A 115,343-nucleotide genomic window follows, 5' to 3' on the forward strand; every position below is an offset into this window, starting at 1 on the left:
GAAATTCAGCGGCGAGTTGTCACTGCACTACAAGGTCGCCATTCCCGCCGATGTGCTCAGCGGCCTGCCGCGCCACTCGCTGGCCTTCGACATGCCGCCGGAGTACGTGTTCCGCGCGGTCGGCGTTACCTATAGTCCCTGATCGTAATCCGCGGCCAGGGCGGCTGGCGCAGCACCGCCAGGCTGCCGATCACCGCCGCCAGCAGGCCGGTGATCACCCCGATCAGCGCCACCCGGCCGGTGTCCACGGCCGGCGTCCAGCGGGCCTGGCCGTCACGGATGGTGAAGACCCCCGGCGGTTTGCCGACCACGATGACGGTGGTGCCGTCCGGGGTCTGGTAGGGCTCGCCGTAGCCGCGGTCGGCGCCGCGGTCGGCGGCCAGTTGCTCGAGGACGTCGGAAGGCTTCACGGGCCACTCCCTTCAAGACACGATCCACGCTAGCCCGGATTTCCTACGATGGCTGCGTGACCGGTCCGGCTTTCAGTCCGCAGGAGCGACGGGCGGTCTATCGCGTCATCGCCGAACGGCGCGACATGCGCCGCTTCGTTGCGGGCGCGGTGGTGGACGAGCAGGTGCTGGCGCGGCTGCTGGCCGCCGCGCACGCCGCGCCCAGCGTGGGGCTGATGCAGCCGTGGCGCTTCATCCGGATCACCGACGCTGCGCTGCGCCGGCGCATTCACGCCCTCGTCGAGCAGGAACGGCCGCGCACCGCCGCCGCCCTGGGCGAGCGGGCGCAGGAGTTCCTGGCGCTCAAGGTGGAGGGCATCCTGGAGTGCGCCGAGCTTCTCGTGGTGGCCCTGGGCGACGACCGCGACAAGCACGTCTTCGGCCGGCGGACGTTGCCGCAGATGGACCTGGCGTCGGTGTCGTGCGCCATCCAGAATCTGTGGCTGGCGGCCCGGGCCGAAGGCCTGGGCATGGGCTGGGTGTCGCTGTTCGAGCCGCGGCCGCTGGCGGAGCTGCTCGGGTTGCCGGACGGCGCCGAACCGGTGGCCATCCTGTGCCTGGGACCGGTGCCCGAATTCCCCGATCGCCCGGCGCTGGAGCTGGACGGCTGGGCCACGCCGCGGCCGCTGGCGGAGTTCGTCTGCGAAAACCGGTGGGCGCAACCGCAGCTGCCCTGACCGGTCGGCGCGGCGGGAGTCGTCGCGGCATGTTGCGGTATCGTCGCCGGTCGCAAGGCAATGTGAGAGGTGACGCAATTGACGCCGGGCGACGCTGGCGACCGCAACGACGCGGGCCGCAAGGACAACGTGCTGATCGTGCACTGGCACGACCTGGGGCGCTACCTGGGCGCCTACGGCCACCGGGACGTGTCCAGCCCGCGCCTGGACCGCCTTGCCGCCGAGGGCATCCTGTTCACCCGGGCGCACGCCACCGCGCCGCTGTGCTCGCCGTCGCGGGGATCGCTGTTCACCGGCCGCTATCCGCAGACCAACGGACTGATCGGGCTGGCCCATCACGGCTGGGAATACCGCAGCGGGATTCGCACCCTGCCCCAGATACTGTCCGAAGCGGGTTGGTACTCGGCGCTTTTCGGCATGCAACACGAGACCTCCTATCCGAAGCGGTTGGGGTTCGACGAGTTCGACGTGTCGAATTCCTATTGTGACTACGTGGCGCAGCGGGCCGACGAGTGGCTGCGGCAGAGCGCTGAAGGTGTTGTGGGGCAACCGTTTCTGCTGACCGCCGGCTTCTTCGAGACGCACCGGCCATATCCGGAGGACCGGTACCCGCCGGCGGACAGCGCCGAGGTGCAACCGCCCGACTACCTCCCGGACACCCCGGAGGTGCGCGGCGACCTGGCCGCCTTCTACGGGGCCATCAGCACGGCCGACGCCGCGGTGGGCCGGCTGCTGGACACGCTGGCCGACACCGGTTTGGACGCCAGCACCTGGGTGGTGTTCTTCACCGATCACGGGCCGGCGTTCCCGCGGGCGAAATCCACGCTGTACGACGCCGGCACCGGCATCGGCATGATCGTCCGGCCGCCCACCGGCCGGGGACTGCCGCCCCGGGTGTACGACGAGTTGTTCAGCGCGGTCGATCTGGTGCCAACCCTGTTGGGGCTGTTGGGAATCAGCGTGCCGCCCGATGTCGACGGCGTGTCGCACGCGTCCGCGCTGCTGCGGCCGGATCCGGATGCCGCGCCGGTGCGCGAGCACGTGTACACGATGAAGACCTACCACGACTCGTTCGATCCGATTCGCGCGATTCGCACCAAGGATTACAGCTACATCGAGAACTACGCGTCGCGGCCGCTGCTGGAACTGCCCTGGGACATCGAGGAGAGCCCGTCCGGGATGGCGGTGGCGCCGTTGGTCACCGCGCCGCGGCCCGAGCGTGAACTCTACGATCTGCGCGCAGACCCCACCGAAATCACCAACCTGCTCGCCGGAGATGACGCCGACGCCGACGAGGTCGCCGCCAATCTTGCTGTGCTGCTGCATGATTGGCGTCAGCGCACCGGGGACGTGATTCCCTCGGAGTTCGCCGGCACCCGCATCGCGGCGCGCTACACCGAAACGTATCTGCAGATTCACCACGGCGCCCGGCCGACCGCCCGCTCGGCCATCGCCGCCGACCGGGGCATCGAGGAGGAGGGCAACCCCGCGCAGCGGTAGTTGCGGTCATCGTGACGCGAAGTCGCCGCCCGGGCGCCGCGCCCAGTGTGGGGCCTACGCACGTGTCCCGTTCGTTTTTCGTACCTGCCCCACACGCTCGGCGCGCGGGGCCGGCGCGGTGCTCGGCGCGCGGGGCCGGCGCGGGGCGGCGCGCGGGGCCGGCGCGGGGCGGCGCGCGGGAGCTAGGCGGCCGGGCGGCCGGAGCCGACCTCGGCGACGATGAAGACCCGCCGGAACGGGAAGATCGTCGTCCCGTCGGCGCGCGGCGGGTAGGCGTCGCGCAGCAGCGGGATCAGCTCCTCGCGGAACTGCTCCCAGGCGTCGTCGTCGAGCCGCTCGCGCACCGGGACCAGCGCGGTGCCGGTGATCCACTCCAGCACCGGATGCTCACCGGTCAGCTGGTGCAGATAGGTGGTCTCCCAGACGTCGACCTTGCAGCCCGCATCCAGCAGCATGTTGGCGTAGTGGGTCGGCGGCTGAACCACCGCGCCCACCCGAAAAGGTATGTCGCGCAACAACTTCGCGTACGGCTCCCGGCGGGCCAGGGCGCGCACCGCGGCGTAGGACGGGGACTCGAAGTTGCCCGGCATCTGCACCCCGATCCACGACCCGGGCGCCAGCTGCCCGGCCCAGCGCAGCAGCAGGTCGGAGTGTTCGGGCACCCAGTGCAGGGCGGCGTTGCTGACCACCACGTCGGTGTCGGGCTTGGGTTTCCAGTTGCGCAGATCGCCTGTGACGGCGTCGATGCCGCGCTCCTTGGCCGCGGCGACCATCTCCGGGGAGCTGTCCATCGCCTCGATGACCGCGTCCGGCCAGCGCCGGCCCAGGTACTTGGTCAGGTGGCCCGGCCCGCACCCGAGATCGACGACGCGGCGCGCCCGCTCGGCGCCCACCCGCGACAGCAGATCGTAGAAGGGACGGGCCCGATGGTCGGCAAAGGCCAGGTAGACGTCCGGATCCCACATGTCGGTCCTCCTGATCAACGCGCCGTCGCTAGCCGGCCGATGCACACCGTAGTACCCCAATGGTGCGCCTCGACACCGCCCCTGCGTGGGCCCGAGATGACATCACGGCGAAGCGAAACGGGCCGAACGCTGTAGGAAGCGCGCGACGGCCGGGCTAGCATCGGCGTTCGTGGCGCCCGACTTGGATCCGTTCGACCCGCCCATCCCCGTTCCAGACGTTCCCGGCGCCGATGTACCGCCCGGCGCCGGCGGATTACCCCCCACTTCGGCGTTGTCGCCTCGTCAGCGAATGGTAGTCGAGGCCTCGGCCCTGGGCGATCTGGCCCTGCGCACCTGGGTGGCCTCGCTGCTGTCCACCACGGTGGCGCCGTTCGTGGTCGCCAACGCGCTACGGCACGCCGACGCCGCCACCGAACGCGCCAATCTCGAGTTCTACGCCGAGCTGGGCGCGGCGGCCGACCCCGACCGGTCCTTTCCGCCGCCCACCGAACCGCCCCGGGTCACCTCCCGACGGGCCAGCCCGTTGGCCGAATGGGTGGCCCGCGGCACGGTGGACAACCTCGCGTTCGACAGCAGCTTCACCGCGGTCAACCCGGCCATGCGGGCGCGCTGGCGCGGGTGGGGCCGCAACAACGTAGTGCGCGCGCAGCATTGGCGCCACGACGACGGGCCGCGGCCCACGCTGTGCGTCATCCACGGTTTCCTGGGGTCGTCGTATCTGGCCAACGGACGGTTCTTTTCGTTGCCCTGGTACTACCGGGCCGGCTACGACGTGTTGATGTACACCTTGCCTTTTCACGGCAAGCGGGCCGAAAGGTTCTCGCCCTTCAGCGGTTTCGGCTATTTCGCCGGTGGACTCAGCGGCTTCGCCGAGGCGATGGCCCAGGCCGTGCACGACTTTCGTTCGCTCATCGACTATCTGCGCCACACCGGTGTCGAGCGCATCGCGCTCACCGGCATCTCGCTGGGCGGCTACACCTCGGCGCTGGTGGCCTCGGTGGACGATCGGCTCGAGGCCGTCATCCCCAACTGTCCCGTCGTCACCCCGGCGACGCTGTTCGACGAATGGTTCCCGGCCAACAAGCTGGTCGGGCTGGGCCTGCGATCGTCCGACATCAGCCGCGCGCAGTTGGCCGCCGGGTTGGCCTACCACTGCCCGCTCACCTACCGGCCGGTGCTGGCCAAAGACCGGCGGATGATCATCACCGGCCTCGGTGACCGGATGGCCCCGCCCGAGCACGCCGTCAAGCTATGGCAGCACTGGGATCATTGTGCGCTGCACTGGTTTCCGGGCAGCCACGTGCTGCACATCAGCCAGCTGGACTACCTGCGCCGGATGACCGCGTTCCTGCAGCAGGTCATGTTCTAGCGGCGGCGACGGTGTCGGCGTCACCGGCCGGCGCACCCTGGGTGGGCCAGTGCAGCCGGTCGAGCAGGTCCGCGGGCGCCGCGGTGTGCCCGTCCAGCCGCCCGGTCGACAACAGGTCCAGGGCGGTCAGCGCGGGCAGATGATTGCCCCGTTGCGGGATCAGCCCGGCCAGCGGCGCCCCGCGGTCCGGGGCGGTGTCGGTCTGGAAAGCGCATGCCACGGCGATCGTCGGCGCCGCCTTGTCCCCGGCGATCTCCAGCGCGACGCAGCTTTCGCGCGCCGGGTACGAGCGGATCGCCTCCAACGTCTCCGGCAGCGACTCGTCCACCGGGATCTGGTATGCGGCAAGGTAATCCGACGGGCCGCGCTGCACCCCGCGCCATCTCTCGCGCGGGTTGGACGTCAACAGGCGGGGGACGTCGTCGGGCGGGACAACACCGGCCTCCCAGCCGGTCTCCCGCAGGTGGTCGGCCAGCCGGCGGGCGGCGACCTGCGCGGTCTCGGCCAACGGGATGCGCGGCGAGCGCGCCTGCAGTGCGGCGAGGTTGTCCGGCGCCGACACGGTGAGCCCGATCCAGGTTTGGCGCCGGGACTCGTCGGAGGCGTTGTCGCGGCTGGTGATTCGGACCTTGTCCGCACGGATGCCGTAGCGGTCCAGGTAGCCGGCGATCAGCGGCAGCGGCAGCGCGTCGGAGCCGTCGGCGGGCGCACCGACGCGGATCAGGACGGTGGTGGCCGGGTCGGGACGCTGCGGGCGCACCGCATTGTGCCGCCCGATCATCGCCAGCCGGCGGCGCAGCAGGGTGGTGAAGTACAGCCCGCCCCACCAACCGAACAGCACGATCAGCACCGCGGCCGCGATGCCCAGCAGCCAGTAGTCGCGCGGCGAGTGCCACGGGTAGGCCATCGCCGCGGGCACAACGGCCAACAGCGCCAACGTGATTCGCCCGCTTCCGGGCGTCGGTATCCGATGCTTGCTCACGGGCTGGGGTCCTTTCGTCGGCGTGCCGCGAGGGCGGTGACCGCGCCGGCCACCGCGACCAGCACGGCCAGGGCGGCGGTGCCGGCCACCGCCACGGTGCGGGGTGTGGTGTCGGGGGGCGCCGGCGCGGGCGGCACGGCGATCGGCTTGGCCGCCGGGCCCGGCTGATCGCCGGCGGGCAGTTGCCAGGTCAGCGCCGCCACCGGGTCCACGCTGCCCGCGCCCACCACGTTGGACGGGTCGCGGGCGCCGTTGTGCGCGGTTGCGGTGATCCGATGCACCACCGCGGTGGCGGACAGGTCGGGATACTTGCTGCGCACCAGCGCGGCGACGCCCGCGACGTAACCGGCCGCGTAGCCGGTGCCGTTGAGGGCGGCCAGCTGCTGGTGTTCGTCGGGCAGGCCGTTGGTCAGGCCGGCGCCGTCGCCGTTGCCGATCGACACGATGCGTTCGCCGGGCGCCGCAACCCCCACCCACGGGCCGGCCACGGTGAACTTCGACGGTTGACCGTCCGGGGTCAGCGAGGCCACCGACAGCACGTAGGGCTGCCACCACGACGGGATGGACAGCGAGGTGACGCCGGCCCAATTGCGTGGATCGTTCGGGCGGCTCAGGTCGGTGAGCGGATTGGACTCACACGACGTTCCGCCGGCGAACGATCCGGTCGGCCCGCTGTCGCCGGCGGCGGCGACGATCACCGCGTCCTTGTCCACGGCCGCATAGCGCACGGCGGCGCCCAGGGCGGCCTGGTCGACGGGGCGGTCCACCGGCAGGCAGGTGGCCGAGCCGACGTCGATCACCCGGGCGCCCAGGTCGGCCGCGTGCACGATCGCGCGGGCGAGCGTGCCGACCTCCGCGGCCGCCCGCGCCAGCAGCGGATCGCCGCCCGGGGTGCGCGGCGAGAACTTGGCCGAGGTGGTCCTGATCGACACCACGCGCGCCGCGGGGGCGACGCCGGCGAACCCGTCGTCGGGCGACGGCTGGCCCGCGACGAGGCCGGCCAGCAGCGTCCCGTGCCCGTCGCAGTCGGTCAGGCCGTCGGTGGTCTCGACGAAATCGCCGCCCGGTTCGACGTTGGGTAGCCGCGGGCCGGGCCGCACCCCGGTGTCCAGCACCGCGACCAGCTGACCGTCACCGCGGGAAAACCGCCATGCCGCAGGAAGATTCAGCGCCGACTGGCTGGGTGTGACGGCGGCCGGCTCGCTGCCCGGGATCACCCCGGAGGTGGTACAAGGTGCGCGCTGCTCCATCGGCTGCCCCGGGCCGGGCGCCCCGCTCGGTGGCGGGACCCCCGGATCGACCGTCGGCGGGCTGATCGCGAGGGCCGGCGGACTCGCCCACGTCGCGGTGGCGGGCAACAACGCCAACACCGCCGCGAGGCAGGCCGATGCCGGCCGAATCATCGATCGAGCACCCAGCCGAACAGGCCGACCACGAACGCCATGACCGGGATCAGCGACGCATCGAGCCCGGTCGCGACGAAGCCGACCAACCGGCGCACCGGCAGCGAATAGCTTTCCGGCGCGGCGATACCCGGGTTCAGGGCCACCACGATCCACACCGCCACCAGCGCCAGCAGCACCAGCACCGCGCCGAGGGCGCCCGCATACCGGCCGGTCGCGGTGTAGAGCACCAGCAGCACACCGGCGGCCAGGTACGGCTGGGCGAGCAGCCACGCCTTGCACGCGGCCGAGTCCCACACCCGGGCGCGCAGCACCGACGTCGCCGCCGTCGCCCCCACCACGTACCAGCCTGCGGCACTGAGTGTTTCGGGCCGCAGCGCGATCGCCACCGAGCCCAGCACGCTGAGCAGCACCGCGGCGGCGATGAACCCGCTCTGGTGGGCGTCGCCGATCCGCACCCGCCGCGGCAGGTCCTCGAGCACCGGCAACGGGGGCGCCGACGGCGTGGGGTCGCCCGGCGCCGGAATGACCGGCAGCGGGAAGCGGGCCCACAGCGCGGACAGCGGCGCGGCTTCCACGGTGACCAGAAGCGCGGCCACGATCAGGCCGCAGCCGAGCGCGACGGGCGTGATGTGCCAAAGCAATTCGGCGCCCGCGGCCAGCAGCACCGCGGCGCCCAGCACCGCCGTCGCGGTGAAGAAGCCGGCGAGGCGTTCCCGCTCGGCGCTGGGCGCCATCAGGGCGATCAGCGACCAGGCGGTGACACCCGCCGCGGCCAGCATCACCTGCGCGGGACCGAACCGGCCCGGCACCGCCAGCGCCAGCGCCGCGCCGATGGGCACCAGCGCCGCGATCGAGAGCGCCATCCCGGTGCGCGGCGAGCGGGCGGTGGCCAGCAGGCCGACTATCGCGGTCAGTGCCGCCACCGCGCTGACCGCGACCAGCCCGGCCAGCGCCCCGGTGGCGACCCGGTAGCTGACCGACAGTCCGGTCGCCAGTAGGGCCACCGCGATCACCGCGGCCAGCGCGAAACGCTGGATATGCGTTGTGCCCCAAGGCCGTAGCCGCGAGGTGGAGAAGATCATGGCCGCGTCAGCGATGTCCTCCACGATGCCGGGCGCGGCCGGGCCGGCCGGCACCGGTTGCAGGGCCAGCAGGTCACCGTCGACGACGCCGACCGTGTCCAGGCTGGCGTCCAGGCTGAACGGCGCCCCGCCGATGGGCGCCAGGCTCAGTTGCACCGCCCCGCCGACCTCTGCGGCGCCCCGCGACGGGGCGCCGTCCTCCGAGTCGCCGTTGGCGGCGGCCGGAACCACCAAACGCTGTACGGCGGGCAGGATCTCGCGTAGCGGCAGCTCGGCGGGCAGGGCCATCTCCGTCAGCCTGCTGTCCGCCAGTATTGCCACCCGGACGATCGGCATGACGGTTCCGGACGTCACCGGACCCTCGCAGAATGTTGCGGCCGTTCCTGGAACATCGTGCTCTCTTCTCTATTTCTCTTCAGTGTTGGACAGAAAAATCTCGGGCCAGCCGGTGGCCGGCGAACCATCCGTCGTCCGGCAGCAGCGCGGTCAGGTGTTCGATCGCGACGGCGATCGCGAACGGGGTGCCCGGGCTGAACGTCGACACCCATTCGCCGTCGAACGCGCGGGACGGGCTGACCAGCACCCGCCCCTCGCGGGCGTCGACGATGCTCATCCCCACCTCGGTGGTGGAGTGCCGGCCGTCGCGGTGGCAGCCGGCGACGATCTCGACGTAGCTGCGCGGGCCGTTGAACACCGACTCCACCACCGGACGCGCCGACTGCGGAATACCAAGGTAGTCAAGGACTTCGGAAAGCGGAGCACCCGCACGCAGCCGCTCGTCGGCCCGGGCGCCGACCCGGGTGGGCATGCTGAACTCGTCGAAGGAGGCCGGTGCTCGCTGCGCGAGGCCCACGGTGAGCACCGGGACCAGCGCGCGTGGATCGTCGATGTCCATGGCGGTGAACGTGATCAGCTGCGCGCTGCGCAACGCGACCACCGTGATCGACCGGCCGCCCGCGCCGTCGCGCTGCGCGACGATGCCGCGCAGCAGCTCGCTGCCGCCGCCTTCACCGGTGTCCTTGGCGGGGCCGACGTAGCGCAGGTCCAGCCAGCGCTGCGGGAAGCACACCACCTTGATCCACTCGGCGACCGCGGGGTTGATCAGCCCGGCGTCGGACACCAGGCCCATCTCGCTCAGCTCCGCGCGCTGACGGTCGAGGAACGCGTTGCGTTCCGCCGCATCGCGGTACGGGCAGGTGATCGCCAACACCCAGGGAAAGCTTCCTGCCCCAGTGGTTTCCGCGATGAACCAGGCGTGATCGACCGTCAGCTCGACGGCGTTGGGTGCTGGGTCCATCAGGTCAGTTCAGCCACGAACTAGCCGCCCCATTTGGCGGCTTCGGCCTGGTCGCGGGCCAACATGGACATGGTGTTGGCCTCGTGGGTGCTGGCCATCGACTGGTAGGCGCGCACCAGGCTCTCCATCGCCTCGTTCCACTGCGCCTGCCACACCTGGTAGGTCATCCCGGTGTCACCCTGCCAGGCGTTGGACAGGGTGGCCTGCTCGCTGGCGATGTCGGCGCCCAGGCCCTGCATCGTGCCGGCATAGCCCGACATGTCGGCGGCGTGGCTCAGCATCGCCGGGTAGTTGTACATGATCTGTGACATCACAAGTCCTTTCGCTGTCGGCGTCTCGAAAACGGCTGGGTCAGAACGCGGTGTAGCCGGACGCGGCCGCGGCGTCGGCGGCCACGTAGGTGCCGGCGGCGTCGCCGAGGTTGGCCTGGGCGATGTCCAGCAGGGTGTTGACCCGGGCGGCGACTTCCACGAAGCGGGCGTGCGCGGCCTGGAATGCCGCCGAGGACTCGCCCTGGTGGAACGCCTGGGCCGAGACCGCTTCCTGCTCGGCCTGGCTGATCGTGCTGCGCATCAGCGCCGCCTTGGCGCTGAACGCCGATTGTGCGGCTACCAACTGCGGAATGTGAGCGTCCAACATGCTCATGGTGCTTCCTTTCTGTTGCGTCCGTTGGGGTTTCGGTGATTCACCTGCATCTGGCTGACTGCCTTACCCCCCTTTCCCCGGCTCGGTCGGATGAGCTCCGTTCTGTGTGTCCTGCTCCCAGGTGCCGGGCACCATGGGCATCCGTGGGCTGCCGCCGAAGTCGTCGTCGGCCAGCTTGGTCAGTCCGGCCGCTTGAAAGGCCTTGCGCCGCTGCTGGGTTCCGGCGAACCCGAGCGTCCCGGCGCCCTGCCCGGAGGCCACCGCCGCGGCCAGCTCCTCCTCGGCGCCGTAATCCGGGGGGACACCGAAACCGGAGTCCATGTCCAGGAATTCGTCGCTGTAGTCGTGCAGTGCGGCCCGCCGCCGGCGTCGCGCTCGCGCCTCGGCGCGGGCCGGCGCGGCCGCACCGGCCGCGGGGATGGTCGCCGCCGGGGCCTTGGCCCCGCCGCGCCCGCTCAGGGTGGGGCCCACTCCGGTGTCCGGGTCGCCGCCGAAGGCGACCAGATAGGCGAAGTTTCCCGCCGCGGCGGCCGGCGCGGGGGCGGCCGGCGCGCCGGAGCCGGCGGCGACCGTGCTGGCCGGGGCCCCGGCGGGGGTGGCGACGCTCGGGGCCAGCGCCACCGCCGCCGGCAACGTGGGCGGCTTGTTCGACGCCAGCACCGGGGTGATCGCGGCGGGGGCGGCGACGGGCGCGATCTCGGCGGGCGCGGCCAGCAGCGAGCTCAGGCCGATGCCCAGCAGCAGCGGCAGCAGGAACGGCGCGGTCAGGATCGCACCCCAGGTCGGCCAGCCCACCGCGTTGAAGAACACCTGGTAGGCGACGAAGAACAGCAGGGGTCCGTTGGCCGCCAGGAACGCCGGCAGATTCGCCCAGAAGTCCTGCAGCATCTTCTGGATGTTCTGGAAGAACTGGGACAGCTGCTGGATGAAGTTCTGCCACCAATCCCCGGAGCTGTTCTGGGCCGCGTTGGCCGCGAGGTTGTTGGCTTCCCCGCCGGGTTTGACGATGGACGGCGCCGGGGCGGTGCGCGGCGCCGCGGCCAGCGCCGAGCCGGCGACGGCCTGGTAGGTGCCCATCGTGGTGGCCGCCTGCACCCACATCCGGGCGTAGTCGGCTTCGTTCACGGCGATCGGAATGGTGTTGATGCCAAAGAAATTCGTCGCCAGCAGCACCCCGTGGATGGTGTGGTTGGCGGCCAGTTCGGCCAGCGTCGGCATGGCCGCCAGCGCGGTCGTGTAGGCCGTCGCGGCCACCTCCTGCTGCGCCGCGGCCCCCGCGCTGTCGGCGCTGGCCTGCTGCAGCCACGCCAGATACGGCAGGTGGGCCGCCGCGTACTGCGCGGCACTCTCCCCTTCCCAGGACCCGGCCTGCGCCTCGCCCAGCAGTGCGCTGAGTTCGGCTGCCGCCGTGGCGTATTGGGCGCTCAGCGAGGCCCAGGCACCGGCGGCCGCCAGCAGCGGCCCCGGGCCCGGACCGGCGCTGAGCAACGCCGAATGCACCTCGGGCGGCGAAGCCATCCAGATCGGTCCGAACGGGGAGGTCATGTGTCAGGCGCCCGCGATCCCGAACGTCGCAGCGGCCGCCGTGTCGCCGGCGAGATAGCTCGCGCCGGCCTCGCCGACACCGACCCCGGCCCGGCCCAGCTCCTCCACGCCCTGGGCCGCCACGGCCGAGTGCTCCTGGCCCTGGGCGCTGAAACCCAGTGCGGTTTGCAGGGATACCGGGTCGGCCGCCGGCGGCACCACCGCCGTGATCGCCGGCGCCGCCGCCGCGTGCGCGGCCGCCAGCCGCGCCGTCAGCGCCTCCACCGCCGCACTGGTGGCGGCCAGGCCTTCGGGGACCACTCGCAGTGTCATCTCTACTCCTCCCGTTGCGCTTCACTTGCCATGACGGATTCCCCGGCCAGGGGGTTGACCAACTGCACGTATGTCGGAGCGTCGCTGTCGCCCAACAGGATTGCCCGTCCGGCGGGCAACCGGCCGAATCGCTGGCCGCGGATCTTGCCGCTGTCTTGCGGGTTGCCCGCCAGCATCAGCGTGGTCGCCTGCAGGTCGTTGAACCGGCGCAGCAGCGGGTTGGTCATCAGCGCGTGCCCCGAGCCGGTGGCGCGCGCGGTGACGATCACCCGCAACCCCAGATCGGCGGCCTGCGACAGCAATCCGATCAGCGGGGTCCACGGGCGCTGCCCGACGTAGGGCCCGCTCATCGCCGGTGAGTCCGGGATCTGGTCGACGTCGTCGATGATCAGGTAGTGGGTGTGGCCCGCGTACGTCCAGCGGGACAGCTCCTGCGGCGACATGCCGGCCGGTGGCCGGCGCGATTCGATCAGGTTGGCCAGCCCCAGCATCGCCGGGATGATGCGGTCGATGTTGGCGGTGTATTCGTTGTCGGCGAACAGCGGTTCGTCGACCAGGTGCAGCCGCCGGTCCAGCACGGTGAAGGCCACCTGGTCGGGCGAGGAGTGTTCGCGCACGGTGCGAATGAGGTGGCGCAGCAACGTGGTCTTGCCCGTCTTGCTGTCGCCGAACACCATCAGCAGCGGGTTGTCGGCGAAGTTGAGCACCACCGGCGCCAGGTCCTCCTCGCGCTGCCCGATCACCACCTGCTCCGGCCCGCGGTACAGCGCCCCGACGGCGTGCGGGGCCAGGTTGGTGGGCAGCAGCCGCACCGGCGGCGCCGCCATGCCCGGGTAGCGGTCGTTGATCGCGGCGATCTGGTCGAGCTCCGGGGCGGCGAACAGGAAATGCTCTGCGGCCATGGTCAATCCGCGACCGGGCTGGTCGTGCGGCACCGCCTCGGCGGGGCGGCGCAGCGCGCCGACCACTCGGACATTGCTGTCCCGCGGGTCGTGCAACTTCAGTTCCAGCCGCAGCCCGAGGCCGTCCCGCATGGCCAGCGGCACCTCCAGCCAGCTCGGGGTGGTGATCACGACGTGGATGCCGTACGCCAGGCCGATGTTGACCAGCTCACTGACCTTGGCCAGCAACGGGTTTCGCGTGTTGAACTGGTCGGTGTTGTCGCGGCCGAACGCGTACAGGTTGTCGATGACCAGGAACACCTCGCCGAACCCGTCGTCGGGCACCCCACCGCGGGAGTCCCGGAACGCCTCGCGGCGCTGCCGCGACAACAGCAGCTGCTCGAGCTCGCCGAAGGTGCGCCGGATGCGTTCGGGTTCCAGCGCCGAGGCCACGCTGCCAACGTGCGCCAGATCTTCGAGCGCACGCAGTTTCCCGCCGCCGTAGTCCAGGCAGTAGAAGGTGACCTCGCGCGGCGAGTGCAGGCTGGCCGCGGACAGGATGAAGGTCTGCAGCGCGGTCGACTTCCCCGACTTGGGGCCACCGTGGATGACCATGTTGCCGGCCGCGGACGCGGCGTCGAAGATCAGCGGGTCGCGGCGCATGTCGAAGGGCTTGTCGATCTCGCCGAGCGGCCACTGCCACTGCCGCGGCGGCACGCCGGCGCGGGCCAGCATGGCGCTCAACGGGATCGGCTCGTCCAGCGGCGGGAGCCACAGCTGCGGTGCGCGCGGACCGTAGCGGGCCAGCTGCTCGCCGATGGTGGCGATCAGCTTGCGCGGCGGCCCGGTCAGTTCGTCTTCCTCGGGCGCACTGATCACGGTGTCCTGATCGGGTTCGACCCGCCCGGCGGTGAACAGCTTGGGCTCTGGGATAGACGGCACCACAAAGGATTTGGCCTTCTGCGGCGGCTCGTAGATGCCGTCGACGTAGGTGCTGCGGAACTTGATCGGGGTGGCGCCGGGGGCGGGCACCAAGAAGCCCACGCCCTTGTGCTCCTTGCCGGATTCGATGTGGTAGGCGTCCTCCACGCCGATGATCTGCCGGGACACGCTGGGGCTGGCCACCTTCAGCCCGATGCGGTAGGAGGTGTTCTTGTCGATGTCCTTGATCTTGCCGACGTCCAGGGTCTGCGACGCGAACAGGATATGGATGCGGAACGAGCGGCCCTTGCGGGCGACGTAGTCGAACAGCTCCGCGTACTCGGGGTGGTCGGCCAGCATCAGGGTGAATTCGTCGGCCACCACGAACAGCGTGGGGATCGGCGGCAGGTCGTGTCCCGCAGCGATGGCGGCCTCGTACTCGACCACCGAGTTGAACGCGCTGCCCTGCACCCGGCGGCCGGCTTCGCGCAGCAGGTTCTCCCGCCGGGCCACCTCGCCGCGCAGCGTGTCGGCGAACCGGTCGGCCAGCGACTTCTTCTCGGCCATGTTGGAGATGACGGCGACCACCTGCGGGAAGTTGCGGAAGCTGTCCGCGCCGGCCTCGCCCTTGAAGTCGGCATAGATGACGATCAGCCGGTCGGCCGAGTGAGTTGTCAACAGCGACAACAGGATCGACATCAGGGTCTGCGACTTGCCCGAACCGGTCATGCCGATCATCAGCCCGTGCGGGCCCATGCCGCCCTCGGCTTCGTCCTTGAGGTCGAAGATCAGCGGCTCACCGGTGGCGGTGACGCCGATCGGGACGCGCAACTCGTCCTCGCGGCGGCGCGGCGCCCACAGCGTGGGCACATCCAGCTGGGAGGCATCCGGGATGCCCAGCAGGGTGGTGAAGGTGGCGCCGCGGGTGGCCGCCGAGCGCAGCCCGGTGTGCGTCGGGTTGGAGTCCCAGCGCGACAGCTGGCGCGCCAGGTGGGCGGCCTCGTCGGTGCCCAGCTGGTCGGCGTGGTCGATGTAGGGCTGCCAGCCGCCGGTCTGCCAGCGTTGGATGGCGCCCTGCGCGACGCGCAGGATCGGCTTCTCCGGATCCGAATACTGTTCGCGGTGCGGCGCTGTCGCGCTGCGGTGCACCACGGTGACACCGGCCCGGCCGACCGCCAGCGCCGAGGCGCTCAGGTCGTAGTCCGGGTCGTCGACGACGATCAGCAGGTGCCGCAGCGCGTCGGCCGCCTCGCCGGTGAAGGCCGGCCGGTCCAGCAGCGCCGGGCCGAGCTTCGCGACCAGTTCGTCGACGTTGCCGGCCATGAAACGGGCCGGCCCCACCCCGTCGAGCTCACCGGGAATGTCGATGTGCGGCAACCACTTCAGCCAGGACCAGTCCGGGCCTTCCAGATCGGGTGTCACCAGGGCGATCCCGAGCACCGTCGGGTCGTGCCAGGTGACCGCCTGAGCGATCCAGGCCCGCATCGCGGCGCGCGCCTCGTCTTGCGAACCCAGCACCGTGATCCGGGAGACCTTGGCCAGATCGATTCCGGTCGGCACGTCGCGCACCGTGCGATGGGTGTCGAGCAGGCTGCGTAATGCGCTGTGCGACACCGGTTCCAGATCGATCTCGTCGGCGATGTCGTTGACTCGCAGCGTGGTGGCCAGCGGCACGTGGTGGCGGCCGGCGCGCAGCACCAGGAAGTCCGGGTCGTGCGGGTCGCGCTCCCACTGGCGGCGCGATCCGGGCACCGTGGCCAGTGCGCTGGGCTCGGGATGCGACCACTGCGCGGCGGCGCGCTGGGCGGCGGCCTGGGTGCGGATGTTGTCCCGGACCACCGACAGGTAACGCAGGTAATCGGCGCGTTCGGCGTCGACCTCCTCGGTGCGCGTCTTGTTGTCATTGCCGCGGTACATCGCGGTCGCGGCCAGCAACAGCACGAACGGGAAGAACAGCGTCTGCGGCGAGATCAGCCGCATCCCGGTGGCGAACAGCGCGACGATCATGCCGACGATCAGGATCACCAGCACGTAGGGCATCGCCCGGCGCAGGAACGACGGCGGGATCACCCGGGGCAGCTCGGGCGGCGGCTCGATGACGATGGTGCCCTTGCGGGCGACCGGCGGCGCCAGCCGGCGGCGCGCTTCGAAGATCAGTCGGCTCATCGGGGGGCTCCCTCGGCTTGCGGTGCGGCGGCAGCCACGCGGCCGGGCGCCTGGTCGGGCGGCAGCCCGTCGTGTGCCAGCAGCGCGTCGGCGCGCGACAACGTCGGACCCTTGGCGAACAACGACAGCACCGACCACGGGATGGGCAGCGGCGAGCCGCTAAGGCCAAGGGCCTCAACCGTTTTGCCGTGCCCGGCGGCCGAGCGCTCGGCCTCGTTGTCGACGCCGTAGCGGACCCCGGTGTCCGACACCCAGAACAGCGATCCGGCGCCCGGCGAGCCCGCGCCGCCGCCGGCGGTCTGGGTGAAGTAGCCGGTGCCCGGCGGCAACGCGACCCGGGTGGCCACCGGCCCGTTCTGCGGGGAGCCGCCGCCCACCAGGTCGACGGGGCGGATCGATTCGGCGATCGGCAGCGCCGAGCCGGACAACAGGTTCAGCGAGCTGGTGGCCGCACCGGCGGGCTTGCTCCAATATGCGCATGTGACAGGCGATTTGGCGGTGTCCACCAGGCTGACGTGTTGGTCCGGGTAGCGCGCGGTGTCCAGCATCCGCGACACCGGCAGCTTGGCCACCGCGTCGGCGCCCAGCCGCGGCGGTTGGTCCAGCCCATAGGAATTGGTGTTGCGCAGGATCGCCGCCAGCACCGGTGAGATCTGCTGCAGGCCGTCGGGCAGCACCGCGTAGTAGCGCGGCGCCCCCGAGGAGCTTTGATCCAGGGTGTAGGAGACCACCACGGCCCCGATCGGTGCCGGCACCGCGAACGGCGCCGGGGCGCCGGCGTTCGGGATGCCCGGCGCGGACAACGACGGCGCCTCGGGTATCGCGTTGAACAGACCCAGCGCGATGGGCCGGGGCGCGGGCAGCTCGGAGTTGTTCTCGGTCAAGCCGAGCGCGTTGGTGACGGCGTGGTCGGCCAGGTTGATCTGCGAGCGCCGGCCGTTCCACAGCAGCCAGGTGCCGCCGTCCCGCTCGGCCAGGATCGCCTGCTGCGACGGCAGCGCGGCGGCGCGGGCGCCGCTGCTGTCCGGCCGGCCCGCGATCACGGTGACACCGGTGCTGTGCGCGCCGTGCCCGCCCGGGGCGGGCTCGCTGACCGAGTCGCACACCGTCCAGTTCGCGTCGGTGGACGGGTTTTGCACCATCCGCTCCGGGGCGCCGGGGATGCCGAGCAGGTTGCCGCGCGGAAACCGATCCAGCTCAGCGCTTTTCACGGTGGTGGGGTTGACCGGCTTGCCCACGATCAGCCGGGCGGAGGTCAGGTTGAGCACCGGGTGCAGGTCGTCGCCGACCCGGACGTACAGCGCGGCCGTCGACCGGTCGGCCAGCACGGCGTTGGTCCCGGCGGTGCCGTTGGGCCGGATCAGCGAGAACACGAAGCAGCCGGCCAGCCCGGTGACCAGCAGGACCGCGCCCATCGCGACGGCGCGCGACTGGGTGCGCAGCGGGTCGACCAGCATCCGGGTGTCGTGCAGCGCGATACCGGAGGCGATGCGGCGCATCACGAATCGCCAGCCGCTGACCTGGTGCCGGGTGACGAAGCCGCGCCGGTACTGCACCTGGTCGGGGTTGTCGTTGACCGGGGTGCGCGAGGAGAACGAACGCCGGTCGTCGGGCTCGTTGTTGGCGGTCATGCCGGCACCGACAGGCCAAGGCCGCGCAGCAGCGGCTCAACCGACCGTGCGACGTCGTCGTCGGTGATCGTCATCAGCTCCTCGTCAGTGAATTCGCCGGTTCCGGCGTGCTCGGAATGGTCGAGCCGGAACTCCCGTTCCTCTTCGGCGCGCTCGACGATGTTCCGGACGAATCGGCCGTTACCGGCGATGTCCAGGTTGCGGCGCGAGATCCCGTTGGCGTCCGGGGTCGATTCGCGGGCCAGCTTGGTGAACAACTCCTCCATGTGGTCCAGCGCGGCCTGTTCGAAGACGCTGTCGCGTTGTTCGGCCATCTTGGTGGCGATCTCGACCAGCTCCGACGGCGCGTAGGACGGGAAGTCGATGTTGCGGGTGAACCGGGAACGCAAGCCCTCGTTGGTGTCCAGGAACTTGTCCAGGTCGGCCCGGTATCCGGCGATGATGACCACCAGGCGGTCGCGGTCGTTCTCCATCCTGGCCAGCAGGGTGTCGATGGCGACCAGCCCGAAGTCGTTCTTTGCGCCGGTGGCGACCAGCGCGTAGGCCTCGTCGAGGAACAGCACCCCGTCCAGCGCGCTGTCGATGATGGCGTTGGTCTTGGCCTCGGTCTCGCCGATGTGCTGGCCGATCAGGTCGGCGCGGTGCACCTCGCGGATGTTCTCCCGCTTCAAAAGCCCCAGGCCGCAATAGATCTTGGCCACCACGCGGGCGATGGTGGTCTTACCGGTTCCGGGCGGCCCGGCGAACACCAGGTGGTGGGCCCGCTGCGCGACCGCGAGCCCGCGCTGCTTGCGGACCAGTTCCATGGCGACCGAGCTTTTCAGCCGGGACACCTGGTTCTTGACCTCGTCGAGTCCGATGAATTCGGCGAGCTGGCGTTCGGCCTCGGCCAGCAGCACCGCCTTGCGCTCGTGCGCGGCCGGGTCGACGAAGTCCTCTGCGCTGGGCTCGGTGGCGGGGTCCCACGGGTCGGTGCGGGCCTCGATGCGGGCCGCGGTGGTGGTGACGATGCCGAAACTGGTGTCCGACAACGCCTGTTCGACCTGTTCGTTCTCCGGGTGCGCGGCGTAGAGGTCCTGCAGCACCTCGCTGGCCGATTCCTCGTCCACGTGCGCGCGCAGCACCAGCGCCTTGGCCAGGGCGCCGTCGACGGCCGCCACGGCGACCGGACCGTCGGGCTCCTCCAGGTAGGACAGCGCCGGGGCGAACATGCCGAGGCGGGCCAGCGCGGTGCCCAGGGCGATCTTGGCGGCGTGCGCGTAGGCGTCGTCGAGGTCGGTGTCGTTGACGATCGGGGTGAGCAGCTTGACGACGTCCGACCAGCGCTCGGCCCGGTAGTTGATCACGACCGACACCCAGCGGGCTTCCCGCCAGCCGGGTCGGGCGGCGGTCAGCGCGGCGACGATCCGGTCGGCGTCGGCGAAGCGCCCGGCGGTTGCCAGCGCCGCCGCGTAGGCGAGCTGGAAGTCGTCGGTCGTGGTGGCGCGGAACTGCAGATACAACCCGGTGTCGTAGCGGAAGCCCAGCGCGCCGGGCGCCAGGTCCACCTGGCGCTGCAGCACGCCCGCGGTGGCAGCGGTGCGGGCGACCGCCTCCAGCACGCGCAGCGACACGTCGCCGGCGGCCGCCAGCCCGGTCCACGCGTCGCACTGGTCGTGGGCGATGCGGGTCAGCGCGGCGAAGCCGGAGCGGGCGGCGGCCAGGTCGGCCGGGCGCTGCCGTTGGTAGACGACGATGCCCAGCGCGCGGCAGCAGGTGGCGAACCGGCTGACCACGTCGCCGTCGACGCGTGCGTCGACCCGGGAATTGACCGGCTGAGCTGTGAGCATGCCGGTGTCACCGCGTTCCACGGCCGCGCCTTCTCATGTATGTAGCCTCCCCTAACCTAACCGCCTGAAGTTAGCATTGCATAAGCTAACTGTCGAGGCGTTCGAGCCTGGTCGGCTCACCACTCCGCTGCCCTTCTTCTACCGCTGATGAGGACGTTTCGCCTAGGGATTTGCCGCATTTTCGGCATACTCACAGCCGCACCCTCGGCAGCCTCACAGCAAGACCTCACCTTACTGAAAATCATTTTCATTATCAATTCCGGCGTGCCTGCCGCGGACGGGTGGCGGATGGGTAGCCGGGCACGGTCACGCAGCCAGTAGTCGGGCGCCGCGGCGGTAAAGTTCCGCCGCTACTCGCCGGCCCAGTTGCCCGGCATCATGGGCATCGACGGTCCGGTGCCGAACTCGTCGCCGGGCAGCGTGGCCAGCCCGGTCGCCTGCGCGGGGGCCGTCGGCGCGGTGCCGGCAAAGCCCAGCGGGCCGGCGCCCCGATCCGATGCCGTCACCGAGTCGGGCTCGGGCTGGGGTCCGGCGTCGGGCTCCACGTCCATGAACTCGTAGCCGCGATAGCGGTCCTTCATGGCGGCCCGGCGTCGCCGTCGCGCCCGCGCCCGCTCGGACGCCGATGCGCCGGCCGGCGCGGCGGCCGCGGCGGGGTCGGGCTCGGACGCCTTGCGCTGTGCGCCGCTGCCCATGCCGGTGCCGCTCCCGATAGTGGGGCCGCCGATCAGGTACGGGTAGGCGGTGCCGCCGATGCCGGTGGGCGGCGGCGGTGCGGCCCCGGACGCGGTCACCGTCGCCGACGCCGGGGCCGGTGCGCCGGCCGATGCGGGTGCCGGGGCGGCGACGGCCGCGGCGCCCATCGCGGGACCGGCCACCACGGCCGGCATGCTCGACGGCTGCGGCGGCGGCGCGGCCGGCAGCGCGGGCAGGGGTGCGGCCTTCTGAATCGCGGCGAGCCCGCTCAGGCCGGCGAGTCCCGCCGCGGCCCCGGCCGGCAGGGCGAGGCTGAATGCCGCGATCTGGGGCGCGAAGGCCTGGAAGGCCTCGATGGCGTGGCCGATCTCGTCGACGATCAGCAGCCAGATGTCCCGCAGCAGCTGGGTCAGCGCCGCCGACGGGTTTTCGGGGAACTCCTCGAGATCCCGCCCGATGGTTTGGAAGATCTCCAGGAACCGGTTGACCCACCAGCTCAGCTGGTAGGGGTTGCCGCCGTCGTTGTCGACGATGCCGCCGTCGTCGCCGCTGTCGTCGCTGTCCGAACCGTCCGAGCTGGTGGAGTTGACGATCGGCGGCGCCGGGTCGGTCTGCGGCGCGGCGGCCACCGCCGTGCCGGCGACCGCTTGATAGGTGGACATGGTGGTGGCGGCCTGGACCCACATCCGTGCGTAGTCGGCCTCGTTGACCGCGATCGGGATGGTGTTGACGCCGAAGAAGTTGGTCGCCACCAGCGCGGCGTGCGTGGCGTGGTTGCCGGCCAGCTCCGGCAGGGTCGGCATCGCGGCCAGCGCGGCGGTGTAGGCGGCGGCCGCGGTCTCCTGCTGGGCGGCCACGGCCGCGCTGTTCGCGCTGGCCCGCTCCAGCCACGCCAGATAGGGCGCGTGCGCGGCGACGTACCGCTCGGCGCTGGGCCCCTGCCACGCATCGGATTGCGCCGCCGCCAGCGTCGCGCTGAGTTCCGCGGCGGCCGACGCATAGGTTTCGCTCAACGACGTCCAGGACGCGGCCGCGCTCAGCAGGCCGGCCGGCCCCGGCCCGCTGCTGAGCAGCGTGGAATGGACCTCCGGGGCGAACGCCATCCACACCGGCGCGGTCATGGCCGAAGACTCCTCGTCGGGCTGGGTCAGGAACCGCCGGGGCTGTTCGGCGGCGCACGGGTTAGCCCGGTAGTAGTCGCACCGGGGCCGCGGGAAGTTCCGGCGCGGCGCCGATTCATGGATGACTCATGAAAAACCGGCCGCGATCGGGGTTCGCGGCCGGTTTGTCGCTCGACGGGTCAGGCCCGCACGGCGCTCACCAGGGTGTTGCGCGCGATCATCGGCCCGGCCTCGGTGTCCGGGCCGGGCACCGGACGGCCGACCTGGCGCAGGTAGTCGGCCAGCGGGGTGGGCACCGCGGTCCAGCCGCGGCTGCCGAACCACTCGGCGGCCGGCGCGCACTGTTCGTTGTAGACGAGCTGAAAGAACATTCGCTGCTCGCCCTGCTCGTTGGCGGCGCGTTCGGCGGCCACCGCGGCCTCGAAGTCCTCGGGCGTCATCGGGGCGCCCTCCTCGACGGCGACGTGGCTGCCGTGGCCGGCCAGCGCGTCGATGCCGGTGAACAGCTGCTCCTGGGCGCTGGCCGGCAGATAGATCAGCAGTCCCTCGGCGATCCACGCCGACGGCTTGTCCGGGTCGAATCCGCTGTCCCGCAAGGCCTGCGGCCAGTCCTCGCGCAGATCGACGGCGATCTCGCGGCGCTCGGCGCGCGGGTGGGCGTCGACGCCGGCCAGCACCTCGCGCTTGAAGTCGAGCACCTGCGGCTGGTCCAGTTCGAAGATGGTGGTCGCGGCCGGCCAGTCCAGGCGGTAGGCCCGCGAGTCCAGTCCCGCGGCCAGGATGACGACCTGTCGCACCCCCGAGTCGGCCGCCCGGCGGAAATATTCGTCGAAGTACTTGGTGCGCGCCCCCTGGAAGTTGACGAAGTGCACGCCGAAGTCGTCGGTCTTGAGCTGATGGTCGGGATCCTTGCCGTCCAGCACGTCGGCGGCCGAACCGCCGACGGCGCGGCAGAAGATCTCCGCGTACGGATCCACCGCGAGCGGGTCGGGCTTTTGCGCCTCCAACGCCCGCGCCGTGGCCACGAACAACGCGGTCGAGCCCACGCTGGTGGTGATGTCCCAGGTATCGCCTTCGCTTCGCACGCGATCCACCCTACGCCGCCCGGCCGACACCGCATTTGCGGTGGCGCGCAACGGTACTAGGGTTTCGCAGCTATCGGCGACCGTCGCGTCGGCGGAACTGCTCCATCCCACCTGCGCCGGCGGGGCTCATGACGGGTCCGGGTCCTGCCGCGCCCCCTGCGCCGCGTTGTCGGCGGCTTCAAGGCCCACGCACGGCTCCTCATGCCAATCGCCGAACGGGTCGTCGTACCCCTCCCACTCGCCGGGGCGCTCCAGCTCCTCGTCGGTGAGCAGCGCCGCCTGCAGCGCGTCGAGAATCTCGGCGGGATCCGCGCCGCACACCAGGATTGCCATCGCGGTGTGCCGATCGCCGTGCCGGTCGTCCCAGCCCAGCGCGGCCAGCACACGGCGCTGGGCATCGATGCCGTCGCGCTCGGGGCCGGTCATGGCGGCCAGCCACTTGCCCGCCGAGCTGACCCGCAGGCCGGCACCGGCCGATTCCAGCCACATCGCGCGGTCGGCCCGACTGGCCAGCCAGAGCCGCCCGCGGGTTCTGATGACGCCGTCGAGCAGCAGATCCAGGCAGGCATGCAGCCGCCCGGGATGGAAGGGCCTTCGAGAGTTGAACTCCACCAAGCGAATCGGCCCGCGCGCATCCAGCGGCGGCTGCCCCGCCAGCAGCGGGCCGTGCGGGTCGTCGACGCGGCCGCGGCGCGCGTCGCGGTACAGGTTGTTCAGTGCGTCATCGATGCCGTCAGCGCCCACTCGGACGCGGGCGCGCGGGGCCAGCCGGCGCAGCACGGCGGCCAGGAACGGATTGGGATGGTCGAGCACCACCACGTCGGCGAATTCGGCCTGACCGATCACCACCTGGGCGTGGGTGCGGCCGTCGTCCAGTTCGTCCTCGCCCAGTGCCTGGCTCAGCCACGTCGAGGAGTCGACACAGGTCACCACGGCGGCGATCGAAACATCAAGGGCCGCAGGGCCGTCGACGCCACCCGGCGCCACCCGGACCCGGACGTGGTTGATGGCCAGGCAGATCGGTTCCGGTTCCAGCCACGGGGCCAGGTGCACCACGATCCGGTCGACGTCGTCGCGACGGTGCAGTTGACGCAGCAGGACCAGTAGATCGTTGCGGATAGTGCACGACACGCAGCCGTGCGCGAGTTCCAGCCCGCACTCGGTGCTGGTCAAGACGCCATCGGTGAGCACCGCCGTGGTTCGGCGCACCACGTGGCCGTCGAACCGATGCTCGACGACCAGCGTTCCCGGGGTGCGCAGCAGCGCACCCACGACCGGATCCGTGCCGCGTTGGCCGGCAACCAGGAAGACGGGCGTCCGCATCGGCCTCCTTATTGGTAATCGTTTTCATCTAAGCCACCCATACGGTACCGTTCGTGGCGGGCCTTGTCGAAAATGATTTTCAATAAGCGGGGGAGGGGTTTCGTGTCTGCCGACTGCCAGGTGACGGGCCGGCGGCCAAGCTTCGGTCATGCGGTGTCGCATTCGCATCGCCGGACGCCTCGGCGCTGGTCGCCCAACATTCAACTGAAGACCTATTACCTGCCCTCGGAGGGGCGCCGGATTCGGCTGCGGGTCAGCGCCAAGGGCATCAAGGTCATCGACCGCGACGGCATCGAGGCGGTGGTGGCGCGGCTGCGCCGGCACGGGCAGCAAATCTGATGCCCCGCAACGAGATTCGACCCTTGGTCAAACTGCGTTCGACGGCCGGGACCGGATACACCTACATCACCCGCAAGAACCGGCGCAATGACCCCGACCGGCTGGTGCTGCGCAAATACGATCCGGTCGTCCGCCGCCACGTCGACTTCCGCGAAGAGCGCTGAGCGAAGGCGGGTCAGCGCGGGTAGGCGTAGGGGTTGCGCGGCGCATCGATCCGGGTGACCGCGGTGGTCTGCAGCGTCGGAATCACCGCCGATTTCGGTTGCCGCGGCGCCGGAATGACCTGACCTTCGACCCGGATCCAGGTGTTGTCCGGCAGGCCGGCGGCGGCCGCGGCGGCCGGGCCGCGCAGATGGATACGGGCCAGCTGCGCGTCGGCCGCACAGCAGACGATCACGACGCGTCCCAGGTCGACGCCGTGAGCCTCGTTGAGGACGAAGCCGGTCACGGTGATCGTCCGGTTCGTCAGCGATCCGGTGGTGTCCTGCGCCTCGCGCATCAACACCTCCGGCAGCGACACTTCCGGGGACGATCCCGTCGGCAACGGCGGAAACTTTTGTCTCAGAACATCATTGGACACCGCCATCACCGACGGGGCCGCCGCGGAAGGACGCAGCGCCGGCGGCGCCACGAACATCAGCACCAGCACGGGAAGCACCAGCAGCCAGACGAGGCCGCTGCGGTGGGAGTGCTCGTGGCCCGCCCCGCCGGGCGCGTCGACGGTGCGCGGGCCACCGCGGCGGATGTCGCCCACGATGGCCGCCAGCGCCAACCCGATCAACACCACGGCCGAGGTCACCAGCCACGGCCACAGTCCGGGTTTGACATACCGGGTGAACACGCCGGAGGCGGTGATGATGACCATGCTGATGCCCACCAACAGCAACACGGTGTTTTCGGTCTCGCGGCTCATCAGCGCGCGCCCAGCACGAAAAAGCCGATGCCGCAAGCACTCACGGTTGCTACGAGAAGAGTGCACGGCGCAAAACGGGCCGCGAATGCCCGGCCGAACATGCCCGCCTGCATGGCGAACAGCTTGACGTCGACGGCGGGCCCGACGACGAGGAACACCAGCCGGGGCAACAGCGGCACCATCGTCAGACTGGCCGCCACGAACGCATCCGCTTCCGAGCACAGCGCCAGCACCACCGCCAGGGCGGCCATCAGCGCGACGCCGAGCGCCAGGTCACCGGCCAGATGCGTGAACACCCACGGCGGCACGGCCACGTGCAGCAGTGCGGCGGCGGCGGCACCGAGGACCAAATACGATGCGGCTTGCAGGAAGTCGTGACGGGCCGCCTCGGTGAAGACCTCCAATCGCGATTCGGCCGGCGCCCGGGATGCCGGCAGTGCGCGCGTGATCCATTCCGGACGGCCCCAGCGTGACCACACCCAACCCATGACGACGGCGGTCAGCAGCGACGCGCCCAGCCGCGCGAACACCATGCCGGGCAAGCCCGGAAACGCCACCGCGGTGGACGCCAGGACGACCGGGTTGATCGCCGGCGCCGCCAGCATGAACGTCAACGCGGCCGCCCCCGTCGCCCCGCCCTCGCCGAACAGCCGCCGCGCCAGCGGCACCGACCCGCACTCGCAACCGGGCAACGCCATCCCGCCCGCACCGGCCGCCAGGACCGCCGTCGCCGGCCGACGCGGCAGCCAGCGCGCCAATCGCTCGGGCGAGACGAACACCGCGATCAGCCCGCTGACCACCACCCCGAGCACCAAAAACGGGATCGCCTGGACGAAAACCCCGCAGAACACGGTGCCGACCGTGGACAACGCCGCGCTGTTGCCGACCACGGTCCGCAGGGTGGTCGCGGCCAGGGCGCAGGCCAGCAGGATGCCGACCAGCACCTCCATCGACCCGATTCGCCAGCCGCGGACGGCCTTCAGCGTCGCCACCGGGCCATTATCGCTGCGCGCCCGTCGCAACGAACCGACTAGCTGTCGTGTTCGGCTCCCGCGTCGTCGCCCGGTTCCCAGCTGCCCGGCATCATCGGCATCGTCGGACCGCCGAGCTCGGCCCCCGGCAGGGTGGTCAACCCGGCGGCCGCGCCGGCCGCGTCCTTGCGCGCGGTGCCGGCGAAGCCCAGCGCGCCCGCGCCCCGATCGGACGCCGAGGACTCGGGGCCGGCCGGCCCGCCCCAGTCCGGGTCGACGTCGACGTTCATGTCCATGAACTCCTCGCCGTGCCCGTGCCGGGTGGCGCGGCGGCGCCGGCGCGACCGGGCGGCCGCACGCGCCGCCGCGGCCGCCGCGGCGGCGGCGCTGTCGGGTTCCGGCGCTTTGCGTTTGGCGCTGGAGCTGGCGCTGGCGCTCATCCCCGAGCCGGTTCCCATGCCCGGCGGGCCGATGACGTAGGGCGGGAAGAATCCCGCCGCGGGCGCGACGGGTGCCGGTGCCGCGGGCGGCGCGCCTGCCACCGTGGTCGCCGTGGCGGCGGGCGCGGGCGCCGGGGCCGTCGCCACCGGGGCAGCCGCTGCGACGGGGGTGGGTGCGATGGCGATGGCGGGCGGCAGGCCGGGCGGGGCCGGCGGGGCCGCGACGGCCGCGGGGACGGCCACCGGCTGCGGGAGGGCCGCCAGCCCGGCCAGCCCGGCGAATCCGCCGACGGCGGCGAACGGCGCGGCCGCCAGCAACAGCGCGGGGGCCAGCAACTCCGGCTGGCTCATGAAGATCTCCAGGATGTGCGTCGGCCAGTCGAACAGCATGAGTTGCACCAGGTACTGGAACGCCAAGGCGGGATTGTGCACCAGGTAATAACCGAACTGCTCGAAATCCTCCAGCAGTTCCAGGGCGCGCACCACCCAGAAGATGGGTTCCCCGGCATTCGTGTAGGCGTCGTAGTCCAGCCCGTTGACGGTTCCCTTGGCCGGGTCCCAGTCGATCCCCAGGTTCCTCAGGATGTTCGCGATGAAGTCGTTGAACGGATTGTCGATCTTGGGGTCGTGATCTTCGTTGCCCGAATCGTCTTGCGAGGCATCAGATTTCACGATCTGCGGTGCCGGTTCGGCTTGCGGTGTGGACGCGACTGCGGCGGTGGACACCGCGTGATAGGTGGACATGGTGGTCGCCGCCTGCGTCCACATTCGCGCATAGTCGGCCTCGTTGACCGCGATCGGCACCGTGTTGACACCGAAGAAGTTGGTGGCCACCAGGGTCGCGTGCACGGCGTGGTTGGCGGCCAGCTCCGGCAGCGTCGGCATCGTGGCCAGCGCGGTGGTGTAGGCGGTCGCGGCCACCTCGTGCTGGGCGGCCACCGCCGCGCTGTCGGCGCTGGCCTTGGTCAGCCATGCCAGGTAGGGGGCGTGCGCGCCGACGTACGATTCGCCGCTGACGCCCTGCCAGGCGCCCGCGGCGACGCCGGTCAGCAGCGTGCTCAATTGCTCTGCCGCAGAAGCATATTCGGCACTCAACTGCGACCATGCGCCGGCGGCGGCCAGCAACGACGCGGGTCCAGGGCCGCTGCTGAGCAGCGCGGAATGCAGTTCGGGCGGCGAGGCCATGAAGATCGGCGCCGTCATGGGTCTCCTCAGGCTGGAAGGCGGACCAGACTGAGCAGACTTTAATGAAAATGATTATCGTTATCAACCCGGCCGTGGCGGCCGGCCGCCCGCGCTACACGAGCGGACGCCCCTTGCGGATCCGGCGGTCCAGGTCGTAGAGCAGGACGTTGAACGGGAATTGCCGGATGAACCGCGGTAGGTAGCGGTTCACCGTCGCCAACACCGCGATCAGCCGGTCGAAGCGCCGCTGCTTGGTCGCGTCCCAGGGCAGCCGCATCTCGTCGCGGAACCGCTGCGGCAGGAAGCCGGTCGTGATGAACAACGCGAAGCCCTCGGTGAGACGCCGCACCGGGCCGGGCAGCCACACTCCCCGAATGCGGTTGGCCGCAATGGGATACAGATACTCGCGCACGGCGTCGTCGATGTGCACCTTGGCCAGCGACTCCTCCCAGTAGCGGTCGAACGCCGCGCGGTCCGGCGGCCACATCGCCGGCGGCACCTGCAGCGTGGTGGCCAGCGTCATGCCCTCGCGGTAGTGGCGGTCGGCGTCGTCGCCGTCGAGTTCGCCGATGAACATCCGGTAGATGTCCAGCCCGCCCTTGTACAGGCAGGCGCCCACCCACAGCTGCAGGTTGGGGTCGAAGGCGTTGTAGGACACCGGGCTTTCCGGCGTCGAGTACACCTGCGCGTGCGCCCGGTTCACCGCCCGGCGGAAGGCATCCTTCTGCGCCTCGCTGCCGGAGGTCGCCACGGCCAGGTAGGTGAAGGTGGTGCGGGCCCGCTTGATCGGATGCAGGTCGACCCGGCCGCTTTCCACGCGGCTTTCCATCACGCCGTAGCCGACACCGGGATTGGCCAGCTGCATGATCACGTTCGCCGGGCCGGCCAGCAGCGCCACGCCCATCAGCCCCTCGTCGATGCCCAGCGTCCGCAGCGGCTTGCGCCGCCGGGGCCGGGGCGGGTCGGTGACGCGGCGCTCGACGTGGCTCGTCGGCTCGACATGGCCCGTCGGCTCGACATGGGCCGTCGGCTGGTGCACCGGCTCGTGAATCGCCATCGTCAGGTCCTCCCGCAGCACTGGTCCGCTAATCTGCGAACGCTTGTTTCCTGATATTGTCGTGGCCCGGCGTTGGTGTCAAGATGGTGTGCATGAGCCAGACGTCCGGCGCGCGGCCGTACCGCGGGGTCGAGGCGGCCGAACGGCTGGCCACCCGGCGCAACCGGCTGCTGGGCGCGGGGCTGGACCTGCTGGGGGCCGAGCAGCAGAACATTGCGGCGGTCACCGTCCGCGGCGTGTGCCGCCGCGCCGGCCTGGCGGCGCGCTACTTCTACGAAAGCTTCACCGACAAGGACCAATTCGTGGCGTGCGTGTTCGACTGGGTGGTCGCCGAGCTGGCCGCGACCACGCAGGCCGCGGTGACGGCGGTGCCGGCCCACGAGCAGACCCGCGCGGGCATGGCCAACATCGTGCGGACCATCACCGAGGACGCCCGGGTGGGCCGGCTGCTGTTCAGCACCCAGCTGGCCGATCCGGTGGTGGTGCGCAAGCGCGCCGAGTCCAGCGCGCTGTTCGCGATGCTGTCCGGCCAGCACGTGGGCGACGCGCTACGGATGCCGGCCAACGACCGGATCAAGGCGGCCGCCCACTTCGTGGTCGGCGGCGTGGCACAGACCATCAGCGCCTGGCTGGCCGGCGAGGTGCGTCTCGAGCCCGATCAGCTCGTCGACCAGCTCGCCGCGCTGCTCGACGAGCTGGCCGAGCCGGCCCTGTACCGGCGCACCGAAACGCCCGCGCAGTCCTAGCGGGTTGCCACCGCGTGGACCGGATTCCAGCCCGTCGCGCCGGTCAGCGAAAAATCGTTCAGCGCCCCCGAAAGGGCTTGCCGCAACGCCTCGTTCGAATTCTGCCGGCCCAGCTCGTAGCCCAGGACCGAGACGAAGACCCGGTCGTGCACTCGTCCCGACAGCAGCGCCAGCGCTCCGTTGGTGCGCTGCATGGTCGCGTCGGTCACGCCCGGGTACACCGACCTCATCGCGAAATAGTCGGCGTCCGTGCCGTCTGGCCGGTTGGCGGCCGGGTCGAGCGCACCGAGGTTGGACGACACCACCGTGGTGGCGCCGCCGGTGACCACGCCGAGCAGCCGCCGGAACACCCGCTTGGGGATCAGCGGAACCAGCGGCAGCAACGCCCACCGCTCGTCGGGCAGGTCATGGTGGCGGACCAGGGCGTGCTTGACCGCGGCCCGGATCGCGCGCAGGTCGGTGCCGATCGCCGCGGGTCCCAGCAGCACGTCGACGTTGGCGACGGCGTTGGCGCGGGTGTCGCCGGCAACGCGTTCGTTGACCGGCATGCCGACGGTGACCGAACCGTCGCGGGCGACCCGTCCCACCCGCTGGGCGAGGCGGGCGGCCAGTCCGGCGAGCAGCGCGTTGCTGGTGCCGCCCAGGGCCCGGGCGCGGGCGTCCCACTCGTCGGCGTCGACGAAGATCGTCTGCGCGGGAACGGTGACGCGGTCTTGGGTGCCGCGCCGCCCGGTCGCGCGTCCACGCGCCGGCGCCGCGCCGCCGCGGCCCTGGCGCAGCATCCGTGCCGCCGCACGCACCGCACGGCCGACATCGCCTGTGTCGCGGGCGGTTTGGCGTGCGTCCTCGGCCAGCGCGGACCAGCGTGGCCGGCCCGCCGCCGCGGGCCAGCGGACCGTGTCCGCGCGCCCGCGCGCCGCGTCGGCCAGCGCCTCGCACAACCCGACGCCGTCGGTCAGGCAGTGCGTGGTGACCAGGCTCACCACCGCGCCGCCGTCGGTCAGCGGCAACACCGCCAGGTGCCACCCGGGCCCGTGCTCGGCGTCCGGCCGCCTGCCGGCCTGCTCGGTTAGCCAGGCGTCGACGGCATCCCGCGGCCGCGGCACCGCGACCACCTCGAGGGCGCCCTGCGCGCCGGTCGACACCCAGCGATGACGACCGAACGGCAACGGGGAGCACTCGATCCGCCGCGCCAGCCGTCCGGCACCCAAGTGCCGGTGGAACCGCCTCAGCCCGGCCAGGTCGATCGCGCGGTCGTACACCCACACGCATTGCAGCAGGCTGGTGGCTCCCGTCGCCCGCTCACCGAGAAACAGGGTCTGGTCGGCCAAATCCAGCACGTTGCTCATGATTACGCCGCTTCGGTGTCGTCCGCGGTGGGCGCCACGGTGCCCGGTTCGTGCGAATCGGGTTGGCGCACAACCACGACGGGCTCGTCCGCGGCGGGCCTGGCGACGCGGGTGAACACGCGGATCAGCGTGGCGAGGTAGCGCAGCACCGAGTCGCGGGCGATCGCGTTGTCCGGGAACGACATTGTCACCGTGGTGTTCGCGGCCTGGCGGTTGATCCACATGTTCACCCCGCCGTGCGAAAGGCTGTCGCCGTAGGTGCCGAACTTGGTCTCGGCCCACAGGCCGTTGAGGGGAATCTTGCGGAAGTCGAGGAACGACAACATCATCGGCAGCTGGGTGGGCAGTTTGATACCCAGTTCGTCCGGCGTGGCCAGCTCCAGCACCCGCTCCACCGGCACGTCGGCCAGGCGTTGGGCGTCATCGAACGACTTCTGCGCCGTCCTGGCCGCCTGGGCGAACGTTTCGCCCGCGGTCGGCACCGTGACCGGGATCAGGCTGGCGAACCAGCCCAGGGTCATGGTGTCGACGCCGGGTGTGCGGGTGTCCCGGGCGGTGAATCCGTGATATGTCGTCTTGCCGGTCAATTCGTGTTCGGCCAGCGCCGTGCAGGCCAGCACTCCCCCGATGAACCGGGCGCCGGCCGCCACGCAGGCGGCGTCGAACGACGCCGTGTCCGCGGCGTCCATCAGCTCGACGGTCAGCAGGTCGCCCTTGCTGCTGGCCCACGTGTCGCCCAGGGGCAGCGGAAAACTCGGCCAGTCGCCGTCGGTGTCGCGCGCGAACTCGATCCAGTCCTTGATCTCCGGCGACGACAAGGTCAGCGCCGCGGCCTTCTCGCGCTGGCGCACCGCGTAGTCGCGGTAGCTGCGGATCTCCGGCAGCGCCGCGGGCAGCCGGCCGGTATGGGCCAGCTCCTGATAGGTCAGGTGGATGTCGAGGAAGATGAGGGCGGCCGAAAGACCGTCGATGTGCAGGTGGTCGACGCTGGCGTAGAAGGTGAAATACTCTGCGTGCTGGATGATTCCGTAGGTGAAGCAACCCCATTCCAGGGTCTGCGGAGTGCTTGTCAGCACGTGCGTGCGCACCTGGTCGGCGTTCATCTGCCCGAGCGGCACCGCAACGTAGTCGATGTCCTCGGGACGGTCGATGACCCGGCGCACGAAGACGCCGTTGTCGTGCTCGAACCAACTGTGGTAGGTGTCGTGCCGGTGCAGGTGCGCGTTGATGGTCGCCGTCATCGCGCCAATGTCGCAGGCGCCGGGGATGTCCCACGCCACGACCATCAGCCGCGGTAGCTGGCGGTCCAGCACCTTGCCGTGGTAGGCGGCCCAGAGGTGTTGGTTCTGTTGGTAACTCGGCGGCAGGTCACTTCGCCGCGCGGCGCGCGCGGCTTCGAGCGCGGCCGGCGCGGCCATCCACATCGTGACCGGGCCGTGCGGCGGTTGCCATTCGTTGATGTTGCCGAGTGCGACCATTTCCTCGAATCCTGGTTCTGTGTGAGCCGACGCTTCCGGTGCGGCCGGGGGTTGCGAAAGTGCATTGAGCGCTTGGCTTTTCGCACATCATCGGTTTGATTTCGCGCTGGAAATCGGCAACGGTCTCGACCCCTGAGGCGGACTGAACCACCCCGTCGCTTGCGCCCCCTGTGTCGCTGCTGTGACGCTAGCTGACGGAGGCGAAGATTTCGGCGGTTTTGTGAAGACTCGCATTCCCCAGCGAAATCACCGGCGGTGCAGTAACCTCTCCTGCCCGAAAGGTCCCCCATCCTGATGCCAGGCGCCCGCGTGCGCGGTGTCCTCGCCAAGTCCGCTGTGCGGGTCGGTAACTCGGGATACGATTGACCGTTGGGCGGCCGGAACGTCAGGGGAACAGCGGCAGGTCCCACAGTCGCATGCCGGGGCGCAGCAGCCACAGCCGCATCATGGTGAGCCGGGTGATGCGCAGCGCGCTCAGGATCATGAAGACGGCCAACGGCACCTCGATCAGCAGCGCGGTGATCACCGACAGCCAGACGTCCTTGGGCCCGGCGGTCATCAGGTCGAACCACGCGTCACAGATCAGCAGGACGCCGGTGGTGAACGCGGCGAGCCCGAGCAGCTGGCGGCGCAGGTAGCCGAGCACCGCGGTGGCCAGCATGAAACCGACCAGCAGCACGTCGAAGCCGATCCAGGTGATCGGCCAGTTGTGGGCGACGTAGTTCTCCGGCAGCGTCACCGACAGGTAGCCGAGCCACGGGATCATCGCCATGGAGCCGCCGATCATCAGGCTCAGCCGGATGCGCCGCATCCGGGCCAGATATTCCGGGTCGATCACTTCGCCCAGGGGCCGCTTCAGCCGGGAGACGAGTTCGCGCCGTTGCTCGGGCGTGAGCGCCGCGATCTGTTCGTCGGTCAATATGCCGTCGGTCATGACACCATCCTCCGGCTCGGCGGCGTCAGCGCCCGGCGCCCACCCGGGGCCGGCGGTCCGCCGCGGTCTTGGGCACCGCTCGAGCGTCGCCGCTGTCGAATTCCTTCACCCAGCAAGCGAACTCGAGGGTGATGCCGTCGGGGTCCTGGAAGTAGAAGGAGCGCACGTAGACGCCGGGGTGCACGGTCGCGGAGACCTGCATCGGGCTTTCGTCGTGGTTGAGCACCGGGCCGACCCGCACGCCCTTGTCCTTGAGCCGTTGGCGGTAGGCGTCGAACTTCTCGGCGGGCACGTGGAAGGCCAGGTGGTTCATGGTGCTCACCGCGCTGGTGATATCGCCGATGCCGGGGATGGCGCCCGGCGACGAGATGCCGGGGACGCGGTCGGGCGCGTCGGCGAACCAGAAGAAGGCCACGCAGTCGCCGTTGCCGGCGTCGAAGAAGAAGTGCTGGCCAGCGCCGCCGGGCAGATCGAGCGATTTGACCAGCGGCATGCCCAGCACGTTGCTGTAGAAGTCCACGGTTTTCGCCATGTCCGAACACACCAGGGCGACGTGGTTGATCCCGCCGAGTTCGAATTCGGTGTTGGTGTTGTGCGGCTTGATCATCGGGTTTCTCCCTCGGTCCCCGGGTGACGATCCTGGCCAAGACCCGAATCTGAATCTAACATCAGATTCAGTTTTGGCCCAGGGAGGTGCGCAGGTGTCGACCGCGGCATCCCCGGCTGACCGGCCCGGCCGGCCCGCGGCGCTGCCCACGCATCGGGGCAGGCGCACCCGGGCCGCCATCGACATGGCCGCCCGCACCGTCATCGCCCGCAAGGGTGTGCTGGCCACCACCATCGCCGACATCGCCGCGGAGGCGGGCCGCTCGGCGGCGTCCTTCTACAACTACTACGACTCCAAGGAGGCGATGGTGCGCCAGTGGGCGCTGCGCTTCCGCGACGAGGCTAATCAGCGGGCGCGGTCGGCGACCCGGCACGGCCTGTCCGATCGGGACCGCGCCTACACCGCGGCCGCCGCCCACTGGCACACCTACCGCAACCGGCTGGCCGAGGTGATCAGCGTGTCACAACTGGCCATGGTCAACGACGACTTCGCTCGGTACTGGGCCGAAATCTGCGCGATACCAATCTCTTTCATCGCCGAATCGGTGCGGCGCGCACAAGCCCGGGGCTACTGCCGCGACGACGACCCGCAGCTGATCGCCGAGGCGATCGTGGCGATGTTCAACCAGTTCTGCTACATCCAGCTCGGTTCCGCGCGCTCCGGGGAACCCGACGACCAGGCCTGCATCCGAACCCTGGCCAACATCTATTACCGGGCCATCTACGGGCGTGAGGAGGAGCCGCAGAGTTGAGTCGCGAATCGAGTCGCCGTACCGGCGCCGGGGTGATCCGGGAATTCGTCGGGCTGCCCTCGCGCACCGCCGGCCGCGCGGGCGCCGGCGGGCATCCCTGCCAGGGGCTCTACCACCGGGGCGTGGGACGCAAACCGAAGGTGGCGATGATCGCCACGCACTACCAGATCGACTTCTCCGAGCACTATCTGGCGGACTACATGGCCACCCGCGGCATCGGTTTTCTCGGCTGGAACACCCGGTTCCGCGGCTTCGAGAGCAGCTTCCTGCTCGACCACGCGCTGGTCGACATCGGCGTCGGTGTGCGCTGGCTGCGCGACGTCCAGGGAGTGGATACCGTTGTGCTGCTGGGCAATTCGGGAGGCGGATCGCTGATGGCCGCCTACCAGTCGCAGGCCGTCGACCCGAACGTGACCCCGCTGGACGGGATGCGTCCGGCGGCGGGGCTGACCGAATTGCCGCCGGCCGACGGCTATGTGGCCACCGCCGCGCACCCGGGGCGCCCGGAGGTGCTCACCGCCTGGATGGACGCCGCCGTCGTCGACGAGAACGACCCCGTCGCCACCGACGCCGACCTCGACCTGTTCAACGAGCGCAACGGCCCGCCGTATGCGCCGGAGTTCCTCGCCCGCTACCGGGCCGCACAGACCGCGCGCAACCACGCCATCACCGACTGGGCCGAAAAGGAGCTGAAACGCATTCGCGCCGCGGGGTTTTCGGACCGCCCGTTTTCGGTGATGCGCACCTGGGCCGACCCCCGCATGGTGGATCCGACCATCGAGCCCACCAAGCGCCAGCCCAACACGTGCTACGCGGGTGTCCCGGCCAAGGCGAACCGTTCCGCGCACGGCATCGCCGCGGCGTGCACGCTGCGGAACTGGTTGAGCATGTGGAGCCTGCGGGTGGCGCAAACCCGGGCCGAACCGCACCTGGCCCGCATCGGCTGCCCCGCGCTGGTGATCAACGCCGAGGCCGACACGGGGGTGTTTCCCTCTGACGCGCAACGCATCTTCGACGCGCTGGCCAGCACCGACAAGACGCGGGCCTCGATCGACACCGACCACTACTTCACCACGCCCGGGGCGCGCAGCGAGCAGGCCGATCTCATCGCGCGGTGGATCTTCAAGCGGTGGCGCTAGCCGCTGGCCCATGTCGTCGACCAACCCACTGGTTGTTAGCTTGGAAGGTACTTGGCCGAAACGGCGTCCTGCAGCAACGGAAGGCGACCAATGCCGATCGCAATAAATCCCGAGCATCAAGAACTGGCCGATTCAGTGCGATCGCTGGTGGCGCGCATCGCGCCGTCCGAGACGCTGCACCGGGCGATGGAGACGCCGCTGGAGAACCCGCCGCCGTACTGGCAGGCGGCGGCCGAGCAGGGCCTGCACGGCGTCCATTTGTCGGAGTCGGTGGGCGGGCAGGGCTTCGGCATCCTCGAGTTGGCCATCGTGCTGGCCGAATTCGGCTACGGCGCGGTACCGGGCCCGTTCGTGCCGTCGGCCATCGCCAGTGCGCTGATCTCCGCGCACGACCCGGACGCCAAGGTGCTCGCCGAGCTGGCATCCGGCGCCCAGATCGCGGCCTACGGCCTGAATTGCTGTGCGCTGACCGCGACCCGTCAGGGTGATGTGTTGGTGATCCGCGGCGAGCTGCGCACGGTGCCGGCCGCGGCGCAGGCCTCGCTGCTGGTGCTGCCGGTGGCGATCGACAGCGGCGAGGCGTGGGTGATGCTGCGCGCCGAGCAGCTCGAGATCGAACCGGTGAAAAGCATCGACCCGCTGCGGCCCATCGCCGACGTGCGGGCCAACGCCGTCGAGGTCGGCGACGACGTGGTGTTGGCGAAGCTGAGCATGGCGACCGCGCACGCCCTGATGACCACGCTGCTGTCCGCCGAGGCCATCGGCGTCGCGCGCTGGGCGACCGACACGGCGTCGCAATACGCCAAGATCCGCGAGCAGTTCGGCCGGCCGATCGGCCAGTTCCAGGCCATCAAGCACAAGTGCGCCGAGATGATCGCCGACACCGAGCGGGCCACCGCGGCGGTGTGGGACGCGGCCCGGGCGCTCGATGAGGCCCGCGAAAAGGATTGGGACACAGCGGGTTCGCACGTCGAGTTCGCCGCCGCGGTGGCGGCCACGCTGGCCCCGGCCGCCGCCCAACGATGCGCGCAGGATTGCATCCAGGTGCACGGCGGGATCGGCTTCACCTGGGAGCACGACACCAACGTCTATTACCGTCGGGCGCTGATGCTGGCCGCCTCGTTCGGCCGCAGCTCGGACTACCCGCAGCAGGTGGTGGACACCGCGACCAGCACCGGGATGCGCGCGGTCGACATCGACCTTGACCCCGACACCGAGAAGCTGCGGGCCGAGATCCGGGCCGAGGTGGCGGCGTTCAAGGCGATGGACCGCGAGCAGCGCAAGGTCGCCCTCGCCGAGGGCGGCTGGGTGCTGCCGTACCTGCCCAAGCCGTGGGGCCGGGGTGCGGGCCCGGTGGAGCAGATCATCATCGCCCAGGAGTTCGCCGCCGGGCGGGTCAAACGGCCGCAGACCGGCATCGCCACCTGGATCATCCCGTCGATCGTGGCGTACGGGACCGACGAACAGAAGCAACGCTTCCTGCCGCCGACGTTGCGCGGCGAAATGATCTGGTGCCAGCTGTTTTCCGAGCCGGGTGCGGGATCGGACCTGGCCGGCCTGTCCACCAAGGCCACCCGGACCGACGGCGGCTGGCGGATCACCGGCCAGAAGATCTGGACCACCGCCGCGCAGTTCGCGCAGTGGGGTGCGCTGCTGGCCAGAACCGACCCCAACGCCCCGAAACACAATGGCATCACCTACTTCCTGTTGGACATGAGCAGCGACGGCGTCGACGTCAAGCCGCTGCGCGAGCTGACCGGTAACGCGATGTTCAACACCGTCTACATCGACGACGTGTTCGTGCCCGACGAGTGCGTGCTGGGTGAGGTGAACCGCGGCTGGGAGGTCAGCCGCAACACGCTGACCGCCGAGCGGGTCTCGATCGGCAGCAGCGAGGCGAATTTTCTGGCCACGCTGGCGCAGTTCGTCGAGTTCGTGCGCGACGGGCAGTTCGATCAGGTTGCGCGGCACCGTGCGGGTCAGCTGATCGCCGAGGGCCATGCGGCCAAGGTGCTGAACCTGCGCTCCACGCTGCTGACGCTGGCCGGTGGCGACGCGATGCCCTCGGCGGCGATCTCCAAACTGCTGTCGATGCGCACCGGCCAGGGCTATGCCGAATTCGCGGTGTCCTCGTTCGGCACCGACGCGGCGATCGGCGACACCGATCAGCTACCCGGCAAGTGGGGCGAGTACCTGCTGGCCAGCCGCGCGACCACCATCTACGGCGGTACGTCGGAGGTGCAGCTGAACATCATCGCCGAACGGCTGCTGGGGTTGCCCCGCGACCCGTAAACCGTTGCGCCGCAAACGGTCTGGACAATAGGTCTGGAAATAGGGCCATGCCGACCTGGCTGATGCCAGGCCGGCATGGTTCCCCCCACTACGCGGTCCGGTCATCCCGAGGGTTGGCGTGTCGGCGATGACCGGTTCACCGCGCGGAGATGGTGGTCACCACCACCAGTTCCACCAGTGTCCGGGCGCCCAGAAGCCCCGGTTCCAACCACCGTGGCCCCAGCCACCGTGGCCCCACGGGCCATGTCCCCGACCATCATGGCCTCCCCATCCGCGGCCACCGGGACCGTCGGGAATGGGGCCCGGTCCGCTGCGCGGCCCGGCACTGGCGAAACTTGTGGAAGGCGCCGGCGCGGGGGCGGCCTGAGCCGCCGGGGCGCCGCCGAACAGCAGCGCGCCGACCACGGCCCCAGCCGCCGCGACACCCGCGACGACACCGTGTGACGATGCTGAGCAGATCATCGAGGGCGTCCTTCCAACGATTTGGATTTATCGGAGGTTGATGGCCAGAACGCTACTCGCGCATTTCTCGGCAAACAAGATGGATTGGCTTGTTTTTGCTGTGAATTGGATAACAAGAGTGCCGAATTACCATCTCTTTTGCGGCGTTCCTATACGCATTTTGCGCCGATGCGCTTATCCGCGATTACTGACTCCGCGTGGTGCAAGTGGCCCACATACACACAGGTAGATAGGTATCTACTGAAGTACTGGCCCGGCATCGAGTATCTACTGATATACGTTTAATGCCATTGCCGTATGTGCGGAAGAAATGCTGTCGAAGTTGCCATCCCCGAGCCCCTCCACCGCCACCCAAAACGGCGTTTACCCCTACACACAGCTATCGTCAGCAATTTGCTTGACGAGCGGGTTCGGCGGATCCGCCGCAGCCGGCCGTCGGCGCGGCACCGGCCCGCCACATGCCCGGCCCGGCAACGCGACTTAGGCTGGCGTCGGTGACAGAATCAGTATTGACACACAGGCAACGAGCGCTGATTTACTGATTGGCACTCACGGAGGAAGACACCGCAGTGAACTTCAACCCCAGCCACAGCGGACCCAGCGGCGGCGCGTTTCGCGCTCCCACCCCAGCCGCCGGCCCCTCCGGAGACGCCGCGCCCACCGAGCGCCTCACCAGCATCCGCCAGCCCGGCGGCCCGCGGGTGCCCAGCGGCCCGCCGGCCAACCAGGCGGGCCGCACCCAGCGCACCCGCCGGACCGTGGACCTGCCGGCGGCCACCCACCGGGCCCTCGACATCTGGCAGCGCGAAGCCGCCGACCGGCTGGGGGTCGCCCGGGTGACCGGGCAGGAGGTGCTCACCGCGCTGATCGACCAGCTGCTGGTCGACCCCAAGCTGACCGCCCAGATCACCCGGGCCATCAAAGAGCGCCGCTAGACCTCCATCTCGCGCAGCTCGCGTTTGAGGATCTTGCCGGTCGGGTTGCGCGGCAACTCGTCGAGGAAGATGACCTCGCGGGGCACCTTGTAGCGGGCCAGGTGGTCGCGAACGTAGTGCTTGATGGTGTCCTCGTCCAGGTCGGCGCCCTCCTTCTTCACCACGAAGGCGCGCAACCGGTGGCCCCACTCCTTGTCCTCGACGCCGATCGCGGTGGCCTCCACCACGTCGGGATGCCCGCTGATCAGGTCCTCGACCTCGGCGGGGAACACGTTCTCGCCGCCGGAGACGATCATCTCGTCGTCGCGGCCGCTCACGTAGAGCAGGCCGTGCTCGTCGAAGTAGCCCACGTCACCGGAGGACAACAGGCCGTCGATGATCTGCTTGTTGCCGCCCCCGGTGTAGCCCGCGAACGGGAAGGTGTTTCCGACGAAGATCCGGCCCACCTCGCCCTGGGGCAGTTCCTTGCCGTTGTCGTCGAAGATCTTGACCTTCACGCCCTTGACGACCGGACCGACCGTCGCCGCGTTGCGTTCCAGGTCCTTGGGCCCGGCGATGGTGGCGAACGCGATCTCGGTCGAGCCGTACATGTTGTAGATGACCGGTCCGATGTCCTTGAGCGCCCGGGCGGCCAGCTCGGCCCCCAGCTGCGAGCCCGAGACGAACACGATCCGCAGGCTGGACAGGTCCGGCTTCTTGTCCATCTTCTCCAGGGTGTCCAGGATCCGCGACAGCATCACCGGCACCACCACCATGGCGGTCGGCCGGTACTTTTCGATGTCCTGCAGCACCAGCGGCGGCTTGAACTTGCGCCGCAGCACCAGCGTCGAACCCAAAAACATCGCGATGGTCGCGTGCAGGTACCCCAGGGCGTGGAACATCGGCGACGGCAGCGACGTCACCTCGCCGGCCTTGAACGGCACGTGCGACAGGATGCCGCCGACCGGCGCCAGCGTCGGCGGCGTGCTGCGGTTGGCGCCCTTGGGCGTGCCGGTGGTGCCGCTGGTCAAGATGATGATCGAGGCGTGCCTGTCCGCCTTGGGGGCGGGCTCGGAGCTGCTGCGCTCGATCAGCTCGGCCAGCGTCTCGTCGGTGCTGCCGGACGGCTCGTCCGCGTCGGGATTGCTGCCCAGCGCGCGCAGCTTGCCCAGCGGCGGTTCGGCTTTGCTGACCGCCTTGGTGTACTCGTCGTCGTAGATGATGACCTTGGCGCCCTCGCGCTCCGAGACCTCTTTGATCTGCGGGCCGGAGAACTCGCTGTTGAGCAGGATGATGCGGGCACCCACCCGGGCCGCACCGTAATTGGCGATCAGGAACCAGCGGTGGTTGCGGGCCAGGATGGCCACGCCGTCGCCGGCCTTGACGCCCTTGGCGATCAGACCGTTGGCGACCGCGTGCGCGGCCCGGTCCAGCTCGGCGTAGCTGAGTTCGCCCTCCTCGTCGATCACCGCCGCCCGGTCGGGGGTCCGGCGGGCGTTGAGCGACGGCAGCATGCCGAACTCGCCCCACTTGTAGATGTCGGCGGCCATCGCGGCGTAGTTCTGCGGCGGCTCCAGCCGGAATGCGCCCGACTCGATGATCCGGCGCAGGTAGTGCAGTTCAGCGGAGCCACGTTCGACATACTGCTGAACTTTGGCTACCGCTTTGGTGGCCTGACCGGGCAGGCCAAGGAGGTTAGGCATGGAATCCACCATATGTGACGTCCGTCTCAGTACGGCCAGAAATTCTGGCGAATTAGCATGAACCACATGACCCGTCCGGTTTCGCTGGAGGTGGCCGGGCGGCGGGTCACCATCACCCATCCGGACAAGGTGGTGTTCCCCCGCGCCGGCGGCGGCGAAACCACCGGTTCTGCTGCCGGCCCGTACACCAAACTCGACCTGGTCCGCTATTACCTGTCCGTGGCCGACGGCGCACTGCGCGGTGTGGCCGGGCGCCCGATGATCCTGAAGCGCTTCGTCAAGGGCATCACGCAAGAGGCGGTGTTCCAGAAACGCGCCCCGGCAAACCGGCCGGACTGGGTCGACGTCGCCGAATTACGTTATGCGCGAGGCACTTCCGCCGCCGAAGCGGTCATCCACGACGCCGCCGGGCTGGCCTGGGTGATCAACCTGGGCTGTGTCGACCTGAACCCGCATCCGGTGCTGGCCGACGACCTCGACCACCCCGACGAGCTGCGCGTCGACCTGGATCCGATGCCCGGGGTGTCCTGGCGGCGGATCGTGGACGTCGCGCTGGTCGCCCGCGAGGTGCTCGAGGACTACGGCCTGACCCCGTGGCCGAAGACGTCCGGGTCGCGCGGCTTCCACATCTATGCCCGCATCGCCCGGCGCTGGGAGTTCCGCCAGGTGCGGCTGGCCGCGCAGACCGTGGCCCGCGAGGTGGAGCGGCGCGCGCCCGAGGCGGCGACCAGCCGCTGGTGGAAGGAGGAGCGCGAGGGGGTGTTCGTCGACTTCAACCAGAACGCCAAGGACCGCACCGTCGCGTCGGCCTACTCGGTGCGGGCAACCCCGGACGGCCGGGTGTCGACGCCGTTGCGCTGGGACGAGGTGGCCGGCTGCCGGCCCGAGGCGTTCACCATCGACACCGTGCCCGCCCGGTTGGCCGAGATCGGCGACCCGTGGGCGGGCATGGACGACGCCGTCGGCGACCTCGACCGGCTGCTGGTGCTGGCCGAGGAGCTGGGTCCGCCGGAGCGGGCGCCGAAGGGCGCCGGGACACGATCCGGCGGCCGGCGCCGGTCCTCGATGCCGCTGATCGAGGTCGCCCGCACCAAGACGAGGGACGAAGCGATGGCGGCGCTGGACGTCTGGCGCGACCGCCATCCGGAGGCCGCCGCCCGGCTGCAGCCGGCCGACGTCCTGGTCGACGGGATGCGCGGGCCCAGCTCGATCTGGTACCGGATCCGGATCAACCTGCAGCACGTCCCCGAGGACCAGCGGCCACCGCAGGAGGAGCTGATCGCCGACTACTCCCCCTGGCAGGGATACGGCGGCCGGCAGAAACCGTCCCGGGGCTAGATGCCGACCCGGGTGATCGCGTTGTGCTTGCGCAGGTAGCAGTACCAGGTGACGGCCAGCAAGCCCAGGAAGAACACCACATAGAAGCGCAGCGCGGGTTCGATGCTGCCGAACTGCGACTTCGACCAGGCGTAGGCCAGCGGCACGATGAACCCGCCGAAGGCGCCCACCGCCGAGATGACGCCCAGCGCGCCGGCGGCCTGGCGGCGCATCGTCACCATGGTGTCGGGATCGCCCCCGGCCAGCTCGCCCTTGATCTTGAAGATCCGCGAGATCATCCGGTAGGTCGAACCGTTGCCGATGCCGGTCGCGACGAACAGGAACATGAAGCTGGCGAAGAAGGCCGGCAGGTTCACCGCCTTCACCGACCACAGCGCGGCCGCCGCGCCGACGGCCAGCATCACGAAGCTGGCCGCGGTGATCCGCGCCCCGCCGACCCGGTCGGCCAGCTTGCCGCCCAGCGGCCGGATCACCGACCCGATGGCGGCGCCCAGAAACGCCCACGCCAGCGCGATGTCGCCGCGCCCGAACACCGTTTTGAGCAGGGTCGGGAAGGCGGCCGAGTAGCCGATGAAGGATCCGAAGGTGCCGATGTAGAGCAGCGACATGATCCAGGTGTCGGCGTGGCGCAGCGACTGCCAAACCGGCTTCACGTCGGCCTTGATCTCGGTCAGGTTGTTCATGAACAGGAACGCGCACACCGCAGCCACGACCGCCAGCGGCACGTAGAACAGCCCGGCCCGGGACAGCGCCACGCCGCCGCCCGCGATCACGACGGGCGGGATGACCTTCTGCACCACCGCCACGCCGATGTTGCCGCCGGCCGCGTTGAGCCCCAGCGCCCAGCCCTTGTCCTTCTCCGAGTAGAAGAAGGAGATGTTGGCCATCGACGAGGCGAAGTTGCCGCCGCCGAACCCGGCGGTCGCGGCGATCGCCACCAGCACCCCGAACGGGATGCCGGGATGGCTCACCGCCCACGCCAGCAGCAGGCACGGGATCAGCAGCAAGGCCGCCGAGATGGTCGTCCAGTTGCGGCCGCCGAACACCGGGACGGCGAACGTGTAGGGCAGCCGCAGAAAGGCGCCGACCCCGCTGGGCACGGCCACCAGGCACAGCGCCTGGCTGGCGGTCAGCGCCCACCCGGACGCCGACGGGTGCCCGTGCGGTCCGGCCGTCATGTGCACCACCACGATGCTCCACAGCATCCACACGCTGAACCCGACGTGCTCGGCGAAAATCGAGAAGATCAGGTTGCGGCGGGCGATCGCCTTGCCCGTAGTCTCCCAGAATTCGGGGTCTTCGGGCCGCCAGTCGTCGATCCAGTGCCGCCCCTTGTGCCGCTCGGGCGCCGCCGCGGGCTGCGGTACCGGGGTGATGGTCGTGGTCATCCGGTGGGTCTCCCCTGTCTCATCAGGGCGCCCGTTTCGCCGGGCGCGGGTCTCATCAGGGCGCCCGCCTCTCGCCGGGCGCGGGTCTCGTCGGGCGCCCGTCTCTCGCCGGGCGCGGGCAGTGACCACTCGACGCTAAAGAGGCGGTGTTACCGGTCGTGGTGTGCACAGTTACGCCAGCGCTACGCAGAAATCGCAACGGCCCGCAAGGCTTTGTCAGAACTTCGCAACGCGTGGCCGTGCTGCGGGCGCGGGCCGGCGCCGATGCGGGAGAATCGGCCCATGCCGGCCAGTGAGGCTCCCCCGGGCCTGCGGGAGCGCAAGAAGATCAAGACCCGCCAGGCCATCAGGCGCGAGGCGTTTCGCCTCATCGAGCAGAACGGCTACGCCGCGACCACCGTCGAACAGATCGCCGAGGCCGCCGACGTGTCGCCGAGCACCTTCTTCCGCTACTTCGGGTCCAAGGAGTCGCTGCTGCTGGCCGACGACCTGGACCCGCTGATCCTGGACGCCCTCAAGGCGCAGCCGCGCGAGCTGTCGCTGCCGCAGGCGTTCCGCCGGGCCTATGCGACGGTGCTGTCCCAGCTGCCCGACGACCAGCTGGAGTTCGAGAGCACCCGGCAGCGGCTGATGTTCTCCATCCCCGAGCTCAAGGCAGCCATGTACGACGAGTACTACCGCACCGTGACCGTCGCCGCCGAGGCGATCGCGCATCGGATCGGCCGGGCCGCAGACGATTTCGAGGTCCGGGTGTTCGCCGGGGCGTTGACCGGCGCCATGATGGCGGCCTTTGACAGCGCCCCCACCACGCCCGAGACCATCTACCGGGCACTGGATTTCATGGACGCCGGGATGCCGCTGGACTGAGCGGCCTCACCAGCGCGGCGATGGGTGTGTGGGGGCGGAACGCGATACTCTCACGCGATGCGACAGGGATGGAATCGACGGGGATTCTTGCAGCTCGCAGGGGCAGCCGGCGTGGCCGCGACGGCCGGTGCGGCCGGGCTGTCGGCGGGGTGCTCGGCACACCAGCCGCCCCCGGGGGGCGCCGGGCCGGGATCGGTGACCCTCACCCACCTGTTCGGCCAGACCGTCGTCAAGGAACCGCCCAAGCGCGTCGTCAGCGCCGGCTACACCGAGCAGGACGACCTGCTCGCCGTGGGCGTGGTGCCGATCGCGGTGACCAACTGGTTCGGTGACCAGCCGTTCGCGGTGTGGCCTTGGGCCGCAGACAAACTCGGCGGGGCCCAGCCCACCGTGCTGAACCTGGACAACGGCATCCCGGTCGACCAGATCGCCGGTCTCAAACCGGATCTGATCGTGGCCATCAACGCGGGGCTGGACGCCGAAACCTACCAGAAGCTGTCCGCGATCGCCCCGACCGTGGCGCAATCGGACGGGGACGCCTTCTTCGAACCGTGGAAGGAGCAGGCCGCCGCCGTCGGCCAGGCGGTGTTCGCGGCCGAGAAGATGAAGTCGTTGGTCGCCGGCGTCGACCAGAAGTTCACCGATATCGGCAAGAAGAACCCGCAATGGACCGGCAAGAAGGCGCTGCTGATGCACGGGGCGCTGTGGCAGGGCACCGTGGTGGCCACCATGGCCGGCTGGCGCACCGACTTCCTCAACCAGATGGGGCTGGTCATCGCCGACAGCATCAAACCGTTCGGCACCGATCAGCGCGCCGTCATCCCGCGTGACCACATCAAATCGGTGCTGGAATCCGCCGACGTGGTGATCTGGACGACCCAGAACCCCGACGACCAAAAGGCGCTGCTGGGCGACCCCGAGGTGGCCGGGTCGCTGACCACCGCACAGAACCGGCACATCTTCACCACCAAGGACCAGGCGGGTGCGATCGCCTTCGCGTCCCCGCTGAGCTACCCGGTGATCGCCGACCAGCTGCCCCCGCAGCTGACCAAGATCCTGGGCTAGTCGCGGCTGTTTGAGCGTTTGCTAAGGCAGCTCTGGCAGTGCTCGAAAATCCGTCGGCCACCCCTCGCACGGGCCGCGATCCCGGGGTTACCGTCGAGTAATGAGCGTGACGGATCTTAGCGGCGACCTGGCCCACCACCTGCCGACAGCCCTGGTCGGCAACGCCGTGCTGGACTACGGCGATCGAGCGCTGATGGTGCAATGCGGCAGTACCGCAGAGGTATTGGCGTGGGCGCAGGCGCTGCGCGCCGCGGCGCTGCCCGGCGTGGTCGACATCGTGCCTGCGGCCCGCACGGTGCTGGTCAAGCTCGACGACCCCGGCCGGCAAGGCCTCCTCCGGCAGCGGCTGCGCAAGATGAACGTCACCGCCGCGTCCACCCCGCCCGCCGAGCGCCACGCCGACGTGGTCATCGACGTCGTCTACGACGGCCCGGATTTGGCCGAGGTCGCCGAACACACCGGACTGACCATCCCGCAGCTGATCGACGCCCACACCGGCACCCCGTGGCAGGTCGGATTCAGTGGATTCGCACCGGGTTTCGCCTACCTGGTGGACGGCGACCCGCGGCTGCGGGTGCCGCGGCGCGCCGAGCCGCGCACCGCCGTGCCGGCCGGCTCGGTGGCGCTGGCCGGTGAATTCAGCGCGATCTATCCCCGCCGGTCGCCCGGTGGCTGGCAGCTGATCGGGCACACCGACGCGGTGCTGTGGGATCTGCAGCGACCCAACCCGGCCCTGCTGACGCAGGGCATGTGGGTTCAGTTCCGGGCCGTCTAGCCTCGCTAAGGAGACAGCTGTGCCATTCCTGGAGATACTGCGCACTGGGCCGCTGGCCGTCGTCGAAGACCTGGGCCGGCCGGGCCTGGCCCACCTCGGCGTCAGCCGGTCCGGAGCCGCCGACCGGCGCGCGCACAAGCTGGCCAACCGGCTGGTGGCCAACCCCGACGACCGCGCCACCGTGGAGGTGACCTTCGGCGGTTTCGCGGCCCGGGTCCGCGGCGGCGACGTCGACATCGCGGTGACCGGGGCCGACGCGGATCCCACGGTCGACGGAATCGAGTTCGGCAGCAACAGCATTCAGCATGTGCGCGACGGCCAGGTGATCGCGTTGGGCACGCCCCGCGCCGGGCTGCGCAGCTACCTCGCGGTCCGCGGCGGCATCTGCGTGGACCCGGTGCTGGGTTCGCGCAGCTACGACGTGATGTCGGCCATCGGCCCGGCGCCGCTGCGGGCCGGAGACCGGCTGCCGATCGGGGAACACACGCAGGACTATCCCGAACTGGACCAGGCGCCGGTGGCGGCCATCACCGGGCATCTGATGGAACTGCAGGTGGTGCCGGGGCCGCGCGACGACTGGTTGGTCAATCCCGACGCACTGGTGCACACGATCTGGATGGCCTCCGACCGCAGCGACCGCGTCGGCATGCGACTGGAGGGTCGCCCCCTGCAACACCGCTACCCGGACCGGCAGCTGCCCAGCGAGGGCACCACCCGCGGCGCAATCCAGGTGCCGCCCAACGGTTTACCGGTGATCCTGGGGCCCGACCATCCGGTCACCGGCGGCTACCCGGTGGTCGGCGTGGTCACCGACGAGGACGTCGACAAAATCGCCCAAGTGCGGCCCGGCCAATACGTGCGGCTGCACTGGGCGCGGCCCCGGGCGCTGGCCGGCGCCCACGCCGGCGCCGCCAATTGGCCGTTCGCCTGACGCCGCTCGCGCACGAACTATTGCCCAGCTCACACCGGCCGCCGTCTCTGGACGAAATCACTTGGCGCCGCTGTGCATTCGCCGCTGACCCGCGCCGATCGACCCTTCAGGGATTTACCAGACAACTGGTAATCAACTGACAGCGGATATCGGCCTGTTCCGGTTGACCCGCTCGCGTCCAAAGTGTGAGCATCGGAAAACACGGCGGGGCACGCCTCTTCATTCGGGGTGCCCACACAGGCGTCGAAAGCCAGGCTCGGCAACAGCTTTCCCGATACCCCGGGTGAGCGCGGTGCCACCTGGCTCGACGACGCCGTCCGATGGGCGCCATACCCGAACGCGCCCAACGAGTTTCGACGGCGAGCGGACGACAACGGCGCGTCTTCTTCGAGGAAAGGTGACGATCGGATGGGCCGCGACCACCGCATCACGGACTGGAATCCGGAAGACGCAGCGGCCTGGGAGGCCGGCAACAAAAGGATCGCCCGTCGCAACCTGCTGTGCACCATCGCCGGTGACCACGTGGCGTTTTCGATCTGGACCCTGTGGCCGGTGATGGCGCTGTTCATGCCCGCGGCCGTGTACGGCTTCTCCGCCGGCGACAAGCTGCTGCTGGGCGCGGTGGCCACCCTGGTCGGTGGCTGCGCCCGGATCCCCTACACCCTGGGCATCGCGGCCTTCGGCGGCCGCAAATGGACGACTTTCTCGGCGGTCGTATTGCTGATCCCCACGGTCGGCACCATCGTCTTGCTGGCCAATCCCGGTCTGCCGCTGTGGCTTTTCGTGCTGTGCGCCGCCCTGACCGGGCTGGGCGGCGGCAACTATGCGGCGTCTCTGGCCAACGTCAACGCGTTCTATCCGCAGCGGCTCAAGGGCGCGGCCATGGCCGTCAACGCCGGCGTCGCCAACCTGGGGGTGGCGGTGATCCAGCTGGTCGGCCTGCTGGTGCTGGCCACCGCCGGACACCAGGCCCCGTACTGGGTGTGCGCGGTGTATCTGGTGTTCCTGGCCGCGGTGGCCATCGCCGCCGCGATGTTCATGGACGACATCAACCACGGCACCCAGCTGAGCACCATGCGCTCGATCCTGTTCGAACGCGACACCCATGTGATCTCGCTGCTCTACATCGCCACCTTCGGCTCCTGGATCGGCTTCTCGTTCGCCTTCGGGCAGGTGATGCAGGTCAACTTCCTGGAGAACGGGGAAAGCGCCAAGCATGCCGCGCTGCACGCCGCCCAGCTGGCCTTCATCGGCCCGCTGCTGGGCTCGGTGGCGCGGATCTACGGCGGCCGGCTGGCCGACCGTGTCGGCGGCAGCCGCGTCACGCTGGGCGTGCTGGCCGCGATGACCCTGGCCGCCGGCCTGCTGGTGATCGTCAGCACCGTCGACGACCAGCACGCGGGCGCGCATTCGGTCAGCATGATCGGCTACGTCGTCGGCTTCATGGTGCTGTTCGTCCTGTCCGGCATGGGCAACGGCTCGGTGTTCAAGCTGATCCCGTCGGTCTACGAGGCCCGCAGCCGCGGCCGGGACACCAGCGAGGACGAGCGCCGCCAATGGGCGCGCGCCATGGCGGGGTCGCTGATCGGCATCTGCTCGGCGGTCGGGGCGTTCGGCGGGGTGGCGATCAACCTGGCGCTGCGCCAGTCCTACCTGAGCACCGGAACCGAGACGTCGGCGTACTGGACGTTCATGGCGTCCTACGTCGTCGCCGCCATCATGACCTGGCTGGTGTACGTGCGGCGGCCGGTCACTGCGCCCGGAGTCTCGCTGCCGGAAACCCAGGCCGCGCGGCTGTGAGCGGACTCGCAACAGGGGCAATGCCACAGCAATTGCTCGGTAACGCAACGGAAACGTCCTAGGCATACACACTTCATATGGCCCCGCAACTGGCCCCGCCGGACTCCGCGCCGCTCACCGGCTACCGGATCGCCGTCACCTCGGCGAACCGGGCCGAGGAGCTGTGCGCGTTGCTGCGCCGCAACGGCGCGGAAGTCACCAGCGCCGCCGCCATCAACATCATCGCGCTGCCCGAGGACCAGGAGCTGCACCGCCACACCGAGGCGGTGATCGCCCAACCGCCCGATATCTTGGTGGCGCACACCGGGATCGGCTTCCGCGGCTGGGTCGCCGCGGCCGACGGCTGGGGGCTGGCCCCCCAACTGCTGTCGGCGCTGTCGCAGGCCCGGATCGTGGCCCGCGGGCCCAAGGCGACGGGCGCGTTGCGCGCCGCCGGGCTGCACGAGGAGTGGTCGCCGAAATCCGAATCGTCGCGCGAGGTGTTGCGCTACCTGCTCGACTCCGGTGTGGCCGGCAAGCGGATCGCGGTGCAGCTGCACGGCGCGGCCGACGGCTGGGATCCCTTCCCGGAGTTCATCAATGGGCTTCGCTCGGCCGGCGCGCAGGTGATGCCCATCCACGTCTACCGCTGGAAGCCGACACCGGCCGGCGGAGAATTCGACCAACTCGTCGCCTCTGTGGCGCGGCGGCAGTTCGACGCGGTCACCTTCACCTCGGCGCCCGCCGGCGCGGCGCTGCTGGAGCGCAGCCGCGAGCTGGGCATCGAAGACCAACTGCTGCAAGCACTTCGCAGCGACGTGCACGCCATGTGCGTGGGGCCGGTGACCGCGCAGCCGTTGATCCGCGCGGGTGTGCCGACGTCGTCGCCGGAGCGGATGCGGTTGGGGGCGTTGGCCCGTCACATCGCCCAGGAGTTGCCGCCGCTGCGCTCGTGCACGTTGCGGGCGGCCGGGCACCAGATCGAGATCCGCGGCACCTGTGTGCTGGTCGACGGCGCGGTCAAGTCGCTGTCCGGGTCGGCCATGGCGACGCTGCGCGCGCTGGCGGCGCGCCCCGGTGACGTGGTCGCGCGCAACGACTTGCTGCGGGTGCTTCCCGGCAACAGCAACGACCCGCACGCCGTCGACACGGCCGTGCTGCGGCTGCGAACGGCGCTGGGCGACAAGAACATCATCGCGACGGTGGTCAAGCGCGGCTACCGGCTGGCGATCGACACCCCGGACGGATCGGCATGGCACTGATCCTGGTGGCGCACGGCACCCGCCGGCCGGGTGGTGTGGCGATGATCGAAGGCCTTGCGGCGCAAGTGAGTACGCTCGTCGGCGGCCGGGTCGAGGTGGCGTTCGTGGACGTGGTGGGGCCGACCCCCAGCGAGGTACTGGCCGCGGCCCGGGCGGCCGGCCGGCCCGCCATCGTGGTGCCGGCCTTCCTGTCGCGCGGTTATCACGTCCGCGCCGATCTGCCAGCCCACGTCGCGCTCAGCGGACACCCGAACGTGACGGTCACCCCGGCGTTGGGTCCCAGCGGCCAGATCGCCCGGATCGTCGGCGATCAACTGCTCGAATGTGGTTGGCGCACAAACGATTCGGTGGTGCTGGCGGCGGCGGGCACCTCCGATGACAAGGCGCGGGCCGACCTGCACACCGCGGCGACGTGGTTGTCGGCGCTGACCGGATCACGCGTCACCCTCGGGTTCGCCGCCACCGGGGACCCGCCGCTGGGCGAGGCGGTCGCCCGGGCCCGGCCGCATGCCCGCCGCAACGGCGGGCGCGTGGTCGTCGCCTCCTACCTGCTGGCCGACGGGCTGTTCCAACAGCGGCTGCACGGCTGCGGCGCCGATCTGGTCAGCGCGCCGCTGAGCACACATCCGGGGCTGGCGCGGCTGATCGCGAACCGATTCCGCCGCGCCCTGCCGCCGGTGCTCGCCGCCACCGCCCGGCACGCGTCCCGCCGAACGGGTCCGCACCAGCGCGCCCACGCGCCCGCCACGCGGCCGGTTCCTTGATCTTTGCCCCACGACCGGCGATCCTGACACCATGCCCCGCCGCGAAGAGCCGTCGCACGGGCTTCTCGACCCCGTGGCCAAGATGCTGCGGTTGCCCTTCGGCACACCGGAATTCATCGACCGGATCGTCACCGGGGGCGTCAACCAGGTAGGCCGGCGCACGTTGCGGATGCTGATCACCACCTGGGACGCCGCCGGCGGCGGGCCGTTCGCGGCCAGCGCCATCGCGTCCACCGGGATGGCAAAGACCGCCGAAATCGTGCAGGGCATGTTCATCGGCCCGGTCTTCGGCCCGCTGCTGAGAATCCTGGGCGCCGACAAGGTGGCCGTCCGGGCCTCGTTGTGCGCCTCCCAGCTGGTGGGCCTGGGCATCATGCGCTACGGCATCCGCTCGGAGCCGCTGCATTCGATGTCGGTGGACGCCATCGTCGACGCGATCGGGCCGACCATGCAGCGCTACCTGGTCGGCGACATCACCCGGTGACCGCTCAGGCCGCCCGCGGCTGGTAGTCGCGGCCCACCTGAACGTAGCCGTCGGCGGTGATGCGCACCGGGTACACCGGCACCGAAACGCTCGGATCGTCCAGGCAGGTACCGTCTTCGAGGGAGAACGCCTGCTTGAGGATGGGCGACTGCACCGTCGGGCAGCCGTTGCGGTCGCCCACGATGCCGCGGGACAGCACGGCCGCCCCGGAGAACGGGTCGACGTTGCCCACCGCGCGCACCGTGCCGTCGTCGAGCCGGAACAGCGCCGCCTGGGAACCGTCGTCGAGCAGCACCCCGACACCGCGGCCCGGGATGAGGTGGTCGTAGGAGCATGCGCTCGTCCACACCTGAATGTCGTTGAGAAGTGTCATGTTATCTCCCAGTTCCTCCGGAACTACCCCTGACGGATCTTCGGCATGCCAATGGACACAGGGATTTTGCGGCCGGCATGCTCGGTGAACGCCACCGTCGAATCGACGGCGTCGGGGGCGTTGACGAACGACACGAACCGCGACAGCTTGTCCGGATCGTCCAACACGCCCTTCCATTCGCACTTGTAGTTGCGCACATGCCGCTCCATTGCGGCCTCGAATTCCTCGGCCAGCCCCAGCGAGTCCTCGCACACCACCTCGCGGACGTGGTCCAGACCGCCGTCCAGCGACTCGACCCACGGCGCGGTGCGCTGCAGCCGGTCGGCCGTGCGGATGTAGTACATGACGAACCGGTCGATGTAGCGGACCAGCGTCTCGGTGTCCAGGTCGCTGGCGAGCAGCTGCGCGTGCTTGGGCGTCATACCGCCGTTGCCGCCGACGTAGAGGTTCCAGCCCTTCTCGGTGGCGATGACGCCGACGTCCTTGGACCGCGCCTCCGCGCACTCGCGCGCGCAGCCCGAGACGCCCATCTTGATCTTGTGCGGCGCCCGCAACCCGCGGTAGCGCAGCTCCAGGTCGATGGCCAGCTGCACCGAGTCCTGCTGCCCGTACCGGCACCAGTCGGTGCCCACGCAGCTCTTCACGGTGCGCAGCGCCTTGCCGTAGGCGTGGCCGGACTCCATGCCGCCGTCGACCAGCCGCTTCCAGATCGCCGGCAGCTGGTCCACCCGGGCGCCGAACATGTCGATCCGCTGGCCGCCGGTGATCTTGGTGTAAAGGCCGAAGTCCTGGGCGATCTGGCCGATCAGGATCAGGTGTTCGGGCTTGATGTCGCCGCCGGGCACCCGGGGCACCACCGAGTAGCTGCCGTTCTTTTGGATGTTGGCCAGGAAGTGGTCGTTGGAATCCTGCAGCGAGGCCTGCTCACCCTCCAGGATGTGCTCCGACCCGGTGGACGCCAGGATCGAGGCGACCACGGGTTTGCAGATGTCGCAACCCTTTCCGCGGCCGAAGCGCTCCAGCAGGCCGGAAAAGGTGCGGATCTCGGTGGCCGAGATGATCTCGAACAGCTCGGCCCGCGACTGGCTGAAGTGCTCGCACAGCGCCTTGGACTGCTCCACCCCCTCGGCTTCCAGCAGCTGCTTGAGCAGCGGCACGCACGACCCGCACGAGGTGCCGGCCGAGGTGCACGACTTGAGCGCGGCGACGTCGGCGCAGCCGTCGGCGATCGCGCATTTCAGGTCGCCCTTGGTGACGTTGTTGCAGGAGCAGATCTGCGCCGAATCGGGAAGCGCCCCAACGCCCAACGCCGTTCCGCCGCCGGAGGACGCCGGCGCGATCAGCGCCAGCGGGTCGCCCGGCAGCTCGCTGCCGACCATGGGCCGCAGCACCCCGTAGGACGAGGCGTCGCCGACCAGCACACCGCCGAGCAGGGTCTTGGCGTCATCGGAGAGCACCAGTTTGGCGTAGGTGCGGTTGACCGCGTCGTTGATCGCGACCTCGAGGCAGTTCTCGGTCGTCCCCATCGCGTCGCCGAAGCTGGCCACGTCGACGCCCAGCAGTTTGAGCTTGGTGGACAGGTCCGCCTCGCCGAACTCCGCGCTGCCGTCCAGCAGCCGGTCGGCCACCACTTCGGCGGAGGTGTAGCCGGGCCCCACCAGGCCGTAGCACCGGCCGTCGATCGCGGCCACCTCGCCGATCGCGTAGATGTCGGGATCGCTTGTCCGGCAGGACAAGTCGGTGAGCACCCCGCCGCGCTCGGCGCGGGCGAGGCCGGCGGCGACCGCCAGCTCGTCGCGCGGCCGGATGCCGGCCGCGAAGATGACCAGGCCGGCGTCGATCACCTGGCCGTCGCTCAGGCACACCCGCACCGTCGTGGACCCGTCGGGGCCCTCGACCGGTTCGATCGCCTCGGTGCCGGTGCCGACGTGCACCGAGATGCCCAGGTCGCCGATCATCCGGGCCAGCAGAGCGCCGCCGGCCTCGTCGATCTGCTGGGCCATCAACCGCGGCATCATCTCGACCACATGGGTCGCTAAGCCGAACTGGCGCAGCGCATTAGCGGCCTCCAGCCCGAGCAGGCCGCCGCCGATGACCACGCCGGCGCGAGCATGGGCGGTCTGCGCCGCACGCTGGGCGTCGGCGCGGATGGCGTCGAGGTCGTCGAGGGTGCGGTAGACGTGGCAGGCAGGCAGCTCGTGGCCGGGCACCGGCGGCACAAACGCGTAGGAACCGGTGGCCAGGACCAGGGTGTCGTAGTGGTGCCGCTGACCGTCGGCGGTCACCACTGACTTTGTCGCGCGGTCTATTTCGGTGACCCGCTGGTTGAGCACCAGCCGGACCTGCGGGTCACCCTGGTAGTCGTTGCCGGGCAACGCCAGCAGCGCGCGGTCCCAGCTCTCGGTGTACGAAGTCAGCCCCACCCGGTCGTAGGCGGCGTCAGCCTCCTCGGCGAAAACCGTGATGCGCCAACGGCCCTCGGTGTCGCGGGCGCGCAGCGCCTCCACGAACCGGTGTCCGACCATGCCATGTCCGACTACGATGATGTGACGCGGCGCACAGCCGTCGCGCGAAATCCCGTCTGCAGACATGGCTTTGAGGGTAACGGCGAGAAATTACGTCTTTTTCGCCCAATGTGACGGTCCTATGACGAGGATCTCACAACTCACAGGAACGGCTGTGATTGATCGTTCGCTGCCGGCGAACGGCCAGCTGGAACTTAAGCGTGGTCGACTCATGTTTGTAGGAGTAGCCGGCCGACGAGGCGCCGGTCACAGGAATCTCACAACGAAGCTCAAGGAAGTGGAAGGGAAGCACCATGAGCAACCTCGCATTGTGGACACGACCGGCCTGGGACACCGACCGGTGGCTGCGCGACTTCTTCGGCCCCGCCGCCGCAGCGGACTGGAACAAGCCCGCGACCAGCGCTTTCAAGCCCGCCGCCGAGATCGTCAAGGACGGCGACGACGCGATCGTACGTGTCGAGCTGCCCGGCGTTGACGTCGACCAGGACGTCCAGGTCGAGCTGGACCGTGGCCGCCTGGTGATCCGCGGCGAGCACCGCGACGAGCACGCGGAGGAGAAGGACGGCCGCACGCTGCGGGAGATCCGCTACGGCTCGTTCCACCGGTCGTTCCAGCTGCCCGGCCACGTCACCGACGACGACATCACGGCGTCCTACGACGCCGGGGTGCTGACGGTCCGGGTCACCGGTGCGTACGCCGGAAACCAGGCCAAGCGCATCGCGATCACCAAGTAATCCGCGCCGTACTCCGCGCGAGCAGACGCAAAAGCCCCCGAAAGCAAGGCCTTTCGCGGGCTTTTGCGTCTGCTCGCGCGTCTGTTGCTGCGCCCGGCAGGCAGCATCCGGCGGCCCGCGACGCGGCGTGCCGGTCGCGGGGCCGATGAACGCCTGACGCCCGGCGCGTGTCGTGGCTACTATCGGGGACGTACTGTGATCCGAAACACTCCTCGAGGAGATCCGTTGACTAGCACGCCGGGCACCACGGGCACGACCGAATTCGCCGAACTGCACGACCTCATCGGCGGCCTGCGGCGGTGTGTGAGCTCCCTGCGGGCGCGCTACGGCGACAGCCCGGCGATGCGCCGCATCGTCATCGACGCCGACCGCATCCTGTCCGACGTCGACCTGCTCGACACCGACGTATCCGAATTGGACCTGGCCCGCGCTACCGTGCAGCAGTCCGGGGAGAAGGTCGTCATCCCCGACACCCAGTACGACAGCGAATTCTGGCGCGACGTCGACGACGAGGGCGTCGGCGGCCACCACAGGTCCTGAACAACCCGAGCGCCCCCAGCCAGCCCCCCGCAGAAGGGGGGCTCGCATCTGTGTACCCTTCGACAGACAGCCCGTTCGAAGAGGAACAACCAGATGAGCGCACCCACGGCGAACCGTCCTGCGTCCGGTGTCTTTTCACCCACACGCGCCCGCATCGAGCAACGCACCCTGCGCACCGACCGGTGGTGGATGTCGCCGCTGCGGATCGACCTGGGCTTCGCCGCGTTCCTCATCTATGCGACGGCGCGGGCCTTCCAGCAGAACTACTTCTTCGTCGGCAAGTACCACTACCTGACGCCGTTCTACTCGCCGTGCGTCAGCAAGGGCTGCGGTGAGGCCGGCGACATCTGGCCGCAGTTCCTGCCGGACGTGTGGTGGTTGCCGTACGCGGCGGTGTCGCTGCCGTTCCTGCTGCTGTTCCGGCTGACCTGTTACTACTACCGCGGCGCCTACTACCGCACCGTGTGGCAGTCGCCGACGGCCTGCGCGGTGGCCGAGCCCCGCGTCCACTACACCGGCGAGACCAGGTTCCCGCTGATCATCCAGAACACTCACCGGTACTTCTTCTACATCGCCTTCATCATCTCGGTAATCAACAGCTACGACGCGATCGTGGCGTTCCACTCCGACACCGGTCCGGGCGGATTCGGCTTCGGGCTGGGCAATCTGATCCTGCTCGGCAACGTCATCATGCTGTGGGTCTACACGCTGTCCTGCCACTCCTGCCGGCACGTGACCGGTGGCCGGCTCAAGCATTTCTCCAAGCACCCTGTGCGGTACTGGATCTGGACCCAGGTCAGCCACATCAACACCCGGCACAAGCTGTACGCCTGGATCACGCTGGGCACCCTGATGCTCACCGATTTCTACATCGCCCTGGTGGCCAGCGGCACCATCCCCGACCTGAGATTTGTTGGCTGACAAGCCATTTGACGAAGAATCAGAATTAGCTAGCGAGGTTTCATGGTTGAGGTCGAACGGCATGCCTACGACGTAGTCGTCATCGGCGCCGGCGGCGCGGGATTGCGCGCGGTCATCGAGGCGCGGGAACGCGGCCTGCGCGTCGCGGTGGTGTGCAAGTCGTTGTTCGGCAAGGCGCACACCGTGATGGCCGAGGGCGGCTGCGCGGCCTCGATGGGCAACACCAACCCGAAGGACAACTGGAAGACCCACTTCGGCGACACCATGCGCGGGGGCAAGTTCCTCAACAACTGGCGCATGGCCGAGCTGCACGCCAAGGAGGCCCCGGACCGCGTCTGGGAGCTGGAAACCTATGGCGCGCTGTTCGATCGGCTCAAGGACGGCAAGATCAGCCAGCGCAACTTCGGTGGGCACACCTACCCGCGGCTGGCGCACGTCGGTGACCGCACCGGCCTGGAGCTGATCCGCACCATGCAGCAGAAGATCGTCTCGCTGCAGCAGGAGGATTACGCCGAACTCGGCGACTACGAGGCGCGCATCAAGGTGTTCGCCGAGTGCACGATCACCGAGCTGCTCAAGGACGGCGACGCGATCGCCGGCGCGTTCGGCTATTGGCGCGAGAGCGGCCAGTTCGTGCTGTTCGAGGCGCCCGCGGTGGTGCTGGCCACCGGCGGCATCGGCAAGTCGTTCAAGGTCACCTCGAACTCCTGGGAGTACACCGGCGACGGGCACGCCCTGGCGCTGCGGGCGGGCGCATCGCTGATCAACATGGAGTTCGTCCAGTTCCACCCGACCGGCATGGTGTGGCCGCCGAGTGTGAAGGGGATCCTGGTCACCGAGGGCGTCCGCGGTGACGGCGGGGTGCTGAAGAACTCCGAGGGCAAGCGGTTCATGTTCGACTACATCCCCCCGGTGTTCAAGGGCCAGTACGCCGAGACCGAGCAAGAAGCCGACCAGTGGCTCAAGGACAACGACTCGGCCCGCCGCACTCCCGACCTGCTGCCGCGCGACGAGGTCGCGCGCGCCATCAACTCCGAGGTCAAGGCCGGCCGCGGCAGCCCGCACGGCGGCGTCTTCCTCGACATCGCGTCGCGGCTGACACCGGCGGAGATCAACCGCCGGCTGCCGTCGATGTACCACCAGTTCAAGGAGCTGGCCGGGGTCGACATCACCAAGGAGCCGATGGAGGTCGGACCGACCTGCCACTACGTGATGGGCGGCGTCGAGGTGGACGCCGACACCGGGGCGGCCACCGTCCCCGGCCTGTTCGCGGCCGGCGAGTGCTCCGGCGGCATGCACGGCTCCAACCGGCTGGGCGGCAACTCGCTGTCGGACCTGCTGGTGTTCGGCCGTCGGGCCGGGCTGGGCGCCGCCGACTACGTGCGCGCGCTGAGCAGCCGCCCGACCATCAGCCCCGACGCCGTCGAGGCGGCCGCCAAGCGGGCGCTGGCCCCGTTCGAGGCGCCGGCCGGCGGCACCGCCGAGAACCCCTACACCCTGCAGCTGGAACTGCAGCAGTCGATGAACGACCTGGTCGGCATCATCCGCAACGCCGACGAGATCTCCGAGGCCCTGGCGCGGCTGGGCAAACTGCGGGAGCGGTTCAAGAACCTGCACGTGGACGGGCAACGCCGGTACAACCCGGGCTGGAACCTGGCCCTCGACCTGCGCAACATGCTGCTGGTCAGCGAATGTGTCGCCAAGGCCGCGCTGGAGCGCACCGAAAGCCGCGGCGGGCACACCCGCGACGACCACCCGTCGATGGACTCGGCCTGGCGCAAGGTGCTGCTGGTGTGCGAGGCGGCCGGGGGCGACGAGGTGATTCCCGACATCAGCATCCGCAAGAAAGACCAGACGCCGATGCGGCCCGACCTGCTGGAACTGTTCGACATCGCCGAGCTGGAGAAGTACTACACCGACGAGGAACTCGCCGGGCACCCAGGACGGGGCCCCAGGACGGACCCCGGGACGGAGAGCAAATGACCTACAACGCGAAGATGCGGGTGTGGCGCGGTGACGACGCCAACGGTGCGTTGCAGGACTTCACGGTCGAGGTCAACGAGGGCGAGGTCGTCCTCGACATCATCCATCGCCTGCAGCAGACCCAGACGCCCGACCTGGCGGTCCGGTGGAACTGCAAGGCCGGCAAGTGCGGCTCCTGCTCGGCGGAGATCAACGGCTATCCGCGGTTGCTGTGCATGACCCGGATGTCCACCTTCGCCGAGGACGAGGTGGTCACCGTCACGCCGCTGCGCACCTTCCCGGTGATCCGCGACCTGGTCACCGACGTCTCGTTCAACTACGAAAAGGCCCGCGAGATCCCGTCTTTCGCGCCGCCCAAGGACCTGCAGCCCGGCGAGTACCGGATGGCCCAGGAGGACGTGCAGCGCTCGCAGGAGTTCCGCAAGTGCATCGAGTGCTTCCTGTGCCAGAACGTCTGCCACGTGATTCGCGACCACGACGAGAACAAGAAGGCGTTCGCCGGCCCGCGCTTCCTGATGCGCATCGCCGAGCTGGAGATGCACCCGCTGGACACCCGCGACCGGCGCAACGACGCCCAGGACGAGCACGGCCTGGGCTACTGCAATATCACCAAGTGCTGCACCGAGGTCTGCCCGGAGAACATCAAGATCACCGACAACGCGCTGATCCCGATGAAAGAGCGGGTCGCCGACCGCAAATACGACCCGGTGGTGTGGCTCGGTAACAAGCTGTTCCGTCGCTGAGCATGCCGGCCGCGCGGCCGGGTTAGGCCGTCGCGGTCCCCGGGTAACCCCCTGGCATCCTGTCGGGCCGCCCGCGGGCGGCCGTGTACCCACGACCGGAAAGGCATCTCATGGAGCCGATGCGAGAGACCGCCAGCATCAACAACATTCGTACCGCGATTCGGCAGTTGTCGGTGCGCGCCCAGCTGGCGCGCAAGGAGGGGCGGCACGGCGACGCCGCCGAACTCGAGAACCGCATCCAGGGTTTTCGCGAAGAACTCAGCCACCGCCCCTGACCAAGGGGCGGGCAGGAAAATCAGAAAAGATCAGGCGCCGAGGCGGCGGAACCCGCTGCGATGAAACACGATGGGCGCCACGTTGGCGTCCACGGTCACCTCGTTGACCCGCAACACCACGATGGTGTGATCCCCGGCCGGGATCAGCTGTTCAACCGCGCTTTCCAGCCACAGGGCGGTGCCCTTGATGAACACCGCGCCGGTGGGCCGCGAGACGGTCTCCAGCCCGGCGAACCGGTCGCCGGTCTTGGCGGCCAGCGTGCGGGCGGCCTCGTCGTGCTCCTCGCCGAGCACGCTGATCCCCAGCATGGGCCGGTCCTTGAGCTTGGGCCAGGTGGTCGAGGTGTTCTGCACGCAGAACGACACCAGCGGCGGATCCAGCGAGACCGGGACGAAGGTGCTGGCCGCCAGACCCTCCAAGGTTCCGTTCACCTCGGCGGCGATCGCCACCACACCGGACGGGAAATGACCGAAGGCCTCACGAAGTGACGACGCTGTCAGCTTGTTGTTCGAATTCACCGGACTTCATTCGCCCCTAGGCCGGACACGGGATTTTCGGATGTGACCCTACCCGGCGCGGATGGCGCCGTCGCGGCCACCCTGGCGCTACGCGGGATCAGTCCGCTGCGCCGTGGTGCGCCGAAAAGCCATGCGCCGAGGCGACATCGGGGTGCGAGCGCAGCCGGCTCTTCCAGGCGTTGCGGCCGTAGACGGAGAAGATGGGGTCGGCCGGATCCTCCGACGGGGTCCAGCGCTCGCCGGCGTGCGCCCGGAGTTCAGGCGGCAGCGACAGCACGGGTATCCGGGCGTCGAGGCGCGGATTGAAGAAGTAGGGCACCGAGATCCGCTCTGCCGTCGACCCCGCCAGATTCACCCGGTGCTCGGTGGCGCGCAGGTAGCCCCGCGTCGCCGCCTCCAGCAGCTCGCCGATGTTGACGATGAACGCACCCTGCCGCGGCGGCACGTCGATCCAGCCGTCGCCGCCCGGCCCGCCACGGCGCACCTGCAAGCCCCGGCTGCCCGGCTCGGCCAGCAGCAGCGTGAGCACACCGGCGTCGCGATGCGCGCCCACCCCCTGCGGGCCGGCCGCGCGCCCCGGGTAGCGGATGATCTTGATCAGGGTGGCCGGCGCGTCGGCGAACGCCGCGTCGAACACGTCGTCCGGGCTGCCCAGCGCGGCCGCCCAATGCCGCAGCAGGGTGCGGGCCACCCCGGACAGCGCGGCGTCCCACTCCTCGATGAGCCCGGGCAGCTCCGGCAGCGCCGCGGGCCACTGGTTGGGGCCCTGCAGCCACCGGTAGTCCGACTTGTCCAGCCGGCCGATCGGCGGGCGTTCCGGGCCGATGTCGATCTGTTCGCGCCAATCGACCGCACCGCGGGTCCGCTCCCCGCCTAGCCGGGTGTAGCCGCGGAAATGGGGGCTGCGCACCATCGCGACGGCGTCCTTGTCCGCCTGGGGCAGCCGGAAGAACCGGCGCGCGGCGTCGAGCACCCGGTCCACCAGGTCCGCCGGTACCCCGTGGCCGGTCAGATAGAAGAAGCCGACCCGGTGCGCGGCGTCGCGCAGGCCGTCCCGCAACACGTCGGGATCGGCCCGCAGGTCCACCTCGGGCACCGCGGTGACGCCCGGCACAGGGCACATGTCGTTGCTCACCTCCCCACCGTCACCGCAGGTAGATGGGTTGCGCATGGCGTGGGCACCCGTCTGCCCAACCGGTTGGTTAATTAGGCAATGAAATCTAGCTCACATTGGCTTGCATCCCGCTGACGCGAACGATATTTTGAAGTTGTTACTGGTGGGTAACTTAGACCTAGTACCCAACCACAAGTGGCATTCTCAACGAGGAGGACCGTAGTGAGCCACTACAAGAGCAACGTCCGCGACCAGGAATTCAACCTGTTCGAAGTGCTGGGCGTTGACAAGGCTTTAGGGCAAGGCGAGTTCAGCGATCTGGACGCCGACACGGCCCGCGAGATGTTGAACGAAATCAGCCGGCTGGCCGAGGGGCCCATCGCCGACTCCTTCGTCGAGGGCGACCGCAACCCGCCGGTGTTCGACCCGAAGACGCACTCGGTGACGCTGCCGGAATCGTTCAAGAAGTCCGTCCACGCCGTCATCGAGGCCGGGTGGGACAAGGTAGGCATCGACGAGGCCCTCGGCGGCGTCGCCATGCCCAAGGCGCTGCTGTGGGCGCTGCACGAGCACATCCTGGGCGCCAACCCGGCGGTCTGGATGTACGCCGGCGGCGCGGGCTTCGCCAACATCCTCTACCACCTGGGCACCGACGAGCAGAAGAAGTGGGCCGTGATGGCCGCCGAGCGCGGCTGGGGTTCGACCATGGTGCTCACCGAGCCGGACGCGGGTTCCGACGTCGGCGCCGGGCGCACCAAGGCGGTCAAGCAGGACGACGGCTCCTGGCACATCGACGGTGTGAAGCGATTCATCACCTCGGCCGACTCCGACGACCTGTTCGAGAACATCTTCCACCTGGTGCTGGCCCGCCCCGAGGGCGCCGGCCCCGGCACCAAGGGCCTGTCGCTGTTCTTCGTGCCCAAGTTCCTGTTCGACTTCGAGACCGGTGAGCTCGGCGAGCGCAACGGCGTCTTCGTCACCAATGTCGAGCACAAGATGGGCCTGAAGGTGTCGGCGACCTGCGAGCTGAGCTTCGGCCAGCACGACGTCCCGGCCAAGGGCTGGCTGGTCGGCGAGGTGCACAACGGCATCGCGCAGATGTTCGAGGTCATCGAGCAGGCCCGCATGATGGTGGGCACCAAGGCCATCGCGACCCTGTCGACCGGTTACCTGAACGCGTTGGAGTACGCCAAGTCTCGCGTCCAGGGCGCCGACATGACCCAGATGACCGACAAGACCGCACCGCGGGTGACCATCACGCACCACCCGGACGTGCGGCGGTCGCTGATGACCCAGAAGGCCTACGCCGAGGGTCTGCGCGCGCTGTACCTGTTCACCTCGACCTACCAGGACGCGGCGGTCGCCGAGGCGCTCTACGGGGTGGACGCCGAACTGGCGGTCAAGGTCAACGACCTGATGCTGCCGGTGGTCAAGGGCGTCGGCTCCGAGCAGGCCTACGCCAAGCTCACCGAGAGCCTGCAGACCTTCGGTGGCTCCGGCTTCCTGCAGGACTACCCGATTGAGCAGTACATCCGCGACTCCAAGATCGACTCGCTCTACGAGGGCACCACGGCCATCCAGGCGCAGGACTTCTTCTTCCGCAAGATCGTCCGCGACAAGGGTGTGGCGCTGGCCCACGTGTCCGAGCAGATCCAGAAGTTCGTCGACAGCGAGTCCGGCAACGGCCGGCTCAAGTCCGAGCGCGAACTGCTGGCCAAGGCGCTGGCGGACGTGCAGGGCATGGCGACCGCCCTGACCGGCTACCTGATGGCCGCCCAGGAGGACGTGACCAGCCTGTACAAGGTGGGCCTGGGTTCGGTGCGGTTCCTGATGAGCGTCGGTGACCTGATCATCGGCTGGTTGCTGCAGCGTCAGGCGGCGGTGGCCGTGGCGGCGCTGGACGCCGGCGCCAGCGGCGAGGACCGGTCCTTCTACGAGGGCAAGATCGCGGTGGCGTCGTTCTTCGCGAAGAACTTCCTGCCGATGCTGACCAGCACCCGCGAGGTCATCGAGACGCTGGACAACGACATCATGGAGCTCGACGAGGCGGCCTTCTAAAGCCCTTCCGAGGCCGCTGACAAGCGCAATCAAAAACCCCGCTTCCCGATGGCAGCGGGGTTTTTGATTGCGCGGCGCCGGATGGGCGCACGATGGGGCGCAGAAAAAGGCCGCCGCTGGATCCCCTCACTCCAGCGGCGGCCCTTCTCGGACGCCCGTCGCGCAAACTGACAGGCGGTCGTGTCAGGGATGCCCCGTATTGCCGTCGGGGTCGGGGGGTCAGACCACAACACGGGGCTATCCGGGGTCACGGATACCCGCGGCCTCCGGTTACTAACCCTTGCTAACCCGATGTGACCCAACTCATGGGCCCGGCCCGTCAGGCCTCGAGGATCGCGGCCACGCCCTGGCCGCCGGCCGCGCAGATCGAGATCAGGGCGCGCACCGGTTTGTCGGCGCCCTTGAGCTCGGCCTTACGCTGCGCGACCTGCTTGGCGGCCTGCGCCAGGATCCGCCCGCCGGTGGCCGCGAACGGGTGACCGGCGGCCAGCGAGGACCCGTTGACGTTGAGCTTGGAGCGGTCGATGGAGCCCAGCGCGGCGTCCAGGCCGAGCCGTTCCTTGCAGTAGTCCTCGGATTCCCAGGCCTGCAGATGGGCCAGCACCACCGAGGCGAACGCCTCGTGGATCTCGTAGAAGTCGAAGTCCTGCAGGCTCAGGCCGTTGCGGGCGAGCAGCCGCGGCACCGCGTAGGTGGGGGCCATCAGCAGGCCGTCGCGCCCGTTGACGTAGTCGACCGCGGCCGTCTCGGCATCCACCAGGTAGGCCAGCGGGGTCAGCGAGTGCGCGGCCGCCCACTCCTCGGTGCCCAGCAGCGCCACCGAGGCGCCGTCGGTCAGCGGGGTCGAGTTACCCGCCGTCATCGTCGCGTCGCCGGCCTTCACCCCGAACACCGGCCGCAGCTTGGCCAGCTTCTCCGGCGACGAGTCGGGCCGCAGGTTGTCGTCGCGGTACAGGCCCAGGAACGGGGTGACCAGGTCGTCGAAGAAGCCGCGGTCGTAGGCGGCCGCCATGTTGCGGTGGCTGGCGGCGGCCAGCTCGTCCTGGGCGACCCGGGTGATGCCCATCTGCTTGGCGGTGATCGCCTGGTGCTCGCCCATGGACAGGCCGGTGCGCGGCTCGCTGTTGACCGGGATCTCGACGCCCAGGGTCGCCGGCAGCGTGCCCACCAGCTTGAGTCGCTGCACGTTCGACTTGGCCCGGCGCAACTTCAGCAGCGTGCGGCGCAGGTTGTCGCCCAGGCCGATCGGCGCGTCCGAGGTGGTGTCCACCCCGCCGGCGGCGGCCACGTCGTAGCGGCCGGCGGCGATGCCCTCGGCGGCCGCGATCGCGGCCTGCAACCCGGTGCCGCAGGCCTGCTGCAGGTCGAACGCCGGCGTGTAGGACGACAGCTGTGAACCCAGCACGCATTCGCGGGTCAGGTTGAAGTCCCGGCTGTGCTTGAGCACCGCGCCGCCGACCACCACGCCCAGCCGCTCACCGGCCAGCCCGAAGCGGTCCACCAACCCCTCCAGCGCGGCGGTGAGCATGTCCTGGTTGGACGCCTCGGCATAGGCGCCGTCGGAGCGGGCGAACGGAATCCGGTTGCCACCCAGGACGGCCACTGGCCGCCGCTGCGCACTGCGCTGAGCAGCCGGTTTGCTTGCCTCGGAACTTGCAGGGGCCACTTGTGTTCTCCGTGTGTCTGCGGTTGGTCGGTTTGCGGGTCGCCCGTCTCGGGCCATACTACCCACTGTTCTTACTCTGAAGTAAGTTCGTCCTCGATACGGTTGTCCTATAGGCATACCCCGACGCAGAAACAACACGGAAGGTAGCTCCGGTGGCTCCGAAGGTCTCGTCCGATCTGTTCTCGCAGATTGTCAATTCCGGTCCTGGATCGTTTCTCGCCAAGCAGCTCGGCGTCCCGCAACCCGAGACGCTGCGCCGCTACCGGCCCGGTGACCCGCCGCTGGCCGGGTCGCTGCTGATCGGCGGCGAGGGCCGCGTGGTCGAGCCGCTGCGGGCGGCGCTGGCCAAGGACTACGACCTGGTCGGCAACAACCTGGGCGGGCGCTGGGCCGACCGGTTCGGCGGGCTGGTCTTCGACGCCACCGGGATCACCACCCCGGAGGGCCTGAAGGGGCTGTACGAGTTCTTCACCCCACTGCTGCGCAACCTGGGTCACTGCGCCCGCGTGGTGGTGGTCGGCACCACGCCCGACGCCGCCGGCGGCACGCACGAGCGGATCGCCCAGCGTGCCCTGGAGGGCTTCACCCGGTCATTGGGCAAGGAGCTGCGCAACGGCTCGACGGTGGCGCTGGTGTACCTGTCGCCGGCCGCCAAACCCGCCGCGACGGGCCTGGAGTCGACCATGCGGTTCATCCTGTCGGCCAAGTCCGCCTACGTCGACGGCCAGGTCTTCTACGTCGGCGAGGCCGACTCCACGCCCCCGGCGGACTGGGAACGGCCGCTGGACGGCAAGGTCGCCATCGTGACCGGTGCGGCCCGCGGAATCGGCGCCACGATCGCCGAGGTGTTCGCCCGCGACGGCGCCCGCGTGGTCGCGATCGACGTGGAATCGGCCGCCGAGACGCTGGCCGAGACGGCCAGCCGGGTCGGGGGCACCGCGCTGTGGCTCGACGTCACCGCCCCCGACGCCGTCGACAAGATCACCGAGCACCTGCGCGAGCACCACGGCGGTCACGCCGACATCCTGGTCAACAACGCCGGGATCACCCGCGACAAGCTGCTGGCCAACATGGACGACGCGCGCTGGGACGCCGTGTTGGCCGTGAATCTGCTTGCCCCACTTCGCCTTACAGAAGGGCTGGTGGGCAACGGCAGCATCGGCGAAGGCGGCCGCATCGTCGGCCTGTCGTCGATGGCCGGCATCGCGGGCAACCGCGGCCAGACCAACTACGCCACCACCAAGGCAGGCATGATCGGCCTCACCCAGGCGCTGGCGCCGGAGCTCTACGACAAGGGCATCACCATCAACGCCGTCGCGCCGGGATTCATCGAGACCCAGATGACGGCCGCCATCCCGCTGGCCACCCGCGAGGTGGGGCGCCGAATGAACTCGCTGCTGCAGGGCGGGCAGCCGGTGGACGTCGCCGAAACCATCGCCTACTTCGCCAGCCCGGCGTCGAACGCGGTGACCGGCAACGTCATCCGGGTCTGCGGCCAGGCGATGCTGGGGGCATGATGAACCAGCCGAGCGGCTTGAAGAACATGCTGCGCGCGGCCGCCGGGGCGCTGCCGGTGGTGTCCCGCGGCAGCGCGCTGCCCACCCGCACGGTCACCGTCGAGGACCTTCCCATCGACCGCACCAACGTGGCCGAGTACGCGGCGGTCACCGGGCTGCGCTACCGCAACCATGTGCCGTTGACCTACCCGTTCGCGCTGACCTTTCCGGCGCTGATGTCGCTGGTGACCGGGTTCGACTTCCCTTTCGCCGCAATGGGTTCGGTGCACACCGAGAACCACATCACGCAGTACCGCCCGATCGCGGTCACCGACACCGTCGGGGTGCGGGTGCACGCGGAGAACCTGCGCGAGCACCGCAAGGGTCTGCTGGTCGATCTGGTGACCGACGTCAGCGTGGGGAACGACACCGCGTGGCATCAGGTGACCACCTTCCTGCACCAGCAGCGCACCAGCCTGTCCGACCAACCCAAACCGCCGCCGCAGAAGCAGCCCAAGCTGCTGCCGCCGCCGACCGTGCTGCGCATCACCCCGGGGCTGATCCGCCGCTACGCCGTCGTCGGGGGTGACCACAATCCCATCCACACCAACCCGATCGCGGCCAAGCTGTTCGGCTTCCCCACCGTGATCGCGCACGGAATGTTCAGTGCCGCAGCGGTATTGGCCAACATCGAAGCCGCGATTCCCGATGCGGTGCGCTACTCGGTGCGGTTCGGCAAGCCGGTGGTGCTGCCCGCGACCACCGGTCTCTACATCGACGAACACGACGGCGGCTGGGACATCGCGCTACGCAACATCGCCAAGGGCTACCCGCACCTGACCGGAACCGTCCGGGCGCTGTAGGTCAGCCGGCGTGCGTCGTAGTACGGCCCTGGGCAAGCACTTTCAGCCCGTGCGCGGCGGTCGCGGTCAGCAGGAAAAGCAGGAACAGCCACAGCGGTGGCCGGGCCAGCTCCCAGACGAAGATCGCCGCCCAGATCGGTGAGCCCTGGGTGACGGCCAGCACCCCGGCGACGCCGGCCAGCGACACCGCGGGCACGTGCAGCTGGCTCCCGGTCGCCCAATTGATCGTCAGCACCAGCGCCGCCCCGGCGGCCGCCCCGGTGGCCAGCGACGGCGTCAACAGGCCGCCGGCCCCGCCGGCGCGCAAAAACAACGCGGTCAGAACGGGTTTGAGCAGCAGGATCGCCAGGGCCGACGCCAAGGTCATGCCGCTGGCCAGGCTGACCGTCAGGATGCTGCGGCCGTTGCCGGGCAATTCGGGCCACCAATGCGAGCAGACGCCCGTCACCAGGCCGGCGCCGGCTAGCGCCGGGATGAGCGTCCAGGTCCGCATCGGGCGGGCCGGCCGGGCTACGGCCATCAACCGGTTGAAGGCCAATCCCACCGCGAGCGCCACCGGCGCCAGCAACAGCCCGTGCGCGGTCAACAGGTAGGTGGACTCTTCGACCGGCCATCGCAGGTTGGGCTGGTCGCCGGTGACGGCCGAGCCGACGGCCACCGCCACCCCGGAGGACAGGAACGCCGCGCCCACCGCCCGCAGCCGCCAGGTGCGCAGCAGGATCCGGACCGCGAACAGCGCACCGGCCAGCGGCACCGCATACACCGCGCCCAGACCGGCCCCCGCCGCGCAGGCCAGCAGGATCTCCCGGTCGCGCGACGACAGGCGTCTGAGCCATCCGATACCGAAATCGCCGAGCGCTGAAGCGAATTGGCGCGGGGCGCCCTCCCGCCCCAGCGATGCCCCGGATCCGACCAGCAGCACCTGCAGCACGGCGTCGATGCTCCAGGCGAGCCGCGGGACGCGCTCGGAGCGCGCGATCGTTTCGGCCAGCGGCGGCACGTCGGTGCGCCGCCGCAGCAGCCACCACCCCAGCCCGGCCAGCGCCGCGCCGACCATCGGGCCCAGCACGCGCCGGATCGGGCTGCTGGCGGCCACCCCGGCCAGCAGCGCGCCGAAACTGTAGTGGTAGGTGGCGTGCTGGACCACGCGCAGCACCAATGTGGTTGCCACGCCGGCGATTCCGGCGAGCACACCGACGATGATGACCGCGCAGAAGAAGTCGAGGGCGTTGCGGTCCGAGCGGGGTGCGGGCATTCGGGCCACCTCGACGACGGTAGCCCTAGCCGCCGGCGCCGGAGCGGTCCGCCTCGGGCTGGGCCGCGGCGGCTTCCCGCTCCTCGGGTGAACCCTTGAGCCCGTACCAGAACAGATCGATCATCAGCGCGGCCGCCTCGTCGACGTCGATGTCGCCGGTGGACAACCGATTGGCCACCGCCTCACCGGCGCCCACCAGGGCCACCGCCATCATCTCGTGCTCGCGGTCGGTCCGCGGGGTGCGGCTGCCCGCCCGCATCAGCCCGGCGACCAGTTCGATGATCTGCTCGCGACCCTCCCGGACCATGTGGGCGAACGCCTGCGAGCTGGTGGCCTGGGTGTACATCACGATCCAGGACGCCCGGTTGGCGTCGATGTAGCGCATGAACGACGCGATGGTGTTGCGCAGCATGTCGTTGGGGCTCTGCTGGAAATCGATGTCGGCGCGCACCGCGTCGATGAACCGGCCCAGCTCCCGGTTCAGGCAGGCGCCGAACAGGTCCTCCTTGGAGCCGTAGTACAGGTACAGCATCGGTTTGGAGATCTGCGCCTGGGCGGCGATGGCGTCCATCGAGGTCTCGTGATAGCCGTTGACCGAGAACATCTGGACCGCGGCGTCGAGCATCTGCTGCTCGCGGATGGCACGCGGTAACCGCTTGGTGCCACCCGCCATCGCTTACCTCTCCAGCCGGTCCGTTCTGAGTCAAGGGTAGGCAATGTGGTTCGGCCGCACAGCCGCTAGTGCCCGCAGGCCGGGCCGCGGCCCTTCATGGTCGCCACCCGCACCAGCGACTCGTCCACCCGCTGGGCCGGCAATTCGCCCGAGGCGACCGCCTTCTGCAGCCGGTCCAGCACCGCCGGCACCTCGTCGGTGGTGACCCACAAGGCGACGTCGACGCCGGCCAGCAGGCTGCGCAGCACCGCCTCGGAGACCCCGTACCGGTCGGAGATGGCCGCCATGCTGGACAGATCGTCGCTGAAGACGGGCCCGGTGAACGGCGGCCCCTTGTAGCCGACGCCGTTGCGCAGCAACTGCACCGCCTCGGGGCTCAGGCTGGCCGGCACGTCGCCGGTGAGCCCGGGAACCTGCAGGTGGCCAACCATCACCCCGACCGGCGGCGTCGTCACCAGGGTCCGGTAGGGCACCAGGTCGTCGTTCTGCAGGTCGTCCAACGGCGGCGTGACCACGCCACCGGTGTGGGAGTCACCCGAGCCGTGCCCGTGGCCGGGGAAGTGCTTGAGCACCGGCAACAGCCCGGCGTCGCGCAGCCCCTGCGCATACGCACCGGCGTACTCGGTGACCTTGGCCGGGTCCGCGCCGAACGAACGGTTGCCGATCACGGCGTCGTCGGGCTCGTCGCTGACGTCGACGACGGGCGCGAAATCGACGGTGATGCCCAGGTCGCGCATCTTCTTGCCGCGGTCGGCGGCCAGGTCGTGCACCTGCTGCACGGTCTGCGTCTGCGCCAGCTCGCGCGGCGACGGCGACGTCCCGATCAGGGATTTCAGCCGCGAGACCCGGCCGCCCTCCTCGTCGACGCTGACCGCCAGCGGCAACGGCCCCGCCTTGGCCGCGATGTCGCCCAGCGGGCCCCGGAAGATCGTCAGGTCCGTCCAGCTGCCGATGAAGATCCCGCCGACGTGATAGCCGTTGACGACGTTGCGCGCGTCGTCGGCGTTCTTGACACCCACCATCAGCAGTTGGGCCAGCTTGTCGCGAAGGTTCAGGGTGGCCGGCGCTGCCGGCGGGTCGACGCACACCCGCGGCGCCGGGGCAGCGGCCGGCGTGTTCGACGTCGACGAGTGCGCGGGCGGGGGTGCGGCGCGGTGAGCGCAGCCGATCATCAGCGCCGACACGGCGGCCAGCACGGCCGCGTGCGCGGCGAGGGGGCGCGACAATGCCATCGGGCCATGCTTTCACGACGGGCGTTTCGCATCCGTCCGCAGGGGGCATCGGCGGTAGGTTGCTGAGCGGGGGCTGACCAGCGCCTGGTCAGCACGCGGGTGCGGGGAGGAGCCAGCGATGACCGGTTTCACGTTGGCCGTGGCCAGCGCCGCGGTGGGGCTGTCCATCGGGGTGGCGAGCACCGTCGGCATCACCTTGGCCGCCACCAGCCACGCCGGCCACCCCGCGCCGCCGGCCAACGCCCCGGTGCACCCGCTCGGGCCCTATCAGGTGGAATACGGCGACCGCTGCTTCCACGGGCACTGCCTGCACTTGTGACCGGCGCCGGCGATTCGGCCGACCGCCGTTCTGCTAGGTTGGCGCTAGGTTGAAGTCACGACCGCCCTCCCGCAAAACCTCAGGAGTCCTCGATGAACCGGATCGTTGCGCCCGCCGCAGCGAGCGTTGTGGTTGGCCTCTTGCTCGGCGCGGCCGCGATCTTCGGCGTCACGTTGATGGTCCAGCAAGACACGAAGCCGCCACTTCCCGGGGGCGATCCGCAGTCGTCAGTGCTCAACCGGGTGGAGTACGGAAACCGTAGCTAGCGGCGAGGTCGGGGCGGCGCGGGCGGCGCCCACGGAAACGGCCCCCACCTCGTCGACGGTCTCGCGCCGGTGGTTGTGGCTGGTCGGCGCGATCGCGCTGGCGTTGACGTTCGCCCAGTCGCCCGGACGGATCTCCCCGGACACCAAGCTCGACCTGACCGCGAACCCGCTGCGCTTCCTGGCCCGCGCGACCAACCTGTGGAACAGCGAGCTGCCGTTCGGGCAGGCGCAGAACCAGGCCTACGGATACCTGTTTCCGCACGGCACCTTCTTCCTGATCGGCCATGCGCTCGGCGTGCCCGGCTGGATCACCCAGCGGCTGTGGTGGGCGCTGCTGTTGACGGTCGGCTTCTGGGGCCTGTTGCGGGTCGCCGAGGCGCTGGGGATCGGCAGCCCGGGCTCCCGGGTGATCGCCGCCGCCGCGTTCGCGTTGTCGCCGCGGGTGCTGACCACGCTGGGGTCGATCTCGTCGGAGACCCTGCCGATGATGCTGGCGCCGTGGGTGCTGCTGCCCACCATCCTGGCGCTGCGGGCCACCGGCCCGAGGTCGGTGCGCGCGCTGGCCGCGCAGGCGGGGGTGGCCGTCGCCCTGATGGGTGCGGTCAACGCGATCGCCACCGTGGCCGGCTGCCTGCCCGCGGTGATCTGGTGGGCGTGCCACCGCCCGAACCGGTTGTGGTGGCGCTACACCGGGTGGTGGCTGGTGGCGCTGGTGCTGGCCACGCTGTGGTGGGTGGTGGGCCTGGTGATGCTGCGCGCCATCAGCCCGCCGTTCCTGGACTTCATCGAATCCTCGGGTGTGACGACGCAATGGTCGTCGCTGGTGGAGATGTTGCGCGGCACCGACAGCTGGACCCCGTACGTGGCGCCGACCGCCACCGCGGGGGCTCCGCTGGTGACCGGGTCGGCGGCGGTGCTGGGCACCTGCCTGGTCGCGGCGGCGGGGCTGGCCGGCCTGGCCGGCCCCACCATGCCGGCGCGCGGGCGGCTGGTCACCATGCTGCTCGTCGGGGTGGTGTTGATGGCCGCCGGTTACAGCGGCGGGCTGGGCTCGCCGGCGGCGCACGCGGTGCAGGCGTTCCTGGACGCCGGCGGGGCGCCGCTGCGCAACGTGCACAAGCTGGGCTCGGTGATCAGGATCCCGATCGTGCTGGGCGTCGCGCAGCTGCTGGGCCGGATACCGCTGCCGGGCAGCGCGCCGAAGTCGTTGTGGCTCAGCGCCTTTGCGCACCCGGAGCGCGATAAGCGGGTCGCGACCGCGGTGGTGGTGCTGACCGCGCTGATGGTCAGCACGTCGCTCGCCTGGACGGGCCGGCTGACCCCGCCGGGGACGTTCACCGCGATCCCGCCGTATTGGCAGCAGACGGCCGACTGGCTGACCCAGCACAACACCGGCTCCCCCACCCCCGGGCGGGTGCTCGTCGCCCCGGGAGCCCCGTTCGCCACCCAGGTATGGGGCACCAGCCACGACGAGCCGCTGCAGGTGCTGGGCGCCAGCCCGTGGGGGGTGCGCGACTCGATCCCGTTGACCCCGCCGCAGACCATCCGGGCGCTGGATTCGGTGCAGCGTTTGTTCGCCGCCGGCCGCCCCTCGCTGGGCCTGGCCGATACCCTTGCCCGCCAAGGCATTTCGTATGTCGTGGTACGCAACGACCTGGACCCCGACACGTCGCGCTCGGCGCGCCCCATCCTGGTGCACCGCGCCGTCGACGGGTCGCCGGGCCTGCACAAGGTGGCGCAGTTCGGCGCGCCGGTGGGGCCGGGCACCGTGGCCGGTTTCGTCGCCGACAGCGGATTGCGGCCTCGATATCCGGCCGTCGAGGTCTACCGGGTCGACGCCGGCGGCGACGCGGGCACCCCCTACTTCGTCGACACCGACCGGATGGCCCGCATCGACGGCGGGCCGGAAGTGCTGCTGCGCCTTGACGAAAGGCGGCGGCTGCTGGGCCAGCCGCCGCTGGGCCCGGCGCTGCTGACCGCCGACGCGCGAGCCGCCGGGCTGCCACTGCCCGCCGGGGCCGGCGTCACCGTCACCGACACCCCGGTGGCCCGCGAGACGGATTACGGCCGGGTGGACCAACATTCGTCGGCGATCCGGGCCCCCGGCGACGCGCGGCACACCTACAACCGGGTGCCCGACTACCCGGTCCCCGGCGCCGATCCGGTGCTCGGCGCGTGGACGGGAGGGCGGATCACGGTGTCGAGCTCGGCCTCGGATTCCACCGCGATGCCCGACGTCGCGCCGGCCACCTCCCCGGCCGCCGCGATCGACGGGGACCCGGCGACGGCGTGGGTGTCCAACTCGCTGCAATCGGCCGTCGGGCAATGGATGCAGATCGATTTCGACCACCCGGTGACCAATGCGGCGCTCACCTTGACCCCCAGCGCCACCGCCGTCGGCGCCCAGGTCCGCCGCATTCTCATCGAAACCGCAACGGGCAGCACCACTTTGCGGTTTGACCAGCCGGGCAAGCCGCTCGCCGCGGCGCTGCCCTACGGCGAGACCCCGTGGCTGCGGATCACCGCCGCCGGCACCGACGACGGATCGCCCGGGGTGCAGTTCGGCATCACCGACTTGACCGTCACCCAGTACGACGCGTCCGGCTTCGCGCACCCGGTCGACCTGCGGCACACCGTGCGGGTGCCCGGGCCGCCGCCGGGGTCGCCGATCACGCGGTGGGAGTTGGGACCCGAGCTGCCCGGCCGGCCCGGCTGCGCCCGGGCGCCCGACAGTGTGCGCTGCGCGCCGTCGATGGAGCTGGCCCCGGAAGAGCCGGTCACCTTCAGCCGGACGCTGACGGTGCCGGCGCCGACGTCGGTCACCCCGACGGTGTGGGTGCGCCCCCGCCAGGGACCCAAGCTGGCCGACCTGATCACCGAACCGAATACGACTGTGGCTCACGGCGATTCGGATACCGTCGACGTTCTCGGCTCGGCGTATGCGGCCACCGACGGCGACCCGGCCACCGCCTGGACCGCGCCGCAACGGGTGGTGCAGCACAAGACGCCGCCCACCCTGACGCTCACCCTGCCCCGGCCCACTCAGGTCGCCGGGGTGCGCCTGGTTCCCAGCCGGGCGGCGCTGCCCGCCCACCCCACCATGGTGGCCGTCAACCTGGGCGACGGCCCGCAGGTGACCGCGGTGAAACCCGGTCAGGCGCAGACGATTCCGCTCAAACCGCGGGTGACCGACACGGTGACCATCAGCCTGCTGGATTGGGAAGACGTCATCGACCGCAACGCGTTGGGCTTCGACCAGCTCAAGCCGCCCGGGCTGGCCGAGGTCGCGGCGCTGGGCGCCGACGGCAACCCGATCGGCCCCGCCGACGCCGGCCGCAACCGCGCCCGCGAGGTCAGCGTCGGCTGTGAACGCGGGCCGGTCATCGCCGTCGCGGGCCGGTTCGTGCACACCGCGATCCACACCACCGTCGGCGCCCTGCTCGATGACCAGCCCGTCGCCGCGGTGCCCTGCGAGCGCGACCCGATCGCGCTGCCCGCGGGCCAGCAGGAGCTGTTGATCAGCCCGGGCGCCCAGTTCGTCGTCGACGGCGCCGAGCTGTCCACCCCGGCCGCCGCCGAGGCCGCCCAGCCGGTCCGGGTTGCGTCGTGGCGCGGCTGGGGTCCGGACCGCCGCGAGGTGGCGGCCGGCCCGTCGAACACCTCCCGGATCCTGGTCATCCCGGAGAGCATCAATCCCGGCTGGGTGGCGCGCACCGGCACCGGGGCCCGGCTGACGCCGATCGCGGTCAACGGCTGGCAGCAGGGCTGGCTGGTGCCCGCGGGCGATCCCGGCGTCATCACGCTGAGCTTCGCCTCCAATTCGCTGTATCGCGCGGGACTGGCCGTCGGGCTGGCGCTGCTGCCGGTGCTGGCGCTGCTGGCGTGCTGGCGCACCCGGAAACGGGGGACCCAGGACCCGCCCGCGCGGCCGTGGCGGCCCGGGGTGTGGGCGGCGGTCCCGGCGCTGGCCGCCGGGGCGGTGATCGCCGGCGCGGCCGGGGTGGCGGTGCTGGGCGCCGCGCTGGGTCTGCGGTATGCGCTGGGCGCCCGGCGCTGGGCGCGGCTCGGGATGGCGTGCAGCGCCGGCGGGCTGATCCTGGCCGGGGCGGCGTTGTCGCGCCAGCCCTGGCGCTCGGTCGACGGGTACGCCGGCCACGCGGGGTATGTCCAACTGCTGGCGTTGATTTCGCTTGCGGCGCTTACCGCCTCGGTCGTCGCGGTGCCCCGCCGGCGCGGCGGAGCCCGTCACGAATAGTCGGCCGGAGTATTGGCTACCCGTTTATCGGCTGATTGACTGGATACGCGGGTTGGTGTAGCCGCCACCGACCGAGGAGTTAGCGAGATGAGCTGGTTTTCCGCACCCGATTACTGGGTGGGCAGGCTGGTGCTCGAGCGCGGCGTCGCGGTGATTTACCTGCTGGCGTTCGTCGCGGCCGCCGCGCAGTTCCGCGCGCTCATCGGCGAACACGGGATGCTGCCGATCCCGCGGTTTTTGGCCGGGCAGTCGTGGCGGCGCACGCCGAGCATCTTTCACCTGCACTATTCGGATCGACTGTTCGCGGCGCTCTCCTGGTTCGGCGCGGCGCTGTCGGCGGCCATCGTGGCCGGAGCGGCCGACGCGGTGCCGCTGTGGGCGGCCATGCTGATGTGGCTGACGCTGTGGGTGCTCTACCTCTCGATCGTCAACGTCGGGCAGACCTGGTATTCGTTCGGCTGGGAGTCGCTGCTGCTCGAAACCGGCTTCCTGATGATCTTCCTGGGCAATGCCGAGGTGGCCCCGCCGCTGCTCACCTTGTGGATGGCGCGGTTGCTGCTGTTCCGGGTGGAGTTCGGCGCCGGGCTGATCAAGATGCGCGGCGATCCGTGCTGGCGCGATCTGACCTGTCTGTACTACCACCACGAGACGCAGCCGATGCCGGGCCCGTTGAGCTGGTTCTTCCACCACCTGCCCAAGCCCCTGCACCGGATCGAGGTGGCGGGCAACCACTTCGCGCAGCTGATCGTGCCGTTCGGGCTGTTCGCGCCGCAGCCGGTGGCCGGCGTGGCCGCGGCCATCATCGTGGTCACCCAGCTGTGGCTGGTCGCCTCGGGCAACTTCGCCTGGCTGAATTGGGTGACGATCCTGTTGGCGTGCAGCGCCATCGACGATTCGTCGGTCGCGCTGCTGCTGCCCAAGAGCGTGCTGCCGGGGCACGGTGAACCGTCGGCGTCACCGCTGTGGTTCGTCGTTGTGGTGGTCGCGGTCACCGCCGCCGTGCTGGTGATGAGCTACTGGCCGATACGCAACATGCTGTCGTCGCGCCAGCGAATGAACATGTCGTTCAACTCTTTTCACCTGGTGAACACCTACGGCGCGTTCGGCAGCATCGGCCGGGTCCGCCGCGAGGTGGTGATCGAAGGCACCGCCGACGACGACATCACCGACCAGACCGTATGGCGGGAATACGAATTCAAGGGCAAACCGGGTGGCGTGCGCCGGCTGCCTCGCCAGTGGGCGCCCTACCATCTGCGGCTGGACTGGCTGATGTGGTTCGCCGCGATCTCGCCCGGCTACGCCCAGCCGTGGCTGACGCCGTTCCTGCAGCGGCTGCTGGAAAACGATCGCCCGACGTTACGGTTGTTGCGGCACAACCCCTTCCCCGATGCGCCGCCCCGGTACGTGCGGGCACGGCTCTACGAGTATCGCTTCACCACGCCGGCCGAGCTGCGGCGCGACCGGGCCTGGTGGCATCGCACGCTGATCGGCGGCTACGTGCCGCCGCTGACGCTGTCGAAACTGACACCGCAGGACCACGGCTAGGGCAGGCATGAGCATCCAGCAGGCCGACCCGTGGCGGCGCGCTTGCCGTGATACAGCCGCGGCGTCACCACCAATGCGTCCAGGGATTCGACTGTGTAGCTAGGGATTTCAGTGTGTACTCACGGCGGGATTTCGGCCGGAATCTCGCCATGAGTACACACTCCAGGCCGAAGCCCCCGGCCCCTACTTGTACAGGTCCGTGTGGTCGGCCTTGATCGCGTCCGCGCCCTTCTCGCCGACCATGTAGACGGTGTTCTGGATGCGGCAGTCCGGGATGATCGGGAAGACGGAGGCGTCGACCACGCGAAGTTTGTTGACGCCGTGGACCTTCAGCTTGGGATCCACCACGCCTTGGTCGATGTTCTTGGACAGCCGGTTGGTGCCGCACGGATGGTAGGACGTCTGCACCCGGTCCTGGAGGGACGTTCTCATCAGCTCGTCGGAGTGCAGCGGCATATCCCACGGGTACTGGCTGATGACGAGGTCCTTGAAGCCGTCGCCCTTGGTGAGAATGTCGTAGGCCAGCCTGATGCCCTCGCGCAGGGCGATGATGTCGAGCTCGTTGGACAGGTAATTCAGGTTGATGTTGGGCTGCATGAACGGGTCGGTGCTGTTGAGTGTCACCTCGCCGCCGTCGTAGGCCGGGCGGACCAGGTCGACCATCACGGTGATGTGGTCGCCCTCCGGCGGGGTGGGGTATTGCCACTGGAACGCACTGCCGAACGCGGGAACGAAGTCGAGCTCGAAGTGCGGCTGTCCCTCCGGCGAGAAGGGGTCGAGCCCGCCGTTGGCGGCCTTGGCCTCACGGTAAATCGGATCCCGATCCAGGTATTCGTCCACGCGGGGGAAGCCGATCATCTCCAGCAGACCGGAGCCCAGCGGACCCTGGTGGTCCTTCTGGTAATCGGCAACGGCGGAGTCGTGCTTCGCACCGGGGCGCAGGTAGTCGTCGATGGCGTAGCCCTCCTTGATCCGCAGCACGAACGGGACGCCCGGGTGATCGAACAGGTGCTGGCCGACATGGCGAGAGTCGACGACCACGGGGATGCCGTGCTTGGCCAGCTCGCGCCCGGGGCCGATACCGCTGAGCATCAACAGCTTCGGGCTCTCGAAAACACCCTGGGAGAGGATGACCTCCCGGTTGGCGTAGAAGCTGCGCTCGGTGCCGGAGGCGTCGATGACGGTCACACCCTTGCAGGTGCGGTCGGCATAGTCGATGATCAGCCGCTTGGACCGAACCTCGGGCAGGATCGTGATGTTGGGCCGGTCCTTCACGAACAGGTAGCTGCCGGAACGCACACCCCGATAGATGGTGCTGACCGCGTGGGTGAGGCCATTCATCTCACCGTCGTAGATGTTCTCCGTCACCGGCAGGCCCCGCGACTTCCACGCCTGCGCGACGACGTCGCGGAAGGGCTGCAACTCGGGGATGTTGTTGTGCGAGATGGGCAGCGGACCGCCGGCGCCGATCCGCTTCATGTCGGGCGAGAACGTCCCGTGGTCGTCGTGATAGGTGGCGCTCTTGCGCAGGTAGGGAAGCAGCGGCTGCCAGGTCCATTCCGGGCCACCGTATTCCGCCCACCGGTCGTAGGTCGGCTTGCAGCCGGGAATCCAGCTGAAGTAGTTGGCCGCGGAGCTGCCGCCGAGGATCTTGCCCCGGGTCTCCTGCTTGTCGATGCGCTGCCAGACGCCACGGTCGACGAACTTGGCGAGGTAATCCCAGTCGTACGGGCTGTGGCGCAGCTCCATGGCCGTTCCCGGGGTGTTCACCCCGTCAAGCTCCCAGGGGTTGCCGACACCGGCCTCGACGACCAGGACGCTGACAGTTCGGGTTCTCGGCGAGGCGTCCGGCGACGACGTTACCCGCGGTGCCGCCCCCGACGACGACGAAGTCAAAGTGAGCCCCTTCGGCCACATTTGGTTGCGCGTGTGACATGATTTCCTCCTCGAAAACTCGGGTGTTCAGCGGGCCGCACCGCACGCGTGGAAACCCTCGTTGCCTACCGGGATACGGATTCCGGACCCGCAGTTAGCAGCATGTTCGGGCGCCGCGTTGAACTCCATGTAGTTCACTCCGTAATTCGGCCGAAATTCCCGCCGCGCTTTGGTGGTCGCTACAAGCGCGCCGCCGACGCGGCTCCCCCGGGCGCACCGGCGCGTGATTCGTTGCGCTGCAAACGAATCAGGGCCTCGCGATGCGGTCAGCTGTTGAGATTGGCGCGAACGCCTTCTTCGACCTTCCTGCCGATGTCGGGGTCGACGTGGCGCCAGTACGCGAAGACACGGGACAGTACGGGTTCATTCACCCCCGCCGAGACGTGACCAACGATGTTGTGTACCAGGCGTTCCCGTTGCGCATCGTCCATCACCTGGCGCACCAGAGTGCCGGCCTGGCCCCAGTCGTCATCGTCGCGGCGCAGCGTGTACGCCGCGCGCAGCATCTGCCCGTCGGCGGCCCAGTGCACCTCGCCGGCCCGTGCGGGATCGGCCTGCGGCCCGCCCGCGGAGTTGGGCGCATACACCGGGTCGGCGGTGTTGACAAACCGCATCCGGCCGTCCTTGGCGTACGAGCGCACCGCACACCGGGCGGCGTTGACCGGGAGCTGGTCGTGGTTGACCCCGATGCGGGCGCGGTGCGCATCGGGGTAGGCGAAACTGCGGCCCAACAAGAGCCTGTCGGGGCTCAGCCCGGTGCCGGGCACCAGGTTGCTCGGCGCGAAGGCGGCCTGCTCGACCTCGGCGTGGTGATCGGTGACGTTGCGGTCCAACGTCATCGTGCCGACCTCGATGGGTGGGTAGTCGGCGTGCGGCCACACCTTCGTCACGTCAAAGGGGTTGAAGCGGTATGTTTTCGCATCGGCGAACGGCATCAACTGCACCTGCAGCGACCAGCTCGGATACTCCCCGCGCTCGATCGCCTCGTACAGATCCCGGATGCAGTAGTCCGGGTCGGTGCCGGCCAGCCGCCGACCCTCTTCCTGGGGCAACCATTGGATGCCCTGGTCGGTTTTGAAGTGATACTTCACCCAATGGATCTCGCCGGCCGAATTGACCCAACTGAACGCGTACAGGCCGAAGCCGTTCATATGCCGAAACGTCCTGGGGATGCCCCGGTCCCCCATCACCAGCGTCACCAGATGCGCAGTCTCGGGACAGCTCGTCCAGAAATCCCACACCATGTTGTGGTCGTGCAGGTCGTTGTCCGCGCGGCGACCCCCGGCGCGAATCAGGTTGGGAAACTTCATCGGATCCCGGATCGCGAAGACCGGAACGTCGCTGCCGACGAGGTCGAAATTGCCTTCGGTGGTGTAAAACTTCACCGAAAACCCGCGGTTGTCGCGCGCCGTGTCGGCACTGCCACGCTCGCCGCTGTTGCCCGACGAGAAACGGGCGAACACCTCGGTGACCGCACCCGGCTGCAGGAAGGCCGCCTTGGTGTACTCACTCGCATCGGCCGTCACCTCGAAGCGCCCGTACGCCCCGGCGCCCTTGGCGTGCGGCTGACGCTCGGGCACCCGTTCCCGATTGAACGCCGCCATCTGCTCGACGAGGTAGGAATCCTGCAGCAGGAGCGGCCCGTCGGGGCCCACCGTCAAGGACAGTTCGTCACTGGGCGCCGGCGCACCCGCATTCGTGGTCGTATGGTTCTCCGCCATATCGTGCGGTCCGGCGGCTTCCGGCTCACCGGCCGAGGTTGGCGGCTCGGATGCCGTCTTCCACCCTCTTGCCGACGTCGGCGTCGATGTTGTACCAGTATTCGACGACGCGAGACAGCACGGGTTCTTTCACGCCGTCGGTGACATGGTGAACGATGTTGTGCACCAGTCGTTCCCGCTCGGCGTCGTCCATCACGTCGCGCACCAGGGCGCCGGCCTGGCCCCAGTCGTCGTCGTCTGGTCGCAGCGTGTAGGGCGCGCGCACCATCATTCCGCCGTCGACGGCCCATTTCACCACGGACGCCCGGTCGGGATCGGCCTTCGGCCCGCCGTAGGAGTTGGGCGCATACACCGGGTCGGTGGAGTTGACGAAGCGCATCTGTCCGTCCTTGGAATAGCTGCGCACCGGACACCGCGGGGCGTTGACCGGAATTTGGTTGTGATTGGCCCCGACCCGGTAGCGGTGCGCGTCGGCGTAGGCGAAACTGCGCCCCAGCAAAAGCTTGTCCGGGCTCAGCCCGATCCCGGGCACCAGCGCATGCGGCGCGAAGGTCACCTGCTCGACCTCGGTGTGGTGGTCGGTGACGTTGCGGTCCAGCGTCATGGTGCCCAGATCGATGAGCGGATAGTCGGCGTGCGGCCACACCTTGGTCACGTCGAACGGGTTGAACCGATACGTCTTGGCGTCCTCGAACGGCATGATCTGCACCTTCACCGACCAGCTCGGATGGTCCCCGCGCTCGATCGCCTCGTACAGATCCCGGATGCAGTAGTCCGGGTCGGTGCCGGCCAGCCGATCGCCCTCTTCCTGGGTCAACCATTCGATGCCCTGGTTGGACTTGAAATGAAACTTCACCCACGAGATCTCGCCGGCGGCGTTGAGGAAGCTGAAGGTGTGCAGGCCGAAGCCGTGCATGTGACGAAACGTCTTGGGAATACCGCGATCGCTCATGATCATGGCCACCTGGTGCGCCGACTCCGGGGAGAGCGTCCAAAAATCCCACTGCATGTTGTGGTCACGGCAGTCGTTGTTCGCGCGGCGTTTGGCCGAGCGGACCATCTGCGGGAACTTGATCGGGTCCCGGATGACGAAGACCGGGAAGTCGAGGCCGACGAGGTCGAAGTTGCCCTCGGTGGTGTAGAACTTCACCGAAAACCCGCGCGTGTCCCGCACGGTGTCGGCGCTGCCGCGCTCGCCGGCGTTCCCTGACAGCCGCACGAACACGTCGGTCTTGGTGCCCGGCTGAAACACGGCGGCTTTGGTGTAGGCGCTCAGGTCATTGGTGACCTCGAACCGGCCGAACGCGCCGGTCCCCTTGGCGTGCGGCTGGCGCTCGGGGACCCGCTCGCGGTTGAACGCGGCCAACTGCTCGATGAGATAGAAATCCTGCAGCAGTACCGGGCCATCGGGACCCAGCGTCAACGACAGTTCGTCGCTGGGCGCCGGGGCGCCCGCATTCGTCGTCGTGAAATTCTCCGTCATCAGTGTCCTCCCTAGCTCGAAATCAGTGGGCAGTCAAAGAAATTCGGCGGCCCCGCCGCCGTCGTCGACGAGCGGTCCGCTACTGGAACTTTCGATACGAATCGAGGTCTGCCTGTTCGAACGACCGCGCGAGCTGCTCCCCCTTGTCGGTGAGTTGCATCCACGCGGCGTACATCCATTGCTCGGGATCGTCGTAGTGCTTGAGGTAGACGTGGGAGATCTTGTGCATCGATCGCTCCAGCGGCTGGTCCCAGGCGACGAATCGTTCACCCTCGGTGGCCACGCCGCCCAGATGTTCGCCCACCATCACCTGGGCACCCAGCCGGACCAGCCCATCGCTGACCAGGGAGCGGATGACCGCCAGGGTTTCGTCTTGCACTTCCGACGGCGCCGCGCCCGGATGGCGTTGCCGGACATGCCAATCCACGGCATTGAGATCCACGGGCTGACCCAGGCCGTCGAGCAGCAGCCCACGGCGCACCATCTCGCGCGGCGAGACTTGATCCTCAGCTTGCATCTGCGCATCAGCTCCTTGCCGTGGCCGGGCGTGCTGTAGTCGACTCTGCGCTCGGCACGCTCGGATGTCATCGGAGGCGATTCCAAGCCGTCGCGTCGATTTCTCGTCCGGCTTTGGTGGCCGCTACAAGCGGATCCCGGGGCGGCGCCCCGGTTGGTGCTCGCCGCCGAGACCCGCAGCGCAACCCCGCAGCTGCGGCACGATAGGTTTGCAGGGCCCATAAATACGGATCGGAACGCTTGTGGTGTCTGCTAAAGCGGTGTGGGAAATCGGCGGGAAACTTTGGAACCGACTCCGTTGCCACCCGGCCGCATCGCGCGAACGCTGATATGCGGTACGGCGCCGCGCGTGGCTGCCGGCCGTTGAGTCGTCCGGTCCCTGCCAGACGCAACCCATGGAGGAGGAGCCAGTGGCTAAGTGTGTGATGGTGCTGTACCCCGATCCCGTTGACGGGTATCCGCCGAAGTACGCCCGCGACAGCATCCCGGTGATCCACAGCTACCCCGACGGCTCGTCGCTGCCGACGCCGTCAAAGATCGACTTCACGCCCGGTGAGCTGCTCGGCTGCGTCTCCGGTGCCCTGGGGTTGCGCAAGTTCTTCGAAGACGGCGGGCACGAGCTGGTCGTGACGTCGGACAAGGACGGCCCGGACTCGGAGTTCGAGCGGGAACTGCCCGACGCCGATATCGTGGTCTCCCAACCTTTTTGGCCCGCCTACATCACCAAGGAGCGGTTCGCCAAGGCGCGCAACCTCAAGCTGGCGCTGACCGCCGGCATCGGGTCGGACCACGTGGATCTCGCCGAGGCGCAGGCGCGGGGGGTCACCGTCGCCGAGGAAACCTGGAGCAACAGCATCAGCGTCGCCGAGCACACGGTGATGCAGATCCTGGCGTTGGTGCGCAACTTCGTCCCGTCGCACCAGTGGATCCGCGACGGCGGCTGGAATATCGCCGACTGTGTGCAGCGGTCCTACGACGTGGAGGGCATGGACGTCGGGGTGATCGCCGCCGGCCGGATCGGGCGCGCGGTGCTCGAGCGGATGAAACCCTTTGGGGTGAACCTGCACTACTTCGATGTGCACCGGCTCTCGCCGGAGTACGAGAAGCAACTCGGCGTGACGTATCACCCCGACGTCGAGTCGCTGGCCCGCTCGGTGGACGTGGTGTCGATCCACTCGCCGCTGATCGCCCAGACCCATCACATGTTCAACGAGAAGCTGCTGAAGTCGATGCGGCGCGGCTCCTACATCGTCAACACCGCCCGCGCCGAGGAGACCGACCACAAGGCGATCGTGGCGGCGCTGGAGAGCGGTCAGCTCGCCGGCTACGCCGGCGACGTGTGGTTCCCGCAGCCGCCGCCACCGGATCACCCGTGGCGCACCATGCCCAATCACGCGATGACGCCGCATATCTCGGGCTCCAGCCTGTCGGCGCAGGCCCGCTACTGCGCCGGGACCCGCGAGATCCTCGAGGACTGGTTCGCCGGCCGCCCCATCCGCTCGGAATACCTGATCGTCGAGGGCGGCAAGTTCGCCGGGACCGGGGCCAAGTCCTACGCGCAGTAGGCATCACGAGCGAAGTCAAGAACGATGTGGGCCGATGGCCTGTTGCAGTTCGTCGATGCACGCATCGATGACGACGGCCACGCTGGCCGGGCTGCCCGCGGGTAGCGCCGCGCTGTGACGGCGCGCGGACTCGGCATGTGCGGCAGCGGTTTCCGGGTGGCCGGTGGCCAGCGCGGAGACGGCGTCGCGCAGGTCGTCGACCGCGGCGCGGAACGCTTCGGCGTGCGGGCCGCCGGGGATGCGCACCGACGTCAGGGTCCGCGCCAGCTGCAACACCGAGCTGCCGAACAACCCGACGTGCACCGCCTGGCGGTCGGCAGCCCCGACCGCGCCGCGCAACGGCCACCGGCGCGGGCAGACGCGCGCCAATTGCCTTGCGGTGCCGCGGGCTTCGATGAGACTCGCCGAGCACCGCTGCAGCCGGTCGGCGGCGGCCAGCGCCCAACCCTGATCCGGTGACGCCGAATCGGCTCTGCGACAACAGATCTGGGCCAGAATGTCGTGCAGCGCGGTCAATAGTTCGCCGGATGCGTCGTGCAGGACCGCGAGCGGATTCTTGGGAAACAGCAGGATGCTGAACACCACCGCCAGTCCGCCGCCGATCAGCGCGTCGTACAGCCGCTCCACCCCGAGCCCGGTGTGCGGGAACGCCATGATCAGGATGGCCGAGATCACGCTCTGGTTGACGAACATCGATCGCTGGGTGCTGAAGCTGCGCGCAATCAGCACCGCCAGGGTCAGCGAAAGCATCACGGCCGCACCCATGCCGATGGTTCCCGCGCCGAACACGGCCAGCACGACGGTGCCCGCCCCGATCCCCAACGCCACGCCGATGATCATTTCGACGGCCAGTTCGGCGCGCACCCGATTGGTCATCCACAAACACACCGCGGCGGCGATCGGCGCGAAGAAGGGCTCCCGGTGGTCGAGCACGTCGTGGGCGAGGTACCAGGCGAGGCCGGCGGCGACCGTGGTCTGCGCGATCGGCCACAAAGTCCGTCGCAGGCGCCGCGCAAGGTCCGGCATCGTCGGCTCCTCCCGTCACGACAGTGTCCCCTCGAAGCGAGGGCGCCGGCTACGGAGCGGCCGCCGGGATTGTCACGGACATCGGGGCACCCGTTTGGGAACCGCTACAAACGCTAAGCCGCGTCGGTTCCCGGGCCGGGACGTCATCGAAGCTTCTGTGCGAATTCGATGACGTTGCCGTCCGGATCGGCGATGTGCAGCGTCCTTTCCCGCCAGGGCCGGTCCACCGGTCCGCTGAGGATCTCGACGCCGAGCCCCCGCAACCGCGTCGCTTCCTCGTCCACGTCATCGACCAGAAAACCGATCTCGCCGCACGGCGCGCTGCCGCCCTCGCGACCGATCAGCTCGGGAAGCTTGGAGCGTTCGAAAAGCGAGAACTTGGTGTTGGGCATCTCGAACTCGACATAGCCGTCGCCCTCGATGCGCACCTCGAGCCCGATCACGTCCCGGTAGAACGTCACCGACCGCTCCAGTGACTCGACATATTGGATGACGTAGTCCACGCGGCGCATGGCATCCACCGTATCGGCTCGCGGCCCGTCCTCGGGACCGCTACAGGCGCATCGCCGCCAGCTCGAGAACCCACCACACTTCGGTGACCACCTCGGTGTCGCGCAGGCTGGCGCCGGTCAGCTCCTCGAACCGCGCCAGCCGATACCTCACGGTGTTCTGATGGACGAATAACCTTGTCGCCGTGCGCTCCACGTGCATCCCGCACGCCAGGTACGTCCGGACCGTAGCAATCAGTTCACGGCTCGAACCGCCGACGGACAGCGGCTCCAGGTAGCGCTTCCGCAACAGCTCGCCGACGTCGGCATCGATCGCGACGGCCGTGCGCAGACCCAGCGCGGCGATGTCGTAGGCGCCGCGCAACCCGCAGGCCTCCGCGGTTACCAGCGCGCGCGCCGCCATCCGGTAGGACTCGCTCAACCGCGTCAGCGGCCTCGGGGGGCCGAAACCCACGACACCCTCGACGTCGCGGGGCGGCTCGATCAGGAAGCCGGCGAGGTCGCCGTCGAGCAGGGCGCACAGACCGCGTCGACTGTGCGCCGGGTCCTGAAAACCCAGCGACTGCTCCAGCCGGAGATGGGGGCCGTCGCCGCCCAGGCGGGCGCGAACGGCCACATACTCGGCGCCGGGGTCCAGCCCACGCAGCTCGGCGTGCATGCGCAGCTCGGCGACCGGGAGCGAACCCATCAGCGCACCCCGAACGAACTCCGCGTCACTCTCCTCGGCCTCGAGGGCCAGCGCGCGTTCGGTCCGCCGGTGCGCTTTGGCCGAGGTCGCCATGGCGATGTCGGACCATGCCAGTGCCGACTGAACGAGTTCCAGCACCCGCGCATCGTCGACGCCCAACCGTCGCGCCGCCTCACGCGCGCACTCCACCACCACCTCGACGCCGATCCGCCAGGCGCGCAGCATGTCGTCGACGGGTACGCCGTCGCGCGCCCGCGCCTCGCAGATCGCGGCGAGGCCCGCGATCTGCGGCTCGTGCAACGCCTCGCGCCCGCCGACGGCGGACCGCAAGACCCACTCGAGCTCGGCCTCGAGTGCCTCGTCGGCAACCGAACGGTAGACCGGAAGCCGGGACCGAATGACGCTGCGGACGCGACCGACCACCGCGGCGTGGTCGTCGAGCAACGCGCCGACGAGTCGGGAAACGGAGTCCGGCCGGATCGTTTGGGCGCCTTGGGATTTGGACACCGCAACCAGCGCGGAAGCGGAATCGCCGTCGACGCCGTTGACCGGCGCCCGGAAGTCTTTCATCGTGCGGCCCCGCGATGGGTCGAGCGGTGGGGCGAGGTGGTGCCGTCTTCGGTGTTCGCGGCGACCACCGAATCGCGGCACGGCACGCGCCGGCAGTGGTTCATGGTCTCTCCTGAGGTGAAATCGGCCCTGCGGCCGGTGGATTCGTCGCTTCCGAAGCACTTTCAGTCTCGCGCGCGGTCGCCGGGGGTGTCCAAGACGTAGTTCCGACCGGGTGATAGGCCCGGCCGATCACGGCCGGTGGCTGCTAGCCCGCGGAGTATCCGGGCGCGGCTTTGCGCAACACGTCATTGATGCCGGCGCCCCGCGCGGTCTGCACCAACGCGCGGGTCAGCACCGAGCCCGGCTCGGTGGCGCTGGTGACCAGCGCGACCGTGGCGGTGACGGTCGGGTTCTCCAGCCGCAGGATGCGCGCGCCGGCGGGCGGGCGCAGCGAGTGGATCCAGGTCTGCGGGATGATGCTTGCCCACCGGCCGGTGCCGACGTGCGCCAGCAGCGTGGCGACGGAGTCGGTCTCGAGCTGCGGCGTGACCGTGAGCTCCAGCGCGGCCAGCGCGTCGTCGATGAGCCGGCGGCCGCGCATGCCCTGGTTCAGCAGGCACATCGGCAGCGTCAGCGCGTCGGACCAGCTGATGGTCTCCGACGGGTCGGGGAGCAACTCGGCGCCGGCGATGAGCACCTGCTGCTCGGTGTAGAGCGGGGTGACCAGCAGGTCGGCGACATCCTGCCGGTCGGGGTAGAGGACCCCGGCGTCCAGCTCGAACCGGCGCAGTCGCTGCACGATCTCGGCCGACCGCAGGCTGGTCTCGAGCTGCACCCGCACCAGCGGATGGGCGGCGCAGAAGGGATCGGTGAGCAGGGCGACGATGCTCGAGGCCGCCGGGATGACGCCGAGACGCAGCTCGCCGGTCAGGCCGGTCTGCAGCGCGGCGACCTCCTGCTTGAGGGCGTCGTGGTCGGCCAGGATGCGCCGCGCCCACAGCACCAGCCGCTCGCCCTCGGGCGTCAGCCCTTCGAACTTCTGCCCGCGACGCACCAGGGGCACGTTGAGTTCCTGCTCGAGCTTGCGGATGGCCTCCGAGAGCGCGGGCTGGGACACGTAGCACGCGCGGGCGGCCCGCGCGAAGTGACGCTCGGAGGCGAGCGCGACGAAGTACTCCAGCTGACGAAACAGCATCAGCCCATTGTCAATGACCGTCGCTGCCGCGGCGGCTTTTCACAGCGTTTCGTCGAGCTCACCGAGGCGGTTGGTCAGCCGCAGGTTCTCCGAGTAGTCGACCGGGCAGCTGATCAGCGAGACGCCGTCGTCGTCGAGCGCGGCCCGCAGCGTCGGCAACAGTTCGTCGGCATGAGAGATGCGATATCCCTTGGCGCCGAAGCTTTCTGCGTAGGTGACCACGTCGGGGTTGGCGAACTTGACGTAGTAGTGTGCGCCGAGTTCGAGGTCCATCTTCCATTCGATCAGGCCGTAGCCGCCGTCCTCCCAGATCAGCACCACCAGCGGGATGCGTTCGCGCACGGCGGTCTCGATCTCCTGGGAGTTCATCAGGAACGCGCCGTCGCCGACCACGGCCAGCACCTTGGACTGCGGCTGGGCGAGCTTCACCCCGAGCGCCCCGGGCAGGGCAAAGCTCATGGTGGACAAGCCATTTGAGATCAGGCAGGTGTTGCGCTCGTAGGTCGGGTACAGCCGGGCCATCCACATCTTGGTGGCGCCGGTGTCGACCAGCACCACGTCGCTGCGGCCCAGCGCCGCCCGGGTGTCGGCGACCACCCGCGCCGGCGCCAGCGGATAACGCGAATCCTGTTGCCCGCGCGCGAATTCGTCGGTCAGCAGCCCGGAGCCGGGCACGTCGGCGGCGTGCTCGAAACGGTGACCGGACAGCGCGTCGGTCAGCGCGTTCAGCGAATCGCTGATGTCGCCGATGATGCCCACGTCGACCGAGTAGTGCGCGTCCACCTCGGCCGGGAACCGGTGCATGTGGATGATCTTCTTGTCGGCCTGTGGGTTGATCCGGACCGGGTCGAACTCCTGCAATTCGTAGCCGACGGCGATGACGGCGTCGGCGTGGTCGAACCCGAAGTTGACGTAGTCGTGCCGCATGAAGCCCAGCGTGCCGATGCTGTTGGGGTGGTCGTCGGGCATGACACCCTTGCCGTGGAAGGTGTTGGCCACCTGGATGCCGAACTCCTCGGAGAAGCGCACCAGCGCCTTGGTGGCATCGGCGCGCGCCGCGCCGTGCCCGGCCAGCACCACCGGTCGCTTGGCGTTGCGCAGGATCTGCGCGGCGCGTTCCACCTGGCGCGGCGACGGGGCGTCGGGCCGGACCACGTTGCGCGGCAACGGCCCCAGGTCGTAGTCGGTTTCGTCGGCATCGATGTGTTCGGGCACCGCCAGATACACCGCGGCCGGGCGCTCGGATTCGGCGAGTTTGAAGGCCTTGCGCACCATCTCGGGGATGGCGCGCGCGGTCGGGATGCCGGCCGCCCACCGGGTGATCGGGGCGAACATCGACACCAGGTCGACGTATTGATGCGACTCCTTGAACTCCCGGTCGTGACCCACCTGCGCGGAGATGGCGACCAGCGGGGTGCTGTTGGTGGTGGCATCGGCGACCCCGAGTTGCATGTTGATCGCGCCGGGCCCCAGCGTGGCCGACACCACCGCCGCCCGGCCGGTGACCCGTCCGTACATCTCGGCCATGAAGGAGGCGGCCTGCTCGTGCCGGGTCAGCACGTAGCGGATCGGTGAGGCGGCCAGCGCCTGCACGAAGCGGATGTTCTCCTCGCCGGGCAGCCCGAACACGACGGAGACCCCCTCGTTTTCCAGGCACTTGACGATCAGCTCAGCGGCTTTGCTCATCCGACACCTCCCGTTGGCCACGATAGTGGCAGGCTGGAAGTCGGACGTTTCACCAAGCACGCAGACGAAGGAGGGCCAGCGTGCCCATCGCCACCATCAACCCCGCAACCGGCGAGACGGTCAAAACCTTCACCCCGGCCAGCGATGCAGAAGTCGATGCCGCCATCGCCCGCGCCTACGAACGCTTCCTCGACTACCGCCACTCCACCACGTTCGCCCAGCGCGCCCAGTGGGCCAACGCCACCGCCGACCTGCTCGAGGCCGAGGCCGACGAGGTGGCCGCCATGATGACGCTGGAAATGGGCAAGACCCTCAAGTCGGCCAAGGCGGAAGCGCTCAAGTGCGCCAAGGGTTTTCGCTACTACGCGCAGAACGCCGAGCAGCTGCTGGCCGACGAGCCGGCCGACGCCGGCAAGGTCGGCGCGGCCCGGGCGTACATCCGCTACCAGCCGCTCGGTGTGGTACTGGCCGTGATGCCGTGGAACTTTCCGCTGTGGCAGGCGGTGCGGTTCGCCGCGCCGGCGCTGATGGCCGGCAACGTCGGCATCCTCAAGCACGCGTCGAACGTGCCGCAGAGCGCGCTGTATCTGGCCGACGTCATCACCCGCGGCGGCTTCCCCGAGGGCTGCTTCCAGACCCTGCTGGTGCCGTCCAGCGCGGTCGAGCGCATCCTGCGCGACCCGCGGGTGGCCGCGGCCACCCTGACCGGCAGCGAACCGGCCGGCCAGTCGGTGGCGGCCATCGCCGGCGACGAGATCAAGCCCACCGTGCTCGAGCTCGGCGGCAGCGACCCGTTCATCGTGATGCCCTCGGCCGATCTGGACGAGGCCGTCAAGACCGCGGTCACCGCCCGGGTGCAGAACAACGGCCAATCCTGCATCGCGGCCAAGCGGTTCATCGTGCACACCGACATCTACGACGCGTTCGTCGACAAGTTCGTCGAACAGATGAAAGCGCTGAAGGTCGGCGACCCCACCGACCCGGCCACCGACGTGGGCCCGCTGGCCACCGAGTCGGGCCGCGACGAGATCGCCAAGCAGGTCGACGACGCCGTGGCCGCGGGCGCCACGCTGCGCTGCGGCGGCAAGCCGCTCGACGGGCCCGGCTGGTTCTACCCGCCGACCGTGGTCACCGACATCACCCAGGACATGGCGCTGTACACCGAGGAGGTGTTCGGGCCCGTCGCGTCGATGTACCGGGCCGCCGACATCGACGAGGCCATCGAGATCGCCAACGCCACCACCTTCGGGTTGGGGTCCAACGCCTGGACCAACGATGCGGCCGAGCAGCAGCGCTTCATCGACGACATCGAGGCCGGCCAGGTCTTCATCAACGGCATGACGGTGTCCTACCCGGAGCTGGGGTTCGGCGGCGTCAAGCGGTCCGGCTACGGCCGCGAGCTCGCCGGCCTGGGCATCCGCGCGTTCTGCAACGCCAAGACCGTCTGGATCGGGTCGTCGAAGAGCGGCGACGCCGGCGGCGGCTCGAAGGTCGAGTGACCCGCCGAGCAGACGTGAAATCCCCCGACACGCCGTGACATTGGGGGCTTTTGCGTCTGCTCGCCGTCACACCGCTGCCAGCGCGCGGGCGTCCTCGTCGGCGAAGGTGTCCTCGAGCTGCACGGGCGTGTAGTCCAGGTCGATCTCGGCCAGCGGGCGGCCCCTGGCGCTGGCGATGGTGCCGAAGCGCCGCATGCCCTTGTCGCTGGCGTAGGCCATGAACTCGTCCACCGACAGGTCGAAGGGCATCGGGTCGTAGAGCGCGAAGCCCTCTTCGATCAGGCGCAGCCCGAGCGGCATCAGTTCGTTCATCCGGGTTTCGAAGACGCCCCAGTTGGCGTCGTCGGCGGCGACGTGCCGGCGGCAGGTGAAGGTGCCCCACGCCATGTGCCGGCGCTCGTCGTCGCCGATGCGCCGCACCAGTTCCTGCATGCCCGGCAAGATGCCGCGTTCCACGCAGATCTTGTGCCAGCCGAAGTATCCGGTCAGCGCCAGCATGCCTTCGACCATGTGGTTGTAGGTCACCGACGCCCGCACCTGGGCGGCCGGCGACGGATCGATCGTCAGCGCGTTCAGGCAGTCCGGCAGCTCCTCGTAGAAGATCGTCCGGTAGCTGGGGACGTCGTCGAGAAAGTGGTGCAGATCGTCGGTGACACCGACGGCGTCCAGCCACATCCGGAACACCTGGACGTGCTTGGCCTCCTCGAAGGCGAACTGGGTCAAATACATCTCGTCGCCGAGCCGGCCTTCGGCCCGCATCGCGGCCATGAACGGCTGGATGTCCTGGGTCACCGATTCCTCACCGGCGATGAACTCAGCGCACAGCCGGGTGGCGTAGCTGCGTTCGTCGTCGGTGAGCCGTTCCCAGTCGGCCCGGTCACGGGAGAAGTCGATGTCGGCAGGATTCCAGAATTTCGCGTTGCCGCCCGCAAAAAGCTTGAGCGGCAAGCTGTCCCAGTTGAGACCGCCCTGCACCATCGAGGCGCTTCGGGTTCGGTTCATGTGACCTCCTCGGATCGTGGGGTGGCAAAGTGGGCCGGCGCGGGCGAGAACGCGGCGGCCAGCACCGCGACCAGCCGGCGCACCGCCAGCGCGGGCTGCTCGGGGGTGGGCTCGTCGAGCCCGAGCACCGGATCCAGTCCGCGCATGTAGGGGGCCAGCGCCAGGTGCGGGAAGATCAGCAGCAGCAACGACAACAGCGCGTCGGTGTCCGAGTCGGCGCGCAGGTCGCCGCGCAGCCGGGCGTCGCGCACCAGCGGCCGCAGCACCTCCAGGTAGTGGCGGTGGATGACGTTCTGCACGCTGATCCGGGCCTCGGTGTCGACTTCCAGCGTGGCCGCGGCGTGCAGCGCCCGCTCGTGCGGGTGGTCGGCGAAGTAGGCCACCCACCCGTCGAGCAGGTCGGTGAGGAATTCGAAGAACGGCCGGGTCGGGTCGAGCTCGCGGATCAGCTGCTCGATGTAGCCGCGGACCCGCTGGCTGCCGATGTCGGCGATGAACGCATACAGGTCGCGCTTGTCGGCGAAGTACTGGAACAGGCTGCCCTTGGCCACGCCGGCCTTGCGGGCGATGACGTTCAGGCTGCCGCGGGAGAATCCGTGCGCGCCGAATTCCGACTCCGCGGCCTCGATGATCGCCGCACGTCGAGCCGGGTCGACGTGCGCCCAAGTGACCGTGGGCAATGCCGCCTCCTATCTGAATGACCACTGGTCATCCTACTGTGAGCAAGCTCACAGTCAAGGGGGGGTGCGGCGCCGAGCGTCTTGCCGCCCGGCACTGCGCGCCGAGCGTCACGCTGGCGTGACGCCAGAGCCCGACGGTCACGCTGGCGTGACGCTCGCTGAGGGGCAGGCGCTCGCCGAGGGGCAGGCGCTCGCCGAGAGAGGCGCTCGCGAAGGGGCAGGCGCTCGCGAAGGGGCGTGCGCGCGCCGAGAGCGTTAGGGCCGCATCTGGTAGGCCCCGCTGAGCGGCAGCACCTGCTCCTTCCAGATCTGGTCGTAGCGCGCCGGGTCGTGCACGGGGCGGCGGATCATCCGCATCGCGAAACGGGCCTGCTGCTCCGTCGTCGCGGGCTTGTCGCTCAACTCGACGGCGTAGGCGTTGAAGTCGCGGACCAGCACGCCGAAGATCTCGTCGATCAGCGCGTCGTCGACGCCGGACGGCTTAGAAATCGCAGCCTCCTCCAGAATCAGCTGGGCGTAGGGCACGCTGGCGAACAACTGCCCGACGGCGAAGGCGAAGTCGATATCCTTCTGCTGCAACGCATCCGGGGTGGCGCTGGCCAGCATCTCGGCCAGCACGTCGATCTGGGCGCGCAGCAGTGCGACGTTGGGCAGGTGCGCGAAGCCGTCGAACGGTGCCCGCCAGTCGCCGAACCGCACCTTGCCCAGCCCACCCGTCGGCCCCTGCGCGAACAGGAACTCGTCGTCGGCGGCGTCGTCGCGGCGGCCGATCACCGGCAGCTCGCCACTGGGGGCGAACAGGTAGTTGGGCATGAACTTTCCCAACAGCCCGATGTTGATGTGGACGGTGCCCTCCAGTCGGGGCAGCAGGCCGATCTCGCGGGTCATGGCCTCGAAGATGGTGTCCTTCTCCACGCCCTTGGCGGCGATGACGTCCCACAGCGCGGTGATGACCCGCTCGCCCTCGCCGGTGATCTTCGCCTTGGTGAGCGGGCTGTACAGCAGGTAGCGGCGGTCGGTGGCCGAGGCGCTGCGCATGTAGTCGCAGGCCCGGGTGGCGACCAGCCGCATCGCCACCAGCCGGGCGTAGGCGTCGATGAGCAGGCGGCGCACATGGCTGAAGTCGGTGACGACGGTGCCGTACAGGATGCGGTTGGACGCGTGCGTGACGGCCTCGTACATGGCGTGCGTGCACATCCCGACCGCGCCCCAGCCCAGGTTGTATTTGCAGACGTTCACGGTGTTCAGCGCGGCGTGGAAGGCCTCGGGGCCGCGGTGCAGGATGTCGGCCTCGGTCACCGGGTAGTCGCTCAGCGCGAAGTTGCCGACGTAGTTTTGCGAATTCACCACGTTCTTGATCAGCCGGTACCGCTCGTGGCGGGAGTCGGCGGCGAAGAACACGTACTCGGAATCCGTTGCGCCGCCGGCGAATTTGCCGAAGGTGGACACCATCCGGGCCACGTTGGCGTTGCCGATGTAGTACTTCTGACCGGCGGCGGTCCAGCCCCCGCCCGGTGCCGGGGTGAGGTTCATGTCGGTCTGGTAGACGTCCGCGCCGTGCGTCTGCTCGGACAACCCGAACGCGAACACCTCGCCGGCCTCGAGCAACCCGGCCGCCTTGCGCTTGGCCTCGTCGTTGCCGCTCATCCAGATCGGGCCCAGCCCCAGGGCGGTGACCTGGAACGGGTACCAGTAGTTCAGCCCGTAGAAGCCGAGGATCTCGGCGAACCCGCTGATCCGGTAGGTGTCCCAGCGGCAATCGGCCGACCCGTAGCGCGTCGGGGTCAGCAGCGAGGCGAAGATCCGCTCGCGGCCGATGTGCTCCAAAAAGTCGGAGTACCAGACTCTTTCGTGGTCGTCGGACTTCAACCGGGCCTTGCCCCGGGACTCGAAGAAGTCGACCGTCGCGGCCATGATCTCCGCCGAGCGGCGATCCGGGTAGCGGCGTTGCAGGTGGTTGGGATTGAGCAACATGGGCGGGCTCCCGGCGGGTACTGGACGCAGACGAGGGTGACGGTAGCGCACCGGCGCCCCCGCCGGGGAGGGCGAAACAAAACGACCTCTGTTGGTCAGATGCCGGTCGACCTAGCATCAGGGGCGTGTCAGAACTCAATACCGCTCGCGGGCCCATCGACACCGCTGCGCTGGGTGTCACCCTGATGCACGAACACGTGTTCATCATGACCACCGAGATCGCGCAGAACTACCCCGAAGCGTGGGGCGACGAAGAGCAGCGGGTGGCCGACGCCATCGACCGGCTCAACGAGCTCAAGGCGCGCGGCGTGGACACCATCGTCGACCTCACCGTCATCGGCCTGGGCCGCTACATTCCGCGCATCGCCCGGGTCGCGGCGGCGACCGAGCTGAATATCGTTGTGGCAACGGGGCTTTACACCTACAACGATGTGCCCTTCTATTTCCACTACCTGGGCCCGGGCGCGGAGCTGGGCGGCCCGGAGATCATGACCGACATGTTCGTCCGCGACATCGAGCAGGGCATCGCCGACACCGGCATCAAGGCCGGCATCCTCAAGTGCGCCACTGACGCACCCGGCGTCACTCCGGGCGTCGAGCGGGTGCTGCGGGCGGTGGCGCAGGCGCACAAGCGCACCGGGGTGCCGATCTCCACGCACACCCACGCCGGGCTGCGCCGCGGCCTCGACCAGCAGCGGATCTTCGAGGAGGAGGGCGTCGACCTGAGCCGGGTGGTGATCGGGCATTCCGGCGACAGCACCGACGTCGGCTACCTCGAAGAGCTCATCGCCGCCGGCTCGTATCTGGGCATGGACCGGTTCGGCATCGACGCGATCTCGCCGTTCGAGGACCGGGTGAACATCGTCGCGCAGATGTGCGAGCGCGGCCACGCCGACAAGATGGTGCTCTCGCACGACGCCAACTGTTATTTCGACGCACTTCCCGAGGAGTTGGTGCCCCAGGTCATGCCGAACTGGCATTACCTGCACATCCACAACGACGTGATCCCCGCCCTCAAGCAGCGCGGCGTCACCGACGAGCAGCTGCACACCATGCTCGTCGACAACCCCCGGCGCATCTTCGAGCGCCAGGGCCCCTATGGGTGAGCCGGTCCCGCCGATCGGCGGTCCGCGACGAGATCACGGCGCGATTGCGTCGGCCTCAGCGTCGATGAGCTGGCGCGGCGCGGCGGGCTGGTGGCGTTTCTCCCAGCGGCGCAAGGCTTCCCGGCAGGGCGACTCGACCAGGGCGTAGCTGACCGCGGCGATCGCGAAGCCGAAGATCAGCGTCAACACCAACACCGCGGGCATGCGGCCGGTGAACGGGAACGTGCCGAGCACCGGGAACACCATGGCCAGCGCCGCCAGGTGCCAGATGAACAGGCCGTAGGACCAGCGCCCCAGCGTCACCATCACGGTCGTCCCCAACACCCGGTGCGGCGTGTCCATCCGGTCCAGCACCAACGGGGCGATCAGCGCGAAGGCCACCAGCGAGCCCATCGCCGTCTTCACCGCGAACTGCGCGGGGGTGCCCGGCACCAGCCCCTCGGGACCGGCCAGCGGCGAGGCCGCAACCAGGTAGGCGGCCACCGCGACGACGGCCAGCAGCACCCGGCCCGTCCGGCTCTGCGCCAACCGCACCGGCCGGCCGATGCCGCCGTGCACCCACTCGGCCAGCAGCATGCCGGCGGCGAACCAGGAGAAGAAGGCCGGCGGCCAGTTCAGCGGGTTGAGGCCCGAACCGGGGTGCACCGGCACCCAGCCCCACGCCCAGCTCAGCGCCCCCAGCGCGGCGATCGCCGGCACCCGCGCGGTCACCGGGAGGCGGCGGGCCAGCAACGCCAGCACCGGCAGCGCCAGGTAGAAGCCGACCTCCACGGACAGGCTCCACATCTGGGTCAGCCCACCGGTCAGCGTGAGCGGCACATAGATCTGGGTCAGGGTCAGGTTGGCCAGCCACACCGTCGGGCTGGGGTGATCGGCGTCGGGCAACAGGGTCAGGATCACCACGACCGCCACCAGGTAGGCGGGCATGATGCGGACCACCCGGGACCGCAGGTAATGGCCGGTGCGGGGGCGCGGCGCCAAATCCCGTGCCGCCGCGGCATGTCCGCGCCAGAGCAGAAAACCCGACAGCGCGAAGAACACCGCCACCGCAAGGTCGAAGCGGCCGAACAGCCTGCCGTCGACGCCGCTGGAGTGCCCGGTCTGGAACGCGACGTGGGTGACCACCACACCCATGGCCGCGCAGGCGCGCATGCCCTCCACGGCGGGCAGGAAGCTGCGCACCCCGCCCACCCGCTGGTCATCGCTCACCACCACAGTTTGCCTGTGCGCGCGGCCCGGAGAACGGGTACACCCGGGCATCAGGTTGGTAAGCCGCCGCCTTACTTTCTGCTGTTAGGGTCAAACGAGTTTGCCCCGGGCCACCTGCTCGGGTCGGGTCGCGGCACAGACACGCAAGGGATCATGAGGAGGGCACAGCGACGTGAACCGAGCAGTCATGTTGCGGTTCGCCGCATGCGGGATCATCGGACTCGGAGCTGCCCTGCTGATCGCTGCGCTGCTGCTGACGACGTACACCACCAGCCGGATCACCAAGGTCCCGCTGGACGTCGACGCCACGCTGATCAGTGACGGCACCGGGACCGCCCTGGACTCGGCGTCGCTGTCCACCGACCACGTGGTGGTCAACCAGAACGTGCCGCTGGTGTCCCAGCAGCAGATCAGCGTCGAGTCGCCGGCCAACGCCGACGTCGTCACGCTGCAGGTCGGAAGCTCGTTGCGGCGCACCGACAAGCAGAAGGACACCGGGCTGCTGCTGGCGATCGTCGACACCGTCACGCTCAACCGCAAGACCGCCACGGCCGTCTCCGACGACACCCACACCGGCGGCGCGGTGCAGAAGCCGCGCACCATCAACGACGAGAACCCGCCGACCGCGATCCCGCTGCGCCACGACGGGTTGTCCTACCGGTTCCCGTTCCACACCGAGAAGAAGACGTACCCCTATTTCGACCCGATCGCGCAGAAGCCGTTCGACGTCAACTACGACAGCCAAGAGGACGTCAACGGGCTGACCACCTACAAGTTCACCCAGAACGTCGGCTACAACGCCGACGGCAAGCTGGTGGCCCCGGTGGCCTACCCGTCGCTGTACGCCGACCAGGCGACCGACTCCAAGTTCACCGCCCCGGCGTCGATGTGGGGCATCCAGGGCGGCGACCCGAACGAGCAGATCACCATGACCCGCTTCTACGCGGCGCAGCGCACGTTCTGGGTGGACCCGGTGTCGGGCACCATCGTCAAGCAGACCGAGCACGCCCACCACTACTTCGCCCGCGATCCGCTCAAGCCGGAGCTCACGCTGGCCGACTACAAGGTCACCTCCAACGAGGACACGGTCGAGTCCCAGGTCAACGCGGCCCGTGACGAGCGCGACCGGCTGGCGCTGTGGTCGCGGGTGCTGCCGATCACCTTCACCGCGGTCGGGCTGATCGCGCTGGTGGGCGGTGGGCTGCTGGCCTCGTTCAGCCTGCGCAGCGAGAGCGCGCTGACCGACCCCGGCCTGGACCGCGGCGACCAGGACTTCTTCGGCCGCAGCGGGCTGGAAGAGCCGGTGTCCGGCGCCGAAGCCGAGACCGAGAAACTGCCCACCCAACGTCCCGATCTGCGCTCCGAGTCCGGTCCCGACGAGCCCACCGAGGCGGGGCCGACCGAGGCCAAGCCGCCCGACCGGGAATAGCCCGCCGCGTGCGCTGGACCCGGCCCGGGTACGCATTGGTCCTGGCGCTGCTGGTGGTCGGGCCGCTGTTGAGGCCCGGGTATCTGCTGCTGCGGGACGCGGTGTCGACACCGCGGTCCTATCTGTCCGACACCGCGCTGGGGTTGACGGCCGCGCCGCGCGCGGTTCCGCAGGATTTCGCGGTGGCGCTGGCTTCCCACCTTCTCGACGGCGGGGTCGTGGTGAAGACGCTGCTGCTGCTGGGGCTGTGGCTGGCCGGCTGGGGCGCGGCCCGGCTGGTCGCGCTCGTGCTGCCGGGCGCGGGAATGCCCGGCGAATTCGTGGCAACCACGCTGGCGATCTGGAATCCCTATGTGGCAGAACGGCTTTTGCAAGGCCATTGGAGCCTGCTGGTGGGCTACGGCTGCCTGCCGTGGGTGGCGACGGCCATGCTGGGGTTGCGGACGGGCGGGGCCGGGTTTTTCGGGCTGGCGTTCTTCATCGCGCTGGCCGGGCTGACCCCGACCGGTCTGCTGCTGGCGGCGGCGGTGGCGCTGGCCTGCGTGCCGGTGGCCGGTGCGGGCCGGCGGCGTTGGGTGTGGGCCGCGGCGGCGATCGGCGCCGCGGCGGTGGCGGCGCTGCCCTGGCTGGTCGCCGCGGTCACGGGTGCGGCGTTGCCGTCGCACACGCCGGCCAACCGGCTCGGCGTGGAAGCGTTCGCGCCGCGCGCCGAGCCGGGCCTGGGCACGCTGACCAGCCTGGCCAGCCTGGGCGGCATCTGGAACGCTGACGCCGTACCCGGTTCGCGCACAACGCTTTTCGCGGTGGCCTCGGCCGTGGTGCTGCTGGGCGTGGTGGCCGTCGGCCTGCCGGCGGTGGCCCGCCGTCCGGCGGCGGTGCCGCTGCTGGTGTTGGCGGCGGCCGCGGTGCTGATCCCCGCGGGGCTGGCCACCGGCCCGGGGCTGCGGCTGCTGGGCGCGGTGGTCGACGCCGCGCCGGGTGTCGGGGTGCTGCGCGACGGGCAGAAGTGGGTGGCGCTGGCGGTGCCCGGCTACGCGCTGGCCGGTGCCGGCGCGGTGCTGACGCTGCGGCGCCGGCTTTTCGGGGCCGCCGCCCCGGCGCTGGTGTGCTGCCTGGCGCTGATCCTGGCGCTGCCCGACCTGGTCTGGGGCGTGGGCGGCAGGGTGTCGCCGGTGCGCTACCCGCGCGGCTGGCCGGCCGTCGCGGCGGCGATTAATGCCCGGCCCGACGCGGTCGCGGTGCTGCCGGCCGGCACCATGCGGCTGTTCTCCTGGTCGGGCCCGGCGCCGGTGCTCGACCCGCTGCCCCGCTGGGTGCGCGCCGACGTGCTGAGCACCGGCGACCTGGTGATCTCGGGAACCACCATCGCCGGTGAAGGCGCGCACGCCCGGGCCGTGCAGGAGCTGCTGCTGTCCGGGCCCGATCCGGCGGCGCTGGCCGCCGCCGGGGTGGGCTGGCTGGTGCTGGAGGCCGACAGCGCCGGCGAGGTGGGCGCCGCCGCGCACACCCTGGGCGCGGCGGCGCCGGTGTACCGGGATGACGAGATCGCGCTCTATCGGATCGGCGGGCACACCGCCGGTGTGGCCGCCGATCGCCGGGCGGCGACGCTGATCGCGCATTTGGCCTGGCTGGTGCTGCTGCTCGGCAGCGGGGCCGGTGTCCTACTCGGTGCGTGGTGGCGCCGCGGGGTCAGCCGCGCCCGCTGACCAGGCCGCTGACCGTGCGGCCGGCCTGCACCGCTTCGAGCACGCCGCGCATCGCGTCGGCGCTTTGCGCCCAAGAGAATTCGCCGCTGCGGGTGTGCGCCTTGGCGCCGAGCTGGTCGCGCAGCACCGGGTCGGCGAGCAGCTGCTCGAGCCGGTCCACGAGCTCGGCATGGGTGTCCACCAATATCCCGGTCACCTCGTCGACGATCGAGTCCGACAGGCCGCCCGAGGAGCGGTAGCCGATGGTCGGCACCCGGTGCTGGGCCGCCTCGACCACCGCCAGACCCCAGCCCTCCTTGCGCGACGGCAGCAGGTGCACCCAAGCCCCTTGCAGCACATGGTGTTTCGTCACGTCGTCGACGTGACCGTGAAACGTCACCGCCGAACCGATGCCGAGGCGGTCGACATGCTCGACCAGCCGCTGCCGCCACCAGCCGTCGCCGACGATGTCCAGATGCAGGCCCGGCACCCGCGGCCGCAGCCGGGCGACGGCCTCCAGCGCGTCCTCGATCTGCTTGTGCGGCACCAGCCGGGACAGCACAACCACCCGCGGCGCGGCGGCGCGAGGCCCGGACAGCGACGGCGCGGGCGCCTCGTCCAGGCCGTTGCGCACCACCGCGATCCGCGTGCCGTCGACGCCGAGGGCCACCAGGTCGCGGGCCGACGGCAGCGACACCGTCACGTACTGGTTGCGCCGGTTCAGCCGCGGCGACAGCGTCGACTCGACGAACCAGCCCAGCCGGCCTAGCACCGGCCCGGCCACCGGCCACTGCTCGCGGTGGCAATGGTGCACCAGCACCACCACCCGGCGCCCGTAGATCAGCCGGGCCAGAAACGGCAGGCCGTTCTGGGTGTCGACGACCACGTCGGGCCGCACCGTGCGCAGCGGCCCCAGCCCCAGCCGGGCGACCGCCATCGCCAGCAACGCCCAGATGTACACGGAGTAGCGGCCGCCGGCCCGGCTGATCCGGACGCCGTCGACGACGTCGCGGCGCGGCGCCCCGGGATAGCGGGCGGTGCGCAACGTGACCGCGATGCCGGCCGCGGCCAGCTGCGCGCCGATGCGCTGCAGATAGGCCTCGCTGCCGCCGCCCTGCGGGTGCCCGGTATCGCGCCAGCACAGCAGCAGCACGGAGCGCAAGGAAGACATCAGTGGTTCAGCCTAGCCGGACGGGCGCCGCGGGCCGCGCCATGCGCGTCGTGCCCGCATAAGCCTGCATAAGGTTGCCCCGTGGCCGTGACCGACATCTTCGCGCGCCGGGCGACGCTGGCCCGCTCGGTGCGGCTGCTGTCGCAGTTCCGCTACGAACGGTCGGAGCCGGCCCGCTTCTACGGCGCGCTGGCGGCCGACACCGCGGCGATGGTGGACGACCTGTGGCGGGCCGGGCACGGCGAATCCGCGGCCGGCCGCACCCTGCTAGACGTCGGCGGCGGGCCGGGGTATTTCGCGGCGGCCTTCGCCGACGCCGGCGTCCGCTATCTGGGCGTCGAGCCCGATCCCGGCGAGATGCACGCGGCCGGCCCCGTCGTCGCCGCCGACACGGGCACGTTCGTGCGCGCCTCGGGCATGGCGCTGCCGTTCGCCGACGACTCGGTGGACATCTGCCTGTCCTCCAACGTCGCCGAACACGTGCCGCGGCCCTGGCAACTCGGCGCCGAGATGCTGCGGGTGACCAGGCCCGGCGGGCTGGCGGTGCTCTCCTACACCGTGTGGCTGGGCCCGTTCGGCGGCCACGAGATGGGCCTGACCCACTACCTCGGCGGGTCCCGCGCCGCCGCGCGCTACGCCCGCAAGCACGGCCATCCGGCCAAAAACAACTACGGGTCGTCGTTGTTCGAGGTGTCGGTGGCCGACGGCCTGGCGTGGGCGGCGTGCACCGGCGCCGAGCTGGCCGCATTTCCCCGCTACCACCCGCGATGGGCGTGGTGGCTGACCTCGGTCCCGGTGCTGCGCGAGTTCCTGGTCAGCAATCTGGTGCTGGTCCTGCAACCCCAATAGTGAAACGTGTTCTCGTTTTGCCTCGGCTTGGGTAGGGTGGCGCCCATGAGCGACATCCAGACTCAGGCCAAGACCGAATACGACAAGCTTTTCATCGGCGGCAAGTGGACCGAACCGTCCACCTCCGAGGTGATCGAGGTGCACTGCCCGGCCACCGGTGAGTACGTCGGCAAGGTGCCGCTGGCCGCGGCGGCCGACGTGGACGCCGCGGTGGCCGCGGCCCGCGCGGCCTTCGACAACGGCCCGTGGCCGACCACCCCGCCCAAGGAGCGCGCGGCCGTGATCGCCAACGCGCTCAAGGTGATGGAGGAGCGCAAGGACCTGTTCACCGGGCTGCTCGCCGCCGAGACCGGCCAGCCGCCGACCAGCGTGGAAACGATGCACTGGATGAGCTCCATCGGGGCGCTGAACTTCTTCGCCGGTCCGGCGGTGGACCAGGTCAAGTGGAAAGAGGTGCGCACCGGGGGCTACGGGCAAAGCATCGTGCACCGCGAGCCGATCGGCGTGGTGGGCGCGATCGTCGCCTGGAACGTGCCGCTGTTCCTGGCCGTCAACAAGCTGGGCCCGGCGCTGCTCGCCGGCTGCACGGTGGTGCTCAAGCCGGCGGCCGAAACACCGCTGAGCGCAAACGCTTTGGCCGAGGCCTTCGCCGAGGCGGGGCTGCCCGAGGGCGTGCTGTCGGTGGTGCCCGGCGGGATCGAGACCGGGCAGGCGCTGACGTCCAACACCGACGTCGACATCTTCTCCTTCACCGGCAGCTCGGCGGTCGGCAGGGAGATCGGCCGTCGCGCCGCCGACATGCTCAAGCCGTGCACCCTGGAGCTGGGCGGGAAATCCGCGGCCATCGTCCTCGACGACGTCGACCTGCCCTCGGCGCTGCCGATGCTGGTCTTCTCCGGGATCATGAACAGCGGGCAGGCCTGCGTGGCCCAGACCCGCATCCTGGCCCCGCGGTCGCGCTACGACGAAATCGTGGATGCGGTAAGCACTTTCGTGCAGTCGCTGCCGGTGGGTCTGCCGTCGGACCCGGCCGCCCAGATCGGTTCGCTGATCAGCGAGAAGCAGCGGGCGCGGGTCGAGGGCTACATCGCCAAGGGCATCGAGGAGGGCGCGCGGCTGGTGTGCGGCGGCGGCCGCCCCGAGGGTCTGGACAGCGGCTTCTTCGTGCAGCCGACGGTGTTCGCCGACGTCGACAACAAGATGACAATCGCCCAGGAGGAGATCTTCGGGCCGGTGCTGTCGATCATCCCCTACGACACCGAAGAGGACGCGATCAAAATCGCCAACGACTCGGTGTACGGCCTGGCCGGCAGCGTGTGGACCGCCGACGTGCAGCGGGGCATCGCGGTGTCGGAGAAGATCCGCACCGGCACGTACGCGATCAACTGGTACGCGTTCGACCCGTGTTGCCCGTTCGGCGGCTACAAGAACTCCGGCATCGGCCGGGAGAACGGGCCCGAGGGTGTCGAGCACTTCACGCAGCAGAAGAGCGTGCTGATGCCGATGGGCTACACGCTCGAGGGCTAGGACTGTCCGCGCCCGCCGAACGTGCACTCAGCGCGAATTTCCTTCCGGTTTTTCGCCGTGCGTGCACGTTCGGCGTTTGGGGGGCTCGGCGCCGGCTTGGCCCGGCGCCTTGGGGGCGGCGCCGGCTCGCCACGATTATGCAATAGAGCATATTTTCCGGCCATTTACCAGGGCGTAAGCGAGCGGGGCGGCCCGCGAGCCGGCGTATTTGTGCGGTATACGTCACATTGCGCCTGAGAAATTGCTTAATTTACGGGCGTCTTATATGGTTCTTAGCATAATCAAGGGCTGCACACAGGCCGGGAGATACCAATCATGTGGATCATTGAGCTCAACGTCGCGGGCTACCAATTCACCCGCGAGATGCCCGACTTGCGGCGCCGCACCTTCCGCTTCAGCCCACGTCATATGCACTGGCCGGCACTGCGGCATTCGCACGCCGCCTGACGCCGGCCCCGGGACTCACTGACAGTGCCGACCACCAAGCAGCAGGCCCCGGCCAAGCGCGGGGGCACCCGGACCAAGATGCTGGCCAGCGCCGCCGAGGTGATGCGCGAGCGCGGCGCCGCCGGCGTGACCATCGATGCGGTGCTGGCCCGCAGCGGCGCACCGCGCGGCTCGGTCTACTACCACTTCCCCGACGGACGCAACCAGATCCTGGCCGAGGCGCTGCGCTATTCGGGTGACTCGATCACCGCCCTCATCGACCAGGCGGCCGGCCGCGGCGGCCGGGCGCTGCTGCGCGAGTTCGTCGAATACTGGGAGCGGCTGCTGACCGAGGGCGGCTTCACCGCCGGCTGTCCGGTCGTGGCCGCGGCGATCGGCTGCTCGGAGGACGAGGGCCCCAAGCTGTCCGCCGAGGCCGGCGCCATCCTGGGCCGCTGGTGCACCGCGCTCACCCGCGCCTTCGTCAACGACGGCTTCGACGACGCCGACGCCGCGTCGCTGGCCGTGATGTCGATCGCCGCGCTGGAGGGCGGCATCGTGCTGTCCCGCTCGACCCGCAACGCCGGCCCGCTACATCAGGTCGGCGAGCAACTCGAATTCCTGATCAAGGCAAGGGAATTCGTCGTACGCAACAAGATCCCGGGCAAGCAACCCGGCTCGCGGTGACTCAGTCGCTGGCCGGTAGCGGCTTGACCTCTTTGAGCTGCAGCGGCGTCTGGCCGATGCTCAGGCTTCCCGCGCCCGGCTTGGTCACCAGCACCTCGGCGCCGGTCTCGTCGACGTAGCGCTTGCCCATCACCGTGCCGTCGGCGAACGACGGGTCCAACTCACCGGAGCGCTCGGCACCCACCGGGACCATCGGCACCCCGCCGCAGCGCAGGTCGTCGAGGCTGTCCGCACTCCTGACGACGATCACCTGGGTGTCGCACACCTGGCTGGCGAGACGAGTTCCGTTCTTGATCATTGATTTCCGTCCTTGATCGCTTACTGCTGGGCCGGTGCGGCGCGCAATCCGGCTAGGGTCGCGATGATCTCCCGCCGCAACACCTTGCCGGTGGCGGTGGTGGGCAGCTCGTCGCGAAACACTACCTCGTCGGGCGTGCGCGAACCGCGCAAACTCTTGCGGACGAACTCGCGCAATTCCTCGGGATCGGGTTCGACACCGGCCGCCGGCACCACCACCGCGACGATGGCCTGGCCCCACTGCGGGTCCTCGACGCCGACCACCGCGACGTCGCGCACGTGGGGATGCTCGACCAGGACCTCCTCCAGCTCGGCGGGCGCGATGTTCTCCCCGCCGCGGATGATGGTGTCGTCGCTGCGCCCGCCGATGAACAGATAGCCCTCGTCGTCGAGCATGGCGATGTCGCGCGTCGGGAACCAGCCGTCCTCGTCGAGCACCGAGCCGATCCCGGTGTAGCGGCCCGAGACCTGCTCGCCGCGCACGAACAGTTCCCCGGTTTCCCCGGGCGGCAACACATTTCCGGCTTCGTCGCGGATCTGCAGCTCGATGCCGGCCACCGCCTGCCCCACCGATCCGAGCCGTCGCGCGGCCTCGGGAGTGGTCGCCGCCAGCGCCGCGCGGTGGTCGTCGGGGGTCAGCACCGCGATGGTCGAGCTGGTCTCGGTGAGGCCGTAGGCGTTGACGAAGCCGACGTGAGGCAGCAGCTCCAGCGCCCGGCGCACCAGCGGCAGGCCGACCTTGGAGCCGCCGTAGGCCAGGTTGCGCAGCGACGGCAGCTCGATCGGCGCCCCGGTGTCCGGGTCGCCGTTCTCCAGCACCGTGACGATGCGGTCGAGCATGGTGGGCACTACCGTCGCGGTCGTCACGTTCTCGGCGTTGATCAGCCGAACCCATTCCCGCGCATCGAAATTCGGCAGGTACACCATCTTGCGGCCGGCATACAGATTCGACAGCGCGGCGCTGACCCCGGCGATGTGGTACGGCGGGACGCAGATCAGCGCGGCGTCGGTTTCGTCGGCCGCCCCGAATTCGACGGTCCCGGTGATGTAGCTGGTCAGGTTGTTGTGCGAGAGCTCGACGGCCTTGGGCTGCGAGGTGGTGCCCGAGGTGAACAGCACGATCGCGACGGAGTCCGGGTCGGCGAACGCGTCCGCGGCGGGCTCGGCGGCGCGGGCGGCGGCCAGGAAGTCGTCGGAGTCCATGACCCCGCCCGGCGCCTCCCCGACCATGTCGCGGTAGCGGGCGTCGACCACCACCAACGGCTCGGGCAGCCGCTCGATCAGCGCCCGGATGCCCTCGGCGGAGAGCCGGTAGTTGATCGGCGTGAAAGCCACCCCGGCGCGCGCCGCGGTGAAGATCAGCACCGGCAGCAGCACGCCGCCGGTGCCCACGTACACCAGGTGCTTGGCGTTCGAACCGGCCACCACCGCCGCCCCGCCGTCGGCGAGATCGCTGAGCTCTTGGGTGGTCAGCCGCACGTCTTGCGAGACCACCGCCGTGCGCTCGGCGTTGCTCGACGCGGCCATCTCGAGCAGCAGCGAAATGCTCATCCTCGGTCTTCCTGCGGTGTCAGCACGTTACAAAGCCGGCCAAAAGTGTCATGTCCGACTGTAGCTTAGATCACCGCCCGGGACCGATCAGGTGCCCGTCCACTTGGGGGGCCGCTTCTCCGCGAACGCGATGGCGCCTTCCTTGGCGTCGTTGGAGGAGAACACGGGGGCCAGCAGCTTGTTCTGCTCGGCGAACATGGTCTCCGGGCTCCAGCCGCGGGACTCGACGATGATCCGCTTGGTGGCGGCCACCGCCAGCGGCCCGTTCGCCGCGATCTTCTCGGCCAGCGCGATCGCCTCGTCCAGCGCGCTGCCGGGCTCGGCCAGCACGTTGACCATGCCGAGCGCGTGCGCCCGCTCGGCGCTGAGGTTGTCACCGGTCAGCGCCAGCTCCATGGCGATCGCGGACGGGATGCGCTGCGGCAGCCGCAGCAGCCCGCCGCCCCCGGCGACCAGGCCGCGCTTGACCTCCGGAATGCCGAAGGCCGCGTCCTTGGAGGCGACGATCAGGTCGGTGGCCAGCGCCAGCTCGGTGCCGCCGGCCAGCGCGTAACCCTCGACCGCCGCGATCAGCGGCTTGGCCGGCGGGCGTTCGGTGAAACCCATGCCGCGGCCCTCGACGATGGGCAGCTCGCCGCGGGCGAAGGCCTTCAGATCCATACCCGCGCAAAAGGAGCCGCCGGCCCCGGTCAGGACGCCGACCGACAGACCGGGCTCGCTATCCAGCCGGTCGACGGCGGCGGCCAGTCCGTTGGCCACCGCGGCGTTGACCGCGTTCTTGGCCTTCGGCCGGTTGATCGTGATGATGAGGATCCGATCCCGTTGTTCGACCAGGACCTCGGGTTCGCCGGCTTCTTCGTTCCCAGTGCTCACGTGCCGCACAGCTCCTTCGGGTATCGGTGGCGCACCAACTGCGACCGTCGGACCGATGGTAACGGTCGGCCGGAACGGCGTTGACGTACCCCGAGATTCCGGTTACCGCCGGAGCTGAACGGCGGTCGGAGCGGACCGGTCAGGCCGGTGCCATCGCCGCCTCGACGACCGTGAGGTCTTCGGAAAACCCTGCGGCCCTTCGTATTTCGATGAAGTCCTGGACCATGGCTTCGGTCACCTCGTGCGGGTCCTTGCAGGTGGCCCCGTCGGTGAGCACCGAGATGTTGAGCTGATCGACGTAGCTCCACACGGTGATGTTGAGGCCGCTGCCGGCGGTCAGCGGACCCACCGAGTAGATCTCGGTGACCAGCGCCCCGCCCACCCGGCCGCGTTCCCGCGGCCCGGGGACGTTGGAGATGTTCAGGTTGAGGATCTTGTTGTGCCCGTCGCGGGCGGACGCCCACTGGAAGAAGGCCCGGGTGGGTGCGGGCGGCATGTAGGCCGCCCACCGGCTGACCAACTCGGGGCCCATCAACTGGTGACTTTCCTTGGCGGAGATGGCGTTTTGGTGGCAGGCGGCGACCCGCTCCAGCGGGTCGTCGTGGTCGACGGGCAGTGCCACCAGCATGCCGGTGAAGCGGTTGCCGGAGATCCGCTCCGGGGAGAAGTCGAAGCTCACGGGCACCGACGCCAGCAGCGGCTGGGCCTGTCCGTCGTAGCGCAGCAGCAAGGTGCGCAACGCCCCCGTCGACATCGCCAACACCATGTCGTTGATCGTCGCGCCGAGCCGCTTGCCGGTCTCCTTGACGTCGGCCAGCGCCAGGGTGGCGGTGGCGAACCGGCGCTCCGGGGTGAGCTTGTGGTTCATGAACGTCGGCGGCGGCTCGAACGGCCGGGTCAGTTCCGGGGACAGCTTGCGCGCGCTGCGCCGCACCCGGCCCAAACCCTGGGCGGTGTAGCGGATGGTGTGCGGCAGCCGCCCGACGTGGCGCAGGTGATCGGCGAACGCCGACACCATCAGCTGGCGGGTGGTCGGGGGCGGATCGCAGACATACGGCCCGGCCTCCGGCCCGGGCTGCAGGTCCATGCCGCGGGCCAGCAGATTGGCCGAGGCGACACCGTCGGCGAGGGCGTGATGGATTTTGCCGACCACCGCAATCCTGTTGTTGGCCAAGCCTTCCACGAAATACATCTCCCACAGCGGGCGGCTGCGGTCCAGCGGCGTGCTGGCGATCTGCCCGATGGCCTCATCCAGTTCGCGTCGGCCGCCGGGCGGGGACACCCGCCACGGGCGGATGTGGTAGTCGAGGTCGATCTCGCAGTTCTCCCGCCACATCGGGTGGTGGAAGCTGAACGGGACCTCGACGAGCTGGTAGCAGAACGGATCGAGCTTGTTCAGCCGGCCGGCGATGACTTGCCGGAACGCGGCGACGTCCAGGGAGCGCCGATCGGCGTCCAGTTCGATGACGGCGGCCTTGATGGTGTGCATGTGCACGTTCGGCGCTTCGCTGTACAGCAGTACCGAGTCCCAGCCGCTAAGCCTCTTCACCGCTGCCCCTTACCCATAGAGGGACCATACTCAGCGCAGGCAGCTTAGATGACCTCTTTTGCCCCGATCCGCGTCTTGCTGCGATGAACCTGATCGAGGAACAGCGAGCACACGTGTGCCGCCGCACCGGCCCGCTCGCCGTCGATGAGGTCGTATCCGTGGCCCGCCCCGGGCAACTCCAGGTAGCCCACCGTCGAATGCGACACCGCCCTGAGCCGCTCGACGAAGCTGCGGGCCTGCTCGACCGGGATGACGCTGTCCTTGCTGCCGTGAATCACCAAGAACGGCGGCGCATTTCGGTGCACCCGGGCGATCGGCGAGGCGTCGCGGAACACCTCGGGATGACGGGCGATCGACTTCCTGACCACCACCCGCTCCAGAAAATCGACGAACCGGACCCGCTCCGGCGTCGAGCGGTCCTCCCAGTCGTAGCGACCGTAGATCCCGACGACCGCGTCCACCGAGGTGTCGGCGCCCTCGGGCAGCATGCCCCGGTACTGCGGGTCGTCGGGAGTCAGCCCGGCCAGCGCGCTCAGGTGGCCGCCGGCCGAACATCCCGCTATCGCAACGAAATTGCGGTCGCCGCCGAACTTGTCGACGTTGGCCCGCGCCCAGGCGATGGCGGTTTTGACGTCGACGATGTGACGCGGCCAGCGGTGGTGCGGGGCCACCCGGTAGTCGATCGCCAGGCACACCCAGCCCTGTTCGGCCAGCCGCGACATGAGCGCCGAGCCCTGGCCCATGGACTTGCCGTGCACCCAGGCGCCGCCGGGCACGAAGATCAGCACCGGCGCGGGCTGCGCGGGCAGGTCCTTGCGCCGCCACACGTCGAGCACCTGGGCCGGGTGGTGGCCATAGTGGACGGCGCGCCGATACAGGTGGCGGTGCCGGCGCACGCCGTCCCAGATCGGCGGGGTGCGCTGGGCCACCGGCCACTGGCTCTCCAGCTCGGCGGCCGATACCAGCCCGCGCAACGCCGCCAGGGAGACCTGCTGCGTGCTCTCCCGGTCCCGGCGCCGCGCGTCGCCGCCACCCGGGGCGAACATGTCCCGGGTGGCCGCCGAGATCACCTCGGGTGCGTGCCGGGCGCCCCACATGCCCATGGCCGTCAGGCCGGCCAGCGGCTCGAGGTGCCTGCCGACCACCGGCAGCGACGCCCCGGCCAGGCTCACGGCCAGCGCATAGTCGGCGGGGCGGGCCCGCAGCAGCCACTTCAGGTAGGGAGTCATGCCCGGCGCCATGGCCGGAACTGTACCCCCGTCCCGGTCCGCGAAACGGGCGATTGCCCACACCCGCGGGCGGGCGCCGCGGGGCTTTGCCCGGCGGGATCGCTGTGCGCGGTATCGACGCTGTTGAAACCGATTCGGCGGTTCGCTGTGCGGAGCGGATTTCGCTGCGCGACACGCTCACGGCGCGGTGCGGCCGGCGATCACCCCGGCGCCGGGAGGGCCGGTTCGCGGATCGCCTCGCCCTATAGCGGTGCCCCGCTGGTGGCCGTCGGTGATACTGATCCGGTGCCGAACAACGATGTTCATCCTGACCTGCAACGATTTGCCCGGTTCGCGCCGCGACGACTGGTCGGCCCGCGAACGCTGCCGCTGATGCGGGTGGCGCTTGCCTGGCGCGGGCGGCTGGGCAAGCCGGTCCGCGACGTCGAGGTGATCACGCTCGGTTCCGGGGTGGGGGTCCGCCTGTTCCGGCCCGCCGGCGCCGCGGAGACGACGCCCGCGCTGCTGTGGATCCACGGCGGCGGCTACGTGCTGGGCACCGCCCAGCAGGACGACCAGCTGTGCAGCCGGTTCAGCCGACGGCTGGGCATCACGGTCGCATCGGTGGACTACCGCCTGGCGCCCGAACATCGGTATCCGGTGCCGCTGGAGGACTGCTATACGGCGCTGACCTGGCTGGCCGGTCTGCCGTCGGTGGACCGCTACCGCATCGCCATCGGCGGGGCCAGCGCCGGCGGCGGCCTGGCCGCGGCGCTGGCGCTGCTGGCCCGCGACCGCGCCGAGGTGAGCCCCGCATTCCAGCTGCTGACCTATCCCATGCTCGACGACCGCAGCTCGGACACCGCGCCCAGCCCGAACTATCGGCTGTGGGACAACCGCAGCAACAGGTTCGGCTGGGCGGCCTACCTCGGCGACGCCGACCCGCACGTCGCGGTGCCCGCCCGGCGGGACGACCTCAGCGGACTGCCGCCGGCCTGGATCGGGGTGGGCACCCATGACCTGTTCCACGACGAGGACCTCGCCTACGCCGAACGGCTGCGGGCAGCCGGGGTGCCCTGCCAGGTGGAGACCATCCCCGGCGCCTTCCACGGCTTCGACCTGATTTTGCCGAAAGTTCAAGTGTCGCAGCGGTTTTTCGACAGCCAGTGCAACAGCCTGCGGGCCGCGCTGACGCCGGCCGGCTGAGGTCACATCGCGAAGTAGACGAGCTCACCGCCGATGATGGTGGCGGCCACCATGCCGGCGTCCAGTTCGGCCAGCGCGGTGTGCGGCGGCTCGTTGAGCACACACAGGTCGCCCGGCTCGCCGGGCTGCACGCTGCGCACCCGGTCCGGCTGGTCGGCCCGGCCCAAAAACATCGTCAAAGCCGTTCGCGCCGAGACACATTCGCGGGCGCCCAGCACGACGCCGCTGGGCGTGGTGCGGTGCACGGCGGCGCGCATCGCCGTCCACGGGTCGCCGTGGCCGAACGGCATGTCGGTGGACAGCGCGACGGGCACCCGCGCGTCGCGCAGCGAAGCGAGGCGCCACAACTGGTCGTGCTCGTCGGCGGGTACCTCGGCCAGGTACTGATCACCGCGCTCGGCGACGAAATTGGGCTGGGTCACCACGGTCACCCCGAGTTCGGCCAGATCGGCCAGGTTGTCGTCGGGCACCACGGCGGCATGTTCGATGCGGTCCCGCGGGTGGATGCCGGCCGCCCGCAGGGCGGCGATGGCCACCACCAGCTGGGCGGCGGTGACGCAGTGCACGGCGACCGGCTGGCCCGTGTCGTGCTGTCCGGCAACCCATTCCGCGAGGCCGTCGAGGTCGAGGCGGTCGTCGTGCAGGATCTTCTTGCCCGGCGAGAGGAAGCTGGGCCGGGGCCGGAATTCGCCGCGCGCGTGGGCGGCGACCAGCGCGGCCCGGTCGTCGTCGTCCAGGTCGGGGGTGGCGTCGGTGACACCGGTGACGCCGGTCGCGGTGATCCGGCGGCTGAGCTCGGCCAGGTCGGTCTCCCGGTGCGCCAGCGCCTGCGACCAGCCGCGGTCGGCGCTGCGCAGCCGCCCGTCCGGGTGTTCGGCCAGCCCGATCCGGCCCAGCGCCTCGGAATTGAGGATCCACAGCGCGCCGCTGCGGTGCTGGATGCGGACCGGGACGTCGCGCACGATGGCATCCAGCGCGGTCCGGTCGAGTGCCCCGGCGACCGAATCGTGATAGCCCACGGCGCGAATCCACCCGTCGGCTCCGGGCGTGGCGTTGGCCAGCAGCCGGGTGAGCTCGGCGCGGGTGCTGACGCCGGGCGGCCCGACGAAGAACGAATCCAGCGCCGAGGCCGCCGAGCGCAGGTGCACGTGGTGGTCGTGCAGCCCGGGCAGCACGGTGCCGCCGCCGGCGTAGAGCACCCCCTCCCCCGCCCTGGCCGCCAGGCCGTCATCCGCGGGCGCCACCTCCTCGATCCGTGCGCCCACCCGGATGTCGGCCGCCGTCCCGTCCAGCAGGGTGGCCCGCTGAATCAGCATGACAGGCAACGTCTTTGGCTGACCAGGTGACGCACGGCGGCATTGTCGGCGCCCAGTGCGGAGGCCGGCCCCGACGGCGGCGGGGGCGCCGGCGGTGACACCGGCGCATCCGACATCGGCGGCTCGGTGCCCAGCGCGGCGTAGCCGGCGGCGACACCGGCCATGGACAGCCGGATGAGTTCGCCGCCGCCGCGGCCCAGCGATTCGGCCACCGCCAGGGCCGCCTGCAGCCCGGTCAGCGGGTCGGCGATGGCGTCGCCGCAGAACACCGGCCCCGCGGCGCTGGTGCCCACCAGGCCGCCGCCCACCGCGGCGTCATCGCCGAAGCCCGGCCGATCGTCGTCAAAAGCGGTTATTTGCAGCCAAATTCGCCCGGGCCGAGGCGCGATGTCGGCCGGTCCGAGCCCGCGACGTCGCAACGCCGCCGGCCGGGAACCCTCGATCACGATGTCGCTGACGGTGAGCAGCTCACGCAATTGGTCGGTGTCGCGGTCGAAATCGATTCCGTAGCAGAGCTTTCCGTGATTCATCCAGTCGAAGAAGGCCCGGTTCCCGGCCCGGGTGCCGTCGGGGCGGCGTGGGCTTTCCACCTTGACGACGGTGGCCCCGGCACGGGCCAGCAGCTGCCCGCACAGCGGGCCGGCCCACATCGAGGACAGGTCGGCGACCAGCAGGCCGCGCGGCGAACGCGGCGCGCCGCCCGGTGCGGTCGGCTGGATGTGTTCGGCGGCCGGGCGCGCCTCGCCCAGCGCCGCCGCGGGGATGTCCAGCAGCGCCGCCCGCTCGACGATTTCGGCGGTGGCCCGGCCGGCGGCCCAGCACCGCAGCGCCGGCCACGGGTCGCCGGCCACGTCGTCGACCTGCAGCAGCGCCGGGACGGCGGCCAGGTCGTCGGCGCGGGACAGGGTGAGCGCGCAGTGGCCGTCGCGGGCCGCCAGCAGCCGGGTGGCCCCGCCGGGCGACACCTGACCGGCGCGCCGCAGCCCGAGCAGGGCGGCCCGCCCGCTCAGCAGGACCGCCGCGTCGGCGTCGACGCGCAGCCGGGCCCCGATGGCCGCCGCCACCTGGTGCGCCCGGGACAGCACGGGGGCGCGGGAGAAGTCGGCGGGGCCGTCGGGCAGGCCGGTCAGATAGGCCAGCCCGCTACCTCCCCAGTCGGTCGCGGCCGCGCTCACGTCACCCATTGTGCTCGGGGCCGTGCTCGCGGCCGTGCTCATGGCGGTGCTCGCGGGCGTGCGGCTCAAAACTGCAGCGCGTCGAACCGCCAGTCGAGCACGGCGCGGTCCGGCTCGTCCGGTGTGTCGCTGACCGCGTACACCAGCGACCGCAGCCCGAGCACGCCCCCGTGTTCGGTGGGCCGGGCGGATTCGATGTGCAGTTCGCTGTAGAGGGTGTCGCCCTCGTGCACCGGCCCGGTGTGATCGCAGGACCGCCAGCCCAGCACCGTCACCAGGTTGGGCAGCAGCCGGGCGGCCTGCGCCAGCGCCAATCCGATGGTGTGCCCGCCGTACACCAGGCGCCGGCCGCCGACGCGTGAATCATGATGTGTGGCAGCGATGTTCAGCGTCAGCCGGGCCAGTTCGGGTGCGCTGCTGACGACGTCGCCGGTGCTGTGCAGCACCGAACCCGCCAGGGCGGGGTCGAAGTGCGGGCCGGGCACCTCGGTGCGGAAGACCTCGCCGTCCCATTGCGCGGTGGGATCGTGCGCCGGGCCGGGCACGTCGGCGCCGATGCCGGACAGGTCGTCGTGCGGCACCGAACCAGCCTCGGGCGTGAATTCCGGGCTGGCGGGCAGCATTCCGCACCGGTAGAAGTCGAGCACCAACTGGTCGGCCTGGTCGATGGTGATCATCCGCAGCGCCGCCATCCCGGTGGGGGCCCGGCCCGGGTTGGGTGAATTGGCGCGCAGCCCAACCACTTCGGTGCGCGTGTAGAGGGAATCGCCGATGACCGGGAAGCGGTGGAACACCAGCCCGCGATAGAACAGATTGGCCTTGACCCGCTGGGTCACCAGCGTCGACTGCCCGATCGCCACGTCGCACACCAGCCCCGG

The 115,343-nt window shown here is 69.9% G+C and carries 99 protein-coding genes (2 of these 99 cut by a window edge); 43 read left to right on the forward strand and 56 right to left on the reverse strand.

Translation table 11 applies throughout. The features are described from left to right. Positions 1-142 carry the 3' portion of a hypothetical protein gene (locus H7I87_RS24735; protein WP_003873927.1) on the forward strand. It extends 341 nt beyond the left edge of the window, so 142 of the gene's 483 nt are visible here — the last part of the coding sequence; its start codon lies beyond the left edge, outside the window; it ends in the stop codon at positions 140-142. On the opposite strand, the gene H7I87_RS24740 is transcribed toward H7I87_RS24735, so the two are convergent. Then, positions 126-410 (reverse strand): hypothetical protein, encoded by a 285-nt coding sequence (locus H7I87_RS24740; protein ID WP_003873928.1) that lies wholly within the window; start codon positions 408-410, stop codon positions 126-128. The genes H7I87_RS24735 and H7I87_RS24740 overlap by 17 nt on opposite strands. Positions 411-466: 56 nt before the next feature. Between H7I87_RS24740 and bluB the strand changes: the two genes are divergently transcribed. Together bluB and H7I87_RS24750 are read left to right on the forward strand one after the other, a co-directional pair. After that, entirely contained in the window at positions 467-1,126 is a 660-nt protein-coding gene (gene bluB / locus H7I87_RS24745) for a 5,6-dimethylbenzimidazole synthase (RefSeq protein ID WP_019733757.1), read from the forward strand. A gap of 69 nt (positions 1,127-1,195) precedes the next feature. After that, positions 1,196-2,626, forward strand: a complete 1,431-nt coding sequence (locus tag H7I87_RS24750) for a sulfatase family protein (protein ID WP_003879192.1) — start codon at positions 1,196-1,198, stop codon at positions 2,624-2,626. Between the two features lie 182 nt (positions 2,627-2,808). Here the strand turns inward: H7I87_RS24750 and H7I87_RS24755 are convergent, their stop codons facing one another. Next, positions 2,809-3,591 (reverse strand): trans-aconitate 2-methyltransferase, encoded by a 783-nt coding sequence (locus H7I87_RS24755; protein ID WP_011726292.1) that lies wholly within the window; start codon positions 3,589-3,591, stop codon positions 2,809-2,811. Between the two features lie 169 nt (positions 3,592-3,760). Between H7I87_RS24755 and H7I87_RS24760 the strand changes: the two genes are divergently transcribed. Then, positions 3,761-4,960, forward strand: coding sequence for an alpha/beta hydrolase family protein (locus H7I87_RS24760; protein ID WP_023882285.1), 1,200 nt, complete (start codon positions 3,761-3,763; stop codon positions 4,958-4,960). Here the strand turns inward: H7I87_RS24760 and eccE are convergent. From eccE to mrf, 14 genes are all read right to left on the reverse strand, one after another. Next, entirely contained in the window at positions 4,950-5,942 is a 993-nt protein-coding gene (eccE, locus tag H7I87_RS24765) for a type VII secretion protein EccE (RefSeq protein WP_031348226.1), read from the reverse strand. The genes H7I87_RS24760 and eccE overlap by 11 nt on opposite strands. Further along, positions 5,939-7,345 (reverse strand): type VII secretion system ESX-3 serine protease mycosin MycP3, encoded by a 1,407-nt coding sequence (gene mycP3 / locus H7I87_RS24770; protein ID WP_031348225.1) that lies wholly within the window; start codon positions 7,343-7,345, stop codon positions 5,939-5,941. The genes eccE and mycP3 overlap by 4 nt, the downstream gene beginning before the upstream one ends. Then, on the reverse strand, positions 7,342-8,766 hold the full coding sequence (gene eccD / locus H7I87_RS24775; protein WP_003879188.1) for a type VII secretion integral membrane protein EccD: 1,425 nt from the start codon (positions 8,764-8,766) through the stop codon (positions 7,342-7,344). The genes mycP3 and eccD overlap by 4 nt, the downstream gene beginning before the upstream one ends. A gap of 79 nt (positions 8,767-8,845) precedes the next feature. Beyond that, on the reverse strand, positions 8,846-9,727 hold the full coding sequence (locus tag H7I87_RS24780; protein WP_003879186.1) for an ESX secretion-associated protein EspG: 882 nt from the start codon (positions 9,725-9,727) through the stop codon (positions 8,846-8,848). 20 nt (positions 9,728-9,747) lie between these two features. Then, the gene (locus tag H7I87_RS24785) at positions 9,748-10,038 is read right to left on the reverse strand and encodes a WXG100 family type VII secretion target (RefSeq protein ID WP_003879185.1); all 291 of its coding nucleotides are present in this window, start codon (positions 10,036-10,038) and stop codon (positions 9,748-9,750) included. A 40-nt stretch (positions 10,039-10,078) separates the two neighbouring features. Then, positions 10,079-10,372 (reverse strand): WXG100 family type VII secretion target, encoded by a 294-nt coding sequence (locus tag H7I87_RS24790; RefSeq protein ID WP_003873939.1) that lies wholly within the window; start codon positions 10,370-10,372, stop codon positions 10,079-10,081. A gap of 63 nt (positions 10,373-10,435) precedes the next feature. Beyond that, complete coding sequence (locus H7I87_RS24795; RefSeq protein WP_062909420.1) at positions 10,436-11,917, reverse strand: PPE family protein; 1,482 nt, start codon at positions 11,915-11,917, stop codon at positions 10,436-10,438. A gap of 3 nt (positions 11,918-11,920) precedes the next feature. Beyond that, the gene (locus H7I87_RS24800) at positions 11,921-12,229 is read right to left on the reverse strand and encodes a PE family protein (protein WP_011726300.1); all 309 of its coding nucleotides are present in this window, start codon (positions 12,227-12,229) and stop codon (positions 11,921-11,923) included. Between the two features lie 2 nt (positions 12,230-12,231). Then, positions 12,232-16,197, reverse strand: coding sequence for a type VII secretion protein EccC (locus H7I87_RS24805; protein WP_023862118.1), 3,966 nt, complete (start codon positions 16,195-16,197; stop codon positions 12,232-12,234). Then, positions 16,194-17,828 carry a type VII secretion protein EccB gene (gene eccB / locus H7I87_RS24810; RefSeq protein ID WP_033727353.1) on the reverse strand — a complete coding sequence of 545 codons (1,635 nt, stop codon included), beginning with the start codon at positions 17,826-17,828 and terminating at the stop codon, positions 16,194-16,196. Before eccB ends, H7I87_RS24805 begins: the two co-directional genes overlap by 4 nt. After that, positions 17,825-19,678, reverse strand: a complete 1,854-nt coding sequence (eccA3, locus tag H7I87_RS24815) for a type VII secretion system ESX-3 AAA family ATPase EccA3 (protein WP_011726302.1) — start codon at positions 19,676-19,678, stop codon at positions 17,825-17,827. Before eccA3 ends, eccB begins: the two co-directional genes overlap by 4 nt. A gap of 329 nt (positions 19,679-20,007) precedes the next feature. Then, on the reverse strand, positions 20,008-21,474 hold the full coding sequence (locus H7I87_RS24820) for a PPE family protein (RefSeq protein ID WP_063967013.1): 1,467 nt from the start codon (positions 21,472-21,474) through the stop codon (positions 20,008-20,010). 179 nt (positions 21,475-21,653) lie between these two features. Then, the gene (locus H7I87_RS24825; protein WP_023882273.1) at positions 21,654-22,559 is read right to left on the reverse strand and encodes a class I SAM-dependent methyltransferase; all 906 of its coding nucleotides are present in this window, start codon (positions 22,557-22,559) and stop codon (positions 21,654-21,656) included. A 126-nt stretch (positions 22,560-22,685) separates the two neighbouring features. Next, entirely contained in the window at positions 22,686-23,882 is a 1,197-nt protein-coding gene (gene mrf / locus H7I87_RS24830) for a ribosome hibernation factor-recruiting GTPase MRF (protein WP_063967012.1), read from the reverse strand. Positions 23,883-23,984: 102 nt separating this feature from the next. On the opposite strand from mrf, the gene rpmB reads away from it, so the two are divergent. Beyond that, complete coding sequence (gene rpmB, locus H7I87_RS24835) at positions 23,985-24,221, forward strand: 50S ribosomal protein L28 (RefSeq protein ID WP_023882270.1); 237 nt, start codon at positions 23,985-23,987, stop codon at positions 24,219-24,221. Continuing rightward, a complete protein-coding gene (gene rpmG, locus H7I87_RS24840) occupies positions 24,221-24,385 on the forward strand; it encodes a 50S ribosomal protein L33 (protein ID WP_011726307.1) in 165 nt (54 codons plus the stop codon). Before rpmB ends, rpmG begins: the two co-directional genes overlap by 1 nt. Positions 24,386-24,396: 11 nt before the next feature. Here the strand turns inward: rpmG and H7I87_RS24845 are convergent, their stop codons facing one another. From H7I87_RS24845 to H7I87_RS24860, 4 genes are all read right to left on the reverse strand, one after another. Further along, positions 24,397-25,134 carry a TIGR03943 family putative permease subunit gene (locus H7I87_RS24845; RefSeq protein ID WP_009979578.1) on the reverse strand — a complete coding sequence of 246 codons (738 nt, stop codon included), beginning with the start codon at positions 25,132-25,134 and terminating at the stop codon, positions 24,397-24,399. After that, positions 25,134-26,126 carry a permease gene (locus H7I87_RS24850; protein ID WP_009979579.1) on the reverse strand — a complete coding sequence of 331 codons (993 nt, stop codon included), beginning with the start codon at positions 26,124-26,126 and terminating at the stop codon, positions 25,134-25,136. The genes H7I87_RS24845 and H7I87_RS24850 overlap by 1 nt, the downstream gene beginning before the upstream one ends. Positions 26,127-26,164: 38 nt before the next feature. Next, positions 26,165-27,748 carry a PPE family protein gene (locus tag H7I87_RS24855; protein WP_011726308.1) on the reverse strand — a complete coding sequence of 528 codons (1,584 nt, stop codon included), beginning with the start codon at positions 27,746-27,748 and terminating at the stop codon, positions 26,165-26,167. A 94-nt stretch (positions 27,749-27,842) separates the two neighbouring features. Further along, entirely contained in the window at positions 27,843-28,787 is a 945-nt protein-coding gene (locus tag H7I87_RS24860) for an oxygenase MpaB family protein (RefSeq protein ID WP_009979584.1), read from the reverse strand. Positions 28,788-28,870: 83 nt separating this feature from the next. On the opposite strand from H7I87_RS24860, the gene H7I87_RS24865 reads away from it, so the two are divergent. Beyond that, positions 28,871-29,533: a TetR/AcrR family transcriptional regulator gene (locus tag H7I87_RS24865; RefSeq protein ID WP_009979585.1), complete on the forward strand. Its 663-nt coding sequence runs from the start codon at positions 28,871-28,873 to the stop codon at positions 29,531-29,533. On the opposite strand, the gene H7I87_RS24870 is transcribed toward H7I87_RS24865, so the two are convergent. The 4 genes from H7I87_RS24870 to H7I87_RS24885 form a co-directional block, all read right to left on the reverse strand. Then, positions 29,530-30,882, reverse strand: coding sequence for a WS/DGAT/MGAT family O-acyltransferase (locus H7I87_RS24870; RefSeq protein ID WP_033727366.1), 1,353 nt, complete (start codon positions 30,880-30,882; stop codon positions 29,530-29,532). The genes H7I87_RS24865 and H7I87_RS24870 overlap by 4 nt on opposite strands. A gap of 2 nt (positions 30,883-30,884) precedes the next feature. Further along, a complete protein-coding gene (locus H7I87_RS24875) occupies positions 30,885-32,360 on the reverse strand; it encodes a condensation domain-containing protein (RefSeq protein ID WP_033727367.1) in 1,476 nt (491 codons plus the stop codon). Between the two features lie 385 nt (positions 32,361-32,745). Continuing rightward, on the reverse strand, positions 32,746-33,294 hold the full coding sequence (locus H7I87_RS24880) for a hypothetical protein (protein WP_011726312.1): 549 nt from the start codon (positions 33,292-33,294) through the stop codon (positions 32,746-32,748). Positions 33,295-33,319: 25 nt separating this feature from the next. Beyond that, on the reverse strand, positions 33,320-33,901 hold the full coding sequence (locus H7I87_RS24885; protein WP_009979593.1) for a VOC family protein: 582 nt from the start codon (positions 33,899-33,901) through the stop codon (positions 33,320-33,322). A gap of 184 nt (positions 33,902-34,085) precedes the next feature. Between H7I87_RS24885 and H7I87_RS24890 the strand changes: the two genes are divergently transcribed. The 4 genes from H7I87_RS24890 (at position 34,086) to H7I87_RS24905 (ending at position 39,480) form a co-directional block, all read left to right on the forward strand. Further along, positions 34,086-34,652, forward strand: a complete 567-nt coding sequence (locus H7I87_RS24890; RefSeq protein WP_162151401.1) for a TetR/AcrR family transcriptional regulator — start codon at positions 34,086-34,088, stop codon at positions 34,650-34,652. Further along, positions 34,649-35,791: an alpha/beta hydrolase gene (locus H7I87_RS24895; RefSeq protein WP_031347567.1), complete on the forward strand. Its 1,143-nt coding sequence runs from the start codon at positions 34,649-34,651 to the stop codon at positions 35,789-35,791. The genes H7I87_RS24890 and H7I87_RS24895 overlap by 4 nt, the downstream gene beginning before the upstream one ends. 90 nt (positions 35,792-35,881) lie before the next feature. Next, positions 35,882-38,083: an acyl-CoA dehydrogenase family protein gene (locus H7I87_RS24900; RefSeq protein WP_019732896.1), complete on the forward strand. Its 2,202-nt coding sequence runs from the start codon at positions 35,882-35,884 to the stop codon at positions 38,081-38,083. Positions 38,084-39,114: 1,031 nt separating this feature from the next. Beyond that, on the forward strand, positions 39,115-39,480 hold the full coding sequence (locus tag H7I87_RS24905) for a hypothetical protein (protein WP_009979598.1): 366 nt from the start codon (positions 39,115-39,117) through the stop codon (positions 39,478-39,480). On the opposite strand, the gene fadD2 is transcribed toward H7I87_RS24905, so the two are convergent. After that, on the reverse strand, positions 39,477-41,162 hold the full coding sequence (gene fadD2, locus H7I87_RS24910; protein WP_011726316.1) for a long-chain-fatty-acid--CoA ligase FadD2: 1,686 nt from the start codon (positions 41,160-41,162) through the stop codon (positions 39,477-39,479). The genes H7I87_RS24905 and fadD2 overlap by 4 nt on opposite strands. A 57-nt stretch (positions 41,163-41,219) precedes the next feature. Between fadD2 and H7I87_RS24915 the strand changes: the two genes are divergently transcribed. Continuing rightward, the gene (locus H7I87_RS24915; RefSeq protein ID WP_019732898.1) at positions 41,220-42,500 is read left to right on the forward strand and encodes a DNA polymerase domain-containing protein; all 1,281 of its coding nucleotides are present in this window, start codon (positions 41,220-41,222) and stop codon (positions 42,498-42,500) included. On the opposite strand, the gene H7I87_RS24920 is transcribed toward H7I87_RS24915, so the two are convergent. After that, complete coding sequence (locus H7I87_RS24920; RefSeq protein WP_019732899.1) at positions 42,497-43,888, reverse strand: MFS transporter; 1,392 nt, start codon at positions 43,886-43,888, stop codon at positions 42,497-42,499. The genes H7I87_RS24915 and H7I87_RS24920 overlap by 4 nt on opposite strands. Positions 43,889-44,170: 282 nt before the next feature. On the opposite strand from H7I87_RS24920, the gene H7I87_RS24925 reads away from it, so the two are divergent. From H7I87_RS24925 to H7I87_RS24960, 8 genes are all read left to right on the forward strand, one after another. Further along, positions 44,171-44,755: an acyl-CoA-like ligand-binding transcription factor gene (locus H7I87_RS24925; protein ID WP_003874019.1), complete on the forward strand. Its 585-nt coding sequence runs from the start codon at positions 44,171-44,173 to the stop codon at positions 44,753-44,755. Positions 44,756-44,812: 57 nt separating this feature from the next. Next, entirely contained in the window at positions 44,813-45,820 is a 1,008-nt protein-coding gene (locus H7I87_RS24930; protein ID WP_033727368.1) for an ABC transporter substrate-binding protein, read from the forward strand. Between the two features lie 100 nt (positions 45,821-45,920). Further along, positions 45,921-46,595 carry a 5-oxoprolinase subunit B family protein gene (locus H7I87_RS24935; RefSeq protein WP_003874021.1) on the forward strand — a complete coding sequence of 225 codons (675 nt, stop codon included), beginning with the start codon at positions 45,921-45,923 and terminating at the stop codon, positions 46,593-46,595. 19 nt (positions 46,596-46,614) lie between these two features. Next, complete coding sequence (locus tag H7I87_RS24940; RefSeq protein WP_019733860.1) at positions 46,615-47,526, forward strand: 5-oxoprolinase/urea amidolyase family protein; 912 nt, start codon at positions 46,615-46,617, stop codon at positions 47,524-47,526. 408 nt (positions 47,527-47,934) lie between these two features. Then, on the forward strand, positions 47,935-49,326 hold the full coding sequence (locus H7I87_RS24945; protein ID WP_019733859.1) for an MFS transporter: 1,392 nt from the start codon (positions 47,935-47,937) through the stop codon (positions 49,324-49,326). A gap of 89 nt (positions 49,327-49,415) precedes the next feature. Next, a complete protein-coding gene (locus H7I87_RS24950; RefSeq protein ID WP_010950070.1) occupies positions 49,416-50,567 on the forward strand; it encodes a uroporphyrinogen-III synthase in 1,152 nt (383 codons plus the stop codon). Beyond that, complete coding sequence (locus tag H7I87_RS24955; protein ID WP_023860758.1) at positions 50,558-51,331, forward strand: sirohydrochlorin chelatase; 774 nt, start codon at positions 50,558-50,560, stop codon at positions 51,329-51,331. The genes H7I87_RS24950 and H7I87_RS24955 overlap by 10 nt, the downstream gene beginning before the upstream one ends. A gap of 31 nt (positions 51,332-51,362) precedes the next feature. After that, a complete protein-coding gene (locus H7I87_RS24960) occupies positions 51,363-51,815 on the forward strand; it encodes a TetR/AcrR family transcriptional regulator (RefSeq protein WP_003874027.1) in 453 nt (150 codons plus the stop codon). A 4-nt stretch (positions 51,816-51,819) separates the two neighbouring features. On the opposite strand, the gene nirD is transcribed toward H7I87_RS24960, so the two are convergent. Beyond that, the gene (nirD, locus tag H7I87_RS24965; RefSeq protein ID WP_009979610.1) at positions 51,820-52,188 is read right to left on the reverse strand and encodes a nitrite reductase small subunit NirD; all 369 of its coding nucleotides are present in this window, start codon (positions 52,186-52,188) and stop codon (positions 51,820-51,822) included. 23 nt (positions 52,189-52,211) lie between these two features. Then, positions 52,212-54,779: a nitrite reductase large subunit NirB gene (nirB, locus tag H7I87_RS24970; protein ID WP_023860759.1), complete on the reverse strand. Its 2,568-nt coding sequence runs from the start codon at positions 54,777-54,779 to the stop codon at positions 52,212-52,214. A gap of 227 nt (positions 54,780-55,006) precedes the next feature. Between nirB and H7I87_RS24975 the strand changes: the two genes are divergently transcribed. From H7I87_RS24975 to H7I87_RS25000, 6 genes are all read left to right on the forward strand, one after another. Then, positions 55,007-55,447: an Hsp20/alpha crystallin family protein gene (locus tag H7I87_RS24975; protein WP_003874030.1), complete on the forward strand. Its 441-nt coding sequence runs from the start codon at positions 55,007-55,009 to the stop codon at positions 55,445-55,447. A gap of 225 nt (positions 55,448-55,672) precedes the next feature. After that, on the forward strand, positions 55,673-55,987 hold the full coding sequence (locus tag H7I87_RS24980; RefSeq protein WP_003874031.1) for an Rv0250c family protein: 315 nt from the start codon (positions 55,673-55,675) through the stop codon (positions 55,985-55,987). Between the two features lie 93 nt (positions 55,988-56,080). Beyond that, positions 56,081-56,908: a succinate dehydrogenase subunit SdhC gene (gene sdhC, locus H7I87_RS24985; protein WP_011726326.1), complete on the forward strand. Its 828-nt coding sequence runs from the start codon at positions 56,081-56,083 to the stop codon at positions 56,906-56,908. 42 nt (positions 56,909-56,950) lie between these two features. Next, positions 56,951-58,891: a fumarate reductase/succinate dehydrogenase flavoprotein subunit gene (locus H7I87_RS24990; RefSeq protein ID WP_009979614.1), complete on the forward strand. Its 1,941-nt coding sequence runs from the start codon at positions 56,951-56,953 to the stop codon at positions 58,889-58,891. Further along, positions 58,888-59,634 (forward strand): succinate dehydrogenase/fumarate reductase iron-sulfur subunit, encoded by a 747-nt coding sequence (locus H7I87_RS24995; RefSeq protein WP_009979616.1) that lies wholly within the window; start codon positions 58,888-58,890, stop codon positions 59,632-59,634. The genes H7I87_RS24990 and H7I87_RS24995 overlap by 4 nt, the downstream gene beginning before the upstream one ends. 119 nt (positions 59,635-59,753) lie before the next feature. Then, positions 59,754-59,909: a hypothetical protein gene (locus H7I87_RS25000; protein WP_162014679.1), complete on the forward strand. Its 156-nt coding sequence runs from the start codon at positions 59,754-59,756 to the stop codon at positions 59,907-59,909. Between the two features lie 30 nt (positions 59,910-59,939). On the opposite strand, the gene H7I87_RS25005 is transcribed toward H7I87_RS25000, so the two are convergent. After that, the gene (locus H7I87_RS25005; protein WP_003874036.1) at positions 59,940-60,428 is read right to left on the reverse strand and encodes a flavin reductase family protein; all 489 of its coding nucleotides are present in this window, start codon (positions 60,426-60,428) and stop codon (positions 59,940-59,942) included. A gap of 97 nt (positions 60,429-60,525) precedes the next feature. Beyond that, positions 60,526-61,563 carry an isopenicillin N synthase family dioxygenase gene (locus H7I87_RS25010; RefSeq protein ID WP_031347577.1) on the reverse strand — a complete coding sequence of 346 codons (1,038 nt, stop codon included), beginning with the start codon at positions 61,561-61,563 and terminating at the stop codon, positions 60,526-60,528. A gap of 201 nt (positions 61,564-61,764) precedes the next feature. Between H7I87_RS25010 and H7I87_RS25015 the strand changes: the two genes are divergently transcribed. Next, the gene (locus H7I87_RS25015; protein ID WP_003879144.1) at positions 61,765-63,600 is read left to right on the forward strand and encodes an acyl-CoA dehydrogenase; all 1,836 of its coding nucleotides are present in this window, start codon (positions 61,765-61,767) and stop codon (positions 63,598-63,600) included. Between the two features lie 319 nt (positions 63,601-63,919). On the opposite strand, the gene H7I87_RS25020 is transcribed toward H7I87_RS25015, so the two are convergent. Next, positions 63,920-65,266, reverse strand: a complete 1,347-nt coding sequence (locus tag H7I87_RS25020; RefSeq protein ID WP_023860761.1) for an acetyl-CoA C-acetyltransferase — start codon at positions 65,264-65,266, stop codon at positions 63,920-63,922. Positions 65,267-65,418: 152 nt separating this feature from the next. On the opposite strand from H7I87_RS25020, the gene H7I87_RS25025 reads away from it, so the two are divergent. Both H7I87_RS25025 and H7I87_RS25030 read left to right on the forward strand, forming a co-directional pair. After that, positions 65,419-66,783, forward strand: a complete 1,365-nt coding sequence (locus H7I87_RS25025) for a 3-oxoacyl-ACP reductase (RefSeq protein WP_023860762.1) — start codon at positions 65,419-65,421, stop codon at positions 66,781-66,783. Next, the gene (locus H7I87_RS25030; RefSeq protein WP_033727369.1) at positions 66,783-67,625 is read left to right on the forward strand and encodes a MaoC/PaaZ C-terminal domain-containing protein; all 843 of its coding nucleotides are present in this window, start codon (positions 66,783-66,785) and stop codon (positions 67,623-67,625) included. The genes H7I87_RS25025 and H7I87_RS25030 overlap by 1 nt, the downstream gene beginning before the upstream one ends. Position 67,626: 1 nt before the next feature. Here H7I87_RS25030 and H7I87_RS25035 read toward each other — a convergent pair whose 3' ends face one another. The 3 genes from H7I87_RS25035 to H7I87_RS25045 form a co-directional block, all read right to left on the reverse strand. Further along, entirely contained in the window at positions 67,627-68,880 is a 1,254-nt protein-coding gene (locus H7I87_RS25035; protein WP_033727370.1) for a chloride channel protein, read from the reverse strand. Between the two features lie 25 nt (positions 68,881-68,905). Continuing rightward, the gene (locus tag H7I87_RS25040) at positions 68,906-69,553 is read right to left on the reverse strand and encodes a TetR/AcrR family transcriptional regulator (RefSeq protein WP_033727372.1); all 648 of its coding nucleotides are present in this window, start codon (positions 69,551-69,553) and stop codon (positions 68,906-68,908) included. A gap of 65 nt (positions 69,554-69,618) precedes the next feature. Beyond that, positions 69,619-70,785, reverse strand: a complete 1,167-nt coding sequence (locus tag H7I87_RS25045) for a glycoside hydrolase family 3 N-terminal domain-containing protein (RefSeq protein ID WP_033727373.1) — start codon at positions 70,783-70,785, stop codon at positions 69,619-69,621. 118 nt (positions 70,786-70,903) lie between these two features. Between H7I87_RS25045 and H7I87_RS25050 the strand changes: the two genes are divergently transcribed. The 4 genes from H7I87_RS25050 (at position 70,904) to H7I87_RS25065 (ending at position 77,170) form a co-directional block, all read left to right on the forward strand. Further along, entirely contained in the window at positions 70,904-71,104 is a 201-nt protein-coding gene (locus H7I87_RS25050) for a DUF2613 family protein (RefSeq protein ID WP_023895706.1), read from the forward strand. A gap of 92 nt (positions 71,105-71,196) precedes the next feature. Further along, a complete protein-coding gene (locus tag H7I87_RS25055) occupies positions 71,197-71,370 on the forward strand; it encodes a DUF2613 domain-containing protein (protein WP_003874046.1) in 174 nt (57 codons plus the stop codon). Between the two features lie 73 nt (positions 71,371-71,443). Further along, positions 71,444-75,625, forward strand: a complete 4,182-nt coding sequence (locus H7I87_RS25060; protein WP_033727374.1) for an alpha-(1->3)-arabinofuranosyltransferase — start codon at positions 71,444-71,446, stop codon at positions 75,623-75,625. 87 nt (positions 75,626-75,712) lie between these two features. Continuing rightward, positions 75,713-77,170: a lipase maturation factor family protein gene (locus tag H7I87_RS25065; RefSeq protein ID WP_023895708.1), complete on the forward strand. Its 1,458-nt coding sequence runs from the start codon at positions 75,713-75,715 to the stop codon at positions 77,168-77,170. Positions 77,171-77,353: 183 nt separating this feature from the next. On the opposite strand, the gene H7I87_RS25070 is transcribed toward H7I87_RS25065, so the two are convergent. From H7I87_RS25070 to H7I87_RS25085, 4 genes are all read right to left on the reverse strand, one after another. Then, positions 77,354-79,066: a GMC family oxidoreductase gene (locus H7I87_RS25070; RefSeq protein ID WP_425270880.1), complete on the reverse strand. Its 1,713-nt coding sequence runs from the start codon at positions 79,064-79,066 to the stop codon at positions 77,354-77,356. 305 nt (positions 79,067-79,371) lie between these two features. Continuing rightward, positions 79,372-80,826 (reverse strand): catalase, encoded by a 1,455-nt coding sequence (locus H7I87_RS25075; protein ID WP_033727377.1) that lies wholly within the window; start codon positions 80,824-80,826, stop codon positions 79,372-79,374. 25 nt (positions 80,827-80,851) lie between these two features. Then, a complete protein-coding gene (locus tag H7I87_RS25080) occupies positions 80,852-82,309 on the reverse strand; it encodes a catalase (RefSeq protein WP_033727378.1) in 1,458 nt (485 codons plus the stop codon). 79 nt (positions 82,310-82,388) lie between these two features. Next, positions 82,389-82,688, reverse strand: a complete 300-nt coding sequence (locus H7I87_RS25085; RefSeq protein ID WP_033710773.1) for a hypothetical protein — start codon at positions 82,686-82,688, stop codon at positions 82,389-82,391. 547 nt (positions 82,689-83,235) lie between these two features. Between H7I87_RS25085 and H7I87_RS25090 the strand changes: the two genes are divergently transcribed. Continuing rightward, positions 83,236-84,390, forward strand: coding sequence for an NAD-dependent formate dehydrogenase (locus H7I87_RS25090; protein ID WP_033727388.1), 1,155 nt, complete (start codon positions 83,236-83,238; stop codon positions 84,388-84,390). Positions 84,391-84,405: 15 nt separating this feature from the next. On the opposite strand, the gene H7I87_RS25095 is transcribed toward H7I87_RS25090, so the two are convergent. From H7I87_RS25095 to H7I87_RS25115, 5 genes are all read right to left on the reverse strand, one after another. After that, on the reverse strand, positions 84,406-85,416 hold the full coding sequence (locus H7I87_RS25095) for an FUSC family protein (RefSeq protein ID WP_063967089.1): 1,011 nt from the start codon (positions 85,414-85,416) through the stop codon (positions 84,406-84,408). 143 nt (positions 85,417-85,559) lie between these two features. Beyond that, positions 85,560-85,928 (reverse strand): VOC family protein, encoded by a 369-nt coding sequence (locus tag H7I87_RS25100; RefSeq protein ID WP_031349392.1) that lies wholly within the window; start codon positions 85,926-85,928, stop codon positions 85,560-85,562. A gap of 40 nt (positions 85,929-85,968) precedes the next feature. After that, complete coding sequence (locus tag H7I87_RS25105; protein WP_033727381.1) at positions 85,969-87,183, reverse strand: PucR family transcriptional regulator; 1,215 nt, start codon at positions 87,181-87,183, stop codon at positions 85,969-85,971. Positions 87,184-87,430: 247 nt separating this feature from the next. Further along, a complete protein-coding gene (locus tag H7I87_RS25110) occupies positions 87,431-88,360 on the reverse strand; it encodes a LysR family transcriptional regulator (protein WP_003879129.1) in 930 nt (309 codons plus the stop codon). A 39-nt stretch (positions 88,361-88,399) separates the two neighbouring features. Further along, positions 88,400-90,046 (reverse strand): acetolactate synthase large subunit, encoded by a 1,647-nt coding sequence (locus H7I87_RS25115; RefSeq protein WP_009979643.1) that lies wholly within the window; start codon positions 90,044-90,046, stop codon positions 88,400-88,402. Between the two features lie 80 nt (positions 90,047-90,126). On the opposite strand from H7I87_RS25115, the gene H7I87_RS25120 reads away from it, so the two are divergent. Next, positions 90,127-91,545 (forward strand): NADP-dependent succinic semialdehyde dehydrogenase, encoded by a 1,419-nt coding sequence (locus tag H7I87_RS25120; protein WP_023863102.1) that lies wholly within the window; start codon positions 90,127-90,129, stop codon positions 91,543-91,545. Between the two features lie 66 nt (positions 91,546-91,611). Here the strand turns inward: H7I87_RS25120 and H7I87_RS25125 are convergent, their stop codons facing one another. The 3 genes from H7I87_RS25125 to H7I87_RS25135 form a co-directional block, all read right to left on the reverse strand. Next, a complete protein-coding gene (locus H7I87_RS25125) occupies positions 91,612-92,547 on the reverse strand; it encodes a R2-like ligand-binding oxidase (RefSeq protein WP_009979645.1) in 936 nt (311 codons plus the stop codon). Further along, positions 92,544-93,227, reverse strand: a complete 684-nt coding sequence (locus tag H7I87_RS25130; protein ID WP_033724714.1) for a TetR/AcrR family transcriptional regulator — start codon at positions 93,225-93,227, stop codon at positions 92,544-92,546. The genes H7I87_RS25125 and H7I87_RS25130 overlap by 4 nt, the downstream gene beginning before the upstream one ends. 255 nt (positions 93,228-93,482) lie before the next feature. Next, positions 93,483-95,201 carry an acyl-CoA dehydrogenase family protein gene (locus H7I87_RS25135; RefSeq protein ID WP_023870595.1) on the reverse strand — a complete coding sequence of 573 codons (1,719 nt, stop codon included), beginning with the start codon at positions 95,199-95,201 and terminating at the stop codon, positions 93,483-93,485. A gap of 125 nt (positions 95,202-95,326) precedes the next feature. Here H7I87_RS25135 and H7I87_RS25140 point away from each other — a divergent pair, with 125 nt between their 5' ends. Further along, positions 95,327-96,307: a phosphotriesterase family protein gene (locus H7I87_RS25140; RefSeq protein WP_009979649.1), complete on the forward strand. Its 981-nt coding sequence runs from the start codon at positions 95,327-95,329 to the stop codon at positions 96,305-96,307. Between the two features lie 33 nt (positions 96,308-96,340). Here the strand turns inward: H7I87_RS25140 and H7I87_RS25145 are convergent, their stop codons facing one another. Then, positions 96,341-97,567: an acyltransferase family protein gene (locus H7I87_RS25145; RefSeq protein WP_023860770.1), complete on the reverse strand. Its 1,227-nt coding sequence runs from the start codon at positions 97,565-97,567 to the stop codon at positions 96,341-96,343. Positions 97,568-97,688: 121 nt separating this feature from the next. Between H7I87_RS25145 and pgfA the strand changes: the two genes are divergently transcribed. Together pgfA and H7I87_RS25155 are read left to right on the forward strand one after the other, a co-directional pair. Further along, the gene (pgfA, locus tag H7I87_RS25150) at positions 97,689-98,945 is read left to right on the forward strand and encodes a cell envelope lipid trafficking protein PgfA (RefSeq protein ID WP_003874069.1); all 1,257 of its coding nucleotides are present in this window, start codon (positions 97,689-97,691) and stop codon (positions 98,943-98,945) included. Positions 98,946-98,953: 8 nt separating this feature from the next. After that, a complete protein-coding gene (locus tag H7I87_RS25155) occupies positions 98,954-100,651 on the forward strand; it encodes an MmpA family trehalose lipid delivery protein (protein ID WP_011726345.1) in 1,698 nt (565 codons plus the stop codon). Here the strand turns inward: H7I87_RS25155 and H7I87_RS25160 are convergent. Further along, positions 100,635-101,801, reverse strand: coding sequence for a glycosyltransferase family 4 protein (locus tag H7I87_RS25160; protein WP_009979655.1), 1,167 nt, complete (start codon positions 101,799-101,801; stop codon positions 100,635-100,637). The genes H7I87_RS25155 and H7I87_RS25160 overlap by 17 nt on opposite strands. Positions 101,802-101,882: 81 nt before the next feature. Here H7I87_RS25160 and H7I87_RS25165 point away from each other — a divergent pair, with 81 nt between their 5' ends. The 4 genes from H7I87_RS25165 to H7I87_RS25180 all read left to right on the forward strand — a co-directional run bounded on the left by H7I87_RS25165 (position 101,883) and on the right by H7I87_RS25180 (position 105,290). Continuing rightward, positions 101,883-102,650, forward strand: coding sequence for a class I SAM-dependent methyltransferase (locus H7I87_RS25165; protein WP_009979656.1), 768 nt, complete (start codon positions 101,883-101,885; stop codon positions 102,648-102,650). A 45-nt stretch (positions 102,651-102,695) separates the two neighbouring features. Further along, the gene (locus tag H7I87_RS25170) at positions 102,696-104,177 is read left to right on the forward strand and encodes an aldehyde dehydrogenase (protein WP_009979657.1); all 1,482 of its coding nucleotides are present in this window, start codon (positions 102,696-102,698) and stop codon (positions 104,175-104,177) included. A gap of 315 nt (positions 104,178-104,492) precedes the next feature. Continuing rightward, positions 104,493-104,624, forward strand: a complete 132-nt coding sequence (locus H7I87_RS25175) for a hypothetical protein (RefSeq protein WP_003874074.1) — start codon at positions 104,493-104,495, stop codon at positions 104,622-104,624. A gap of 24 nt (positions 104,625-104,648) precedes the next feature. Then, on the forward strand, positions 104,649-105,290 hold the full coding sequence (locus H7I87_RS25180) for a TetR/AcrR family transcriptional regulator (protein WP_003874075.1): 642 nt from the start codon (positions 104,649-104,651) through the stop codon (positions 105,288-105,290). A gap of 1 nt (position 105,291) precedes the next feature. On the opposite strand, the gene H7I87_RS25185 is transcribed toward H7I87_RS25180, so the two are convergent. From H7I87_RS25185 to H7I87_RS25205, 5 genes are all read right to left on the reverse strand, one after another. Beyond that, positions 105,292-105,588 (reverse strand): hypothetical protein, encoded by a 297-nt coding sequence (locus H7I87_RS25185; protein ID WP_003874076.1) that lies wholly within the window; start codon positions 105,586-105,588, stop codon positions 105,292-105,294. Between the two features lie 20 nt (positions 105,589-105,608). Further along, on the reverse strand, positions 105,609-107,138 hold the full coding sequence (locus tag H7I87_RS25190) for a class I adenylate-forming enzyme family protein (protein WP_009979659.1): 1,530 nt from the start codon (positions 107,136-107,138) through the stop codon (positions 105,609-105,611). Positions 107,139-107,225: 87 nt separating this feature from the next. Continuing rightward, entirely contained in the window at positions 107,226-108,011 is a 786-nt protein-coding gene (locus H7I87_RS25195; RefSeq protein ID WP_024637113.1) for a crotonase/enoyl-CoA hydratase family protein, read from the reverse strand. Positions 108,012-108,150: 139 nt separating this feature from the next. Next, positions 108,151-109,560, reverse strand: coding sequence for a WS/DGAT/MGAT family O-acyltransferase (locus H7I87_RS25200; protein WP_011726348.1), 1,410 nt, complete (start codon positions 109,558-109,560; stop codon positions 108,151-108,153). A 44-nt stretch (positions 109,561-109,604) separates the two neighbouring features. Further along, a complete protein-coding gene (locus tag H7I87_RS25205) occupies positions 109,605-110,801 on the reverse strand; it encodes an alpha/beta hydrolase (protein WP_003874080.1) in 1,197 nt (398 codons plus the stop codon). A gap of 273 nt (positions 110,802-111,074) precedes the next feature. Here H7I87_RS25205 and H7I87_RS25210 point away from each other — a divergent pair, with 273 nt between their 5' ends. After that, positions 111,075-111,974 carry an alpha/beta hydrolase gene (locus tag H7I87_RS25210; protein WP_031347585.1) on the forward strand — a complete coding sequence of 300 codons (900 nt, stop codon included), beginning with the start codon at positions 111,075-111,077 and terminating at the stop codon, positions 111,972-111,974. Between the two features lie 2 nt (positions 111,975-111,976). Here H7I87_RS25210 and H7I87_RS25215 read toward each other — a convergent pair whose 3' ends face one another. The 3 genes in view from H7I87_RS25215 to H7I87_RS25225 are tightly spaced (at most 56 nt apart) and all read right to left on the reverse strand, a layout consistent with a single transcriptional unit that may run on beyond the window. Further along, a complete protein-coding gene (locus H7I87_RS25215) occupies positions 111,977-113,290 on the reverse strand; it encodes an amidohydrolase family protein (RefSeq protein WP_033727393.1) in 1,314 nt (437 codons plus the stop codon). Then, on the reverse strand, positions 113,284-114,474 hold the full coding sequence (locus tag H7I87_RS25220; protein ID WP_033727394.1) for a CoA transferase: 1,191 nt from the start codon (positions 114,472-114,474) through the stop codon (positions 113,284-113,286). Before H7I87_RS25220 ends, H7I87_RS25215 begins: the two co-directional genes overlap by 7 nt. A 56-nt stretch (positions 114,475-114,530) precedes the next feature. After that, positions 114,531-115,343, reverse strand: partial view of a MaoC family dehydratase gene (locus H7I87_RS25225; RefSeq protein WP_023860772.1) — the 3' portion only. 210 nt of this gene lie beyond the right edge of the window; 813 of the gene's 1,023 nt are visible here — the last part of the coding sequence; its start codon lies beyond the right edge, outside the window — the gene reads right to left on this strand; it ends in the stop codon at positions 114,531-114,533.

The sequence above is a fragment of the Mycobacterium timonense genome, assembly GCF_025821985.1.
GTDB classification, from domain to species: Bacteria; Actinomycetota; Actinomycetes; order Mycobacteriales; family Mycobacteriaceae; genus Mycobacterium; species Mycobacterium avium.

Bases quoted from the DNA above. Each gene is read 5' to 3' on its own strand.
- nirB (WP_023860759.1), bottom strand. From the start codon at position 54,779: ATGTCTGCAGACGGGATTTCGCGCGACGGCTGTGCGCCGCGTCACATC.
- H7I87_RS24755 (WP_011726292.1), bottom strand. From the start codon at position 3,591: ATGTGGGATCCGGACGTCTACCTGGCCTTTGCCGACCATCGGGCCCGT.
- fadD2 (WP_011726316.1), bottom strand. From the start codon at position 41,162: ATGCCTAACCTCCTTGGCCTGCCCGGTCAGGCCACCAAAGCGGTAGCC.
- H7I87_RS25100 (WP_031349392.1), bottom strand. From the start codon at position 85,928: ATGCGCCGCGTGGACTACGTCATCCAATATGTCGAGTCACTGGAGCGG.
- H7I87_RS24930 (WP_033727368.1), top strand. From the start codon at position 44,813: ATGCGACAGGGATGGAATCGACGGGGATTCTTGCAGCTCGCAGGGGCA.
- H7I87_RS25160 (WP_009979655.1), bottom strand. From the start codon at position 101,801: ATGTCTTCCTTGCGCTCCGTGCTGCTGCTGTGCTGGCGCGATACCGGG.
- H7I87_RS24865 (WP_009979585.1), top strand. From the start codon at position 28,871: ATGGTGTGCATGAGCCAGACGTCCGGCGCGCGGCCGTACCGCGGGGTC.
- H7I87_RS24820 (WP_063967013.1), bottom strand. From the start codon at position 21,474: ATGACCGCGCCGGTGTGGATGGCGTTCGCCCCGGAGGTCCATTCCACG.
- H7I87_RS24875 (WP_033727367.1), bottom strand. From the start codon at position 32,360: ATGGTCGCACTCGGCAACATCAACGAATGGCAACCGCCGCACGGCCCG.
- sdhC (WP_011726326.1), top strand. From the start codon at position 56,081: ATGAGCGCACCCACGGCGAACCGTCCTGCGTCCGGTGTCTTTTCACCC.
- nirD (WP_009979610.1), bottom strand. From the start codon at position 52,188: ATGACACTTCTCAACGACATTCAGGTGTGGACGAGCGCATGCTCCTAC.
- H7I87_RS24870 (WP_033727366.1), bottom strand. From the start codon at position 30,882: ATGAGCAACGTGCTGGATTTGGCCGACCAGACCCTGTTTCTCGGTGAG.
- mrf (WP_063967012.1), bottom strand. From the start codon at position 23,882: ATGCGGACGCCCGTCTTCCTGGTTGCCGGCCAACGCGGCACGGATCCG.
- H7I87_RS25045 (WP_033727373.1), bottom strand. From the start codon at position 70,785: ATGGCATTGTCGCGCCCCCTCGCCGCGCACGCGGCCGTGCTGGCCGCC.
- H7I87_RS25050 (WP_023895706.1), top strand. From the start codon at position 70,904: ATGACCGGTTTCACGTTGGCCGTGGCCAGCGCCGCGGTGGGGCTGTCC.
- H7I87_RS25095 (WP_063967089.1), bottom strand. From the start codon at position 85,416: ATGCCGGACCTTGCGCGGCGCCTGCGACGGACTTTGTGGCCGATCGCG.
- H7I87_RS25080 (WP_033727378.1), bottom strand. From the start codon at position 82,309: ATGACGGAGAATTTCACGACGACGAATGCGGGCGCCCCGGCGCCCAGC.
- rpmG (WP_011726307.1), top strand. From the start codon at position 24,221: ATGCCCCGCAACGAGATTCGACCCTTGGTCAAACTGCGTTCGACGGCC.
- H7I87_RS25035 (WP_033727370.1), bottom strand. From the start codon at position 68,880: ATGCCCGCACCCCGCTCGGACCGCAACGCCCTCGACTTCTTCTGCGCG.
- H7I87_RS24805 (WP_023862118.1), bottom strand. From the start codon at position 16,197: ATGAGCCGACTGATCTTCGAAGCGCGCCGCCGGCTGGCGCCGCCGGTC.
- H7I87_RS24890 (WP_162151401.1), top strand. From the start codon at position 34,086: ATGGCCGCCCGCACCGTCATCGCCCGCAAGGGTGTGCTGGCCACCACC.
- H7I87_RS24995 (WP_009979616.1), top strand. From the start codon at position 58,888: ATGACCTACAACGCGAAGATGCGGGTGTGGCGCGGTGACGACGCCAAC.
- H7I87_RS25125 (WP_009979645.1), bottom strand. From the start codon at position 92,547: ATGAACCGAACCCGAAGCGCCTCGATGGTGCAGGGCGGTCTCAACTGG.
- eccD (WP_003879188.1), bottom strand. From the start codon at position 8,766: ATGCCGATCGTCCGGGTGGCAATACTGGCGGACAGCAGGCTGACGGAG.
- H7I87_RS24790 (WP_003873939.1), bottom strand. From the start codon at position 10,372: ATGAGCATGTTGGACGCTCACATTCCGCAGTTGGTAGCCGCACAATCG.
- H7I87_RS25145 (WP_023860770.1), bottom strand. From the start codon at position 97,567: ATGCCCGGGTGTACCCGTTCTCCGGGCCGCGCGCACAGGCAAACTGTG.
- H7I87_RS25135 (WP_023870595.1), bottom strand. From the start codon at position 95,201: ATGTTGCTCAATCCCAACCACCTGCAACGCCGCTACCCGGATCGCCGC.
- H7I87_RS25170 (WP_009979657.1), top strand. From the start codon at position 102,696: ATGAGCGACATCCAGACTCAGGCCAAGACCGAATACGACAAGCTTTTC.
- H7I87_RS25205 (WP_003874080.1), bottom strand. From the start codon at position 110,801: ATGGCGCCGGGCATGACTCCCTACCTGAAGTGGCTGCTGCGGGCCCGC.
- H7I87_RS24975 (WP_003874030.1), top strand. From the start codon at position 55,007: ATGAGCAACCTCGCATTGTGGACACGACCGGCCTGGGACACCGACCGG.
- H7I87_RS24885 (WP_009979593.1), bottom strand. From the start codon at position 33,901: ATGATCAAGCCGCACAACACCAACACCGAATTCGAACTCGGCGGGATC.
- H7I87_RS24900 (WP_019732896.1), top strand. From the start codon at position 35,882: ATGCCGATCGCAATAAATCCCGAGCATCAAGAACTGGCCGATTCAGTG.
- H7I87_RS24960 (WP_003874027.1), top strand. From the start codon at position 51,363: ATGCCCCGCCGCGAAGAGCCGTCGCACGGGCTTCTCGACCCCGTGGCC.
- H7I87_RS25215 (WP_033727393.1), bottom strand. From the start codon at position 113,290: ATGCTGATTCAGCGGGCCACCCTGCTGGACGGGACGGCGGCCGACATC.
- H7I87_RS24925 (WP_003874019.1), top strand. From the start codon at position 44,171: ATGCCGGCCAGTGAGGCTCCCCCGGGCCTGCGGGAGCGCAAGAAGATC.
- H7I87_RS24915 (WP_019732898.1), top strand. From the start codon at position 41,220: ATGAACCACATGACCCGTCCGGTTTCGCTGGAGGTGGCCGGGCGGCGG.
- H7I87_RS24780 (WP_003879186.1), bottom strand. From the start codon at position 9,727: ATGGACCCAGCACCCAACGCCGTCGAGCTGACGGTCGATCACGCCTGG.
- H7I87_RS25190 (WP_009979659.1), bottom strand. From the start codon at position 107,138: ATGAGCATTTCGCTGCTGCTCGAGATGGCCGCGTCGAGCAACGCCGAG.
- H7I87_RS24785 (WP_003879185.1), bottom strand. From the start codon at position 10,038: ATGTCACAGATCATGTACAACTACCCGGCGATGCTGAGCCACGCCGCC.
- H7I87_RS25075 (WP_033727377.1), bottom strand. From the start codon at position 80,826: ATGGCGGAGAACCATACGACCACGAATGCGGGTGCGCCGGCGCCCAGT.
- H7I87_RS24920 (WP_019732899.1), bottom strand. From the start codon at position 43,888: ATGACCACGACCATCACCCCGGTACCGCAGCCCGCGGCGGCGCCCGAG.
- H7I87_RS25000 (WP_162014679.1), top strand. From the start codon at position 59,754: ATGCGAGAGACCGCCAGCATCAACAACATTCGTACCGCGATTCGGCAG.
- H7I87_RS24935 (WP_003874021.1), top strand. From the start codon at position 45,921: ATGAGCGTGACGGATCTTAGCGGCGACCTGGCCCACCACCTGCCGACA.
- H7I87_RS25055 (WP_003874046.1), top strand. From the start codon at position 71,197: ATGAACCGGATCGTTGCGCCCGCCGCAGCGAGCGTTGTGGTTGGCCTC.
- H7I87_RS25175 (WP_003874074.1), top strand. From the start codon at position 104,493: ATGTGGATCATTGAGCTCAACGTCGCGGGCTACCAATTCACCCGCGAG.
- eccB (WP_033727353.1), bottom strand. From the start codon at position 17,828: ATGACCGCCAACAACGAGCCCGACGACCGGCGTTCGTTCTCCTCGCGC.
- H7I87_RS24860 (WP_009979584.1), bottom strand. From the start codon at position 28,787: ATGGCGATTCACGAGCCGGTGCACCAGCCGACGGCCCATGTCGAGCCG.
- H7I87_RS24990 (WP_009979614.1), top strand. From the start codon at position 56,951: ATGGTTGAGGTCGAACGGCATGCCTACGACGTAGTCGTCATCGGCGCC.
- H7I87_RS24955 (WP_023860758.1), top strand. From the start codon at position 50,558: ATGGCACTGATCCTGGTGGCGCACGGCACCCGCCGGCCGGGTGGTGTG.
- H7I87_RS25115 (WP_009979643.1), bottom strand. From the start codon at position 90,046: ATGAGCAAAGCCGCTGAGCTGATCGTCAAGTGCCTGGAAAACGAGGGG.
- H7I87_RS25185 (WP_003874076.1), bottom strand. From the start codon at position 105,588: ATGATCAAGAACGGAACTCGTCTCGCCAGCCAGGTGTGCGACACCCAG.
- mycP3 (WP_031348225.1), bottom strand. From the start codon at position 7,345: ATGATTCGGCCGGCATCGGCCTGCCTCGCGGCGGTGTTGGCGTTGTTG.
- H7I87_RS25040 (WP_033727372.1), bottom strand. From the start codon at position 69,553: ATGGCGGGTGGCACCAAGCGGTTACCGCGTGCCATCCGCGAGCAGCAG.
- H7I87_RS25065 (WP_023895708.1), top strand. From the start codon at position 75,713: ATGAGCTGGTTTTCCGCACCCGATTACTGGGTGGGCAGGCTGGTGCTC.
- H7I87_RS25030 (WP_033727369.1), top strand. From the start codon at position 66,783: ATGAACCAGCCGAGCGGCTTGAAGAACATGCTGCGCGCGGCCGCCGGG.
- H7I87_RS24800 (WP_011726300.1), bottom strand. From the start codon at position 12,229: ATGACACTGCGAGTGGTCCCCGAAGGCCTGGCCGCCACCAGTGCGGCG.
- H7I87_RS25220 (WP_033727394.1), bottom strand. From the start codon at position 114,474: ATGGGTGACGTGAGCGCGGCCGCGACCGACTGGGGAGGTAGCGGGCTG.
- H7I87_RS24795 (WP_062909420.1), bottom strand. From the start codon at position 11,917: ATGACCTCCCCGTTCGGACCGATCTGGATGGCTTCGCCGCCCGAGGTG.
- H7I87_RS25110 (WP_003879129.1), bottom strand. From the start codon at position 88,360: ATGCTGTTTCGTCAGCTGGAGTACTTCGTCGCGCTCGCCTCCGAGCGT.
- H7I87_RS24855 (WP_011726308.1), bottom strand. From the start codon at position 27,748: ATGACGGCGCCGATCTTCATGGCCTCGCCGCCCGAACTGCATTCCGCG.
- H7I87_RS24945 (WP_019733859.1), top strand. From the start codon at position 47,935: ATGGGCCGCGACCACCGCATCACGGACTGGAATCCGGAAGACGCAGCG.
- H7I87_RS25105 (WP_033727381.1), bottom strand. From the start codon at position 87,183: ATGAAAGACTTCCGGGCGCCGGTCAACGGCGTCGACGGCGATTCCGCT.
- H7I87_RS24845 (WP_009979578.1), bottom strand. From the start codon at position 25,134: ATGAGCCGCGAGACCGAAAACACCGTGTTGCTGTTGGTGGGCATCAGC.
- H7I87_RS24880 (WP_011726312.1), bottom strand. From the start codon at position 33,294: ATGACCGACGGCATATTGACCGACGAACAGATCGCGGCGCTCACGCCC.